Annotated in this window: 95 protein-coding genes, 2 tRNA genes and 4 pseudogenes (2 of these 101 cut by a window edge); 67 read left to right on the forward strand and 34 right to left on the reverse strand. The window is 72.4% G+C overall.

Going from position 1 to position 115,044, the window contains the following annotated elements:
• Positions 1–749, reverse strand: partial view of an aspartate aminotransferase family protein gene (locus IH50_RS0118585; protein ID WP_030863077.1) — the 5' portion only. Its footprint begins 607 nt before the window's first position; 749 of the gene's 1,356 nt are visible here — the first part of the coding sequence; its start codon is at positions 747–749; its stop codon lies off the left edge, out of view.
• Between the two features lie 157 nt (positions 750–906).
• Here IH50_RS0118585 and IH50_RS0118590 point away from each other — a divergent pair, with 157 nt between their 5' ends.
• From IH50_RS0118590 to IH50_RS0118605, 4 genes and pseudogenes are all read left to right on the forward strand, one after another.
• The gene (locus IH50_RS0118590) at positions 907–1,512 is read left to right on the forward strand and encodes a type 1 glutamine amidotransferase family protein (RefSeq protein WP_030863079.1); all 606 of its coding nucleotides are present in this window, start codon (positions 907–909) and stop codon (positions 1,510–1,512) included.
• Positions 1,509–1,979, forward strand: coding sequence for a MarR family winged helix-turn-helix transcriptional regulator (locus tag IH50_RS0118595; RefSeq protein ID WP_030863084.1), 471 nt, complete (start codon positions 1,509–1,511; stop codon positions 1,977–1,979). The genes IH50_RS0118590 and IH50_RS0118595 overlap by 4 nt, the downstream gene beginning before the upstream one ends.
• A gap of 74 nt (positions 1,980–2,053) precedes the next feature.
• A pseudogene (locus tag IH50_RS37785) lies at positions 2,054–4,143 on the forward strand (protein kinase domain-containing protein).
• Positions 4,144–4,268: 125 nt separating this feature from the next.
• A complete protein-coding gene (locus tag IH50_RS0118605; RefSeq protein ID WP_030863085.1) occupies positions 4,269–5,813 on the forward strand; it encodes a substrate-binding domain-containing protein in 1,545 nt (514 codons plus the stop codon).
• A gap of 9 nt (positions 5,814–5,822) precedes the next feature.
• Here the strand turns inward: IH50_RS0118605 and IH50_RS0118610 are convergent, their stop codons facing one another.
• A complete protein-coding gene (locus tag IH50_RS0118610) occupies positions 5,823–6,569 on the reverse strand; it encodes an SLATT domain-containing protein (RefSeq protein ID WP_030863090.1) in 747 nt (248 codons plus the stop codon).
• A gap of 277 nt (positions 6,570–6,846) precedes the next feature.
• Here IH50_RS0118610 and IH50_RS0118615 point away from each other — a divergent pair, with 277 nt between their 5' ends.
• The 9 genes from IH50_RS0118615 to IH50_RS0118655 all read left to right on the forward strand — a co-directional run bounded on the left by IH50_RS0118615 (position 6,847) and on the right by IH50_RS0118655 (position 14,671).
• Positions 6,847–7,188 (forward strand): YbaB/EbfC family nucleoid-associated protein, encoded by a 342-nt coding sequence (locus IH50_RS0118615; RefSeq protein WP_030863093.1) that lies wholly within the window; start codon positions 6,847–6,849, stop codon positions 7,186–7,188.
• An 87-nt stretch (positions 7,189–7,275) separates the two neighbouring features.
• On the forward strand, positions 7,276–7,875 hold the full coding sequence (gene recR, locus IH50_RS0118620) for a recombination mediator RecR (RefSeq protein WP_030863096.1): 600 nt from the start codon (positions 7,276–7,278) through the stop codon (positions 7,873–7,875).
• Positions 7,868–8,527, forward strand: a complete 660-nt coding sequence (locus IH50_RS0118625) for a DUF5063 domain-containing protein (protein ID WP_030863098.1) — start codon at positions 7,868–7,870, stop codon at positions 8,525–8,527. Before recR ends, IH50_RS0118625 begins: the two co-directional genes overlap by 8 nt.
• Positions 8,528–8,651: 124 nt before the next feature.
• Positions 8,652–9,041 (forward strand): hypothetical protein, encoded by a 390-nt coding sequence (locus tag IH50_RS0118630; RefSeq protein WP_030863102.1) that lies wholly within the window; start codon positions 8,652–8,654, stop codon positions 9,039–9,041.
• A gap of 476 nt (positions 9,042–9,517) precedes the next feature.
• Entirely contained in the window at positions 9,518–9,820 is a 303-nt protein-coding gene (locus IH50_RS42055) for a hypothetical protein (RefSeq protein WP_199822106.1), read from the forward strand.
• 195 nt (positions 9,821–10,015) lie between these two features.
• A complete protein-coding gene (locus tag IH50_RS0118640) occupies positions 10,016–11,293 on the forward strand; it encodes an aspartate kinase (protein ID WP_030863107.1) in 1,278 nt (425 codons plus the stop codon).
• Entirely contained in the window at positions 11,293–12,366 is a 1,074-nt protein-coding gene (locus tag IH50_RS0118645) for an aspartate-semialdehyde dehydrogenase (RefSeq protein WP_030863110.1), read from the forward strand. Before IH50_RS0118640 ends, IH50_RS0118645 begins: the two co-directional genes overlap by 1 nt.
• 521 nt (positions 12,367–12,887) lie before the next feature.
• Positions 12,888–13,463 carry a SigE family RNA polymerase sigma factor gene (locus IH50_RS0118650; protein ID WP_030863114.1) on the forward strand — a complete coding sequence of 192 codons (576 nt, stop codon included), beginning with the start codon at positions 12,888–12,890 and terminating at the stop codon, positions 13,461–13,463.
• Entirely contained in the window at positions 13,460–14,671 is a 1,212-nt protein-coding gene (locus IH50_RS0118655; RefSeq protein ID WP_030863119.1) for a hypothetical protein, read from the forward strand. The genes IH50_RS0118650 and IH50_RS0118655 overlap by 4 nt, the downstream gene beginning before the upstream one ends.
• Before the next feature lie 67 nt (positions 14,672–14,738).
• On the opposite strand, the gene IH50_RS0118660 is transcribed toward IH50_RS0118655, so the two are convergent.
• The gene (locus IH50_RS0118660; protein WP_030863122.1) at positions 14,739–15,560 is read right to left on the reverse strand and encodes an SURF1 family protein; all 822 of its coding nucleotides are present in this window, start codon (positions 15,558–15,560) and stop codon (positions 14,739–14,741) included.
• Positions 15,561–15,717: 157 nt separating this feature from the next.
• Here IH50_RS0118660 and IH50_RS0118665 point away from each other — a divergent pair, with 157 nt between their 5' ends.
• On the forward strand, positions 15,718–17,565 hold the full coding sequence (locus tag IH50_RS0118665; protein WP_030863125.1) for a prolyl oligopeptidase family serine peptidase: 1,848 nt from the start codon (positions 15,718–15,720) through the stop codon (positions 17,563–17,565).
• A 333-nt stretch (positions 17,566–17,898) separates the two neighbouring features.
• Here the strand turns inward: IH50_RS0118665 and IH50_RS0118670 are convergent, their stop codons facing one another.
• Complete coding sequence (locus IH50_RS0118670) at positions 17,899–19,818, reverse strand: NAD-binding protein (RefSeq protein ID WP_030863127.1); 1,920 nt, start codon at positions 19,816–19,818, stop codon at positions 17,899–17,901.
• A 192-nt stretch (positions 19,819–20,010) separates the two neighbouring features.
• Here IH50_RS0118670 and IH50_RS0118680 point away from each other — a divergent pair, with 192 nt between their 5' ends.
• Positions 20,011–21,057 (forward strand): permease, encoded by a 1,047-nt coding sequence (locus IH50_RS0118680; protein WP_078914016.1) that lies wholly within the window; start codon positions 20,011–20,013, stop codon positions 21,055–21,057.
• Positions 21,058–21,074: 17 nt separating this feature from the next.
• Positions 21,075–21,782, forward strand: coding sequence for a TIGR03943 family putative permease subunit (locus tag IH50_RS0118685; protein WP_030863132.1), 708 nt, complete (start codon positions 21,075–21,077; stop codon positions 21,780–21,782).
• Positions 21,783–21,810: 28 nt separating this feature from the next.
• Here IH50_RS0118685 and IH50_RS0118690 read toward each other — a convergent pair whose 3' ends face one another.
• The gene (locus IH50_RS0118690; RefSeq protein WP_030863135.1) at positions 21,811–22,107 is read right to left on the reverse strand and encodes a zinc-ribbon domain-containing protein; all 297 of its coding nucleotides are present in this window, start codon (positions 22,105–22,107) and stop codon (positions 21,811–21,813) included.
• Positions 22,108–22,311: 204 nt separating this feature from the next.
• Here IH50_RS0118690 and IH50_RS0118695 point away from each other — a divergent pair, with 204 nt between their 5' ends.
• Positions 22,312–23,007, forward strand: a complete 696-nt coding sequence (locus IH50_RS0118695; protein ID WP_030863139.1) for a TetR/AcrR family transcriptional regulator — start codon at positions 22,312–22,314, stop codon at positions 23,005–23,007.
• An 83-nt stretch (positions 23,008–23,090) separates the two neighbouring features.
• On the forward strand, positions 23,091–24,083 hold the full coding sequence (locus IH50_RS0118700; protein WP_030863143.1) for an NAD(P)-dependent alcohol dehydrogenase: 993 nt from the start codon (positions 23,091–23,093) through the stop codon (positions 24,081–24,083).
• A gap of 25 nt (positions 24,084–24,108) precedes the next feature.
• On the opposite strand, the gene IH50_RS0118705 is transcribed toward IH50_RS0118700, so the two are convergent.
• Together IH50_RS0118705 and IH50_RS0118710 are read right to left on the reverse strand one after the other, a co-directional pair.
• Positions 24,109–24,765: a hypothetical protein gene (locus IH50_RS0118705; RefSeq protein WP_030863146.1), complete on the reverse strand. Its 657-nt coding sequence runs from the start codon at positions 24,763–24,765 to the stop codon at positions 24,109–24,111.
• On the reverse strand, positions 24,762–25,106 hold the full coding sequence (locus IH50_RS0118710; RefSeq protein ID WP_051767365.1) for a hypothetical protein: 345 nt from the start codon (positions 25,104–25,106) through the stop codon (positions 24,762–24,764). Before IH50_RS0118710 ends, IH50_RS0118705 begins: the two co-directional genes overlap by 4 nt.
• Before the next feature lie 246 nt (positions 25,107–25,352).
• On the opposite strand from IH50_RS0118710, the gene IH50_RS0118715 reads away from it, so the two are divergent.
• From IH50_RS0118715 to IH50_RS0118725, 3 genes are read left to right on the forward strand one after another with little or no spacing between them, the layout of a single operon-like run.
• Entirely contained in the window at positions 25,353–29,093 is a 3,741-nt protein-coding gene (locus IH50_RS0118715; protein WP_030863151.1) for a CHAT domain-containing protein, read from the forward strand.
• Positions 29,090–29,815, forward strand: coding sequence for a hypothetical protein (locus IH50_RS0118720; protein ID WP_030863152.1), 726 nt, complete (start codon positions 29,090–29,092; stop codon positions 29,813–29,815). Before IH50_RS0118715 ends, IH50_RS0118720 begins: the two co-directional genes overlap by 4 nt.
• Entirely contained in the window at positions 29,815–30,474 is a 660-nt protein-coding gene (locus IH50_RS0118725) for an RES family NAD+ phosphorylase (RefSeq protein ID WP_030863154.1), read from the forward strand. Before IH50_RS0118720 ends, IH50_RS0118725 begins: the two co-directional genes overlap by 1 nt.
• 79 nt (positions 30,475–30,553) lie before the next feature.
• Here IH50_RS0118725 and IH50_RS0118730 read toward each other — a convergent pair whose 3' ends face one another.
• The 3 genes from IH50_RS0118730 to IH50_RS37790 form a co-directional block, all read right to left on the reverse strand.
• A complete protein-coding gene (locus IH50_RS0118730; RefSeq protein ID WP_051767366.1) occupies positions 30,554–32,002 on the reverse strand; it encodes a hypothetical protein in 1,449 nt (482 codons plus the stop codon).
• Between the two features lie 121 nt (positions 32,003–32,123).
• The gene (locus IH50_RS0118735) at positions 32,124–32,879 is read right to left on the reverse strand and encodes a hypothetical protein (RefSeq protein ID WP_234328197.1); all 756 of its coding nucleotides are present in this window, start codon (positions 32,877–32,879) and stop codon (positions 32,124–32,126) included.
• Between the two features lie 75 nt (positions 32,880–32,954).
• Entirely contained in the window at positions 32,955–33,524 is a 570-nt protein-coding gene (locus IH50_RS37790; protein WP_158801269.1) for a hypothetical protein, read from the reverse strand.
• Between the two features lie 354 nt (positions 33,525–33,878).
• Here IH50_RS37790 and IH50_RS0118745 point away from each other — a divergent pair, with 354 nt between their 5' ends.
• On the forward strand, positions 33,879–34,547 hold the full coding sequence (locus IH50_RS0118745) for a 4Fe-4S single cluster domain-containing protein (RefSeq protein ID WP_030863162.1): 669 nt from the start codon (positions 33,879–33,881) through the stop codon (positions 34,545–34,547).
• Here the strand turns inward: IH50_RS0118745 and IH50_RS42625 are convergent.
• Entirely contained in the window at positions 34,522–35,976 is a 1,455-nt protein-coding gene (locus IH50_RS42625) for a macro domain-containing protein (RefSeq protein ID WP_234328198.1), read from the reverse strand. The genes IH50_RS0118745 and IH50_RS42625 overlap by 26 nt on opposite strands.
• A 234-nt stretch (positions 35,977–36,210) precedes the next feature.
• On the opposite strand from IH50_RS42625, the gene IH50_RS0118760 reads away from it, so the two are divergent.
• The 10 genes and pseudogenes from IH50_RS0118760 to IH50_RS42650 all read left to right on the forward strand — a co-directional run.
• Positions 36,211–38,604, forward strand: coding sequence for a serine/threonine-protein kinase (locus tag IH50_RS0118760; protein ID WP_030863168.1), 2,394 nt, complete (start codon positions 36,211–36,213; stop codon positions 38,602–38,604).
• Positions 38,601–40,196 carry a hypothetical protein gene (locus IH50_RS43180; protein ID WP_158801271.1) on the forward strand — a complete coding sequence of 532 codons (1,596 nt, stop codon included), beginning with the start codon at positions 38,601–38,603 and terminating at the stop codon, positions 40,194–40,196. The genes IH50_RS0118760 and IH50_RS43180 overlap by 4 nt, the downstream gene beginning before the upstream one ends.
• A 42-nt stretch (positions 40,197–40,238) precedes the next feature.
• A complete protein-coding gene (locus tag IH50_RS0118770; protein ID WP_030863171.1) occupies positions 40,239–42,209 on the forward strand; it encodes an AAA family ATPase in 1,971 nt (656 codons plus the stop codon).
• Positions 42,206–42,817: an FHA domain-containing protein gene (locus IH50_RS42640; protein WP_234328199.1), complete on the forward strand. Its 612-nt coding sequence runs from the start codon at positions 42,206–42,208 to the stop codon at positions 42,815–42,817. Before IH50_RS0118770 ends, IH50_RS42640 begins: the two co-directional genes overlap by 4 nt.
• A gap of 258 nt (positions 42,818–43,075) precedes the next feature.
• A complete protein-coding gene (locus tag IH50_RS0118780; protein ID WP_030863177.1) occupies positions 43,076–45,898 on the forward strand; it encodes an AfsR/SARP family transcriptional regulator in 2,823 nt (940 codons plus the stop codon).
• Between the two features lie 346 nt (positions 45,899–46,244).
• A complete protein-coding gene (locus IH50_RS41695; RefSeq protein WP_051767369.1) occupies positions 46,245–47,072 on the forward strand; it encodes a hypothetical protein in 828 nt (275 codons plus the stop codon).
• A gap of 77 nt (positions 47,073–47,149) precedes the next feature.
• The gene (locus IH50_RS0118790) at positions 47,150–47,695 is read left to right on the forward strand and encodes a sigma-70 family RNA polymerase sigma factor (protein ID WP_030863183.1); all 546 of its coding nucleotides are present in this window, start codon (positions 47,150–47,152) and stop codon (positions 47,693–47,695) included.
• 136 nt (positions 47,696–47,831) lie between these two features.
• Positions 47,832–48,404 carry a hypothetical protein gene (locus IH50_RS0118795; protein ID WP_030863186.1) on the forward strand — a complete coding sequence of 191 codons (573 nt, stop codon included), beginning with the start codon at positions 47,832–47,834 and terminating at the stop codon, positions 48,402–48,404.
• A gap of 14 nt (positions 48,405–48,418) precedes the next feature.
• Entirely contained in the window at positions 48,419–48,679 is a 261-nt protein-coding gene (locus tag IH50_RS42645) for a hypothetical protein (RefSeq protein WP_234328200.1), read from the forward strand.
• A 314-nt stretch (positions 48,680–48,993) separates the two neighbouring features.
• A pseudogene (locus IH50_RS42650) lies at positions 48,994–49,077 on the forward strand (hypothetical protein); the annotation flags it as partial.
• Positions 49,078–49,488: 411 nt separating this feature from the next.
• On the opposite strand, the pseudogene IH50_RS39880 reads toward IH50_RS42650, so the two are convergent.
• The 5 genes and pseudogenes from IH50_RS39880 to IH50_RS0118825 form a co-directional block, all read right to left on the reverse strand.
• Positions 49,489–50,064: pseudogene (locus tag IH50_RS39880) on the reverse strand (response regulator transcription factor); the annotation flags it as partial.
• Between the two features lie 82 nt (positions 50,065–50,146).
• The gene (locus tag IH50_RS0118805; protein WP_030863189.1) at positions 50,147–50,875 is read right to left on the reverse strand and encodes a hypothetical protein; all 729 of its coding nucleotides are present in this window, start codon (positions 50,873–50,875) and stop codon (positions 50,147–50,149) included.
• A 390-nt stretch (positions 50,876–51,265) separates the two neighbouring features.
• Positions 51,266–51,970: a 2-phosphosulfolactate phosphatase gene (locus IH50_RS0118810; protein ID WP_030863193.1), complete on the reverse strand. Its 705-nt coding sequence runs from the start codon at positions 51,968–51,970 to the stop codon at positions 51,266–51,268.
• Between the two features lie 404 nt (positions 51,971–52,374).
• On the reverse strand, positions 52,375–52,659 hold the full coding sequence (locus IH50_RS0118815) for a DUF7336 domain-containing protein (protein ID WP_030863196.1): 285 nt from the start codon (positions 52,657–52,659) through the stop codon (positions 52,375–52,377).
• A gap of 633 nt (positions 52,660–53,292) precedes the next feature.
• Complete coding sequence (locus tag IH50_RS0118825; RefSeq protein WP_030863199.1) at positions 53,293–53,691, reverse strand: YunG family protein; 399 nt, start codon at positions 53,689–53,691, stop codon at positions 53,293–53,295.
• Between the two features lie 903 nt (positions 53,692–54,594).
• Between IH50_RS0118825 and IH50_RS0118830 the strand changes: the two genes are divergently transcribed.
• From IH50_RS0118830 to IH50_RS39900, 3 genes and pseudogenes are all read left to right on the forward strand, one after another.
• A complete protein-coding gene (locus IH50_RS0118830; protein WP_030863201.1) occupies positions 54,595–54,864 on the forward strand; it encodes a type II toxin-antitoxin system Phd/YefM family antitoxin in 270 nt (89 codons plus the stop codon).
• A complete protein-coding gene (locus IH50_RS0118835) occupies positions 54,854–55,321 on the forward strand; it encodes a type II toxin-antitoxin system VapC family toxin (RefSeq protein WP_030863205.1) in 468 nt (155 codons plus the stop codon). Before IH50_RS0118830 ends, IH50_RS0118835 begins: the two co-directional genes overlap by 11 nt.
• Positions 55,321–55,545: pseudogene (locus tag IH50_RS39900) on the forward strand (tyrosine-type recombinase/integrase); the annotation flags it as partial. The gene IH50_RS0118835 and the pseudogene IH50_RS39900, both read left to right, overlap by 1 nt.
• Before the next feature lie 97 nt (positions 55,546–55,642).
• On the opposite strand, the gene IH50_RS0118845 reads toward IH50_RS39900, so the two are convergent.
• From IH50_RS0118845 to IH50_RS0118855, 3 genes are all read right to left on the reverse strand, one after another.
• Positions 55,643–55,716: transfer RNA gene (locus tag IH50_RS0118845), tRNA-Pro, on the reverse strand.
• A gap of 33 nt (positions 55,717–55,749) precedes the next feature.
• On the reverse strand, positions 55,750–56,538 hold the full coding sequence (locus IH50_RS0118850) for a Pr6Pr family membrane protein (RefSeq protein ID WP_030863209.1): 789 nt from the start codon (positions 56,536–56,538) through the stop codon (positions 55,750–55,752).
• Positions 56,539–56,767: 229 nt separating this feature from the next.
• On the reverse strand, positions 56,768–57,694 hold the full coding sequence (locus IH50_RS0118855) for a metallophosphoesterase (protein WP_030863212.1): 927 nt from the start codon (positions 57,692–57,694) through the stop codon (positions 56,768–56,770).
• Between the two features lie 115 nt (positions 57,695–57,809).
• Between IH50_RS0118855 and IH50_RS0118860 the strand changes: the two genes are divergently transcribed.
• On the forward strand, positions 57,810–58,274 hold the full coding sequence (locus IH50_RS0118860) for a GatB/YqeY domain-containing protein (protein WP_030863214.1): 465 nt from the start codon (positions 57,810–57,812) through the stop codon (positions 58,272–58,274).
• Between the two features lie 208 nt (positions 58,275–58,482).
• Here IH50_RS0118860 and IH50_RS0118865 read toward each other — a convergent pair whose 3' ends face one another.
• Positions 58,483–60,798 (reverse strand): transglycosylase domain-containing protein, encoded by a 2,316-nt coding sequence (locus IH50_RS0118865; RefSeq protein WP_030863218.1) that lies wholly within the window; start codon positions 60,796–60,798, stop codon positions 58,483–58,485.
• 431 nt (positions 60,799–61,229) lie between these two features.
• Here IH50_RS0118865 and wblA point away from each other — a divergent pair, with 431 nt between their 5' ends.
• A complete protein-coding gene (gene wblA / locus IH50_RS0118870) occupies positions 61,230–61,568 on the forward strand; it encodes a transcriptional regulator WblA (RefSeq protein ID WP_030863222.1) in 339 nt (112 codons plus the stop codon).
• Between the two features lie 72 nt (positions 61,569–61,640).
• Here wblA and IH50_RS0118875 read toward each other — a convergent pair whose 3' ends face one another.
• Entirely contained in the window at positions 61,641–63,023 is a 1,383-nt protein-coding gene (locus IH50_RS0118875) for an ArsA family ATPase (protein ID WP_030863227.1), read from the reverse strand.
• A gap of 169 nt (positions 63,024–63,192) precedes the next feature.
• Positions 63,193–64,170, reverse strand: coding sequence for an ArsA family ATPase (locus IH50_RS0118880; protein WP_030863231.1), 978 nt, complete (start codon positions 64,168–64,170; stop codon positions 63,193–63,195).
• A 127-nt stretch (positions 64,171–64,297) separates the two neighbouring features.
• On the opposite strand from IH50_RS0118880, the gene IH50_RS41000 reads away from it, so the two are divergent.
• From IH50_RS41000 to IH50_RS0118900, 4 genes are all read left to right on the forward strand, one after another.
• The gene (locus IH50_RS41000; protein ID WP_003975360.1) at positions 64,298–64,459 is read left to right on the forward strand and encodes a DUF4177 domain-containing protein; all 162 of its coding nucleotides are present in this window, start codon (positions 64,298–64,300) and stop codon (positions 64,457–64,459) included.
• On the forward strand, positions 64,456–64,923 hold the full coding sequence (locus IH50_RS0118890; RefSeq protein WP_030863234.1) for a RidA family protein: 468 nt from the start codon (positions 64,456–64,458) through the stop codon (positions 64,921–64,923). Before IH50_RS41000 ends, IH50_RS0118890 begins: the two co-directional genes overlap by 4 nt.
• A gap of 295 nt (positions 64,924–65,218) precedes the next feature.
• Positions 65,219–66,100 carry an NUDIX hydrolase gene (locus IH50_RS0118895; protein WP_030863236.1) on the forward strand — a complete coding sequence of 294 codons (882 nt, stop codon included), beginning with the start codon at positions 65,219–65,221 and terminating at the stop codon, positions 66,098–66,100.
• Positions 66,097–66,927, forward strand: a complete 831-nt coding sequence (locus IH50_RS0118900; RefSeq protein WP_030863239.1) for an MBL fold metallo-hydrolase — start codon at positions 66,097–66,099, stop codon at positions 66,925–66,927. The genes IH50_RS0118895 and IH50_RS0118900 overlap by 4 nt, the downstream gene beginning before the upstream one ends.
• Positions 66,928–66,990: 63 nt before the next feature.
• On the opposite strand, the gene IH50_RS0118905 is transcribed toward IH50_RS0118900, so the two are convergent.
• Positions 66,991–67,665 carry a Crp/Fnr family transcriptional regulator gene (locus tag IH50_RS0118905; RefSeq protein WP_030863242.1) on the reverse strand — a complete coding sequence of 225 codons (675 nt, stop codon included), beginning with the start codon at positions 67,663–67,665 and terminating at the stop codon, positions 66,991–66,993.
• A 413-nt stretch (positions 67,666–68,078) separates the two neighbouring features.
• Here IH50_RS0118905 and nth point away from each other — a divergent pair, with 413 nt between their 5' ends.
• The 3 genes from nth to IH50_RS0118920 all read left to right on the forward strand — a co-directional run bounded on the left by nth (position 68,079) and on the right by IH50_RS0118920 (position 71,148).
• Positions 68,079–69,119, forward strand: coding sequence for an endonuclease III (gene nth / locus IH50_RS0118910; RefSeq protein WP_420709075.1), 1,041 nt, complete (start codon positions 68,079–68,081; stop codon positions 69,117–69,119).
• 88 nt (positions 69,120–69,207) lie between these two features.
• Positions 69,208–69,903, forward strand: a complete 696-nt coding sequence (locus tag IH50_RS0118915) for an NUDIX hydrolase (protein ID WP_030863249.1) — start codon at positions 69,208–69,210, stop codon at positions 69,901–69,903.
• 45 nt (positions 69,904–69,948) lie between these two features.
• Positions 69,949–71,148 carry a MarP family serine protease gene (locus IH50_RS0118920; RefSeq protein ID WP_030863252.1) on the forward strand — a complete coding sequence of 400 codons (1,200 nt, stop codon included), beginning with the start codon at positions 69,949–69,951 and terminating at the stop codon, positions 71,146–71,148.
• A 15-nt stretch (positions 71,149–71,163) separates the two neighbouring features.
• Here IH50_RS0118920 and IH50_RS42655 read toward each other — a convergent pair whose 3' ends face one another.
• The 6 genes from IH50_RS42655 to IH50_RS0118945 form a co-directional block, all read right to left on the reverse strand.
• A complete protein-coding gene (locus tag IH50_RS42655; RefSeq protein WP_078914022.1) occupies positions 71,164–71,346 on the reverse strand; it encodes a hypothetical protein in 183 nt (60 codons plus the stop codon).
• Positions 71,347–71,451: 105 nt separating this feature from the next.
• Positions 71,452–72,402, reverse strand: a complete 951-nt coding sequence (locus IH50_RS0118925) for an alpha/beta fold hydrolase (protein WP_030863255.1) — start codon at positions 72,400–72,402, stop codon at positions 71,452–71,454.
• Positions 72,399–72,887, reverse strand: a complete 489-nt coding sequence (locus IH50_RS0118930; protein ID WP_030863259.1) for a phage holin family protein — start codon at positions 72,885–72,887, stop codon at positions 72,399–72,401. The genes IH50_RS0118925 and IH50_RS0118930 overlap by 4 nt, the downstream gene beginning before the upstream one ends.
• Before the next feature lie 71 nt (positions 72,888–72,958).
• Positions 72,959–74,401 (reverse strand): Na+/H+ antiporter NhaA, encoded by a 1,443-nt coding sequence (nhaA, locus tag IH50_RS0118935; RefSeq protein WP_030863261.1) that lies wholly within the window; start codon positions 74,399–74,401, stop codon positions 72,959–72,961.
• 168 nt (positions 74,402–74,569) lie between these two features.
• A complete protein-coding gene (gene acs, locus IH50_RS0118940; protein WP_030863263.1) occupies positions 74,570–76,525 on the reverse strand; it encodes an acetate--CoA ligase in 1,956 nt (651 codons plus the stop codon).
• Positions 76,526–76,722: 197 nt separating this feature from the next.
• Complete coding sequence (locus IH50_RS0118945; protein WP_030863266.1) at positions 76,723–79,155, reverse strand: bifunctional SulP family inorganic anion transporter/carbonic anhydrase; 2,433 nt, start codon at positions 79,153–79,155, stop codon at positions 76,723–76,725.
• 248 nt (positions 79,156–79,403) lie between these two features.
• Between IH50_RS0118945 and IH50_RS0118950 the strand changes: the two genes are divergently transcribed.
• On the forward strand, positions 79,404–80,675 hold the full coding sequence (locus IH50_RS0118950) for a hypothetical protein (RefSeq protein ID WP_030863268.1): 1,272 nt from the start codon (positions 79,404–79,406) through the stop codon (positions 80,673–80,675).
• Positions 80,676–80,678: 3 nt separating this feature from the next.
• Here IH50_RS0118950 and IH50_RS0118955 read toward each other — a convergent pair whose 3' ends face one another.
• A complete protein-coding gene (locus tag IH50_RS0118955; protein ID WP_030863271.1) occupies positions 80,679–81,659 on the reverse strand; it encodes an ATP-binding protein in 981 nt (326 codons plus the stop codon).
• 101 nt (positions 81,660–81,760) lie between these two features.
• Here IH50_RS0118955 and IH50_RS0118960 point away from each other — a divergent pair, with 101 nt between their 5' ends.
• Positions 81,761–82,585, forward strand: a complete 825-nt coding sequence (locus tag IH50_RS0118960) for a hypothetical protein (RefSeq protein WP_030863274.1) — start codon at positions 81,761–81,763, stop codon at positions 82,583–82,585.
• Positions 82,586–82,997: 412 nt separating this feature from the next.
• On the opposite strand, the gene IH50_RS0118965 is transcribed toward IH50_RS0118960, so the two are convergent.
• Complete coding sequence (locus IH50_RS0118965; protein WP_030863277.1) at positions 82,998–83,831, reverse strand: HAD family hydrolase; 834 nt, start codon at positions 83,829–83,831, stop codon at positions 82,998–83,000.
• A 580-nt stretch (positions 83,832–84,411) separates the two neighbouring features.
• On the opposite strand from IH50_RS0118965, the gene ssd reads away from it, so the two are divergent.
• From ssd to IH50_RS0119000, 7 genes are all read left to right on the forward strand, one after another.
• Positions 84,412–85,518 carry a septum site-determining protein Ssd gene (gene ssd / locus IH50_RS0118970; RefSeq protein WP_030863279.1) on the forward strand — a complete coding sequence of 369 codons (1,107 nt, stop codon included), beginning with the start codon at positions 84,412–84,414 and terminating at the stop codon, positions 85,516–85,518.
• Positions 85,515–86,720, forward strand: a complete 1,206-nt coding sequence (locus tag IH50_RS0118975; RefSeq protein ID WP_030863283.1) for a TadA family conjugal transfer-associated ATPase — start codon at positions 85,515–85,517, stop codon at positions 86,718–86,720. The genes ssd and IH50_RS0118975 overlap by 4 nt, the downstream gene beginning before the upstream one ends.
• Complete coding sequence (locus tag IH50_RS0118980) at positions 86,717–87,592, forward strand: type II secretion system F family protein (RefSeq protein WP_030863286.1); 876 nt, start codon at positions 86,717–86,719, stop codon at positions 87,590–87,592. The genes IH50_RS0118975 and IH50_RS0118980 overlap by 4 nt, the downstream gene beginning before the upstream one ends.
• Entirely contained in the window at positions 87,589–88,377 is a 789-nt protein-coding gene (locus IH50_RS0118985) for a type II secretion system F family protein (protein ID WP_030863289.1), read from the forward strand. Before IH50_RS0118980 ends, IH50_RS0118985 begins: the two co-directional genes overlap by 4 nt.
• A gap of 65 nt (positions 88,378–88,442) precedes the next feature.
• Positions 88,443–88,652 carry a DUF4244 domain-containing protein gene (locus IH50_RS39915; RefSeq protein ID WP_030863293.1) on the forward strand — a complete coding sequence of 70 codons (210 nt, stop codon included), beginning with the start codon at positions 88,443–88,445 and terminating at the stop codon, positions 88,650–88,652.
• Positions 88,639–89,004, forward strand: coding sequence for a TadE family type IV pilus minor pilin (locus IH50_RS0118995; protein ID WP_030863295.1), 366 nt, complete (start codon positions 88,639–88,641; stop codon positions 89,002–89,004). Before IH50_RS39915 ends, IH50_RS0118995 begins: the two co-directional genes overlap by 14 nt.
• Complete coding sequence (locus IH50_RS0119000) at positions 89,001–89,465, forward strand: Rv3654c family TadE-like protein (protein WP_051767373.1); 465 nt, start codon at positions 89,001–89,003, stop codon at positions 89,463–89,465. The genes IH50_RS0118995 and IH50_RS0119000 overlap by 4 nt, the downstream gene beginning before the upstream one ends.
• Positions 89,466–89,733: 268 nt before the next feature.
• Here IH50_RS0119000 and IH50_RS0119005 read toward each other — a convergent pair whose 3' ends face one another.
• A complete protein-coding gene (locus IH50_RS0119005) occupies positions 89,734–92,238 on the reverse strand; it encodes a DEAD/DEAH box helicase (protein WP_078914023.1) in 2,505 nt (834 codons plus the stop codon).
• A 79-nt stretch (positions 92,239–92,317) separates the two neighbouring features.
• On the opposite strand from IH50_RS0119005, the gene bldG reads away from it, so the two are divergent.
• The 13 genes from bldG to IH50_RS0119070 all read left to right on the forward strand — a co-directional run bounded on the left by bldG (position 92,318) and on the right by IH50_RS0119070 (position 111,461).
• The gene (gene bldG / locus IH50_RS0119010; RefSeq protein WP_003991900.1) at positions 92,318–92,659 is read left to right on the forward strand and encodes an anti-sigma factor antagonist BldG; all 342 of its coding nucleotides are present in this window, start codon (positions 92,318–92,320) and stop codon (positions 92,657–92,659) included.
• A gap of 111 nt (positions 92,660–92,770) precedes the next feature.
• Positions 92,771–93,208: an ATP-binding protein gene (locus IH50_RS0119015; protein ID WP_030863300.1), complete on the forward strand. Its 438-nt coding sequence runs from the start codon at positions 92,771–92,773 to the stop codon at positions 93,206–93,208.
• Positions 93,209–93,526: 318 nt separating this feature from the next.
• The gene (locus IH50_RS0119020) at positions 93,527–95,932 is read left to right on the forward strand and encodes a sodium-translocating pyrophosphatase (protein ID WP_030863301.1); all 2,406 of its coding nucleotides are present in this window, start codon (positions 93,527–93,529) and stop codon (positions 95,930–95,932) included.
• 193 nt (positions 95,933–96,125) lie between these two features.
• Positions 96,126–96,716 (forward strand): hypothetical protein, encoded by a 591-nt coding sequence (locus IH50_RS0119025; protein WP_030863302.1) that lies wholly within the window; start codon positions 96,126–96,128, stop codon positions 96,714–96,716.
• Positions 96,717–96,752: 36 nt separating this feature from the next.
• Positions 96,753–98,282 (forward strand): DUF7059 domain-containing protein, encoded by a 1,530-nt coding sequence (locus IH50_RS0119030; RefSeq protein WP_030863303.1) that lies wholly within the window; start codon positions 96,753–96,755, stop codon positions 98,280–98,282.
• Positions 98,283–98,647: 365 nt separating this feature from the next.
• Positions 98,648–98,845, forward strand: coding sequence for a hypothetical protein (locus tag IH50_RS0119035; protein ID WP_030863304.1), 198 nt, complete (start codon positions 98,648–98,650; stop codon positions 98,843–98,845).
• Between the two features lie 246 nt (positions 98,846–99,091).
• Complete coding sequence (gene topA, locus IH50_RS0119040; RefSeq protein WP_030863305.1) at positions 99,092–101,941, forward strand: type I DNA topoisomerase; 2,850 nt, start codon at positions 99,092–99,094, stop codon at positions 101,939–101,941.
• Positions 101,942–102,092: 151 nt separating this feature from the next.
• Entirely contained in the window at positions 102,093–105,257 is a 3,165-nt protein-coding gene (gene tmk / locus IH50_RS0119045) for a dTMP kinase (RefSeq protein ID WP_030863306.1), read from the forward strand.
• Positions 105,258–105,345: 88 nt separating this feature from the next.
• Complete coding sequence (locus IH50_RS0119050) at positions 105,346–106,551, forward strand: DNA polymerase III subunit delta' (RefSeq protein ID WP_030863307.1); 1,206 nt, start codon at positions 105,346–105,348, stop codon at positions 106,549–106,551.
• Positions 106,552–106,647: 96 nt separating this feature from the next.
• Positions 106,648–108,234, forward strand: coding sequence for an alpha/beta hydrolase (locus tag IH50_RS0119055; RefSeq protein WP_030863310.1), 1,587 nt, complete (start codon positions 106,648–106,650; stop codon positions 108,232–108,234).
• A 118-nt stretch (positions 108,235–108,352) separates the two neighbouring features.
• A tRNA-Thr gene (locus tag IH50_RS0119060) sits at positions 108,353–108,426 on the forward strand.
• Between the two features lie 729 nt (positions 108,427–109,155).
• A complete protein-coding gene (locus IH50_RS38820; RefSeq protein WP_158801273.1) occupies positions 109,156–110,475 on the forward strand; it encodes an RICIN domain-containing protein in 1,320 nt (439 codons plus the stop codon).
• 92 nt (positions 110,476–110,567) lie between these two features.
• Positions 110,568–111,461: a glycosyltransferase family 2 protein gene (locus IH50_RS0119070; RefSeq protein ID WP_030863314.1), complete on the forward strand. Its 894-nt coding sequence runs from the start codon at positions 110,568–110,570 to the stop codon at positions 111,459–111,461.
• A gap of 34 nt (positions 111,462–111,495) precedes the next feature.
• On the opposite strand, the gene IH50_RS0119075 is transcribed toward IH50_RS0119070, so the two are convergent.
• Positions 111,496–113,187, reverse strand: coding sequence for a bifunctional 3'-5' exonuclease/DNA polymerase (locus IH50_RS0119075; protein WP_030863316.1), 1,692 nt, complete (start codon positions 113,185–113,187; stop codon positions 111,496–111,498).
• A 38-nt stretch (positions 113,188–113,225) separates the two neighbouring features.
• Positions 113,226–113,975, reverse strand: coding sequence for a Clp protease N-terminal domain-containing protein (locus IH50_RS0119080; RefSeq protein WP_030863318.1), 750 nt, complete (start codon positions 113,973–113,975; stop codon positions 113,226–113,228).
• An 86-nt stretch (positions 113,976–114,061) separates the two neighbouring features.
• Between IH50_RS0119080 and IH50_RS0119085 the strand changes: the two genes are divergently transcribed.
• A protein-coding gene (locus IH50_RS0119085) for a DUF2786 domain-containing protein (RefSeq protein ID WP_030863320.1) crosses the window boundary here: on the forward strand, positions 114,062–115,044 show its 5' portion. 133 nt of this gene lie beyond the right edge of the window; only the first 983 of its 1,116 coding nucleotides appear in the window; it begins with the start codon at positions 114,062–114,064; its stop codon lies off the right edge, out of view.

Below are 115,044 nucleotides of genomic sequence, written 5' to 3' on the forward strand. Positions count from 1 at the left end.
AGGACGAGGACGATGCCGTACGTGTCGCAGATCTCGCGCACGCCCGCGAGATAGCCGGCGGGCGGCGGCATGATGCCCGCCGTCCCCGGGATCGTCTCCAGGACGACCGCGGCGACGGTCGACGGACCCTCGAAGGCGATCGTCGTCTCCAGGTGCTCCAGCGCCCGCGCGCACTCCTGTTCCTCGGTCTCGGCGTAGAAGCGGGAGCGGTACAGGAACGGCGCCCAGAAGTGCACGACCCCGGCCGTGCCGCTGTCGGAGGCCCAGCGGCGCGGGTCACCGGTGACGTTGACCGCCTGCTGGGTGCCGCCGTGGTACGAGCGGTACGCGGAGAGCACCTTGGGGCGGCCGGTGTGCAGCCGCGCCATGCGCAGGGCGTGCTCCACGGCGTCGGCGCCGCCGTTGGTGAAGAAGATCTTGTCCAGGTCGCCGGGGGTGCGCTCGGCGATCAGCCGCGCCGCCTCCGAGCGCGCCTCCACGGCGAACGCGGGCGCGAACGTCGTCATCCGCGCCGCCTGCTCCTGGATCGCGGCGACGACCTTCGGGTGCTGGTAGCCGATGTTGGTGTAGACGAGGCCGCTGGTGAAGTCGAGGTAGCGCCGGCCGTCGTAGTCCCAGAAGTACGACCCCTGCGCCCCGGCGACGGCGAGCGGGTCGATGAGCTCCTGCGCGGACCAGGAGTGGAACACATGCGCACGGTCGGCGGCCTTGACGGCGGCGCCGGCCTCGGGGTTCGGCTGAGGGGTCATGGGGCCGAGGGTAGGCCGGGGCCGTGGGGCCGCGACATCGGCGGCCTGTCTGCGGTGGGGGACTTTCCGCGACAGGGTGTCGACGGAAGCGATGGACAGGACACTGTCGTCATGACAAGATGCTGTCATCTGCTGGCGTACCCACAAGGGAGCGGTCATGACCCGCAAGCCCGTGCATCTCGCCCTCTACGACACCTTCGCCGACTGGGAGACCGGTCATGCCACCGCGCACCTCGCCCGCGCCGGCTACGAGGTGCGTACGGTCACCCCGGCCGGGGAGCCCGTCACCGGCATCGGCGGACTCCGCGTCCTGGCCGACCTCGCGCTCGACGAGCTGCGGCCCGAGGACAGTGCGCTGCTGATCCTCCCCGGCGCCGACCGCTGGGACGAGGGCGACGGCCTCGCCCCCTTCGCCCGTACCGCCCGTGCCTTCCTCGACGCCGGTGTACCCGTCGCCGCGATCTGCGGCGCCACCGCCGGGCTGGCCAGGGAAGGGCTGCTCGACACCCGTGCGCACACCAGCGCCGTCCCCTTCTACCTCGCCGCGACCGGCTACGCGGGCGGCGACCGGTACGTCGAGGCCGACGCGGTCACCGACGGCGGTCTCGTCACCGCGGGACCGACCGAGCCCGTCGCCTTCGCCCGCGAGATCTTCCGGCTGCTCGGCGTCCACGACGACACGGTGAACGACGCCTGGTACCGGCTGTTCCACGACTCGGACCCCGAGGCGTACGCCGTGTACGCGGAGGCCACGGCGCGGTGAGCGGGGAACACCAGGAGCTGCTCAGCCGGGGCGCGCTCGGCGCCTTCCGGCTGAACGGCCGGTTCCTCGCGGTCGCCGAGGAGCTGGCCCGGCCCGCCGGGCTCACCGCCGCCTGGTGGCAGGTGCTCGGCGCGGTCCTCGGCGAGCCGCTGCCGGTCTCCGGGATCGCCAGGGCCATGGGCATCACCCGGCAGAGCGTGCAGCGCGTCGCCGACCTGCTGGTGGAGCGCGGACTCGCCGAGTACCGGCCCAACCCGGCCCACCGCCGCGCCAAACTCCTCGCCCCCACGGAGGAGGGGTACACGGCGGTCAGCCGTATCGACCCCGGCCACGCGGCCTTCGCGGAGCGGCTGGCACAGGCGTACGGAGCGGCGTACGGGGAGGCGGAACTCGCCCGTGCGGTGGAGGCGCTGGAGCGCCTGTCCGCGGTGCTGGACACGCTCGGACCGCCTGTTACGGAACCGTAGACGTCGCCCGGCTCGCCGGGTACCGGCCCCGCATTATCCTCGGGATGTCGCTCATCGGGGGAGGCTGCGTGGCGATGGACAAACTCGGGCCCGGGGACCCGGCGGGGATCGGGGCGTACCGGCTGCTGGCCCGGCTCGGGGCCGGCGGCATGGGGCAGGTCTACCTCGCCCGCTCCGACCGGGGACGTACCGTCGCCGTCAAGCTGATCCGCCGGGAGCTGGCCCAGCAGGAGGAGTTCCGGGCGCGCTTCCGCCAGGAGGTGCACGCCGCGCGGCAGGTCGGCGGCGACTGGACGGCTCCGGTGCTCGACGCGGACACCGAGGCGCCCGTGCCGTGGGTGGCCACCGGGTATGTGGCCGGGCCCAGTCTCCAGCAGGTGGTCGGGCACGACCACGGGGCGCTGCCCGAGCGTTCGGTGCGCATCCTCGCCGCGGGTCTCGCGCACGCGCTGAAGGACATCCACGCCGCGGGGATCGTCCACCGGGACCTCAAGCCGTCCAACGTGCTCGTCACCATCGACGGTCCGCGCGTCATCGACTTCGGGATCGCGCGGGCGCTGGAGACGGTGACCGACGGCGGGCTCACCCGCACCGGCGCGCTCGTCGGCTCGCCCGGCTTCATGGCACCCGAGCAGGTGCGCGGCGACCGCATCACGCCCGCCTGCGACGTGTTCTGCCTCGGCTCGGTGCTCGCCTACGCCGCCACCGGCACGCTCCCGTTCGGCACCGCCAACAGCGGTGTGCACGCGCTGATGTTCCGCATCGCCCAGGAGGAACCCGACCTGGTCGGGGTGCCCGAGGGGATCGCCGACCTCGTACGCGACTGCCTGAAGAAGGACCCGGCGGCACGGCCCACCCTCGACCGGGTGCTGGAACGTACCGGCGCGGAGGACACCGTGGCCGGCGGCCGCTCTCGCGACCCCTGGCTGCCGGGCGCACTGGTCGCCCAGCTCGGCCGTCACGCGGTCCGCCTCCTGGACGCGGAGGATCCGCAGACCCCGACGCCTCCCGCACCGGCGGGTGCGCCTTCCGCCGCCTGGCCGCCGGTACCGGCCGCCCCCGGCACGCCGGCCGCCGGGCAGCCGGACGGCCACGCCTCCGCTCCGGCACCGGCGGCGTGGCCCCCCGCGCCCCCCGCGCCGGCCGGACCGGCCGGGTCCGGCACGCCCGCGCCGGACGCTCCCGCGGGACAGCCCGGTGCTTCCGCGGGACCGGCTGCCGGGCAGCAGGCGTCTTCCGGGGCGCATCCCGGCGCGTCCGCCGGGCAGCAGGCGTATCCCGGTGCGCCTGTTGCCGGGCAGCCGGGGTCTCCTGGACCGGGGTATCCGGGTGGGCCCGCCTCCGGGCCGGGCGGCTCCGCCGGTGCGGCCGGTCCCGCCGGGCAGCCGGCGTCTCCTGGGGCGTATCCCGGTATGCCTGCTGCTGGGCAGCCGGGGTCTCCTGGGGCGTATCCCGGTATGCCTGCTGCCCCGCCCAGCCTCCGGCGCCCGGCCCGTACGGGCATCCCCAGCAGCCCGCGTACGGCTACCCCTACAACGGGCCCGCCGTCGGTCACACCCCGTCCTACGGGCCGCCACCGTACGGTCCGGTGTCCGAGCCGCGCCGGGACAACCGTTCCACCGTGCTGCTCGTGGTGATCGCGCTGGTCGTCGCGCTCGCCGCCGGTGGCACCGTGTACGCGCTGATGAGCGGCGGCGCCGACAACCGCGCCGGCGGCGACCCCACCGCGCCCCCGTCGCCCGGCGGCGCGTCCCGGGGCTCCGCTTCCGCCACTCCCGACGAGACCCGGGGGCCCAGCGCCTCCGCCCCCGCGGACGGCACCATTCCCGCGGACTACCTGGGCAGTTGGTCCACCACCATCGACAACGCGAGCGGCGAGCACACCCGCAAGCTGACCATCCAGCAGGGCGAGGTCGGCGACACGGTCATGTCCCTCGTCGCCGACGGGCCGGCCGGCAACGGCACCTACCACTGCGTCTTCGAGGCCCGGCTCACCGCCGGCTCCGGTGACCGGCTGGAGCTCGGCCCGTCCTCCGTGACGGTCGGGCAGCCGGGCGGCGCCTGCAGCCCGGGCTCCGCCAGCGAGGTCACCCTGCTTCCCGACGGCTCCCTCCAGCGCGTGACCACCGGCAACGGCGAACAGCTCACCTACACACGGGAGTGACATCCCGTACCGCACGCGCCCGTTGAACGTTCGGCGAACTCCCGAGAACGAACACCGCCGGCCGCTTCGCACGGCCGTACGGTGACTGCCCGGTCGGACGTGCGGGCAGTGGCGGGGGCGGCACGATGGAGTGGCTGAGCGCGGAGAACCTGGTCGCCGTGGCGACGGCGATCCTCGGTGTCGTCGCCTCCGCGGTCATGGTCTGGTACGAGCGGCGGGTGCCGCGCAGCAAACGTATCGGGTACCGCGTGCAGTTGGACGTCCCGATCGGCGACGGCCAGCGGTCGAGCCGCACCAGCCGGCGGGAGGGCTGGTTCGACACGGCGGCGGGGATGACGCACGCCAGCATGGTGCTGCTGCGCATCGAGAACGACGGCTCGCAGGCCATCGGCCGCGACGACTACCAGAGCCCGGGAAGCCACGGCCTGACCGTGGAGTTCACGGAGCGCACCATCCTCGGCGTCTCGGTCACCCAGCCCTCGGAGACCAGCCACCTCCTCGAGCACTTCACCCAGGAGCGCGGCTTCGGCTACCAGGACGGCACCCTGCGCCTCCCGCGCGTCCCGCTGAACCGTGGCGCCTACTACAAGCTGCTGGTGCTGCTCTCCGGCGGGCACGTCGGCGACGGGATCCAGCTGAGCGGCGACCTCAGCGAGGGCGACGTGCACCGCAACCGCAGTGCCACCCCGGACGACAAGGCCCCGCTGTTCAGCCGTGCGGCACGGCTGATCACCATCACGCTCACGCTGTGCGTGGTGGCCCTGGCGGTGATCGTCGTCGCCCAGGACGACAGCCCGCCCCCGATCGGCTGCAGGAGCGGCACCCTGACCCTCACCGGATCGACGGCGTTCGCGCCGGTGCTGCGGGAGGTCGCGGAGAAGTACGAGCGGGACTGCGCGGACGAGGAACCGCGCATCGAGGTGGACCCGCACGGGTCGACGGCCGGGATACGGGATCTGGCGGCGGCCGGAGCGGAGGCGGGGGACGGCTCTCCGCCGCTGGTGGTCCTGTCGGACGGCCCCAAGCCGGGCGGACTGTCCGAACTGCGCGGGAACCAGGTGGCGGTGTCGGTGTTCGCGCTGGTGGTGAATGACGCCGTGGGGCTGCGGAACCTGCCGACGGAGGACGTACGACGTCTTTACCGGGGCGAGATCACGAACTGGAGTGAGCTCGACGGCCCGGACCTGCCGGTCCACCTCGTCAGCCGGGACGCCAACTCCGGTACGAGACAGGTCTTCCAGCGCCGCGTGCTGGGCCGGGGCGAGATCGCCCACTCCTCCGTCGACTGCGTGCACAAGGACGACCCGGCCGCTCCCGTCGTCCGCTGCGAACTCGACTCCACCGAACAGGTGCTGGAGACCGTCGCGGACATCCCCGGTGCGATCGGCTACAGCGAACAGGCCCGCGCCTCACGGGCGAAGGGACTGCACCGGCTGAACCTCGACGGAGAGGTCCCGTCCGTCGACGCCATCGAGCACGGGACGAGCTCCTACCCGTACCGGGAGATCGAGTACGCCTACACCTACGGGCAGCCGCCGGCGAACTCACTGGCGTCGGGTTTCCTGGCGTACCTCACGCGCGGCGTCGGCCAGGAAGTGATCCGCACCCATGGTCATCTGCCGTGCTGGACCCCGGAGGGGATGGGACTGTGCGCACGGGGCACGCCGTGACGTGCCGGTTCAGCGTGGTTCGGGCGGGCGCTGCCGCGGCATGTTGGGGCGGGCCGGCCCCTGCGGGGACGGGAAGCGGCCGTGCGGGAGGGAGCTCTCCGGGCGTCCCGCGCCCGCCACCGCCGTCTGGATGCCCAGCGGCGCGCCACCCGTGCGGAACTCCACCATCCAGTCGGCCGTCTCGACCCGCACCAGCTCGGTGACGTCCTCCGAGAACCGCCGCAGCACCGACAGGCACCGCTCGGCCGCCTCGCTCGCCGTGCCGTCCGCCGGACCGAGCACCTCGCGCACGCACTCCGACGCCCAGTCGAACTGGAACGCCTGCAACCGTCGCTGTACGGCCTGCGCGGTCGCCACGTCCCGCATCCAGCCGGACGTCATCCCGAAGAACCGGTCCCCGGCCACACAGGCCACCCCGAGCAGCAGCGCGAGATAACCCCAGGGCGCGGACCCGTCGGCCACCCCGGTCAGGTCGAGCAGCGGCAGCGCGGCCCCGGTCAGCGCGCCCACGGCCGTCCCGGCCCGCAGCGCCCACGCGCACCGCCGCTTCCACACCCGGTCCGCGAGGTACCAGGTGGCGGTGTCCAGCGCGCCGCGCTCCACCCACCGGTACAGCTCGTCCAGCCGGGCCGCCGGCTCGCCCCAGTCCCCGAGCGGGAACTCCCGCCCCTCCAGGTCGTCCGGCCGGGACCCGGCCGCCCCTTCGCCCCACCCGTCCTGAGGCCGACCCTCGGGCTGCATCTCCGGCTGACCCACCCGGTATCTCCCTACTGAACTGACCCCTGCTGATTCCGCGTAACCGTCCGTCCATGAAGTGTGACGCCAGGTGCTCGCGCGCCTGACCCTTCCTACCGCCCAATGGGTGGCGGCGCCGGGGGTTCGGGCTCTTTGTCGCCCGGAAGATGGGCGTGATCAGGTATAGGGCCCCGCCGTGACTCACTCGAAAGAGTGCTGGGGCAACGGCTCCCGCGACCACGTAGGCTCGTGCCGAACGGTAAAACCCTTACCGACGGACCGACCAAGGAGCCGAATCGTGATCCCCGGTGGCGGCCAGCCGAACATGCAGCAGTTGCTCCAGCAGGCCCAGAAGATGCAGCAGGATCTGGCCCGGGCCCAGGAGGAGCTGGCGAGGACCGAGGTCGACGGGCAGTCGGGAGGCGGTCTGGTGAAGGCCACCGTCACCGGCTCCGGCGAGCTGCGCGGCCTCGTGATCGATCCGAAGGCGGTGGATCCGGAGGACACCGAGACCCTCGCGGACCTGATCGTCGCGGCGGTCCAGGCGGCCAACGAGAACGCCCAGGCCCTCCAGCAGCAGAAGCTCGGCCCGCTGGCCCAGGGGCTGGGCGGCGGCGGCCTCCCCGGCCTCCCCTTCTGACCCCTCGACCCCCTCGAACCTTTCGAAGACGGCCCGCGGGCCTCTACCGTACGTACTGAAGGAACACCAGGAAGGGACGGCAGTCCGTTGTACGAAGGCGTGGTCCAGGACCTCATCGACGAACTGGGGCGGCTGCCCGGCGTCGGTCCCAAGAGCGCGCAGCGGATCGCCTTCCACATCCTCCAGGCGGAACCGACGGACGTACGGCGTCTGGCGCACGCGCTGATGGAGGTCAAGGCGAAGGTCCGCTTCTGCGCGACCTGTGGGAACGTCGCGCAGGAGGAGCAGTGCAACATCTGCCGCGACACCCGCCGCGACCCGGCTGTCATCTGCGTCGTGGAGGAGCCGAAGGACGTCGTGGCGATCGAGCGCACCCGTGAGTTCCGGGGGCGCTACCACGTCCTCGGCGGCGCGATCAGCCCCATCGACGGGGTGGGTCCGGACGACTTGCGGATACGAGAACTTCTCGCGCGGTTGGCCGACGGTACGGTCACGGAGCTGATCCTGGCCACGGACCCGAATCTGGAAGGCGAGGCCACGGCGACGTACCTCGCCCGCATGATCAAGCCCATGGGCCTGAAGGTCACCCGCCTGGCCAGCGGCCTCCCGGTGGGTGGCGACCTGGAATACGCGGACGAGGTGACCCTCGGCCGCGCCTTCGAGGGGAGACGACTCCTAGATGTCTGACGCCACGCTGCACGCGACGCACCAGAACCCCGACGACTTCGCCGTCCAGATCGCCGACCAGATCGAGAGCTTCCTGGTCGCCGTCACGGAGGTCGCGAAGGGCGACGAGCCGGACTCGGCGGTCCCCTTCCTCCTCCTGGAGGTCTCCCAGCTCCTCCTGGCCGGCGGCCGTCTGGGCGCGCACGAGGACATCGTCCCCGAGGAGCGCTACGAGCCCGACATGGGTCCGGAGGCCGACGTGGACGAGCTCCGTGAGAACCTCGCCTGCATGCTGGAGCCGGTCGACGTCTACTCGGAGGTCTTCGACCCCTACGAGCCCCGCAAGGCCCCGGTCCCGGCCCGTATCTCCGACGATCTCACCGACGTCATCACCGACCTCCGCCACGGCATGGCCCACTACAAGGCCGGCCGCACCACGGAGGCCCTGTGGTGGTGGCAGTTCTCCTACTTCTCCAACTGGGGCACGACGGCGTCCGCGACCCTGCGCGCGTTGCAGTCGGTCGTCGCCCACGTCCGCCTGAACCAGCCCCTCGCGGAACTCGACGGCCTCGACACCGACCAGGGCATGGGCGACGACACCCTGGAGTTCGAGGCGGGCAAGGTCATGGCCGAGGAGATCGGTACCCCGCTGGGCGTGCGACCGGGTATGTGAGGAAAAAGCGTGAGCACAGGGCAGGCGATTGTCCCTTGGATGCTCAGATGAGCGCCCAAGGGACAGTGTCGACCGGTGTGCTCTCGCTTTTCGGGATGAGTGTGTCCCTGCCGGTGTCCGCCGCATGAGCGGCAGCGTGTACGTGGGCAACGCGGGCAAGGACGCGGCGCTGGACCGGGGCTGGCTCCTGGGGCACTTCAAGGACGCCGGAGACCCCCGCCACAGCGAGGCGGTGGAGATCAAGTGGGGCGTCCACCCGCGTGGCGACGAGCGGGCGCGGTGGGTGGAAGGTGAGGAGCGCACCGCTCTCCTGGTCCTCATCAGCGGCCGTTTCCGGGTCGAACTCCCCGGCCGTAGCGTCCTTCTGGAGAAGCAGGGCGACTACGTCGTGTGGGGACGGGGAGTCGACCACTCGTGGTGCGCGGAGGAGGAGTCGGTGGTACTGACCGTCCGGTGGCCGTCCGTACCCGGATATGCGGTGGCGGAGGACGCGGAGGACGGGGAGACCCGATGAGCCGGTACAGCGGTTGGACAGACGTCAAGAACCGGATCCGGGAGAGCCGGCCCGGGGTCCCCGACGCCGAGTGAGGAGCGGCGCCTGCGTCGAGGTCGCCCGCTGCGGCGCCGTCCACGTCCGCGACTCCAGGACCGCCCCCTCGGGCCCCGCACCCGGTATCGCCGCGCCCCGTATCGCCGCACCCGCCTGGGCGGCGTTCATTTCCGCAGGTCGGCCCGGAGCTTGATTCCCGGGACCCGAGCTCTTCCCCCGGGTTTTCCTGGTTTTCTATTTGGTTGAAATACCCAACCAACCAGGTCTGAACGTGAGTTGAGCCGGCGTACCTCGTGAGAGTGACGTTCCGTGATCGGCTTGCGTCGCTGCGTGAAAGCGTCCTGGGTTCGCGGCAAACGACCAGCGAATGAGTCGGCCCCGGCGGTGCACCAACACCGGTCCGAGGCCTGACCGACGCATCGAATCGAGACCCTTCGATGGTGGCTTACGTCAACCTTGGCCCCGCCCTCCCCTCCCCGTCCCACCCCATGGCCAATACGGGGTACGGAAAGCGCCCCGCAGGTGACGAAGACCCGCACGCCGACCCGGACTTCACACACCTGCTCCCGCGTGACGCCGAGATCGCCGTCTTCGTCGACCACCTCGAAGAGGGGCACGCGATGGGCCACAAGGCCATCGCCGCCGCGCAGCAGGTGAACAAGCCGTTCGGTGCCGTGATCGACCTCCCCGACCCCGTGAACATCACCCTCGACACCGAACCCCTCAAGGACCTCGCCGACTGAGTCCGTGTGTGACGCGGGTCGCTTTTCCGAGTGGTCTGCGGCGGGATGGGGCATGAGCCCCCTGCACGGGCGCCGGGGAGTCTCACCATGCGATATCGCGGAGGGGTTTTTCGGGCGCTCGATAGACTGAGCCGACCGCAGCGCACACCCATGTGGGCGGACTGTGGAAAACGACGGACTGAGCGAGGAGCGCACGTGGGCCTTGTCGTGCAGAAGTACGGAGGCTCCTCCGTAGCCGATGCCGAGGGCATCAAGCGCGTCGCCAAGAGGATCGTGGAAGCCAAGAAGAACGGCCACCAGGTGGTCGCCGTGGTTTCCGCGATGGGCGACACGACGGACGAGCTGATCGATCTCGCCGAGCAGGTTTCCCCGATCCCTGCCGGGCGCGAGCTCGACATGCTGCTGACCGCCGGAGAGCGGATCTCCATGGCCCTGCTGGCCATGGCGATCAAAAACCTGGGCCACAACGCCCAGAGCTTCACCGGCAGCCAGGCGGGTGTCATCACCGACTCGGTCCACAACAAAGCCCGCATCATCGATGTCACGCCGGGCCGGATCAAGGCCTCGGTGGACGAGGGCAACATCGCCATCGTCGCCGGTTTCCAGGGCGTCAGCCAGGACACCAAGGACATCACCACGCTCGGCCGCGGCGGCTCCGACACCACCGCCGTCGCCCTCGCCGCCGCGCTCGAAGCCGAGGTGTGCGAGATCTACACGGACGTCGACGGTGTGTTCACCGCCGACCCGCGCGTGGTGAAGAAGGCCCGGAAGATCGACTGGATCGCGTTCGAGGACATGCTCGAACTCGCGGCCTCCGGTTCCAAGGTGCTGCTCCACCGCTGCGTGGAGTACGCCCGCCGGTACGACATCCCGATCCACGTCCGCTCGTCCTTCAGCGGACTGCAGGGCACGTGGGTCAGCAGTGAGCCGATGAAGCAAGGGGACAAGCAGGTGGAGCAGGCTCTCATCTCCGGTGTCGCGCACGACACCTCCGAGGCCAAGGTCACGGTCGTCGGCGTGCCGGACAAGCCCGGCGAGGCCGCCTCGATCTTCCGCACGATCGCCGATGCCGAGATCAACATCGACATGGTCGTGCAGAACGTGTCCGCCGCGTCCACGGGCCTGACGGACATCTCCTTCACCCTGCCGAAGACCGAGGGCCGCAAGGCCATCGACGCGCTGGAGAAGAACAAGGGCACCATCGGCTTCGCCTCCCTGCGCTACGACGACCAGATCGGCAAGATCTCCCTGGTCGGCGCGGGGATGAAGACCAACCCGGGTGTCACCGCCGACTTCTTCACCGCGCTCAGCGACGCCGGTGTGAACATCGAACTCATCTCGACCTCCGAGATCCGCATCTCGGTCGTCACCCGCAAGGACGACGTGCCCGAGGCCGTCCGTGCCGTGCACTCCGCCTTCGGCCTGGACTCCGACAGCGACGAGGCCGTGGTCTACGGAGGCACCGGCCGCTGATGGCCAGGACCGAGGGACCCGGACGTTCCGGGCGGCCGACGCTCGCGGTCGTGGGAGCGACCGGGGCCGTCGGCACGGTCATGCTCCAGATCCTGTCCCAGCGGGCGGACGTCTGGGGTGAGATCAGGCTCATCGCCTCCCCGCGCTCGGCCGGTCGCAAGCTGGCCGTGCGCGGCGAAGAGGTCGAGGTCGTGGCGCTCACCGAGGAGGCCTTCGACGGGGTCGACGTCGCGATGTTCGACGTCCCCGACGAGGTCGCCGAGCGGTGGGCGCCCGTCGCCGCCGCGCGGGGCGCGGTGGTGGTCGACAACTCGGGCGCGTTCCGGATGGACCCGGACGTGCCGCTCGTCGTCCCCGAGGTCAACCCGCACGCCGTGCGGAGGCGTCCGCGCGGGATCGTCGCCAACCCGAACTGCACCACCCTGTCGATGATCGTCGCACTGGGCGCGCTGCACGCCGAGTTCGGGCTGCGCGAGCTGGTGGTCTCCTCGTACCAGGCGGTCAGCGGCGCCGGACACGCGGGCGTGCGCACCCTGCGCGAACAGCTCTCCCTGGTGGCCGGTACGGAGCTGGGGACCCACCCCGGTGACGTACGGCGGGCCGTGGGGGACAACACCGGGCCGTTCCCGGAGCCGGTCGCGCTGAACGTCGTACCGTGGGCCGGGTCCCTGCGCGAGGACGGCTGGTCCTCGGAGGAGATGAAGGTCCGGGACGAATCCCGCAAGATCCTCGGCCTGCCCTCCCTGCCCGTGGCGGTCACCTGCGTACGCGTCCCGGTGGTCACCACGCACTCCCTCACCGTGCACGCCCGCTTCGAGGGCGAGGTCACCGTCGACAAGGCACGCGAGATCCTCGCCACGGCGCCCGGAGTGGTCCTGTTCGACAACCCGGCCGCGGGGGAGTTCCCCACCCCCGCCGACGTCGTCGGCACCGATCCGACCTGGGTCGGGCGGGTACGGCGGGCCCTGGACGACCCCACCGCGCTGGAGCTCTTCGTCTGCGGGGACAACCTGCGCAAGGGAGCGGCGCTGAACACCGCTCAGATCGCCGAACTCGTAGCGGTTGAACGGTGAAAAGTTCTGGATCGCACAGGAATCATTTGTAGGATCTGTGTAAGTCTTGTGAGCCGGTTTCCCGGTCGGACCACCCTCTTGATCAGGCCGTTCCGGCGGCAGAGGATTGCACGAGGTCCGTACGAGTCTTGTACGAGGATTCACCTCCCCGTTCTCCGCAACCGCGCGGAGGGCGGGGAGCGTCTTTGCGGTCACCCCTACCGGGGGCGTGGGGGCGCTGCTCTCCGGACGTGGGGACGTCCGGAACCGGGCGTGGGGACGCCCGTTCACATGGGACACAGGGGAAGAGCGGGACGCATGAGGGCATGTGAGGTGCTGTCGGTGGTGCTGCCTGACGCGGGCGGGCGGCCGGCCACACCGGCCGCCGCAAAAGTGACGCCCGGCACGTACAACCCTTACGAGGGGAAGCGTGTCCAACTGGCGTGGCTGAGGTACTCGACTTCACAGCGCCGCGCGGCACGGCCCTGCGGCCGCCCCGCCAGGCTCGCCGACCCCGCATGCCCGGCGCGTCCGGCGGCGGCATGCCGGTGATCGCGCCCATGCCCGCAGCACGCCCCGCCCGCATACCAGGTCAGCGTGACGGCACCGACGACGTCGTGGCGGCCGGCACCACCGTCGACCATCTCACCGAGACCTACCGCGCGCACTACCGCTCGCTGCTGGGTCTCGCGGCACTCCTCCTCGACGACACCGCCTCCTGCGAGGACGTCGTGCAGGAGGCGTTCATCCGGGTCCACTCGGCCCGCAAACGCGTCCGGGACCCGGAGAAGACCCTGGCCTACCTGCGCCAGACGGTCGTCAACCTGTCCCGTTCCGCGCTGCGCCGCCGCATCCTCGGCCTCAAGCTGCTCTCCAAGCCCATGCCCGACATGGCGAGCGCGGAGGAGGGCGCCTACGACCAGCTGGAGCGCGACTCCCTGATCAAGGCGATGAAGGGCCTCCAGCGCCGCCAGCGCGAGGTGCTGGTGCTGCGCTACTTCGCGGACATGACGGAGGCGCAGGTCGCCGAGACCCTCGGCATCTCGCTGGGCTCGGTGAAGGCGTACGGCTCACGCGGTATCGCGGCGCTGCGGCTGGCCATGGAGGCGCCGGCATGAGCGAGGGCAAGGACGCGCGGCACGGGGAGCGCGGGCCGGAGGGCTCGCGTCCGTCCGAGGCCGCGCGGAAGTCCGAGGGCGTGCCCGCGCCCGAGGACGTACGGGAAACCGGCGACGGGAACGAGCCGGAGCACACGCACGCTGGGAACGGAACTGTGAACGACGGCCTGGACGAACAGGGCTCCGAGGGGCTCGACGCGGACGAGCTGGCACTGCGCGCCCTGCTGCACCGGGCGGTGCGGGAGGTGGAGCCGGGCGACGGCACCCTGGACTATCTGCGCCGGGCCGTCCCCGCCCGCCGGGCCCGCAAGCGCCAGGCCCTCGTCGGCATGGCCGCCGCCGCCCTCTTCCTCGGCACCGCCGTCCCCGCCCTCGTCCACGTCTCCGGCGTCACCGGCTCCGACGCCGACCCCTCCGCCGTCGGCCACGCCGCGCAGGCGCAGGGCGGCACCGGTCAGGGCAAGGACCCGGAAGGCGGGGAGAGCACCGCGGGCGGCGCCTCGGACCGGGTCGAGGGAACCGACAAGGGCGACAAGAAGGAACAGGACGAAGGCGGCACGAGCACCGGCTCCGGCACGGGGGCGACGGAGGGTACCGGCCCCTCGGCCGACGTCGCCGCCGGGGTGCCCGTCTGCACGGCCGCCCAGCTCGGCCCGGCGTCCGCGTCCAGCGCCGCCCCCGAGTCCACGGGCGCGGTCTACGGATCCTTCCGGGTCGTCAACGTCTCCACCGCGGCCTGTACCGTCCAGGGCGCCGGGAGCGTGACCCCGACCCCGCAGGGCGCGGCCGACGCCACCAAGGTGAGCTCGGCGCGGCACGTGGCGGGGGACGCGGCGGCCGGACTGCCCGACCCCTCCCTGGAGGTCACGGAACTGGTGCTCAAGCCGGGTGCGGCGTACGAGGTGAAGTTCGCCTGGGTGCCCTCCGAGACCTGCCCGGCTCCGGGCGACAGCACGGGCGGCGACACCGGCGGCACCGGCGGACCCTCGCCCGACCCGACGCCGACCGGCGCCCCGGCCACGACGACCGGCGCGTCCACGGGCACGGACAGCGGCACGGCCACCCAGCTGGTCGGGGAGGACGGCACGGGGGACGGCAGTGTGGCGGTGACGTACACGGCGTCCACGGGCTCGGGCTCGGCCACCACGACGGTGAGCAACGCGTGCGCGGGCACGGTGTACTTCACGGGGCTGCTGTCGGCGGTGTGACGGGGACGGTTTCCGGCCCCTTGGGCCCGGGCCCCCGGGGCCGTCGCCGGACTCGGCCGCCCCGGACTCAGACCGCCCCGGACTCCGACCGCGCCGGCTCCCGCTCCCCGTCCTCGTTCCCCTCGTCCTCGTCCGGGACCAGGCCCAGTTCCGCGTCGCGGGCGAACTCCAGCTCGCGGCGGAACAGACGGAACCACATGAAGATCACGAAGCCCACGAAGGCGAACCACTCGGCGGTGTAGCCGAGGTTCTGGAACGCCTTCAGGTCGAGGCCGGTGCCGTTCGGCGCGGTCGCCGGCACCGCCTTCATGCCGGAGTCGCCGCGGTTGAGCGTGAGCCAGGCGTCGTACACGTCGTACTCCACCAGGTTCACCAGTGACGCCGAGCTGATCGCCGCCGTCTGTCCCCCGGGCAGGCCGCCGCGGGCGCTGACGCCGTTGCTGCCCGGTGTCTCGGACGCCTGGAGCGCGCCGGTGACGGTGACCTCACCGGTGGGCGCCGCGGGCGCCTTCGCCGGGTCGGGGGTACCGGGCAGCCAGCCCCGGACGACGGGCAGCGCCCGGCCGGTGCCGGTGCGCAGCAGGGTCAGGACGTAGTAGCCGTCCTCGTCGTCCAGCGTGCGGTCGGGCACGAGCAGCTGGGTGTCGTACCGGCCGCTCACCGTGGCCTGCTTGCCGGAGGTGGCCTTGGTCACGGGCAGCAGGTCGTCCAGCGGCCTGGCCGCCTCCCGCTTGTCCGTGGCGATGCGCGCCTCGGCTTCGCGGTGGCTGTCCACCCTGTCCTCGAACCGGCCCAGCTGCCAGGACCCCATGAAGACGCAGAAGGGGATGGAGAGCAGCAGGAAGACGTTGATCCCCCACCAGCGGGGCGTCAGCAGAAACCGGTACACGCCTTCAACGGTACGGGTCCGCGGGTGGTTCCCGGCCCGCGGGGTCGCCGTGCGGCGGGCGGTCTCCACGAGAGGCCGGTGAAGGACCGGGGAGAAGTCGTCCACAGGCCGGGGACCTCGGCGGCGCGATGTCCTCCCGGACGGGCAGTATGGGGTCATGACTGAGAGCAACGGGTCCGACGCGCCGGACCGGGCGGACCACCAGACCGAGCGAGTGGAACAGGGCGCGGACATGCCCGACTGGGAGAAGCGCTTCCGGGCGCCCCGGGTGTCCCTGCCCGACTGGGCGGAGGACGCCCCCGACCGCTCCCTGTTCGTGTCGAACGCGACGGGGACGTACGAGCTGTACGCCTGGGACCGGGCGACGGGCGAGCAGCGGCAGGTGACGGACCGGCCCAACGGCACGACGGACGGCGTGCTCTCGCCGGACGGCGAGTGGATCTGGTGGTTCGACGACAAGGACGGCGACGAGTTCGGCGTGTGGCGCCGGCAGCGGTTCTCGGGCGGTGAGGACGAGCTCGCGGCACCGGGCCTCGACCCTTCGTACCCCGCCGGTCTCGCGCTGGGCCGGGACGGCCGTACGGCGGTCGTGGGCCGTTCCACGGACGAGGACGGTACGACGATCCACCTGGCCCGCACGGGCGAGGCGCCCGTGGAGATCTACCGGCACCGCGAGTCGGCGGGCGTCGGGGACCTCTCCCACGACGGTTCGCTGATCGCCGTGGAGCACACCGAGCACGGTGACGCGATGCACTCCGCGCTGCGGGTGCTGCGGCCCGACGGCACGACGGTCGCCGAGCTCGACGACACCGAGGGCGGCACGCGGGAACTGGGCCTGGAGGTGCTGGGCTTCGCGCCGGTGGCGGGCGACACCCGGCTGCTCATCGGTCACCAGCGGCGCGGACGCTGGGAGCCGCTGGTGTGGGACGTGGCGACGGGGGAGGAGACCGACCTCGCGCTGGAGCTGCCCGGTGACGTGAGCGCCGAGTGGTGCCCGGACGGCACGGGGCTGCTCGTCGTGCACGGCTTCGAAGCCCGTGGCGAGCTGTTCCGCTACGACCTGGCCGGGCGCCGGCTGGTGGAGATCCCCACCCCGCGCGGCACGGTCTCGGGTGCGACGGCCCGGCCCGACGGCAGCGTGGAGTACCTGTGGTCGTCGGCGGCCCAGCCGCCGGCGGTGCGGTCCACGGCGGGCGGAGTGGTCCTCGACCCGCCCGGGATGAAGTCGCCCGGGTCGGTCCCGGTGGAGGACGTGTGGGTGGAGGGGCCCGGCGGCCGCATCCACGCCCTCGTCCAGAAGCCGGCCGGCGCGAACGGCCCGCTCCCCACCGTCTTCGACATCCACGGCGGCCCCACCTGGCACGACAGCGACTCCTTCGCGGCCGGTCCGGCCGCCTGGGTCGACCACGGCTACGCGGTGGTCCGCGTCAACTACCGGGGCTCCACGGGCTACGGCCGCGCCTGGACCGACGCGCTGAAGCACCGGGTGGGCCTGATCGAGCTGGAGGACATCGCGGCGGTGCGGCAGTGGGCGGTCGCCTCCGGTCTCGCCGACCCGGCCCGGCTGATCCTCACCGGCGGCTCCTGGGGCGGCTACCTCACCCTGCTCGGCCTCGGTACGCAGCCGGAGGCGTGGGCGCTGGGCATCGCGGCGGTTCCGGTCGCCGACTACGTCACGGCGTACCACGACGAGATGGAAGCGCTGAAGGCGATGGACCGCACGCTGCTCGGCGGTACCCCGGAGGAGGTCCCCGACCGCTTCGAGGCGTCGTCGCCCCTCACCTACGTCGACCGGGTCAAGGCCCCGGTTTACATCTCGGCGGGCGTCAACGACCCCCGCTGTCCCATCCGGCAGATCGAGAACTACGTCGAACGCCTGGAGTCCCGCGACGCCGTCCACGAGGTCTACCGCTACGACGCGGGCCACGGCTCCCTGGTGGTCGACGAACGCATCAAGCAGGTCCGCCTGGAACTCGACTTCGCGTCGAAGCACCTCCCCGCATAGCCGCGGCCAGGCCGCCCGGTACCGCGGGCAGTTGCACGGCGGGGGGTGTTCGCGCAACCCGGCGCTTACGGGGTGCCTCCCCCAGAGGGGGTACCCCCAGCCCACCCGTGCCGCCCTGCGGCACGACTGCCCGCGGAAACGCCGCAGCTGCGGGCAGTCGTGCCTCCCCCAGTGCCTTAAGGGCCTGGGAGGTGCCCCCAGGGCGGCACGGGTGGGCGCAGCGGCACCTCGCGGACGCGGGTAAGTGGAACTCGCCCCGCCCAGCGGCAGCGTCGTGCACCTCGCGAACGGGGCAAGTGAAGCCCGCCCCCGCCCAAAGGCAAGCGGCAAGCGTCACCGCGTGCCTCGCGGCCGCGCCCGCCGCCCCAGCAGCTCCGCCAGCCCCCGCCGGGTGGCGGCCAGCACCACCCGGTCCTCCGCACGCAGCACATACGTATCGGGGAGGTCCCACACCAGCCCGGACCCCGGCATCCCCTCCCCGCCGGAGGCGGACCCCGCCGTGTCCAGCGCCAGCACCCGCCAGGCCCCCGCCCGGAACGCCTCCCCCACCGTCCGCCCCTCCAACTGCGCGTACCCGCCCACGACCACCGCCGCGAACAGCAGCACCCGCCGCTCCACCGGTATCGCGCCCAGGATCTGCCGCCCCATCATCGCCCCGGCGAAAGCCGGCGCCGCCAGATGCGACACGCTCCGGCTCCGCGTCAGCGCCGACGGATGCGCGGTCCGCAACGTCCGGTACACCGCCTTCGCGAAGTCGTCGTCGTACAGCCGCAGCACCGCCCGCAGATCGGGCCGCACGGACCGCGCGTACAGCACCGCCTCCAGATTCGTCGTGTCCGCACTGGTCAGTGCCAGCAACGCGTCCGCACGACGGATCTTCGCGGCCTCCAGCACCCCCTCCTGAGTGACGTCCCCCAGCACCACCGGGACCCGTAGCCGCCGCGCCACGGCCATCCCCCGTGCCTCCGGATCGGCCTCGACGCACACCACCGGGATGTGCAGCTCCCGCAGCCGCGTCAGCACCCTGGTCCCGATCTTGCCCAGCCCGAGCAGCACCACGTGCCCGCCCAGCCCGCGCGGCGGCTTCCGCAGCGCCGACGCCGTGCGGAACGTCCCCAGCGCCTCCAGCACCGCCGCCAGCAGCACCGGCAGCAGCAGCAACCCCACCAGCATGGAGAGCAGTTGCAGCACCTGCCGCCCGGTGGACTGGTGGTGCGCGGGCTCGTTGATCGCGAAGAGGTCGAGCAGGGTGACGTACGTGGCGTGCAGCGGATTGTCCTGGGTCACCACCGTCAGCGCGACGGCGAGCGCGACCACCGCCGCCACCAGCCCCGCCAGCGACCACCGCAGCCGCCGCGAGAACAGCGAGGCGAACGGCGGCCCGCCCCGCCCGGCGGACAACGGCGGTCCGGAGTAGGACAGTTGCTCCAGTACGACCGTTCCCCGTCCGGTCGCCGCCGCCACCGCCGCCGCGTCGGGCAGCAGCCGCGGGCCCTGTTCGCCGCTGTCCTCCGAACCCTCGTCCCCGGCGGGGTCGTTGCTGGTCGCGGAGAGCAGCGCGAGAGTGCACAGTCCGGGGTCGGCCACCTCGCCCGGCCCCGGGGGCCGGCGCTCCACCGCCCGCAGCAGCAGCCCTTCCGCGTCGACGACCTTGCTGGTGCCGACGAGCGCGGTGGCGACCAGCGCGGGCGCGGCCGTGTCGGCGTCGGACAGCACGGTCGTGGCGATGTCGGCCTCACCGGGACCACCGGGACCGCCACGTCCCGCCGTACCCCCGCCCCTGCCGTCGCCGCCACCACCGCCACCGCCCGCCAACTCGGCCGCCTGGTCCAGGAGTTCCTCGATGTGCCGGCCCAGGCGTCGGTTGTAGAGCCGCAGGACGAGCCGCAGCCGGGGGTTGAGCCGGCGGGCGGTCAGGGCAGCGCGGATGTTGGTCTCGTCGTCGTCGTACACCAGCGCCAGCGCGGCGGCGCGCTCCACCCCGGCCTCGGCGAGCACGGCCTCGGTCGGCTCGGCGGCCTCCACGACCCGTTCGCCGGGCGCCAGGGTGTCGTCGGACCCGCCGCCGCCCCGGTTGACGGCGGTCACGACCCGGTCGAGCAGGGCGGCGGAGGCCGCGCGGGCCCGTCCCGCCATCGGCGGCCGGCCGCCGCGCCCGGACGGCGGTACGACGAGGGTCACCTGCTCGCGGTACACCTCGCGCAGTTCGGCGGCGAGCCGGTGCGCCAGCCCGTCGTCGCCGCACACCACCATGTGCGCGGACGGGTCGCCGGGCAGGGCCGGGCTGGGAAGGAAGCTCACCACAGGGGAAGAGACTGCCTCATCGTGACGGGTGGTTCCAGGGTGCCGCTGAACGGCCCCGCCCCGCCCTCCGTACCAAGGGGAAGGGACCCGAGCGCGGCCCCGCTCTCCCGCACGCGCGTCCACCGGAGGTGCACCCGGCCCGTGGCCATCACGAAACCGCCCCCGCACGGCACCGCCGGACCTCACGGCGGCCGGGAGGAGAAGACGCACGGCGAGGAGGAGACGCACGACGAGGCGTCCCACCACCTCACCTCCCCCCTCCTCCTCACCCTCGTCCTCCTCACGGCCGTGATGTTCCAGGACCCCGTCCGCGGCGCCCTGGCCGCGCCGGTGACGCAGAGCTGGATGACGGTGTTCGTGGCGGTGGTCCTCCAGGCCCTGCCCTTCCTGGTGCTCGGCGTCCTGCTGTCGGCAGCGATCGCGGTGTTCGTCCCGCCGTCGTTCTTCGCCCGCGCCCTGCCCCGGCGCCCCGCGCTGGCCATACCCGTCGCGGGCGCGGCGGGGGCGGTGCTGCCGGGCTGCGAGTGCGCGTCCGTGCCGGTGGCGGGTGCGCTGGTGCGCAGGGGAGTGACGCCGGCGGCCGCCCTGGCGTTCCTGCTCTCCGCCCCCGCGATCAACCCGGTCGTGCTGACGGCGACGGCGGTCGCCTTCCCCGGCGAGCCCCGGATGGTGGTGGCCCGTTTCGTCGCGAGCCTGCTGGTGGCGTGCGCGATGGGCTGGCTGTGGCAGCGCCTCGGCCGCACCGACTGGCTGCGCCCGCCCTCCCGCTCGCCGTACGAGGGGCAGGGCAGGGGTGCGGCGTTCTGGGGTTCGGTACGGCACGACGTGACGCACGCGGGCGGCTATCTGGTGGTCGGCGCGATGGCGGCGGCCACGCTGAAGGCGGTGGTCCCGGCGGAGTGGCTGCGCGTGGCGGCCGGCAGCCCGGTGCTGTCGGTGCTGGCCCTGGCCGTCCTGGCGGTGCTGCTGTCGATCTGCTCGGAGGCGGACGCGTTCGTGGCGGCGTCGCTCACCCAGTTCTCGCTGACGGCCCGGCTGGCCTTCCTGGTCGTGGGACCGATGGTCGACCTGAAGCTCTTCGCGATGCAGGCGGGCACGTTCGGCCGGGCCTTCGCCCTGCGCTTCGCCCCCGCGACCTTCGCCCTGGCGGTGGCCGTCTCGGCCCTGACGGGAGCGGTGCTGCTTTGAAGCCCGTGAAACCGGACCTGAACCACCAGGCCCAGGCGGCCCTGCTGTTCCTCCTCGGCGCGACCGTGCTGCACGCCGGCCTGACCGATCTGCACCTGCGGTACGTCAAGGCGGGCCTGCGCCCGTTGCTGCTGCTGTCGGGCGCGGTGCTGATCGCGACGGCGGCGGCGACGGCCTGGTACGCACGGCGCCGCGGGCCGCACTCGGCGAAGCCGCACCGGGAACCCCGTGTCTCCTGGCTTCTCACCCTCCCCCTCTTCGCCCTGATCCTGGTCGCCCCGCCCGCCCTCGGCTCCTACAGCGCCACCCACACCGGTACGGCCCTGCGGGAACCCCTCGGCTATCCGGAGCTGCCCGAGCGGGGGCCGCTGCGTCTCGGAGTCGGGGAGTACGCGGCCCGCGCGGTCTACGACCACGGCCGTCACCTGCGCGGCCGCCCGATCTCCGTCACCGGTTTCGTGGCCCTGGACGGCGCCGGCGCCCCGTACCTGGTCCGCATGGGTCTCAACTGCTGTGCCGCCGACGCCCAGCCGGTCAAGATCGCCCTCACCGGAGAGATCCCCCCGGTCCTGCGGCCGGACACCTGGCTGGAGGTCACCGGCCGCTACACCCCGCGCCGTACGAAGGATCCCGTCAACGACGGCCCGGTCCCGTACTTCGAGGTCACCCGCGCGGAACCGGTCCCGGTCCCGCAGGACCCGTACGACGAGGCGTGGAGCGGCTAGGACGGCGGCCGGCCGGGATGGCGGCCGGTCAGGACTGGTACGGCTGCTGCTGCGACCGCTGTCCGTGGTCCTGCCCGCCCTGTCCGCCGCCGATCGCCTGCGCCTGGAGCTGCTCGGCCTGCTCCCTGGTCACCTTCTGCTCCGCGCCGCAGAAGGTGCACTGCGTCGTGTACTTCGTCGAGACGGGGAACAGCGGGACGAAGAACAAGGTGAACTTGGTGACCCGCTTCCTGAGCGTGTGCGCGGCGGGGTTCCCGCACTGCGCGCACACCAGCGTCAGTATCGCGAGCTGGTACAGGTACCCCTTGGTGCCAAAAATGATCATGTCGTGGTTCCTTCCCGGGCCTCGGTCCCCCGAACCACCACACCAGACGGTGACCGCGGCCGGCAACGGGACCGGCCGCCGCATCGCCGCACCCCGCACAAGCGCACCGGCCCCCGGCGAGGAGGGGAAGGGCGCGGACGCCTAGGGTGGACGCCGTACACCGGGGCGGTCCGTACGCGTCCGCCCCGGCCGGCACGAGAGGGGATGGTGGAGATCACCGGGCAGACCGACGCCGTCCACCGGACCCGCACCCCCCTGAGCAGGGCACGGGTGCTGTCCGCCGCCGTCGCCCTGGCCGACGAGGGCGGGGTCGACGCGCTCAGCATGCGGAAGCTGGCGCAGGTGCTCGACGTCGTGCCCATGGCGCTGTACAAGCACGTGGCCAACAAGAACGAGCTGCTGGACGGCATGATCGACGTCCTCGTCGGTGAGATCGACCCACCGGTCACGGACACCGACTGGAAGACCGCCGTCCGGCTGCGGGTGCTCTCCGCCCGCCGCATGCTGCTGCGTCACCCGTGGGCGTCCGGGGTCATCGAGGCGCGGCTGAAGGCGCGGGCCGCGCCGACCCCCGTGGTGATGGCGTACCTGGACTCGATGATCGGGATCTTCCGGGCCGGGGGCTTCCCGCTCGACCTGGTCCATCACGCGATGCACGTCATGGGCAGCCGGCTGCTGGGCTTCTCCCAGGAGCTGTTCGAGGACGGCGCCGGCCGTGAGCCGGACCCGGACGCGCTGCCGCCCGAGGAGATGGCCGCCCGCTACCCCCACCTCACCGAACTGGCCATGGCGGTTGCCCACGACGAGGAGTCCGTCGTCGGCCCGGGCTGCGACGACCAGTACGAGTTCGAGTTCGCCCTGGACCTGACGCTGGACGGTCTGGCCCGGCTGCTGCCCTGACATCCTTCCCGGCCCTTGCCAGGTGTACGGCGTACACCCATGATGATCGGTGTACGCCGTACACCTGTGAGGGGGAGATCCGGATGAAGGCGATCGTCCAGGACCGCTTCGGCCCGCCGGACGTCCTGAAAGTGTCGGACGTCGACCGCCCCGAGCCGGAGGCCGGACAGGTGCTGGTGCGGGTGCGCGCCGCCGCGCTCAATCCGTACGACTGGCACATGCTGCGCGGCGACCCGTACGTGGCCCGGCTGACCGGGGGCATGGGGCTGACCCGGCCGAAGTCACGGGTGGCCGGGATCGACGCGGCCGGACACGTCGAGGCGGTCGGTCCCGGCGTGCGGGGAGTGAGGACCGGCGACGAGGTGCTGGGCTTCTGCCCGGGCGCCTTCGCCGAGTACGCGTGCACCACCGAGGACCTCCTGGTCCCCAAACCCGCGGACCTGGCCTTCGAACAGGCCGCGGCCGTCCCGATGGGGGCGGTGACGGCCCTGCGCGGCATCCGGACCGTGGGGCGGGTGCGGGCGGGGCAGCGGGTGCTGGTCAACGGGGCCGGCGGCGGCGTGGGCACGTTCGCCGTGCAGATCGCCGCGTCCCTCGGCGCCGAGGTCACCGGCGTGTGCAGCACCCGCAACACCGGCCTGGTGCGCTCACTGGGCGCCGGGCACGTCATCGACTACACGCGCGAGGACTTCACCGACGGCCGCGCACGCTACGACGTCATCCTGGACAACGTGGGCAACCACCCGCTGAGCCGGCTGCGCCGGGCGCTCACCCCGACGGGAACCCTGGTGGGCAACGGAGGCGGCTCGCCCGGCCAGGTGTTCGGCGCGATGGGGGCCATGCTGAAACTCCTCGCGGTCGGCACGGTCGTCCGGCAGCGGCTCCGGGTGATCCTCCCGGCGGCCCCGGCCGGCCCGGTCCGCGAGGACCTGCTCGCCGTCACCGCGCTCATCGGGTCCGGCCGCCTCACGCCGGTGGTCGACCGGACGTACCCGCTGGCCGAAGCGGCCGAGGGGATGCGCCATGTGGAAGGGGGACACGCCCGCGGCAAGGTCGTGCTCACCGTGGAGCGGTGAGCCGTTCCGGGCCCGGCGCGTTCCGTCAGCCGCCCTGCGCGCCCCCCGGACAGGCCTCCACCGCCACGACCGCCGTCGCATCGACGAGGGACACCTTCACCTCGCCGGTGTCCGTCTTCAGCAGCACCGTGCCGTGCTCGGTGTGCCGGGGCTCGCCGCACTCCGTACCCGACGGGGTCCTCACCAGCAGCCGCGGCGCGTCCTTCCCCGGCCCGTACCAGGTGAAGGCGACGCCCGCCACCAGCAGCGCGCCGCACGCCATGGTGAGGACCACGCCCCGGCGCATCGCCCGCAGGGCGCGGCCGGCCTCCACATGGTCCCCGGTGCACCGCGCCGCCGGACCGGCGTCCGGCTCCGGGACCAGCGGGGTCGCCACCGGTGTGCCGTGTGCGGCGCGCAGCAGGTGCAGCGCGCCCACGGCGCCGCACACCAGGGACAGCAGGAGCATGCCGCCCACCAGCGCGTCGTAGGGGGAGGCGAGCTTGGTGACATCGGTACGGCCCTTGACCAGGCCGAAGCCGAGCAGGCCGACGAACAGCCCGGCCAGGCCGTTGCGCCAGGCCAGGGCGGCCTCCCGGACCTTCGGCAGCTCTTCGGCCAGCGCCCGCCGCATCCGGTGGGCCGCCGCGCGGTCCGCGGCGATGGCGGGACGGCCGGGAGTGAGCCGCGGGCCGGTCGTCACAGGTGCTCCAGCCGCACATTCCAGTAGGCCCCGCAGCCCTCCTCGCCGGCCGGACGTCCCTCGTGCTCGACGGCGCAGGTGCACATCACCGGGATCTCCCGCACCCGCGGACCCCGCCGGGGGCCGCGGAACGCCCGGGGCCGGTACGTGAAGGTGAAGGAGCAGCCGCAGCGGGGGCAACTCCCGCTGAGTACCGTCGTGTCGTCGTCCACGGACAGCGCCCGCGCCTCCCGCGTGAAGTCGCGCGCGTAGCCGTCGGCGGTCGTCTCCCGGTACGGCACGGGGGGTCCGGCCGTCGAGTGGTCGGTGTCGGTACTGGTCGGGACGCTCTCCCCCGGCATGCCGGCCTCCTTGTGCGGGTGTGCGTGAACGGGCCCAGCATGCCCCGTTCGTCCCTGTCCGGACACGCGGTCGCGGATGTCGCGCGGCCTGCACCCGGAACACGACCGGACGTGACCCACCTCTACCTCAAAAAGTTTGCGTCCGGGCGGAGTTCGGGCGGAATCCGGTTGTGCGGGTGGCGGTGTCGCCGGTCCGCCACCGCCGGGGACGGGCAGTGGGCATGATGGCACCGGGAGGAACGGAACATGAGCGACGCCGCCACCGAACCGCTGCACGTCCGGGCCGAAGCGGTCCTGTCCCGCACCGAGGACTGCCGGGTGCCCGAGCGGCCCGAGGAGTACGAGGGCCTTCGCGGAGCCGCGCTCGACGAGGAGATCGAGGCGGCCGGCGCCCTCCTGGCCGAGGGAGCGGCACCGGACGCGACGGACGAGGATCCCGCCGTCCCCGTGGCCGTGGCCCGGCTGGAGGCCCGGCTGGGCTCACTGCTCGCCGTCAGGTCCGTACTCGGCGGGGCCGAGGAGGACCGCGTCAGGGCGCAGGACCTGCTGGCGGAGGCCCGGCGGAACGACCTGCTGACGGAGCGGGAACGGGTGAGGGCGCGCAAGGATCTGATCCTGCTGCTCGTCCGCCGGCTGAGCAAGGTGGCGGCGATGCACTCCGGCCCCCTGGACGAGGCGTCCTTCACCGACATGATGTGGGTGGGCAGGCCCGGGAGCCAAGGCGGCCCCGGGTATGCCGAGGACATCCAGCTGCTCTACCGGCTGGCGTCCGAGTCCGGCCTCGCCGGGAGGTTTCCGGCCTCCGTACGGGCACTCATGGACACCCTCTCCCGGCTCACGACGCTCCGGATGGACGACCGGCAGGCGGTGTCCGAGTTCGCGAAGGAGCTGCGGACGAGCTCCGTCCATCTCCCCCCGCTGCTCCGCCATGTCATGGAGACCGCCGCGTCGTTGCTGCGCCCCGGCACGGCCTCCCGCTCCCTCGACCGGCCGGCGGACCGGTCCGGCCCGCAGGAGGAACAGGAGGAGGACGACGCCTTCGTACCGGAATTCCTGGCCCTGCTGGAGGCGACGTCGCCCCAGGCCGTGCGGGGCGAGGAGGTCTCCGAACTCGTCCGCCGGCTGACCCGGCCCGGTTCCCCGCTGTCGTCCCGCATGATCGCCGTGATGCTGCGGATCTCGCTCGGTATGCGCACCGCGGACCGCGGACACCTGCACAGCGCGCTGGAACAGCTCCAGGAGGCCGCCCGGGCCGGCGAGTTCGCCACCGAGGAGCAGGCCGAGTGGCTCCATGTCACGATGTCGATGCTGCTGGTGCTCGCGGGTGAGACGGGCGGCAGCCTGCTGGACACGGAGGCGGCGCAGGAACTGCTGGCGAGCCTTCCCCCGCTGCCGGCCGGCGGGACCGGCAGCGGGATGCGCGCGCTCGCCGACTGCATGCGGGTCCAGCTGCGTCTCACGGAACTGCGGGAGACACGCGACCTCGCCGCCACGGACCTGCTCATCGACGAACTCCACGACCTCGACACCACGGCACTGACCGCCGAGGGCCTGCTGGGGGTCCTGGAATACACGCTGGGCTACGCCTATCTGTCCCGCGCCCAGATGTCCCGCTCCCGCGCGGACATGCACCAGGCGGCCATCCACATGGAGAACGCCCAGGAGAGCTTCGGCGGGAGCGCTCACCTGCAGACGCTGACCGATCTGGGCGCGGCTCCCCTGTACTCCCTGTCCGCCCTGCTCGGGTCGGGCCCGGACCACATCAGGGAAGGCCTCCGGCGTACCCGTACGGCGCTGGGGAAACCGGGCCTCACCTTCGACTCCGAGGTCAAGACCCGCCTCTCCCTGGCCATCGGGCTGGACACCCTCTACCTGCGCACCGGTGAACCGGACGCCCTGGACGAATGCGTCGCCGAACTGGAGGCGGCCTGCCGGCTCCTGCCGCCCGAGGGCGCCCCGGACGCGCAGAGCGCGTACTGGCAGCTCGCCTCCGCGCTGGCCGGCCGGGCGACCGCCCGGGCCGGCACGCCGCAGGCCGCGGAGGATCTCCGGGCCGCCGTGTCCGCCGCCCGCCGGTCGTTGCGGGCCGCCGCGGACGAGGTCCTGCTCCAGCTCGGCGTACGCCACGGCCTGCGTGCCGCCCGGCGAGGCGCGGACCACGGCTGCACCGCGGCCTCCTGGGCTCTGGCCGCCGGACGGGTGGACGAGGCGGTCGACTGCCTGGAGGCGGGGCGCTCCCTGGTTCTCGCGGCGGCGGCCGAGTCCAGAAGCGTCGCCGACCGGCTCGAAGCCCTGGGCGCCGCGGAACTCGCGGTCCGCTGGCGCGAGGCGGCTGTGCCGGCGGCGCCCGGTGCGGGGGACGGGGCGTCGGAGGGGGCGCCTGGCACGGGGGACGCGAAGCCTGACGGGACGCCAGGCGTGGGGGGCGGGGCGTCCGGTGCGGATGGGGTGGTGTTCGACGGGACGCCTGGTGCGGGGGATGTGGCGTCGGACGGGGCGGGAGGTGCGGAGGACGCGGTGTCCGACGGGGTGCCCGGCGCGGGGGACGCGGCCGGAGTCGTGGGGCGGGCCGTGTTCGCGGCGGCCGGGGGCGGTCCCGCGCTTCCCGGTGATGTGCGGCGGCAGGCGCTCGACCTGCTGCGTTCGGAGCGGCGGGAGACCGAGGACATGACGCCCGCCGACCGGGTCGCCGCGCTGCGGGACGGGCTGGTCCGGGCGGACGTGGACGCCCTCGTCCATCTGCTGCCCGGCGGCGGCACGGACGACGGCGCGGTCCTCCTGATCACACCCGAGGGCCCCGCCCGCTCCGTGCCGCTGCCCGCGCTCTCCGCCGAGGGGCGCGCGCCGCTGACCGCCTTTCTGGACGCGGACGCGGAACGCAAACGGGTGGACGCCGACGCCGGTGCCTCCCCGCAGGAGGTCCGGCGGGCCGGGGCACGGTGGCGGGAGGCGCTCGACGAGGTGTGCGTATGGGCGGGGGAGGTGCTGACGCCCGTACTGGACACGCTGGATGTGTGGCCGCGGGCCCTCGCCGAGGCGGGGCTGGCCGCCGCTTGGGCGGGCGGTGGTCCGGCCGCGCGGGCGGTGCGGCTGGTCCTGGTGCCGTGCGGCACCCTCGGTGTGGTGCCCTGGCCCGCGGCGGTGCTGCGTCCCCCGGCGGAGCCCGGCGGACCCGGGCAGGTGCGGGCCTTCGAGGTGTCGGTGATCTCGCACGCCGCCTCGGGGCAGGAGTTCCTGCGGGCGTCGGCCCGGACCCGGATGTCCCCCGGCAAACGCCCCGCGCTGGCCTTCCACGGGGACGACCGGCTGGCCTGGGCGGAGGAGGAGATCGAGCTCCTGCACGAGGTCTACTACCCGCACGCCGAGGTGTACCGGGACCCGGACGCGCCCGCCACCCCGCAGACCGTGCTGTCCCTGCTCGGGGGACGCGCCGAGTCCGCCGCCTCCCTGGTCCACCTCTCCTGCCACGGCATCGCGGGTCCCGATCCCACGACCTCCGCCCTCCGGCTGGCGCCCTCCCGGCCGGGCGGCCCGGCTCCGGACCGCGACGCCTACGAGCCGCTCACCCTCGCCACCCTGCTGGAGACCCCGCACGACGGTGAGGCCTACCGGTCGCGGGGGCCGCTGGTGGTGTGCGGCGCCTGCGAGACGGACCTCACCACCCGCGACCACGACGAGGCACTGACCGTGACGTCCGTGCTGGTGCACCGGCTCGCGGCCGACGCCGTCGGAACGCGCTGGGGCGTGGACGACGACGAGTCCGAGATCCTGATGCTGGTCCTGCACGACCGGCTCGCCGCCGGAGCGGCACCGCCGGACGCGCTGCGGGCGGCCCAGCGCTGGATGCTCACCGACCCCGGTGAACGGCCGCCGGTACGGGCGCTGGAACGGGTCCGGACCCGCCGCTGGAACAGGGACTTCCGCGACGCCGACGTCTGGGCGGCGTTCGTCCATCACGGCAACCCCTCGGGAGGTACCCCGCAGTGACCCCGGAAGACCTGCTGGCGCTCCTGGTGACGCACCAGGAGTCGCTGGCCGCCGATCTCGACGAGGAGGACCGGGCGGAGGTGGCCGCCGCGCTGCGCGAGACGCGCGAGGCGGTGACGGCCGGCCGGTCCGCTTCCCCGGCCCTGCGGCGGCTGCGCCGGGCGCTCTCCGCGCTGCCCCCGAAGCACCCGGTGTCCGCCGCGCTGGGGAGCCGCCGGTACGCGGCCGACGGCACGGGCGGCCGGGCGCTGCCGTCCGCCGACGCGATCGGCGCGGTGCTGAACCTGCTGGAGGCGCGGGACGCGACGGCCGCTCCGGACTCCGGTCCGCGGACGGGCGTCGAACCGGCCCCGGAACCGGCGGAGTTGCTGGCGGCGGCCCGGGAACGGCTGCTCGCCGCCCCCGCGCTGACCGAACGGGAGCACGCCGAACTCCTCTCCTCGCCCGAGGACCGGCCGGAACTGATCCGGCTCGTGGACCCCCGGCCCGGAGGCTCCGGGGCGCGCTGCCCGCGCTTCCAGTTCCGGCCCGGCACACTGCAGCCGCTGCCCGTCGTCCTGCGCATCAACGGCCTGCTCCGCGCCGACCTGGACCCGTGGGGCGCGGCCGACTGGTGGCTGGGCGGGAACGGCTGGCTGCACGGCGTTCCCGCGGACCTCCTGGGCACGCTGCCCGACGAGGAACTGGAAGGGGCCGCGCTCGAACTGGTGGAGGCGGACTGATGGCGCTGCAGGCCCCGCCCGAGGGCGTCGCCATGGACCCCGTACTCACCGTGCTCCCGGCCGGCAGCCTCATCTGGCGCTGCCACAGCGGGCGTTACGGCGCGGCGGAGTTCAACCCCCGCCCGGCGCACGAGTTCTTCAAGGGGAACCGCTTCGACGCCACCGAGCGCGACCCCTACCCCTATTTGTACGCCGCGCTGGATCCGGTGGCCGCGCTGGCCGAGGTCTTCCTGCGGTCCGTGGAGTTCGACAGCGCTTCAGGGGTCCGGCTGATCCCCTGGGCGCAGGCCTCCCGGTACCGGCTCTCCGCGCTGCGCACCACCGAGGACATCACGCTCGTCGACCTGACCACGGCCGAGGGACTGGCGTCGGTGTGGCAGGACGAGTGGCTGGTCGACTGCGAGGAACGCGAGTACGACAAGACGCGGTACTGGGTGCAGGTGGTGCGGCAGCACTGCGCCGCCGCACAGGGGCTGCGGTGGACGTCCAAGAGGTGCCGGCCCCGTGCCGCCGTGCAGTTCTTCGGGGACCGGGGAGTGCCGTGTGCGGCGGACCGGGCGCCGGAGGAGAGCTGGCGGCTGGACTCCCCGGAAGGAGTGGAGCGGGTCAACCGGCTGTTGAGCCCCTTGCGTTCGGTGATCTCCGCTCCGCCGAGCTGACCCGCGGCACGGCTGAAGCCCGCCGCCCCGGTCCTTCGCGGGGCCGGGGCGGCGGGCTTCAGCCTGATTGTGCACCGGGTCAGACGGAGGCCTCACCGCGGGTCATCGGGAGGAGGGGCCACTTCTGGGACAGTCGCATCGCCGCCTCCGTGACCGCCGGGTCGGCGGCCGCCATGAGGGCCCCGGTGAGGTAGCGGTGGGCCGCCGCCTCGTGGAGTTCGCGGGTGGCCCGCACCCTGTCCTCCGCCGCAGCCCTGCGGTCCTCGCGCCGGGCGTCGGCCGTGTCCGCGACGACCCGTTGGCGCTCCGCCTCGACCAGGCTGAGCTCCCGCCGCCGTACCAGCTCGCCGCGGCGCTCGACCGCCGTGCGGTAGGCGTCCAGGTACGGGTGCTCCCTGCACAGGGCGAGCAGGAGGCCGATGCCTCCGGAGAGGACGAGGAGGGCGACGAACAGCCAGGTCACCGTCCACGGCTCCAGGTCCAGCCGCTCGATCAGGCTGCCGGCGGCGGTGTCCGTGCCGGCGGGGCGGAAACCGTCGGCGGCGGGCGGGGGTTCCTCGGTCTGCATGACGTACTTGGCGCGGACGACGCCGAGCGCGCCGGTCAGGAAGGCCCAGACGGCGAGCAGGGACAGGGCGGGGAACCAGACCGCCCGGAACGAGCCCGTCTCCGGGCGCCGTCGCAGCGCCAGGCCCGCCAGGTGCGGCAGCACCACCATCATGGCCGCCGTGCCCACGGCGAGCACACCGGTCTGCGCGTCCGCGTTGAGGGTGCCGATGCCGTGGAACGGCTGGTAGGCCACCCAGTAGATGGGCAGCTCGACCGCGATGATCAGGAGCAGCAGCCCCCACCTCATCCAGTCGGGGACGGCGGGCCGCTTGTGGAGCCCTTCCCACGCGCGGGCCAGCCCGGCGCCCGTCGACGCCGCCGGGTGGCCGGTGGCGGCGGTCCGGCGCGGCGCGGGTGACTCGGGGGCGGGGGAGGGGCGTGTCACGTTCACCCACTGCGGGTCACCGGCGTCCGGGGACTCCCGTACGCCGCGCGCCGGGTCGTCCCCGTCCCCGTGTCCGCCCCCGTCTCCGTCCTCCGACGCGCCGGCCGGGTTCCGGGGAACCTGTCCGTCGCGGCCTTCCAGTGCCCGCCTCTCCATGCGCTCGCGCAGCGAGTCACGGAAGCGGTTCCAGCGGGTCGAGCGCATCGCCAGCAGGTCCAACTGGCGTGTGGTGGTGGCGATCTGCTCGTCGATACGGGCCAGTTCCCGGTCGATCAGCTCCGTCTCGGCACGCAGCCGCGCGGCCTCGGCGAGGGCGTGCGCGTCGTCGATTCGCGCCTGCCGCTCGGCGTCGTGCAGTTCCTCGCCGATGCTGTGGATGACCCGGTCCCGCAGCGACGCCAGTTCGGCGAAGTACGTGACCCGGTCGTCGCTCTGCAGCACCAGCGGATCCAGCGCCCCCTCGCGGGCGGCTTCGCCGCCGCGGCGTTCGGCCTCGTTCAGGAACCGCTGCTCGGCCCGGATGTCCAGCACCACCGGACGGCCGGTCTGGTGGAGCGGCCGCGTGCCGTCCCGCCGCCACCTCGGTACCCGCCGCCCGGGGTTCTGTCCCTCGGGCCGGGGAGCGGGCCGTGGCCACCGCCTCGGGCGGGGCTCCTCACCTGTAGTCGTAGTGGACATGGGCCTGCGCCCTCCCCTCCAGCATCTGGGCCCAGAAGGCCTCGAAGTCCTCGCTCTCGCTGGGCCGGCCGTTGTACTGCATGCCGAGGCCGACCGGGTAGACGTGCATGCCCTTGAGTCCGGGCAGCCCCCGCTGTTCCACCAGGGTGTCGATGACCGTCTCGCGCTTCCGCGCGGTCGACAGGTCCGACCGGGAGATCCTGAACTCCTTGTCGGCCTGGTCGAAGTCGCTGACGACCAGCAGCTTGGCGTCCGGCCCGTCCCCGGGCATCATCTCGCTGATGCGGTCCAGCGCCCCCCAGACGTCCGACCCGTTCTGGGTCCGCGCGCACTCCAGTTCCTCGAGCGCCTTCTTGCCGGCGACGACCCGGGACGCGGCGCGTGCGCTCTCCTGGTCGGTGGTCTCACTGCCGGGCGGGTCGAGATCGACCTCCGCCACCTGGCAGGACGAGGACTTGGAGGAGCGGGTGATGGGCGCGAACTCCACGGTGCCGCACTGCTGTTCCTCCAGGAACGGCATGAGGCTGTTCTTCAGCTTCGCCTCCGCGTCGAAGCCTTTCGCGGTCGCGGCCCCCGACCCGGATCCGTCGACGACGACACCGCACGGAGTGGTGAGCGGGTCGGGCTGCGAGGTGCACGAGACCAGCGCGGCCAGCAGCCCCGCCGCGGGCACCAGGACGGCCACGCGGCGGAGCCCGGGAGTCCGCCGGCCGTCACGGACCGATCGGCGCACGGTTCTCCTCCTTCCGGGAATGTCGGGATCTCCAGGTGATATGAGGAGGCGGGACATGGTCATCGGCCCTCCCGCCTAAGCCCGTTGCCCGGCGCCGGCGCCCGGCTGCTGGGTCCGCAGGATGGCCAGTGCCTGGACCACCGCGGGACCGGTCTCGTCCCGGCCGCGCTCCGCGTACCAGGTGTCGGCGTCCAGCCAGTCGTCGATCCGGTGCCAGGTGGGGTCCAGCTCCATCGTGCCCGGCAGCCAGCCGGCCGGACGGAGCTCGTCCAGCCGCGGGCCGCCGTCCGTGACCGTCCGGCGGCGCCCCCGCCGCCAGGCCGCGTCCCAGTAGCAGGCCAGCAACTGGTTCCCCTCGTCGATGATTTCCTGCGCCTTGGTGCGCTGGATGTCGGCCGCGTTGCGCCACTCGGCCACCATCCGGCCGTAGCGGGCCAGCGCGGCCGGGGCCGGCCGGCCGCGTTTCGTGTACTGGGTGACGACGCGGACCGATTCCGAGTGGATCGTCGCGACCAGTCCGCCCCTGCCCTGGAGCAGCTCCCGGCGCAGCCGCGAGCAGCCGCGCTCCACCCCGTTCCTGATCCCGACCACGTAGGGCGGCAGTGCCAGGCCGGCCGGGGCGCTCCCGGTCCTGGCGTCGGCCATCAGGGACATCAGGTCCGCCGCGTCATGTCTTCCGTGGATCCGGGCGCCGGTTCTGGAGAAGAAACCGAGCTTCGCCCTTCGAGGACGGCCCCCCGTCCGACCGGAGAAGTTCGTCATGGAACAGCCTCCCAATTTCCGTCCGCGCGGATCTCCGGGGGAGTTCCGCGCATCGAGAGAGTAGCTGAATATCGGACCGGAACGGGGCCGGTTCCCGGCGGAACAGATCATTCCTGTCCGGGGATCCGGAAAACGCCCGGAGTTCGACCGGACGGCGGCCGGAGAGCGGCGAAAGCGTGATTGCGCGGGCCGAGCCGGGACGTCGATACTTCTTGCCGGTGTGACGGAGGAGAACACATGAAAGTCCGGATCAGCGGCACGCATTTCCCCCTGGAAACCCTCGGGCCGGGACAACGGCTCGGCATCTGGTTCCAGGGCTGCGCGCTGGCCTGCCCCGGGTGCATGTCCCGGCACACCTGGGCTCCCGAGGGGGGAACCGCCGAGGACGTGTCCGGTCTGCTGCGGTTGTGGGAGGAGGCACTGGAGAGGGGGGCCGAGGGGCTCACCGTGAGCGGCGGTGAGCCCCTCGACCAGGCGGACGCGCTGGCCGGCCTGCTGCGCGGTGCCGCCAGGATCAGGGACCGGGCCGGCGCCGGGGCGGAAGGAGCCGACCTGCTGGTCTACACCGGGTACGAGCCGGACGAGCTCACGGCCGCGAGACGCCGGGCGCTGCGCGGCGCCGACGCGGTGATCACCGGCCGGTTCCGGGTGGAACGGCCGACCCGGCTGGTCTGGCGCGGCTCGGCCAACCAGAGCCTGCGCCCGCTGACACCCCGGGGCGAGACCCGGTACGCCGCGCACCTGACGCGGGAGAGCACGGGCGGCAGGCTCCAGGCGGTGGTGGAACCGGGACCGCCCGCCGGTGTGCGGTTCCACGGCGTGCCGCTGCGCGGCGAACTCAGGGCGGTGGAGCAGGGGCTGCGGCAGGCCGGCGTGACACTCAGGGAGCAGAGTTGGCGTCCCTGAAGAGCTCCAGGTACTCGCTTCTGCGGGTCACCAGCAGCACGGACCAGCTCGGGTCCCGGCGCAGTTCCTCGCGGACCGCCCCGAGCAGACGGGGCGCGGCGTCGGCGGCGGGGAGCCCGCCGCGCCCGGCGCCCAGCAGCGGGAAGCAGATGCTGGTCAGCGGGAGCGCGAGCGTCCTCCGTTCGGTGCGGGCCAGGTCGAAGGATTGCCGGACGGCCTCGGTCACGGTGCGGGGGTCGACGTGGTAGCGGCTGCCGTGGTCCACGGGGGTGGCCACGGCGGCGTGGTAGACGCGCCGGACGCCCTGCCGGGAGAGCGCTCCGGCGGAGGTGGGCACGACGGTGCCGGGGCGTACGGCGAGACCGCTGTGACGGTGGGTGTGCAGCCAGACCGCCAGTTCACGGGCGAGGACGTCGTCCACGATCTCGCCGTCCGAACGTTCGGCGGCCGCCCGCCGCAGTACGCCGGAGACGGTGGGCCGGAACGTCTTGGACATCTCCAGGTAGACGTTCTCGGAGGAGACCAGGATGTCGACGTCCCGTATCCGCTCGATGGGTGCCAGCCGGACCGCGACCCGGCCCGGCGCCGGGCGGGAAGCGCCCGGCACGGGGTGGAGACCGCCCGGCACCGGGCGCGGACCGTCCGGTGCCGGGCCGGCGAGCAGCGTACGGCTCGGAACCCGTGGGTCGGGCCGGACACTGCCGGGGGTGCGGGGCCGGCCGTCAGTGATCCTGCCGGACCGGCTGCCGCCGGGGGTGCGGGGCCGGCCGTCGTCGAGGACGCCGGACCGGCCGTCACCGGTCCCGCCGGGCCGGCCGTCACCGGGGGAGCCGGCCCGGCCGTCGCCGGGGGCGCCGGGCATGTCGGGCCGGCCGTCGTCGAGGACGCCGGGCCGGCCGGCGCTGGAGACGCCGGACCAGCCGTCACCGGGCCGGCTGTCGCCGGGGGCGCCGGGTATGGCGGGCCGGCCGTCACCGGGGGCGTGGGACCGGCCGGCACCGGTGTCCCTGGACCGGCGGGACCGGGCCAGGGCGAGTATCGCCGAGGCCAGGCCGTCGAACACCTCGTGCTCCTGGCTCTTGCGGAAGCGCTCGGTGCTCACCCCGTAGACACCCGCCGCGGCCTTGCGCCGGTCGGCGGCGGGTACGCCGCGGCGGTAGGCGAAGAGGCCGAAGGAGTGCGCGGCGGCGCGGGCCAGCGGATCGCAGTCGTCCGCGTCCCGCAGCTCGCCGCCGCCCAGGCGTCGTACCGCCGCCCCGAGCAGCTCCTCTATGCCCTCGAGTTCGTCGTCGGAGTCCGCGCAGAAGCCGGCGGCCACCGCGGCCGCGCGCAGTCCGTCCCGGGAGCAGTGCCGCAGCCGGGAGAGCCCGAGCCGCCTCAGGCACCTCAACTCCTCGGCCAGCTCCTGATGCGAAGGCAACGCGTTCATGAGGCGCATGGTAAACCCGTTCCCCCGGATTAAAAATATGATTATCGGAATAGATTATTCCGATGGTGGTGAAGGACTGGATGATCCACTCGATAACCCTTCCCGGGACTCGTCCCCTGTTCCGTGCCGCGATCCGGAGAATCCCGTACAGGAACCGGAACCGCTCGGATAATCTCTTGATCCCCGCGCCGATTCACGACCGCGGGACGGGCACATTCATCGGAAGGTCGGACCATGTCGACCACTGACCCCACAGATTTCGTTCCCCCCGAGGACGACGGTTTCTCGCGGGCCCGCCAGGTCGAGACCCGGTCGGTCACCTCGGATGTGCCGCCCGGGCTGACGGACCGCTTCTCCCTGCTCAGGGTCCTCCAAGCCGCCGAGCGGCCCTCCCAGGCCGTGGTGCTCAGGGTGCGCGACCTGAGGAGCGGGACCCCCGACGTCCCGCTGGTGCTCAAGTGGTACCACCGCATGCACGCGCCCGGCCCCGAGGTCGGCCGGGCACTGCTGGAGGCCGGCCGGGTCCCGCCGTCCGAGGGTGCCCCGCACCTGGAGCGCCTGCTGGAGACCGGCCGGACCGACGGGCATCCGTACCACCTCTACCGGTCGCACGGCGAGACGCACCTCGGCGACTACCAGCGGGAACACCCCGGTCCGATGCCCTTCGAGCAACTGAAGCCGGTCGTCGCCCAGTTGTGCGACGCCGTGTCGTTCCTGCACGACGAGGAGATCGTGCACCGGGACATCACTCCGGACAACATCATGATCCAGGCCCACGGGGACGGCCCGGAGATCACGCTGATCGACCTCGGTGCGGCGGTGTACCGGCCGGACGAGTCGGCCCGGCACTTCGACTGGCGGGGCAAGCCCCTCTACCTCGCCCCGGAGGCGGCGTCGCGGCTGCAGTCCGTCTCCCCGGAGGCGGACTGGTGGTCGGTGGGCATGGTCGCCGCCCAACTGGCCCTGGGGCGACCCCTCATGGACGAGCGGGAGGACAAGGCCGTCATGGAGGCGCTCGCCACCCGGGAGCCCGACGTCGACCGCCTGGAGCACCGGCGCGTCCGGATGCTCTGCACCGGGCTCCTGACCCGGGACCCGGAGAACCGGTGGGGCGCCCGGCAGGTGCGGGACTGGCTGGACGGCAGGTCCCCGGACACCGCGCCCCGGGGGGCGGGGCCCGGACGGGGAGCGGCGGACCCCGGCCCGGAGCCGGACCCCGTCACCCCGTTCTCCTTCGTCGGCGAGCAGTTCACCCTGCGGGAGCCGCTGGCCAGCGCTCTCGAACACCATCACGTCGCCGCCGAGCAGATGCTGGCCGACAACGGCAGACGGTCCGAACTCGTGGGCTGGCTCGCGCAGTTCGCCGAAGGGGAGAGCGAGGCCGAACGGCGGGTCCTCACCGGGCTCCGCGAGGCTCTGGAACGGGCACCGAGCCCCGAACTCACCGTCCGGCTGATCAACTGGCTGGGCCCCCGGCTCGAGGCCGGCTGCTGGGGGATGCCGCTCACCGTCCGCGGTATCCGCGAACTGTCCCAGGCCGTCCGGCAGAACGACGGCGCGGCCGTCCAGCTGGCCGAACACCTGCGCAGGCACCCGGGCATCCTGACCGCCCTGGCCCCTCGTCCCATGGGCGAAGGGCTGGACGACGTGGCCGACCGCTGGCAGTCGTTGCGCACCGGTTGGCCCCACCTGGTCCGTGAACTCCTCGACCTCCCCGACCTGCGACGGCTGCCCCGGGCGAGACACGCCCTGCGGCAGACGATCGCCGTGGACACCCTGCTCCTGGAACTCGCCCGTGAACCCGACCGCGTGGAGGCCCGGCTGGCCCACGAGGCGGCGAGGTTCGAGGGCGGACTCCCCCGTGAGGCGCGGGTCCCCTGGTTCAACCGGCTGCTGGAGACCGTCGACGACGACGGTCTGCGCCGCCTGCGGCTCGTCGCCGCCCACCAACTGACGGAACTGGCCGGCCGGGACGCCGCCGCCCGCTACGACAGGCACCTGCAGGACGAGGCGGAACGGCAGCTGCGGGAGGACCAGGACGGGGCGATCGCCGTTCTCCAGCGGCTGGACCTGCCCGCGGCCCTGGGCTGGGCGCTGCTCGGCGCCACGCTGGTCACCTTCCCGTACAGCTTCATGACCGGGCTGGCGGACGTGCTCGGCTGGGCCTCCCAGGACCAGGTGGTCGTCGCCTGGCTGTGGAGCCTCGGACTGACGCCCGCCGTCTTCGCCGCCGAGCTGTTCACCGCGAACTGGATCCGCCCGCCCGCCTACCATCCGCGCCATTCCCTGGCGGGCCTGATCATCGAGCGCGCGGACCGTCCCGCCTCCTTCGCCCTGTCCCGCAGGTCCCGGATGTTCCTCGGTGCCCTGGTGCTGCTCGCCGTGAGCGCCCTTGTCGTCGGGACGGTGATGTACCTGCCGTGGCTGTGGCCGGCGGTCTCCACGGGCGCGGTGGTGGTGTGGAGCGTCCGGCGGTGCCTGGCCTGGAGCAGGGACGGGCGGGGAGGCCGCAGCCGCCCGGCGGCCCCCGGTGGACGCACCGTACCGCCGCAGCGGAGTACGCCCGTGGCGCCCGTCCCCTCGGCCGGGGACGCGCCGGGGCACCGGATGACGGGAGCCGGCCGGTGAGTGAGGCGTTCGCCCAGTTCCTGGAGACCGGGGTGGCGCCCGGCCTCGACTTCGTCCCGCCGCCCCCGCCCCCGCCGCCGCCCCCGCCCGACCCGAACGAACTCGCCCACACCGGACCGCTGCACATGGACGGCACGACGGAGGAAGTCGCCTCGCAGCTCGGCGAGCTGGCCACCGAGGCCGCCCAGCAGGTGGCCGATGTCGCGCTCCAGACGCTGGGCACCCTCAGCGGCGCCCTGCTGGCCGGCCGGGCTGCGCTCGCCGCCACCAAGGTGCTGGCCGGCGCGGCCGTCCGAGCGGCCGAGGAACAGCGCTGCCTGGAACGGCAGGAGAAGGTCTCCGCCGACGCGGCGGAACAGTGGCGGAACGCGGCCTTCGCCGCCGCCCGCGCCAACGCCCGCCGCAGGGCGCTGCAGGCGCGGATCGACCGGGCCGCGCGTACGGCGCCAGGTGACCCCCCGCCCCGCCCCGACCTGCCCGGTCCGCTCGACCCGGCCACGGGCCGGCTGGGCGACTTCCGCCGCGAACTGGACCGCTTCGACCGGGCGCTGGAGGCCGCCGAGCGGGCCCAGGAGGCCTGGGAGGCCGAAGCTCTCCTCGCCTCACTGGCCGACCCGGCGGACGGCGCGGACGGGCCGGACTGGCAGGACGCCCTGCGCGCCAGGCAGCAGGACCTGCTCCGGGCCCGTCCGGCCGAGCGGGAGGCTCCGCACCCGGTGCCCGAGCCGCCGCGCACGACCGACCCGGTGGACGCGGCCACCGTGCGGGACCAGGGCGCCGGCATCCTGGCCGCCCTCGACCCCTCGGCCGACGCCGAACTGGTCAGGATGGCCTCCGAGGCGGTGGGCCACGCGGTGACGCACGCCGCCCGCCCGCAGCGGTCCCGCCGGCACCTGCGCGAGGCGCGGACCTTCGTGGCCGAGGCCAACCGCAAGGCGTGGAAGCTGCGCCGCGAGGTGGAACAGGCCGCCGTACAGCTCGACTTCCTGACCATGCCCCTGCCCGACGACCCGGACCTTCCCGAACCGGACCCGCGGGCCGTGGCCGCGCTGCGGAAGTGCGTCGACGACCAGGTTCCGCTCACCTCCGACGAGCGGGACCTGGTGGAACGCGGCACGGCCGCGCGGTGCGCCGCCCTCGAAGCCCTCTACCTGAAGCGCCAGTGCACCGGCGTCCTGGCCGGACTGGCCCTGGACACCGCCGGTGACCTGCGCGTCGCCCACACCGGCGACCACACGGTGACCCTCGACTGGACGCCCGGGGGCTGGGGACCGGACCACTGGCTCAGGATGGAACTGCGGGGGGAGAACGTCCATGTCACCACCATGCGCCCGGCGACCCGGGGCGAGCGGCGGGCCGAGGACCTGGAACTGGACGCCCGGCGGTGCGCCGAAGCGGGCGAGCGGCTGGACGAGTTCCGGGCCCTGGCCGCGAAGAACGGACTCCCCCTGACCTTCGGGATGCGGGACGGAGAGGTGCTCGCGGGCACGCTCGTCGAGCCCGCCGCGCGTGACGTACGCACCGGACCGCCGGTCCACGGCCCCCGGACGCACCCGACACACCGGACGGCACCCGGTCCCGGCCGCGGGTGACCGGCCCGTCACCCGCCCCGCCCTCCACGGAAGGCCCACTCCATGGCACTGCAGAAGGAAAAGGACGACGCGTTGCCGCTGTTCGTCCAGGAGCTCACGGGCACGCTGAGCGTGCACTCCCAGTACGTCCTGCACGGCAACATCCACGATCTGCACCTGGTGCGCGGCAAGGGCAGGGACCGGTACCACCCCCTGCTCGACGTGGTGTGGAACCCCCTGCTGCGGATGGGCTACCAAGTCCTGCTGGGATGCGACCAGATCAACGGCTTCCGGGTCCTCTACGCCGCCCCCGAGGTCGAGGAGGCCGTCAGGACCCTGGTGCCGGCACGCCAGTTCCCCGGGGCCGACGCGGCCCAGCAGGAGAAGGTGAGCACCGAACTGCGGAAGTTCGTCTCCGGCTGGGCGGAGGAACGCGGCAAGATGCGGACCGACGGGGTGGAACTGCCGCCGCTGCGGGCCGCTCTGGTGGTGGAGCACGCCTCACGGCTGGTCCAGGACGTCACCCGGCTCACCATGGACGAACGGGACTTCTTCCTCTCCTGTCTGCAACTCGCCGACCGGGCGGAACGGGTACGGGATCCGAGGCGCACGGACGGACGCGGCCTGTTCAACCCGGTGATCTGGCTGGCCGAGGGGGAGCGCGACCTGCCGAACTGGTTCGTCTCCGGGAGCGAACGCATCCGCCCGATCGCGGTTCCCCGGCCCGACGCCGACGAGCGGCGCCGTATGGCCGACCTCCTGCGCCGGGAGTTCAGGGCCCGGCAGCGGACGGCCGCGGCCCCCGCCCCGGGCGACACCGCCGAGGAGGACGAGAACACCGTCGCGGCGGTGGCACGGGCGGCCGGCGGGATGACGCTGAGGGCGATGCGGGAGAGCCTCGACCTGGCGCTGGACCGGGGCCTCGCGTTCCGGTCGATGCCCGACGCGATCCGGATCTACCGCCTCGGAGTGGAACGGAACCCCTGGAGCCGGGACGAGGTCCGCACACGCATCCTGCGAGGCGAGGACCCGGACGAGGAACGCTCCGTCCTCCAGCGGGTGCTGGGCCAGAACGCCGCCGTGGCCAAGACGTTCGACATCCTCAAGCGCGCCGCGCTGGGCCTGTCCGGAGCACAGGCGACCAGTCCCGGCCACCGCCCGCGCGGCGTCCTGTTCTTCGCGGGCCCGACCGGCACCGGAAAGACCGAACTGGCCAAGGCCGTCGCGGAGGTCCTCTTCGACAACGAGCAGGCCTATCTCCGCTTCGACATGAGCGAGTTCTCCTCCTCGCACGCCGCCGACCGGCTGGTCGGGGCGCCCCCCGGCTACGTCGGGTACGAGGCGGGCGGTGAACTCACCACGGCGGTGCGGCAGGACCCCTTCCGGGTCATCCTCTTCGACGAGATCGAGAAGGCCGACAAGGGGGTGCTGGACAAGTTCCTCCAGGTCCTGGAGGACGGCAGGCTCACCGACGGGCAGGGAGTCACCACCTACTTCAGCGAATGCGTACTGATCTTCACCTCCAACCTCGGGGTGCAGCGCACCGATCCGCAGACACAGCAGCGCGAGTGGGTCGTCACGCCGGGCACGGAGTACTCCGAGCTGGAGGCGACGGTCAAGAAGAACGTCAAGGAGCACTTCGAGCAGGTCATCGGCCGGCCCGAGCTGATGAACCGGATCGGCGGCAACGTCGTGGTGTTCGACTTCATCTCCGAGGAGGTGGCGGAGGACATCTTCGACCTCCAGGTGAAGAACATCCGGCGGCAGCTCGCGGCCGAGCACCGCGTCGACCTGGAGATCCACGACGACGCCCGCGCCACGCTGCTGCGCCGCTGCACCAAGGACCCGTGGACGGGCGGACGGGGCATCGGCATGGCGCTGGAGACGGACCTGATCAATCCGCTGGCCCGGGCGCTGTTCGCCGCGCCGGGCCTGGGCGCGGGCACCACCGTGGTGGTCGCCGGCGTCAAGGAACTGCCGGACGGCCAGGTGGAACTCCTGGTGGACTTCGGGAAGGAGGCCGTCGCGGAGTGACGGCGCACGACCGGGACCAGGCGGACACGGACGCCGGGGAGGACGACGAGGGCTGGGTCTCGCTGTCCGAGAGCCCTTCCGGCCCCCTCACCCCTCCGTCGGCGGCCGCCGAAGGACGAACCGCGCCCCCGCCGCCCGACGCGGAGGACGACGGCTGGGTCTCCGTCCCCTCCGGAACCCCGCGGCCCTCGGGCCCCGCCCCTCCCCGCCCCGCGCGTGTGCGGGAGACCGAAGTCGCGCTGCGGTTCACCGGTCTGGGCGGACAGCTTCTGCTGAACCGCGGCCAGACCGTACGGCTGGGCCGCAGCAGGAGCTGGGCGACGCCGGAGGCGGCCGAGATCCTGGCGGACGAGTCCACGGTCTCCGGGCGGCACGCCAGTGTCGAGTACGCCGAGGACGGCACGGTCTGGCTGACCGAGGTGGCCGAAGGTTCCACCAACGGCATCCGCGTCAACCGGCACCAGGTCCTCACCCCCGGACAAGCCCTGCGGCTCCGCACCGGTGACATGGTGTGGCTCGGTCCGCACGTCACCTTCCTGGTCCGGGGCGGAGCCCTGCCCGTCCCGGACACGCCGGCGGACGGCACCGGGCAGCACCCCGACGGCTGACCCGGTGCCCCGGCCGCGGGGCCGCCCCCGGCACGCCCGTGCCCGCCGTGGGACGGTGCGCCGTGCTCACGGTCGGGCCCTTCCCGCGCACGGCACGGAAGGGGGCCGGCACCGGGAAGGAAGCCGCACCTGCGGCGACAATCGCCGCAACGGTGGCATTTGGGGTGGAATAGCCTATTCCGTCAAAGCGGTTATGACGGAGTGGCGGGTCAATAGAGTCCGAGTGTGCCTGCTGATGAAACTCCCGTTCGTTTTTTCGTGCTGGGGCCGGTTCGGGCGTGGCGCGGTGAACAGGAGCTGGACCTCGGATCGCCGCAGCAGCGTGTGGTGCTCGCGGCGCTGTTGCTGGGCCGGGGGCGCCCCGTCGCCCTCGGAGAGCTGATCCGTGCCGTCTGGGGCGAGGAGCCCCCGGCGGCCGCCGTGTCCGTCCTGCGGACCTATGTGTCACGCCTGCGCAAGGTCCTGGAACCCGGGCGGGAGCCGGGCCGTCCGCCCGGACTGCTCGTCTCGGTCGGCGACGGCTATGCGATCCGGGTCCCGGAGGACTGCCTGGACCTGGCCGTGTTCGAACAGCGGGTCATGGAGGCGAAGAGGCGGTACGCCGCCGGTGAACCGGCCGCCGCCGGCGAACTGCTGCACACGGCGCTCGACGCATGGCAGGGGCCGGCACTGGCGGGCCTGCCCGGACCGCTGGCGGAGTCGGAGCGCTCATGGCTGGACGAGCGGCGGCTCACCGCGACAGAGACCCGGCTGGACATCGACATCACGCTCGGACGCCATGACACGGTCGTTCCCGAACTGCTCTCGCTGGCCGCCAGACACCCACTGCGCGAGCAGCTGTGCCGGCTGCTCATGCTGGCGCTGTACCGGTCCGGCCGGCAGGCCGGCGCACTGGAGGCCTACGGCAGGACACGGGACGCCCTGGTGACCGAGCTGGGTGTCGAACCGGGCGCACCGCTCAAGGACCTGCACCGCCGTATCCTGACAGCCGACCCGTCCCTCCTGCCCGGTCCGGCACCGGCCGACGGCCCGTCCCCGCGACCGGACCCCGTCGAGTACCCGGCCGCCCGTCCGGCGCAACTGCCCGCCGACCTGCCGGCCTTCGTCGGCCGGCAGGCGGAACTGGAGCGGATACGCGCCCTGTTGCCCGAGGACGGCAGCCCTCCGGCGACCCTGGTGATCAGTGCGATCGGCGGCATGGGCGGCATCGGCAAGTCAGCCCTGGCCGTGCACTGGGCCCACGAGGTCGCCGACCGCTTCCCCGACGGACAGCTCTACATCAACCTGCGCGGCTTCGACCCGACCGGCTCGGTCATGACGCCCGACGAAGCCGTCCGGGTCTTCCTCGACGCGCTCGGTGTCCCCCCGCAGCGCATCCCCGGCGACTTCGGCGCCCAGGTGGCGCTGTACCGCAGCGTGCTCGCACGGCGGCGGGTCCTGGTCCTGCTCGACAACGCCCGCGACGCCGAGCAGGTCCGCCCGCTGCTGCCCGGCTCCCCGGGCTCCCTGGTCATCGTCACCAGCCGCAGCCGGCTGTCCGGTCTGATCGCCGGGGAAGGGGCGCACCCGCTGACCCTGGACCAGATGACGCCCACCGAGGCGTTCGACCTCCTCGCCGCCCGCCTCGGCACCGACCGGCTGGCGGAGGAGCCGCGGGCGGCCGGCGAGATCATCGCGCGGTGCGGCCGGCTGCCGCTGGCACTGGCCATCGTCGCCGCCCACGCCGGGGTCCGCCCCGGCTTCCCGCTCAGTGCCATCGCCGAGGAGGTGCGGGACAGCCACGGCAGCCTCGACGCCTTCGCCGGGGGCGACGACATCACCACCGACGTACGGGCCGTCTTCTCCTGGTCGTACAAGGCGCTGTCCGCCCCGGCCGCCCGGCTGTTCCGCCTGCTGGGCCTGCACTGCGGACCCGACATCTCCGTACCCGCCGTCGCCGCGCTCGCCGGGCTCCCGCCGCGCGAGACCCGCGGCCTGCTCGGCGAACTCACCCGCGCCCACCTGCTCACGGAACACTTCCCCGGCCGCTGCGCCCTGCACGACCTGCTGCGCGTCTACGCCGCCGAACGGGCCCGCGCCGAGGAGACGGCGCGGGAACGGGACGAGGCCATGGAGCGGCTGCTGACCTGGTACCTGCACACCGCCGACGCCACCTACCCGCACATCACCCCCAACCGCCGCCGGATCCCGCTGGAACCGCCGCCGGACGGGTGCCGGCCGCTGGTGTTCACCACGCGGGAGGAGGCCCTGGAGTGGTGCGAGACCGAGCGGCCCAACCTGGTGGGCGCCGTGCACCAGGCCGCCGGGGCCGGACAGCCGGGCATCGCATGGCGGCTGCCCGCCGTCCTGTGGGGGTTCTTCTACCTCCGCAGCCATACGCACGAATGGCTCGACACCACCACCACGGGACTGGCCGCCGCCCGCGCCGCCCAGGACCGCGCGGGCGAGGCCCAGGCACTCGCGGACAGGTCGGCGGCGCTGCGCGACTCCGGCAGGCTGGAGGAGGCCATCGGCCCGCTGCGCGAGGCCATGGCCCTCTTCCGGGACCTCGGGAACGCGGCGGGCCGGACGGCCACCGTGGCCAACCTGGGCGACGCGTACCTCCAGGCCGGCCACCTTCGCAAGGCCGTCGAGTACACGCGCCGGGGACTGGCCATCGCCCGGGCCACCGGCAACGTGTGGAGCCAGGGCATCGCCCTGTCCAACCTGGGCGACGCCTACCAGCGGCTCGGCCGGTTCGACGAGGCCGTCGACTGCCTGGAGCAGGCGCTGACCGTCCTGCGGGCCCACGACAACCGCTGGGTCGAGGGCATCACCCTGGACATCCTCGGCACGGTGCACCGCCGGCTCCACCGCTACGACGAGGCGGTCGAGCACTACCACCAGGCGCTCAAGACCCACCGGGACATCGGCAACCGGTGGGGGGAGGGCCACACCCTGGGCAACCTCGGGGACGCCCAGCTCGGTGCCGGGGAGTCCGAGGCGGCGCGCGGCAGCTGGCTGGAGGCGCTGGCGATCCTCTCCGAGTGCGACCACGCGGACGCCGAGAAGGTCCGCGAACGACTCGCCCGGCTGGACTGAGCCCGCACCGTCCGACACACGTCTCCTTCGATCAGGACCCGGCCGCGGCAAGGGGGAAAGCAGCGGCCGGGCACCCGTACAACGGGAGGCGGGCGAGGGAGGTTCAACGGAAGGTCCGACTCCCGGGCCGGAGCGTCACAGGGGGCCTTCCGGGGCGGTCCCGACCACCCCGGTATTTTCTGATTGGCGCCGGTGTGAGTGTGTTTTTCCCGTCGGTGTGAACCAATGCGTGCCCGTACTCGTTGGATCTTTCGGATTCCGTCGGGTCCGCCGGACGTCACAACGGGCCGTCCGGCCGGCCGCCCGTCGATTCCGCTCCGTCCGGGTGAGGAGGGCAGCAGCAGCCATGGTCCGCTTCGAAGTGCACCTCTCCGACGAGGGGTTCGCCGGCATCGACGGGGAGCCCCTGGTCCCCGACGCGGGCCGGTCCGTGCACGAGGCCGTGCTGGACCGGTTGCGGCAGTACGCGGAGGAGCGGGGCGCTCCGGTCGAGGCGACGGTGAACGACGGACCCGGCACCACCCACTTCGTCCTCCAGGTCGCCCCCGACGGCTCCAGCCACGTGGTCATCCCGGCGGACCCGGATCCGGACCCGGATCCGGACTCGGACCCGGATCCGGACCCGGACTCGGACCCGGATCCGGACCCGGACCGGCCCGTCGCGGGGGCGCCGCCCTCCGCTCCGCTGCCTGCCGGGCTGGCCGAACCCATCACCCGTATCAACGCGTTGACGTCCGACGGCCGGCTCGACGAGGCGTCCGCCGCCGCGACCGCGCTCCGCGAGGACCTGACGGCCTCCCTGGGCGCCGAGCACCCGGACACCCTGGAGGCGAGGGCGATGGAGGCGTACCTGGCCCATCTGCGCGGCGACCACCGCGAGGCCACGGTGCTGGCCCTGGACGTGGCCCGGACCCTGTGCCGGACCGGTGACGCGCAGGCCCCCGCGGCGGTGGAGCGGGCGGTCGCCGCCTGGCGGCGGCTGGACGACGACCGGACCGCCGTCCTCCACGGACGCGAACTGCTCGGCCTGTGCGACAGCCTGCACGGCACGGACCCGCCGCCTCCCGGCCACGCCGAGCTGACCCGCCGGGTCCGCAGACGGCTGGAGAAGCTGACGGCCCGGTCCACGGGGTCGTCAACCGCACGTCAAACGGACGTGGAACGTTCCCAGTGAGACTCCCTCCCACGGAGGCCCCGGCCCGCGGTCCCCCCATGACCGGGCCCGGACACCCCAAGGAGCGGGAGCACACCATGAACGTGACGGTCATCGGGTCGGCGAACGCGCCCTCACCCGAGGAGCGGGCGCTGCGTGACCTCTACGTGGAACACGGCCCGGCGCTCTACGCGTACGTGCTGCGCATGCTGGGCGGCGACACGCACCACACGGAGGACGTCGTCCAGGAGACGCTGCTGCGCTGCTGGGCCAAGCGGAACCTGGCCGACGGCGAGGGCATGGCCGTACGCCCCTGGATGTTCCGCGTCGCCCGCAACATCGTGATCGACGCGCACCGTATGCGCACGGCCCGGCCGGTGGAGATCGGCGGCGCCACCTGGCTCGCCGAACCGGGCGCCGAGGCGGACGACGTCGACCGCGTGCTGTCGTCCATCGTCCTGCGCGACGCCCTGGACGCCCTGACCCCCGTTCACCGCGAGGTCCTGGAGGCCACCTTCTTCGCCGACCGCAGCACCCGGCAGGCGGCCGACGCCCTCGGCGTCCCCCAGGGCACGGTGAAGTCCCGCGTCCACTACGCCCTGCGCAGCCTCAGGACGGTCCTGGAGGAGCGCGGGGCGCGCTGAGCGGGCCGGCAGTGCCGTCCGCCCGCGGCCGCATGAGCGGCTGACAGGTTCTTCAAGAGTTCTTCATCGGCTCCGTCCTACGGTCGGTCCGCCCGCCGCGTCCGCGGACGGGTTCGGCAGGAGAGCGGGAGAACCGGTGAGGGCGAATCGGGTACTGCCGGCCGCGGCGGCCTCGGTCGTGGCGCTGGCGTTGACCGGCTGCGGGGGCGACGAGGGCGACCCGGACATCCCGACGGCCGCGAGCGGCGGCGCGGCCACGCCGTCCGCCGGCTCGGACGCGCAGGGCGGCGGGGACGACGTGGCCGCCTATGTGGAGGCGCAGCGCACGTATGTGAAGTGCCTGCGGGAGAACGGGGTCGACGCCCCGGACCCGGACGAGAAGGGGACCATCGACTTCGGTGACGACCGGGACCTGAAGAAGGACGCGACGTTCCGGGCGGCCACGGAGAAGTGCGCCGAGCACCTGGCGGCCGTGCCCGAGAGCATCGAGAAGGGCAACCAGTCCGAGCTCACCGCCGAGCAGATCGAGGTGAAGCAGCGGTACGCGACGTGCATGCGGGAGAACGGCGCCGCCGACTTCCCCGACCCGGGCCCCGACGGCCTCGGACAGGGTGAGTGGGACCAGAGCTCCGCCGGCGCGAAGCGGGCCATCCGGATCTGCGGGCCGATCGTGGGCGTTCCGGAGAACCCGGGCCCCGGCAAGGGCTGACCGTGGCGGATACGGTGACACGGATCGATGACGAGTCCGAGGCGGTGCCCGGACCGCCGCCCGGCGGACGGGGACGGCGTACGGCGCTGATCGCCCTGGCCGTGGTCGTCGTGGCGGCGGTCGCCGTGGTGGGCGCCCCGGGCCTCGGCGGTGGTGAGGACGAGAGCGCGGGCGCACCGCCCCGGACCGGTTCGCTGGTCGAGGTGGTCCGGGCCACGCTGACCGAACGCACCGAGGTGGACGGCCGGCTGGGGTACGGCACGGAGATACCGTGACCGGGCTGCCCGAGACGGGGACCACGGTGAAGCGCGGCGGCACGCTGCTGCGGGTCGACGACCGGCCGGTGGTGCTGCTGTACGGGTCGCTGCCCATGTACCGGGACCTGGGGCTGACCACCACCGCGTCCGGGGGCGGCACGGCGTCCGGGGGTGACACCGTGCCCGGGGGCGGCACGGGGTCCGGGGGTGACACGGCGTCCGGCGAGGGCAAGACGGACGGCGGAGCCGGTGGTGGCGGCGGCGCCGCGAGCCCCTCCGCGCAGCCGGCGCCGACGGGCACGGGGAACGCCGCGGTGACGGAGCTCAAGGGCATGGACGTCCTGCAGTTCGAGACGAACCTGGCCGCGCTCGGCTACACCGGCTTCACGGTGGACGAGACGTTCACCCGCAAGACGGCGGACGCCGTCGAGCGGTGGCAGAAGTCGCTCGGGATACCCGAGACCGGCAGGGTCGGCATCGGGGACGTCATCTACTCCGCCGGTGAGGTGCGGATCGGCAGGCCGGGCGTCCGGCTGGGCGAAGCCGTCACCGGGAACGCCCTCACGTACACCGGGACGACGCGCAAGGTCGTCGTCGACGCCTCGGCCGCCGACGCCTCCTGGGCCGTACGCGGCGCGGCCGTCCGGGTCCGGCTGCCCGACGGCAGGACAGTGGAGGGCGAGGTGGCGTCGGTGGGCCGGCAGGCCAGTGCGCCCGAGGGCGGCTTTGGCGAGGACGGTTCGGGGCAGGGCGGGGCGACCGTACCGGTGACCGTCACCATCGAGGAGCAGAAGTCCGTGGGACGGCTGGAGAGCGGCCCCGTCACCGTCGAGTACGTCGTGGTCGAAGCCGAAGACCCGCTCGATGATCTGCGCCCGGGTGAAGACCCGGCCCGGCTCCCGGGCCAGCGCCTCCAGGACGGCGAACTCCTTGGCGGTCAGCGCGACGGGCTGCCCCGCCACCCGCACCTCGAAGCGCGCGGTGTCCAGCACCACCGCACCGACCCGCAGCACCGCGGGCTCCGCCGCGCCGGCGGTCTTCCGCGACCTGCGCAGCAGCGCCCGTACCCGCGCGGTCAGCTCACGAGGGCTGTAGGGCTTGGTGAGGTAGTCGTCGGCGCCCAGGTCGAGACCGAGGAGCATGTCCTCCTCGGTGGTGCGGGCGGTGAGGAGGAGAATGGGAACATCCGACTCGGTCCGCAGGATGCGGCACACGTCGAGCCCGTCGACCAGCGGCAGCATCACATCGAGCACGATGAGATCGGGTTTCGACGAGCGGGCCTTCTCCAGCGCCGCCCGGCCGTCCCCCACGACCTGCACCGCGTTGCCTTCCCGCTCCAGGTAGATCCGGACCAGCCGGGCCTGCTTCTCGTCGTCCTCGGCCACCAGAATCCGAGCGCTCACCGATTCTCCCCCAGCAAGATCCACCGATCCCTCGAACGCTAGTACACCCGGCCCACGCCCGCCCGCGCTCTGCGGCGCCGGCTCAGGACTCTTCACCCTGGGCGTCGTCCGGGAGAACGGCGGTGTCCCCGGCCGGCGGGGCCTCGATGGTCACGGGCCGGTCGATGTCGAGGAAGGTGACGGTCAGGTCGAGCGGCTTGCTGCCGGTGCCGGTCCGCCACCGGAACCGTTTGGCGCGGTGGTCGCCGTCGATCCACAGGTCCATGGTGAGGGTGTCGGGGACACGCAGCCCCATGAACTGGTCGAGGCCTTCGACCAGACGTTCCCGGGCCGCCTCGTCCGGAGCGGCGTCGAGGGCGGCGCGCAGACTCCCGGAGGTGACTGTTCCCCTGTAGTGCGTGGTCCTGGTGCCGTCGACCGTCTCGGTCCCGACCGCCCGCACGTCCTCGGACCCGGTCAGGAGGGTGGACTGCACGACCGGGCTGCTCTCCAGCTGACGGGGCAGTACGCCGTGGGAGTCGTTGTCCACGGTGAGGCCTCCCCACACGGCTGGGTCCGCCCTGAACCAGCTTTTGCCCTGCACCGCCTTGCCGACGTACATCACCTCGTCGACGAACCGGACCGGCAGCGGGCCGTCCCCGTCCCGGCCGGCCGTGCTCAGCTCCATGCTCATCGCCGGTGGATCCGTCCTCATGAACGCGTCGGCCTCCAGCCGGCCCGTCTCCGGTACGGTCCCGGTGACCCGGTAGTGGAGCGACGCGATGTCCGCGGAGTTCGCCGCCGCCTCGGCCACGGCCGTCGCGGGCGTCACCCCGGACGGCTCCCCCTTCCCGGAACCACTCCCGCCCTCACTCCCGCAGGCCACCGCTCCCCCCGCGGCCAGCACGACGGCGCACACCGCGCTCACCACTCCGCGCGATACGGAAACACCCGACGAATTCCCCACCATTTCCCCCCGGCGAAAACCTGATCGACCTTTGTCAGGGCCGTGAGCGTATCCCGGCGTGTGTCCCGTGATCGCTGGATTTCCGCGAGGCGCACGCGGCAGAAGTGGTGTCACCGACCGTGTCCCACAAGGCCGGGACGCGGAGGAAGCCGGAGGCCGACGGCCGTCACCGGCCACGGACCCGGGCCGGCGTTCCGGATTCCGGCTCTTCGGCTTTTCGGCTCTCGCGTGGCGAGAACCGGACCTCGCCAGGGGTCAGGCCGAAGCCTCGTCGGTCGGCTGAGGCACGGCGTACGGGCGCAGAACCATCAGCGAGTCCTCCGAGGTGGCCACCATGGCGAAGGGGAACCGATCGAGTTCGAGGCAGAGAGCGACGTCATCGGGGTGGGTTCCTTGGCGCACGTCCTCCGTCAGCTCGGTGGCGGCTCGTGACGCGCCGGCGCGGCGGAGGAACTCGGCCGCGTCCGTCCTCCCGGCCTCGGTGGCCCTCCGGGCGATGTACTGGGCGCACGCCAGATCCTCATCGGCCCGCCCGTCCTCACCGGTGACCACGAACGTGACACGGTCGCACGCGCGTGTCCGCAGGAGCCGAGCCGTCGCCTCCGCCACCACGAAGCCGGCGCACAGCACCAGCGACGCGTCCCTGACCGCGAGGGCGCCGACCGTTCCCGCCGTGGTCTTCTGCACGACGGTCCGTCCGCCGAGGTCGACGGAGCGCAGCAGGCCCGGCGAGTTGACCATGTCGAACCCGGGCGCCGGCGCACCATCCTTGAGCGCCACCCAGTCCGGGTGGCGAGCCTTGAGCGCCAGGGCCTCGTCCAACGACTCGGCGAGAACGATCTTCTCCGCCCCCCGGCCGAAGGCCCAGGCGGCCACCGTGCAGGCACGCATGACATCGACCACGACCGCCACGGACGGGACTTCGGCCAGCTCGGAGATGCCGAGGAAACGAGCGTCCATCCGGTCATGATCACGCATACCCGGCCCGAAGCGCCCGGACGGTGATGCGCATCACGCCGACGGCACGGGGTCACCCGCACAGGGGCAGGCTCCATGACACGCAGACGAAACAGGTCCGGGGCCTACTCGCATGAGTAGCCTCCGGGCCTGTCGTTTCTCTGTCAGGGTGGCGGGATGTGAACCCACGACCTCTTCGCCCCGAAACAACTTGGGTGAGGGCTCGCCCTGTGACTGGTGTGCTCATCACCTGCGCTGATGGTCTGCTGACGTCCGTGCTCGTCCGCCGCTGTCCGTCAGCGTCGTCACGCAGTCGGACACTCACCGACTGATCGCACGATGCGGTACAGCCGTGGCCTGTTCGGTGCCGACCGAGCAGGGAACGGCACGGTGGACGTAGTGATGGGTCACTCCCCATAGGGGATGCGCACGAAGCCGTCCTCCCAAGTGTCATCGTCCAGGGAGTGGGGGACGATGACGAAGCACTTGGGTTCGTCCCGGAAGCCCGGTAGCAGACGGGCGCGGGCGATGCGTTCCTCGGCCTTCTCTTCCGTCGAGTAGATGCCCAGCAACTTGACGTCGTCGCCGTCCTGCTCATCGATGAAGACGCCGTCCTCGTCGATGTGCACGGTTGCCCCGTCAGGCCCGGCCTCGTTCTGGTGGCCTACATGCCACAGGGGATAGACGATCACGCGGCCAGGCTAGCGAGCGATGGGACACAGGGGCCGTCACGCCGATGCCATCAGCTTGGGAAGCCTGGGTTCTCGGTGGCAGGCTCTGCTTGGCTGAACTGCGGCGGAGCAGGCAGGTGGCCTGACAGACCGGCGGCCTGGCCCCCGCCATTCCCCGTGGTCCCCACACGATCTGGCACGCGTCCGGCACGAGCGCGGCTGATGGCGGGCGTGACCACCGCCGAGGGCCTTGACCATGTGGCATACGGTGGCCACCTCGCCCTGACCGACGCGGACGGCTCCGGGGAAGGGCGGTCTTGGTCCGGCGGGTGATGCTGTCCATGTCGGGCAGGCCGAGTGCGGACAGCGCGTATCCGCTGGAGGCGAGGATGAACTCCCGGCGTTCCACGTCGCTCCTTCCCAGATGCAGGACTGATGCCACATCCTCACCCGGGAGCTGGACCCGTACGGGATCTGCGTCAACACGGTCATGCCCGGAGCCATCCGGTCGAAGCCGAGAACGCCCTCCCCGCCCAGCACCGCGCACGGCCGGAGGACCAGATCAAGCGCCAGTGCGTCCCGCGCCGTGGCCGGCCCAGGCCGCCGGCGGCCAGGGCGTCGTCCCGCTGAATCCGCCGGGCTGACCGCAGCCCCTCAGACAGGCTCCGGGAGCGAACCGAGATGCTCGATGACCCGCGCGCGCAGAAGGAGGTACTCCTCCCAGCGGCGGGGCAGAGGGCCCGGCGGGCGCTCAATGACACGAGCAGCCGTGACAGTCTGTCCACGCTGGAACTGCTCAAGCGTCAGGTCGAGTTCCACACCACTGGGCAACCGGTTCCACCAGTGGAAGCCATACTGGGTCCCGTCGAGGTGCACCTCCCCGAGCATGAGATCACCGCCGAAAACGTCGTTGACGATCAAGGCCGTGATGTCGCACTGCCCCCAGGCCGGGTTGCCGGGCTCCCAATCGGCCTGGTCGTCGGGCGAGCAGGTGTCGGCGGCCCAGCTGACACGCAGGGCCTTGTCGAGATCGAGCAGGTTCCAAGGAGTCATGCCGCCAGCATCGCAGCCACCACTGACACCGGACATGGCGAGATCCGCCACCGCACCGGCCTCACCTGCTACTTCACTGTCGGGGTGGCGGGATGTGAACCCACGACCTCTTCGTCCCGCAGCAACTTGAGTGAGGACTCTGCCGTGCACTGGCATGGCGCTTAGCAGCACTGATGGCCCGCGCTCGTCCGCCGTTGTGCGTCGGCGTCGTCACGCAGTCGAACACTCACTGCCCGGACGGTGGCGCTGACCACGGATCATGTTGCTGGAGTGCGTCGAACTCGGTGAGGCCGAACCTGCTTGCGGCGGTATGCCGTTCCCGAACCTCTGACCACGTTCTGGGACGGTAGCCCGGCCCACTGCAACCGCACGAGTGGAAGGTGATCCCGGCTCGAAGAACGGCCTCAAGGGTGCGCCAGCCCCGCTTGTCCCTGCGGCGCGGAATGGCCACGTCGAAACCGGCGTTGATCATTGGCTGACAGCAGCGAGGACAGAGGTGATCGCCGGACGGCTTCAAGCCTTGCTTGAACGAAGACCGGCAAGCCAGACAAACGAAGTGGCGCTTGTAGACAGCCGCATACCGACACATCCCCGCAGCGTAGCGAGAGCCATCCGTCCCCGGCCATCGAGTAGCAGTGGCGTTCTGGCCACCGCTTGAGGAGTTCGGCCTGAGTCCGCTCAGGTAGCTGTCATCGACTGGTCCGGTAGTCGGAGGGTGTCGCTGGTGTGCGCCCCTGTTCGGCACCGTTGATGTCAGCCGTGGATGTCAGGCGCCTTCTCGTCCGTGGCTCCAGCCAGATCGATCAACGAAGGCATCCTCGGCCGCCACGGCCGAGGATGTGCCGGTGCAAGCCTTTGGCCACCATGTGCTACCTGGTAGCACTGGGTGCTACCTTGGGTGGTATGAGCGTTCAGCCCGAAATCACCCAACGGGATCTGCGCAGCCGGTCCCGAGAGATCATGGACGCCGTACAGAGCGGTCAGTCGTTCACCGTCACCCGCGACGGACATCCGATCGGCCGGCTCGTCCCGATGCGGCGACGCCGTCGGTTCGTCTCCCGCCAGGAGTTCGCCGCGATGTCCAGGACCGCCCCCGGCATCGACCTTGAGAGGTTCCGCGCCGATCAGGACGCCACGGCCGACACCTACCCGGACGATCCCTATGACCGTTGACCGCTCGACATATCAGCAGGGCCTCCTCGACACCAACATCATGATTCTGCGCCGCTGGGTGGCCCCCGAGGAGCTGCCGGACGAAATGGCGATCACCGCCATCACCCTGGCCGAGCTGTCCGCCGGTCCGCACGAGGTCCGTCGCAACGACGAACAGAGCGGTTACGACGAACATGCCGAACGCGCCCGCAGGCTCGACGTCCTGCAACGCGCCGAGAACGAGTTCGACCCCATCCCCTTCGACGCCGAAGCGGCCCGCATCTACGGCCGTATCTGTGCCGCAGTGATCGGCGCCGACCGCAAGTCGCGCCGCCGGATGGCCGACCTGATGATCGCTGCCATCGCCGTGGCGGAGAACCTTCCCCTCTTCACCACCAACCCCGACGACTTCAAAGGGCTGGACGACCTCCTCACCGTCGTGCCGGTCACCCGTCCGAGGGTGCCCCACGAAGGCTGATCGACGGGATCAACGCCGACGAGTGGACGCCCCGGGAGCTCCGGCACAGCTTCGTGTCCCTGCTGTCCGACCGCGGCGTCCCGCTGGAAGTGATCTCCCGGCTCGTCGGGCACTCCGGGACGGCCGTGACCGAGGAGGTCTACCGGAAGCAGATCCGGCCCGTGATCCAGACCGGCGCCGTGGTCATGGACGGCATCTTCGGCACACAGGAACGACGGCCGTAGACACGCGGATAGCGATAGTCACGCAGATAGACACGCAGGCAGAAACAAGAAGACCACCGCGTAACGTTACGCGGTGGTCTACCTGCTACTACGGCTGTCGGGGTGGCGGGATTTGAACCCACGACCTCTTCGTCCCGAACGAAGCGCGCTGCCAAGCTGCGCTACACCCCGATCGTCGCTGCTCTCGCGGCGACGACGTTTACTTTAGCCCACTGGGGGCCCGAGACGAAATCCGGTTTTCGGGTGGCGACGGACCGGGTTCGGGCGGGTGTGGTCCAGGGCCACGAGGAGGACGGCCAGGGCGTAGCAGGCGAGGCCCAGGAGGAGGGCGTTGGCGAGGACGTTCCGGTAGCCGTGCCGGGCGACGTCGAGGAAGGGGTAGAGGTAGCGGGCGGGGGAGCCGGGGAGGAGTTCGCCCCGAGCCAGGGTGAAGGCCAGGTAGGCCAGGGGGTACAGCAGCCAGGTGGCGGTCTGGCGGAGGCGGGTGCGGGCCGACGGGGTGAGGAGGAGCCAGTCCAGCAGCGCGGCGAGGGGAAGCACCGTGTGCAGGGTGTGGGCGGCGAGCGGCTCCAGCCAGGCTGCCGTCCCGGTGGTCCCGTCCGTCATCGAGAAGCGCGGTGTCCCGTCCGTCAGGAGGATGTGGTGGACCAGGGACGCCGTGAGCACGTACAGCAGGGCCGCTCCCGTGATCGCGCCCGGCAGGGGGTGACGGGCGCTCCAGGCGCGGCGGGCCGAGGCGAGCGTGACCACGGCCAGCAGGGCCGCGCTCTGGACCGCGAAGTAGCTCAGGACCCGGGCCGGGTTGCCGAGGAGGGTTTCGACCAGCACCGCCCCCGCCGCCAGCAGCGCCAGGAGCAGGCGGTACGTCGCTGCCAGCGGGCGGCGTACCGGGGGTACGACGGCTCTGGCGGGGGCGAAGAGGGCGGCCGACGCCGGATGTGTCCGCGGCAGGGCGGGGATGTCCGGGAGGTCCCTGGGTATCGGGGCGGTCATGCACCCCAGCGTGGGCGGATGTCCGGTCCGGGGCGATGTGGGTGGGCCGAACGGGTGGTGTCGGTTCCGGCTGAGGCGGGGGTGCCGGCCGGGCTGAGGTGGAGGTGTCAGCCCTGGCTGAGGTGGGTGGTGCCGGTTCCGGCCGGGACGAGGGGTGCTGGTCCCGGTCGGGGCGGGTGGTCTCGGTTCCGGCCGGAAGAGTGGGCTCGGTCCGGCCGGGACGGTGGTGTCAGTCCCGGCCGACCAGGGTCAGCAGTGTCGCCTCCGGGGGGCAGGCGAAGCGGACCGGGGTGTAGCGGCTGGTGCCGCAGCCCGCGGAGACGTGGAGGTAGGAGGTGCGGCCCTCGGACGTGTGCGTGGACAGGCCCTTCACGCGGTCCGTGTCCAGGTCGCAGTTGGTGACCAGAGCGCCGTAGAAGGGGATGCAGAGCTGGCCGCCGTGGGTGTGGCCGGCCAGGACCAGCGGGTAGCCGTCGGCCGTGAAGGCGTCCAGGGCCCGCAGGTACGGGGCGTGGACGACGCCCATCGAGAAGTCCGCCCCGTCGGAGGGGCCGCCCGAGACCTCCGCGTACCGGTCGCGCTTGATGTGCGGGTCGTCCAGGCCGGTCAGCTCGATCGACGTGCCCTCGATCTTCAGGGTGCCCCTGGTGTTCGTCAGGTTCAGCCAGCCGGCCGCGTCGAAGCCGTCCCGCAGGTCCTCCCACGGGTTGTGGATCACACCGGGCGGCCGGGCGTTGCCGTTCAGACCGTGGCGGCCCTGGACCTTCTCGACCAGGTAGCGGGCGGGGTTGCGCGGGGTGGGGCCGTAGTAGTCGTTGGAGCCGAAGACGTACGCGCCCGGGAACTCCATCAGGGGGCCGAGTGCGTCGAGGACCTCCGGCACGCCCTCGGGGTCGGACAGGTTGTCGCCCGTGTTGAGCACGAAGTCGGGGCGCAGGCCCGCCAGGGAGCGCAGCCAGCGCTGCTTCTTGCGCTGGCCGCCGACCATGTGGATGTCGGAGACCTGGAGCACGCGCAGGGGGCGCATCCCGGACGGGAGGACGGGGACGGTCACCCGTCGGAGGCGGAAGGAGCGGGCCTCGAAGCCCGCCGCGTACAGCAGTCCGGCGGCGCCGGCCGCCGTGATTCCCAGGGGGATTCCGTATCGCGCGCGCATGGGCCCATCGTGTCAGATCCGACGGGGTCCCTCCGAACGGCCCGGGGAGCCCCGGGGGAACAGGGGCCTTTAAATCAGGAGGCGTTCGTCGTCGCGCACCTGCGACAATCGAGCCATGACCACGCTCAAGTCGAAGCTGCAGGATGACCTCAACGCCGCGATCAAGGGGCGCGACGAGCTCCGCTCCTCGACGCTCCGGCTGACGCTCGCCGCGATCACCAAGGAGGAGGTCGCGGGCAAGGAGAAGCGCGAGCTCTCCGACGACGAGGTGCAGAAGGTGATCACCCGCGAGGCGAAGAAGCGCCGCGAGGCGGCGGAGGCCTTCGCGCAGGGCGGCCGCTCCGAGCAGGCCGAGCGGGAGAAGGCGGAGGGCGAGGTGCTGGCGCAGTACCTGCCCAAGCAGCTGTCCGACGAGGAGCTGAGCGCGATCGTCGCCCAGGCCGTCGAGGAGGCGAAGGCGGCGGGCGCGGAGGGGCCGCGGGCCATGGGCGCCGTGATGAAGATCGTGAACCCGAAGGTGGCCGGGCAGGCGGAGGGCGGCCGGGTCGCCGCCGCGGTGAAGAAGCTGCTGGCCGGCTGACCGCGACGGTTCCAGTGCCGGTGCCGGTGCCGGTCGCGGCCGGCTGCTGAGCCGCGCGTACGGTCCGCCGCGTACGGCCGGCTGAACACAAGCGCGTACGGCCTGCTGAGCCCGGTCCCTCGTACTCCGGTCCTGACATCGGAACGGCCCCTTCCCCGGCACTGGCGGGGAAGGGGCCGTTCGGCGTGTCCGGCTGCGGCCGGGACCGTCAGTCGCGTCCTCCGGGGCCGGTGCCCGCCCCTCGGATGAAGCCCTCCGGGGCGGAGAAGCCCGGGTTCGGCTCGTTGTCCCCCGTGCCGCCCGATCCGTTGCCGCCCCCGTCGCCGCCGTTGCCGTTGCCGCCGCTGATCAGGCCGCCGATGAAACCGCCGTCGCCGTTGCCCCCGTTGTCGCCGTTGTCGCCGTCACCATTGCCGGGGCCGGGCTTGTCGCGGTCGTCCTCGTTCTTCTCCACCGGGTCGGGGATGTGGACGTCGACGAAGGACTCGGCCTCCTTGCCCTCCAGGGCGCCGGTCATGGCGTCCTTCCAGATGGGGCCCGGGGTGTCGGAACCGTAGACGAGGTCGTGGTAGACGCCGCCGATGGTGATGTTCCGCATCTTGACCTGCTGGGTGGCGCTGCCGACCCAGACGGCGCCCGAGAGGTTCGGCGTGTAGCCGACGAACCAGGCGTTGCGGCGCTCGTCGGTGGTACCGGTCTTGCCGGCGCTGTCCCGGTCGGAGAGGCCGGCCTGCTTACCGGTACCGGAGTCGACCACGCCCTCGAGCAGGGCGTTGACGGTGTCGGCGGTTCCCTCCGACATGGCCCGCGAGCAGGTGGACTTCGGTACTTCGAGGCTCTTCTTGGTCTTGCCCACCTGCTGCGTGACCGCCTCGATGGCGATGGGCGTGCAGTACATGCCGCGGTTGGCGAAGGCGGCGTACGCGGACGCCATGGTCAGCGGGGAGACGGACTCGGTGCCGAGGGCGATCGACGGGACCTGGGGCAGTTCCTTGCCGCTGCCCTGGCGGACGTGCAGCTTCTCGGTCATCTTGGTGACCGGGCAGAGGCCGATGTCCGCGACCATCTCGATGAAGTAGGTGTTGACCGAGAGGGCCATCGCCTCCTTCAGCTGGTAGGGGCCCTTCTCCGACTCGTTCTCGTTCGGGATCTTGGCGCCGTCTTCGTTGGTGTAGGGCTTGCCGCACGTCTGAATGGGGCTCGGGACCGTCAGCTCGTACGGCGAGGGGTACTCCTGGGTCGCCGGGCGGCCCTCCTCGAGGGCGGCCGCGGCCACGAACGGCTTGAACGTGGAGCCCGTCGGGAAGCCGTTGCTCGTGCCCAGCTTCTGGTCGGCCGAGTAGTTGATCACGGTCTCGTGCTGCTTGGCGTTGGTGCCGTACGGCTTCGACTGCCCCATCGCCACGATCTTGCCGGTGCCGGGTTCGACGAGGGTGGCCGCGGCGGCGACCTCGTCGCTCTCGTTGACGTGGTCCTTCAGCGACTGCTGGACGGAACCCTGGGCCTGCGGGTCGAGCGTCGTGCGGATGGTCAGGCCGCCCTGGTTCCAGACCTTGACCCGGTCCTCCTTGGTCTTGCCGAAGACCGGGTCGTTGAGGAAGACGTTCCGCACGTAGTCGCAGAAGAATCCGGCGTCGTTGACCGCGGTGATGCAGCCGTTCTTCGGCTTGCTGACCTTCAGGCCCAGCGGGGCCTGCGCGGCCTTGTCGGCCTCCGCCTGCGAGACGGCGCCGACCTGGGCCATCCGCTGGAGGACGACATTGCGCCGCTTCGTCGCCTCCGCCTCGTCGTTGACCGGGTCGTAGCGGCTCGGTGACTGGACGAGGCCGGCGAGGAGGGCGGCCTCCTGGAGGGCGAGGTCCTTGGCGTGCTTGGAGAAGTAGCGCTGGGAGGCGGCCTCGACGCCGTACGCCTGCTGGCCGAAGAAGGTGATGTTCAGATAGTTCTCGAGGATCTTCTTCTTGCCCAGCTCCTCCTCGACCTGGATCGCGTACTTCAGTTCGGCGATCTTGCGGCCGATGGTCTGCTGGGTGGCCTGCGCGACCTTCGTCGGGTCGTCGCCCGCCTCCTCGACGAAGACGTTCTTCACGTACTGCTGCGTGAGCGTGGACGCGCCCTCGGAGACCTCGCCGCTGCGCGCGTTCTTGTTGAGCGCGCGCAGGACGCCCTTGAGGTCGATCGCGCCGTGCTCGTAGAAGCGCGAGTCCTCGATCGCGACGATCGCCTTCTGCAGGTACGGCGAGATGTCCTTGAGGTCGACCACCGTGCGGTCACGCGAGTAGACGGTGGCGATCTGGCCGCCGTCGGCGTCGAGGATGGTGGTGCGCTGGCTCAGCGGCGGTGTCTTGAGGTTGGCCGGGAGCTCGTCGAAGCTCTCCACCGATCCCTTGGCCGCCAGGCCCAGCGCACCCACCGCGGGCAGCGCGATGCCGGCCATGACGGCCCCCGCGAGGACACTGACACCGAGGAACTTGGCGGCCTGCTGTGCGGGGGACAGACCACCGCCCGAGCGCTTCTTTGGCATGGGAGCAGCCTACGTTCTCATTCGCCGGACAAGCGTATATGCCTTGGCCTAAGCTGCTCTCAACTGTCACAGCAGTGAGGCCACGTATCAATACGTCCGGCGACCCCGAATCGTTCCGGATCTTCTCGAGTTTTTTTCGTACGCGCGTGCGTCGGGGGATGGTGGGCCCGTGTCCGGATCCGCCTCGTGTGTCATGCGGTGTCCGTTGTGACGCAACTGAACTGACCTGAAATGCCGGGTTCATCGCACATGTCGTCCCCTCACTCCCCCGGGTGATCTGCCGCTTACCCATAGTCCGTTCGGACCATTCAAGATTGGGCCCGCTGGGGGTGTTGCGCTGTGCCCACCTTCCGTAACGTCCTCAACTGGCGGCGGTGAATATGCCGCTGCCGCCGTGGGGGAGCCTCGATTCGGGAGAGGACGGCGCCGGTATGGGCTGGGTTACCGACTGGAGTGCGCAGGCTGCCTGCCGCACTACCGATCCGGATGAACTGTTCGTTCAGGGAGCAGCGCAGAACAGGGCCAAGGCGGTGTGCACCGGATGCCCGGTACGCACCGAATGCCTGGCCGATGCGCTCGACAACCGCGTCGAGTTCGGCGTATGGGGAGGCATGACGGAGCGTGAGCGCCGCGCACTGCTGCGCCGGCGGCCGACCGTGACCTCCTGGCGCAGGCTGCTGGAGACCGCGCGCTCGGAGTACGAGCGGGGGCCGGGCGTCGTACCGCTCAACGACGACGAGGTGTACGAGGACTACGCGGCGGTGAGCTGAGGGCCCTCGGGGCTCTCGCGTCCTCCCGTTTCCTCTTTTCCCCGTGGTCCTGGCGGTTCTGGCGGCCCTGGCCTAGGGCGTTTCGGGCAGCTCCGGCCGGCCGGCCGCGAGCCGGTCGCCGATGTCCCGCAGTCCCGCGAGGTCGTGCACATCGCCGGGCAGCGCGGCCACCTCGGTCACCGCCACCTCGGGGTGGAGCGCGGTGAAGCGGTCACGCGTGCGCTGCTCGCGGGAGAGCAGCCGCATCCGCTCGGCGTGCAGCCTCAGCAGGCCCGCGGTGAGCCGGTCGACGGACCGGTCCGTGCCGGTGTCCGTGGCCTCAGGACTGTCGGTGTCAGCCGTGTCTTCGGTGTGCGCGGGGGATTCGGCACGACCGGGAGAGCCGACGGGAGCCAGGGATTCTGAACTGCCGTACATTTCGGGAGAGTTACGAAGTCCAGCTTTCCCGTCCACCTGATCCACAATGCCGGAGTCCTCAAGATTTTCCGCGGCGGCCAGCGCCCGCTCGGCCGACAGCCGGTCCGCGCCGCTGCCGTGCACCCGGTTGAGCACCAGCCCGGCCAACGGCATCTCCTCCGCCGCCAGCCGCTCCACGAAGTACGCGGCCTCGCGCAGCGCGTCCCGCTCCGGGGCCGCCACCACCAGGAACGCCGTCCCGGGCGCCTGGAGCAGCTTGTACGTGGCGTCCGCGCGCGTACGGAACCCGCCGAACATCGAGTCCATCGCGGCCACGAACGTCTGCACGTCCTTCAGCAACTGGCCGCCGAGCACCTTGCCCAGGGCGCCGGTCATCATCGACATCCCGACGTTCAGGAACTTCATCCCCGCGCGGCCGCCGACCTTCGCCGGGGCCAGCAGGACGCGGATCAGCTTGCCGTCGAGGAAGGACCCGAGCCGCTTGGGGGCGTCCAGGAAGTCCAGCGCGGAACGGGAGGGCGGGGTGTCGACCACGATGAGGTCCCACTCGTCCCGGGACCGCAACTGGCCCAGCTTCTCCATCGCCATGTACTCCTGCGTGCCCGCGAAGCCCGCCGAAAGCGACTGGTAGAAGGGGTTGCCCAGGATCGCGGCGGCCCGGTCGGGGTCCGCGTGCCCTTCGACGATCTCGTCGAAGGTGCGCTTCATGTCGAGCATCATCGCGTGCAGTTCGCCGCCCGCGGAGTCGTCGATGCCCTTCACCCGGCGCGGGGTGTTGTCGAGCGAGTCGATGCCCATGGACTGGGCGAGGCGGCGGGCCGGGTCGATGGTGAGGACCACCACCTTGCGCCCCCGCTCGGCCGCGCGCAGACCGAGCGCCGCCGCGGTGGTCGTCTTGCCGACCCCGCCCGAACCGCAGCACACCACGATCCGGGTGGCGGGGTCCTCGATCAGCGGATCGATGTCGAGCGTGCGGGTGGGGGAGAGACGGTGGCCAGCCGGGTCCTGGGCCTGCGCCGGTTCCGGACGACGACTCATGACATCCCCTGCTTCCGGTGCTTCCGACTCGTGACGGGGCGGGTACGGCGGTGGCCGCGGTGGTGGCCGCGGTGGTGGTGACGGTGCGTGGCGGGGCCGGTACGACGGTGGTGACGGCGGTGGTGACGGCGGCCCGCGCGGGGCCGGGACGTCCGGGCGCGGTGCCCGGTCATGACATGCCCTGCTCGCGCAGCTCCCTGGCCAGCCGGTACAGGCCGGCCAGGTCCATGCCCTCCGCGAGCAGCGGGAGCTCGTGCATCGGCACGTCGAGGTCCGCCAGCACGGCGCGCTGCTCGGTCTCCAGCGCGTACCGCTCGGCGTACTCCTCCGCCTGCGCGAGCAGCGGGTCCACCAGCCGCTCGGCGTGTCCCCCGCGCCGCGCGCCACCGAGGCCGGCGGACGACAGTGCCCGCGCGATGGAGGAACGAGGGACCGCCGTCACGAGTTCCAGCCCGTCCCCGTCCAGCACCTCCGGCCGGACCATGTTCACCACGACCCGCCCCACCGGCAGCCGCGCGGCGCGCAGTTCCGCGATGCCGTCGGCGGTCTCCTGGACCGGCATCTCCTCCAGCAGCGTCACCAGGTGCACGGCCGTCTCCGGCGATTTCAGCACCCGCATGACCGCCTGCGCCTGATTGTGTATCGGGCCGATCCTGGCGAGTCCGGCGACCTCGTCGTTGACGTTGAGGAAGCGGGTGATGCGGCCGGTCGGCGGGGCGTCCATCACGACGTGGTCGTAGACGAACCGCCCGTGCTTGTCCTTGCGGCGCACCGCCTCGCACGCCTTGCCGGTGAGCAGGACGTCCCGCACACCGGGGGCGATGGTGGTGGCGAAGTCGATCGCGCCGAGCTTCTTGAGGGCCCGGCCGGCGCCGCCGAGCTTGTAGAACATCTGGAGGTAGTCCAGAAGGGCCAGTTCGGCGTCGATGGCGAGGGCGTACACCTCGCCGCCTCCCGGAGCCACGGCGATCTTCCGTTCCTCGTAGGGCAGCGCCTCCGTTTCGAAGAGTTGCGCGATTCCCTGGCGGCCCTCGACCTCGACGAGGAGCGTCCGCTTCCCCTCCGTGGCCAGGGCCAGCGCGAGGGCCGCGGCCACCGTGGTCTTGCCGGTTCCGCCCTTGCCACTGACGACCTGGAGCCTGCTCACGTCTTCGAGCCTAAAGGCTTCCCCCGCGCCCCGGCGGCTCCGGGTGGCGGTTCCCGGACGTCGCGCCCCGCGCGAGGGGGCGGGACGGGGGCCGCGTCCCGCGCGGGCGGCGGCTAGAGTCGGCCGCATGACCAAGTGGGAATACGCGACTGTGCCGCTGCTCGTCCACGCGACGAAGCAGATTCTGGACACCTGGGGCGAGGACGGCTGGGAGCTCGTCCAGGTCGTGCCCGGGCCGAACAACCCCGAGCAGCTGGTGGCCTACCTGAAGCGCGAGAAGCAGGCGTGAGCGCCGTCGAGGCGAAACTGGCCGATCTGGGCCTGAGCCTGCCGGAGGTCGTCCCGCCGCTGGCCGCGTACCAGCCGGCCGTGCGGTCGGGGCGGTACGTCTTCACCGCCGGCCAGCTGCCCATGGTGGAGGGCAAGCTTCCGCTGACCGGGAAGGTCGGCGCGGAGGTCACCCCGGAGGAGGCGAAGGAGCTGGCGCGCACCTGCGCGCTGAACGCCCTCGCCGCGGTCAAGTCCGTCGCCGGGGACCTGGACCGGGTGGCGCGTGTGGTGAAGGTCGTGGGCTTCGTGGCCTCCGCCGCGGACTTCACCGGTCAGCCGGCCGTCCTCAACGGCGCGAGCGAGCTGCTCGGCGAGGTCCTCGGCGACAAGGGCGTCCACGCCCGCAGCGCGGTGGGCGTCGCGGTTCTGCCCCTGGACGCTCCGGTGGAGGTCGAGATCCAGGTGGAACTCACGGAGGCGTAGCCCCCGCTCATGGAGGCGTGGCCCCCGGCCGGCTGCCGGGAGCGGACGACGGGGGGCTCCTTCCCGCGCCCCCGGCTCCGGCAGGGCCGTACCGGCCGTCGAGGCGCACCGCGCGGGAGATGCCGGTGCCGCCGCCTCACCGCGGCGGCCGACGCCGGACGCCCTCCGTGCGGCGCCCGCCCCGTGTCCGTACCGCTTCCGCGCGATGCCCGCCCCGTGTCCGTACGCCACTCGGTGGCCCCGCCGTCACTCATGGGCACTCGAACATCCGCCCGTCACGGGATAGCCTCCGGCCATGGTGAATGCGCAGGCCGGCGGGGAGTGGTACCCGCCCGAGTGGCCGGAGCGGATCCGCGCGCTGGCGGACGGCGGCCTCACGCCGGTCGTGCCGAGGCGCGCGGCCACCGTCATGCTGCTCAAGGACACCGGTGACGGGCCCGCCGTGCACATGCTGCGCCGGCGTACGTCCATGGCGTTCGCGGGCGGCGCGTACGCCTATCCCGGCGGTGGCGTCGACCCGCGGGACGACGACCGGCACGTCCGCTGGGCGGGCCCCACGCGCGCGTGGTGGGCGGACCGGCTCGGTGTCGACGAAGCGGGGGCCCAGGCGATCGTCTGCGCGGCCGTGCGGGAGACGTACGAGGAGGCCGGCGTCCTGCTCGCCGGGACCGCACCCGACACCGTGGTCGGTGACACGACCGGCGACGACTGGGAGGCGGACCGTGCCGCACTCGTCGCGCGGGAGACGTCCTTCGCGGAGTTCCTGGACCGCCGCGGACTGGTCCTGCGCTCGGACCTGCTCGGCGCGTGGACGCGCTGGATCACCCCCGAGTTCGAGCCCCGCCGCTACGACACCTGGTTCTTCGTCGCCGCGCTCCCCGAGGGCCAGCGCACCCGCAACGCCTCCACGGAGGCCGACCGCACGGTGTGGATCACACCCCGCGCGGCGGCCGAGGGGTACGACCGGGGCGAGCTGCTGATGATGCCCCCGACCATCGCGACACTGCGCGGGCTCACGGCGTACGGAACGGCCGTGGAGGTGCTCGACGCGGCGCCCGCGCGGGACCTCACGCCGGTGCTGGCCACCGCGCGCCTGGTGGAGGGCGAGATCGTGCTCTCCTGGCCGGGGCACGACGAGTTCACCAAGCACATCCCGACCGGGGGAGCCCCCGCATGACGGACGCGAGCACCCTTCCGGGCCGGCCGCGGGGCGGCGTCCTCTCCGGCCCCGCCACCGCGCGTGCCGTCAACGTGCTGGCCCCCAACCCCTCTCCGATGACCCTGGACGGCACCAACACCTGGATCCTGTCGGAACCGGACTCCGACCTCGCCGTCGTGGTCGACCCCGGCCCGCTGGACGACGGGCACCTGCGGCACGTCGTCGACACCGCCGAGCAGGCCGGAAAGCGCGTCGCCCTCACCCTGCTGACGCACGGTCACCCCGACCACGCCGAGGGCGCCGCCCGCTTCGCCGGGCTGACCGGCACGAAGGTGCGGGCACTGGACCCGGCGCTGCGACTCGGCGACGAGGGACTGGCCGCCGGGGACGTCATCACCGTCGGGGGCCTGGAGCTGAGGGTCGTACCGGCCCCCGGTCACACGGCCGACTCCCTGTGCTTCCACCTCCCGGCCGACCGGGCGGTCCTCACGGGTGACACCGTCCTGGGGCGCGGTACGACCGTCGTGGCCCACCCCGACGGCCGTCTCGGCGACTACCTGGACACGCTGCGCCGGCTCAGGTCGCTCACGGTCGGCGACGGCGTCCACACGGTGCTGCCCGGCCACGGGCCCGTCCTGGAGGACGCCCAGGGCGCCGTCGAGTTCTACCTCGCCCACCGTGCCCACCGCCTCGCCCAGGTCGAGACGGCCGTCGAGGACGGCCACCGCACCCCGTCCGAGGTCGTCGCCCACGTCTACGCCGACGTCGACCGCTCCCTGTGGCCGGCCGCGGAACTCTCGGTCCGCGCCCAGCTGGAGTACCTGCGGGAACACGGCATCATCTAGCCCGCGGACACGGCGAGGCCCCGCTTCCCACGGGAAGCGGGGCCTCGCCGTCGGGTCCAGGAGTCAGCGGGAGCGCTTCGCGAGGCGCTCGACGTCCAGGAGGATCACCGCGCGGGCCTCCAGGCGGAGCCAGCCGCGCTGGGCGAAGTCCGCCAGGGCCTTGTTGACCGTCTCGCGGGACGCACCGACCAGCTGGGCCAGCTCCTCCTGCGTGAGGTCGTGCACGACGTGGATGCCCTCCTCGGACTGCACGCCGAAGCGGCGGGAGAGGTCCAGCAGGGCGCGCGCGACACGGCCCGGGACGTCCGAGAAGACCAGGTCCGACATGGCGTCGTTGGTCTTGCGCAGCCGGCGCGCGACGGCCCGCAGCAGTGCCGTGGCCACCTCGGGGCGGGCGCTCAGCCAGGGCGTCAGGTCGCCGTGGCCCAGGGCGAGCAGCTTGACCTCGGTGAGCGCCGTGGCGGTCGCGGTGCGCGGACCGGGGTCGAACAGCGACAGCTCACCGATCAGCTCGCTCGGACCGACCACCGCGAGCATGTTCTCGCGGCCGTCGGGGGACGTGCGGTGCAGCTTGACCTTGCCCTCGGTGACCACGTACAGGCGGTCGCCGGGGTCGCCCTCGTGGAACAGGGAGTCGCCCCGTGCGAGGGTCACCTCACTCATGGAGGCGCGAAGCTCGGCGGCCTGCTCGTCGTCGAGCGCCGCGAAGAGCGGATTCCGCCGCAGAACGTCGTCCACGAGTTCTCTCCTTGTCGACCTGCTCAGGGGAGCTTGTTCCCCCACGTACCAGGGGACCGTGGTTCCCATTTTGCCGGACGGTCCAAACAGTGTGATCTGTCACAAGGATGCCGTACGGGCCGGTCGGGGTAAGCGGCAGGGGTCCGATTGGACGCCGATCTTCGGGGTCCGGGGCGGATGTCGGTGCCGGGCCGTAGGCTGGCCGGGTGTCCAATTCGCCGGTGAGAGCACAGGCCTAGGGAGCTGCGGGAGTGGGTGTACGTCGTGATTCCGCTGTGGGCGAACAGGGCTCCGATGGCGGTAGGGAGACGGCGAAAGCGACAAAGAGGGCGCCGTTGAAGAGGGAACCGACGACCCGCGCGAGCGGGACGGCCGAGGCGACCGGGGAGACGGACGCGCCGGTGAGGAAGACGGTGGCGAAGAAGGCGACCACGGCGAAGAAGGCGACCGCGGCGAAGAAGGCGACCGCGGCGAAGGAGACGGCCGGGGCGAAGAAGGCGACCGCGGCGAAGGAGACGGCCGGGGCGAAGAAGGCGACCGCGGCGAAGGAGACGGCCGGGGCGAAGAAGGCGACCGTCGCCAAGAAGGCGCCCGCCGCGAAGAAGCCGCTCGTCGCCCCCGGGAAGGCGACCGCCGCCGTGCAGGCCGCCCCGGCGAGGACCGTCGTCAAGCCGACCGGGAAGAAGTCGCGCACCGCGCTGGTCCGCCGCGCGCGCCGGATCAACCGCGAGCTCGCCGAGGTGTTCCCGTACGCCCACCCGGAGCTGGACTTCGAGAACCCCTTCCAGCTCGTCGTCGCCACCGTGCTGTCGGCCCAGACCACCGACCTGCGCGTCAACCAGACGACCCCCGCCCTCTTCGCGAAGTACCCCACCCCCGAGGACCTGGCCGCCGCCGACCCCGAGGAGGTGGAGGAGATCCTGCGCCCCACCGGCTTCTTCCGGGCCAAGACCAAGTCGGTCATAGGCCTGTCGAAGGTGCTCGCGGAGGACTTCGGCGGTGAGGTGCCCGGCCGGCTGGAGGACCTGGTCAGACTGCCCGGAGTCGGCCGCAAGACCGCCTTCGTGGTGCTCGGTAACGCGTTCGGCCGCCCGGGGATCACCGTGGACACCCACTTCCAGCGCCTGGTGCGCCGCTGGCGCTGGACCGAGGCGACCGACCCCGACAAGATCGAGGCGGCCGTCGGCGCGCTCTTCCCCAAGAGCGACTGGACCGACCTGTCCCACCACGTCATCTGGCACGGCCGCCGCATCTGCCACGCCCGCAAGCCCGCCTGCGGCGCCTGCCCCATCGCACCGCTCTGCCCGGCGTACGGCGAGGGCGAGACGGACCCGGAGAAGGCGAAGAAGCTGCTGAAGTACGAGAAGGGCGGCCTCCCGGGCCAGCGGCTGAAGCCCCCGCAGGCCTACCTGGACGCCGGCGGCAGGCCGGCGCCGCCGCTGGGGGCCGGATGACGGGGCCGTGCACGCGACGGCCGGCGGAACGATCTCGGGGCCGCCGGGCGTTGGACCCGTGGGACGCGGCCGGACGACGGGGGTGGCGATGACGCGGACGAGTGGTGCCCAGGGCGGCCCGGTGACGCTCAGCAGGGAAGGGCTGCCCTCCTGGCTGGACCCGGTGGCCCACGCGGCGGAGACGGTAAGGCCGACCCAGCTGAGCCGCTTCCTGCCCCCGGAGAACGGCACGGGACGCCAGTCCGCCGTCCTCATCCTCTTCGGCGACGGCGAGCGCGGCCCGGAGCTGCTGCTCATGGAGCGCGCCGGCTCACTGCGCTCGCACGCCGGACAGCCGTCCTTCCCCGGCGGCGCCCTCGACCCCGAGGACGGCGACCCGCAGGGCGACGGCCCGCTGCGGGCCGCCCTGCGCGAGGCCGAGGAGGAGACCGGGCTCGACCCGGCCGGCGTCCAGCTCTTCGGCGTGCTGCCGAAGCTCTACATCCCGGTCAGCGGCTTCGTCGTCACACCCGTGCTCGGCTGGTGGCGCGTCCCCAGCCCGGTGGGGGTCGTCGACCCGAACGAGACCGCGCGGGTGTTCACCGTCCCGGTGGCGGATCTCACCCACCCGGACAACCGTGCGACCACGGTCCACCCCAGCGGCTACCAGGGTCCGGCGTTCCTGGTCGAATCGGCTCTCGTATGGGGCTTCACCGCCGGGGTCATCGACCGGTTGCTGCACTTCGCGGGGTGGGAGCGGCCCTGGGACCGGGACAGGCGGGTCCCGCTGGACTGGCGGTCATGACAGGGTGGGCGCCGTGCTGGGTCGGACGAGGCGAGGCGTGAAGCGGTGAACGTGCTGGACATCCTGTTGCTTCTCGCCGCCGTGTGGTTCGCGGTCGTCGGCTACCGCCAGGGTTTCGTCGTCGGCATCCTGTCGGTGATCGGCTTCCTGGGCGGCGGTCTCGCCGCCGTCTACACGCTGCCCGTCATCTGGGACGCCCTGACGGACGACTCCGAGGTCAGTACGACGGCCGCCGTCGTCGCGGTCGTCGTCGTCATAGTCTGCGCCTCCGTCGGCCAGGCCCTGACCACCCACCTCGGCAACAAACTGCGCCGCTACATCACCTGGTCCCCGGCCCGGGCGCTGGACGCGACGGGCGGCGCCCTGGTCAACGTCGTCGCGATGCTCCTGGTCGCCTGGCTGATCGGCTCGGCCCTCGCCGGTACGACGCTGCCGACGCTCGGCAAGGAGGTCCGCGGCTCCAAGGTGCTGCTCGGGGTCTCCCGGGCGCTGCCCGGCGAGGCCGACACCTGGTTCGCCGACTTCTCCTCCGTCCTCGCGCAGAACGGCTTCCCGCAGGTCTTCAGCCCCTTCGCCAGCGAGCCGATCACCGACGTAGAGCCCCCGGACCCGGCCCTGGCGAGCAGTCCCGTCGCCCTGCGCGCGCAGCGCTCCATCGTCAAGGTGATGGGCACCGCCGCGAGCTGCGGCAAGGTCCTGGAGGGCACCGGCTTCGTCTTCGCCGAGCGCCGCGTCATGACCAACGCGCATGTCGTGGGCGGCGTCGACGAGCCGACCGTGCAGATAGGCGGCGAGGGCAGGAAGTATGACGCGACGGTCGTCCTCTACGACTGGAGGCGCGACATCGCCGTCCTCGACGTACCCGATCTGAAGGCGCCCGCGCTGCGGTTCGCCGGCAAGGACGCGAGCAGCGGCGACGGGGCGATCGTCGCCGGCTTCCCCGAGAACGGGGCGTACGACGTCCGCGCCGCGCGCCTGCGCGGCCGCATCACGGCCAACGGCGCCGACATCTACCACCGCGGCACGGTCCGCCGTGACGTGTACTCCCTGTACGCGACGGTCCGTCAGGGCAACTCCGGAGGCCCGCTGCTCACCCCCGAGGGGGAGGTCTACGGCGTGGTCTTCGCGAAGTCGCTCGACGACGCCGAGACGGGTTACGCGCTCACCGTGGACGAGATCCGGAAGGACATCGCCGCGGGCCGCACCGCGAACCAGCAGGTGGACAGCGACAGTTGCGCGCTGTGAGGTGAGAGAGGGGGGTCAGCCGCGAGGGTGGCGCAGGCGGACGGAGACCCAACGCGCCCTGCGGCGGAGGATGCGCGGGATTCCCACCCTGAGGTCCGTACCTGCCATCTGTGGTGCACCGCCTCGCTGGTGGGAACCCACACCGCCCGCCGTGCGGCGGTCGCGGCTTGCGTCACTGTAGTCGTGCGTCCAGCCCATACCCGGACGTCTGCCCCCGCCCCAAGGTCGATAACCGCCTCGCGCGCCCTCAATTGGCCTATGCGCCGGGCAATTGGCCGACCGTCAGACAGACGCTCGATCCGGTCACCGATCGGGTTCGGGATCCTTCAGCCAATTGATCAGTTCGGTGGAGAAGGTGACCGGATCCTCCTCGTGCGGGAAGTGCCCCAGTCCGTCGAACAGCCGCCAGCGGTACGGCGCTTCGACGTACTCCCCGGACCCCGCGGCACTGCGTGTGCGGACCACCGGGTCCAGCGAGCCGTGCAGGTGCAGCGTCGGCACCCGCACCGGGCGCTTCATCCTGCGGTTGAACTGGATGCCGTCCGGGCGGGCCAGGGAGCGGACCATCCAGCGGTACGGTTCGATCGAGCAGTGCGCCGTGGACGGGATGCACATCGCCCGCCGGTAGTTCTCCAGCGTCTCCTCGTCGGGCGGGTGCGGCCCGGACCAGTTCCGGATGAGCTCGGCCACCAGCGCTCCGTCGTCCGCGGTGAGCCGGCGCTCCGGGATCCATGGCCGCTGGAATCCCCAGATGTGGGACAGGGCGGCGGACTGCCTGGCGTCGGAGACCAGCGCCGAGCGCCAGCGCCGCGGATGCGGCATGGAGGCGACCGCGAGCCGCCGTACGAGCTTGGGGCGCATCGCCGCGGCCGTCCAGGCCAGATACCCGCCCAGGTCGTGCCCGACCAGCGCGGCGTCCGGCTCGCCGAGGGAGCGGATCACCCCGGTGATGTCCAGCGCGAGGTTGGCCGGGTCGTAGCCGCGCGGTGTGCGGTCGCTGCCGCCGACGCCCCGCAGGTCCATGGCGACGGCCCGGAAACCGGCGTCGGCGAGCGCCGTCAGCTGGTGCCGCCAGGTCCACCAGAACTGCGGGAAGCCGTGCAGCAGCAGCACCAGGGGGCCGTCGCCCAGCTCCGCGATGTGGAAGCGGGCGCCGTTGGCGGCGACGTCCCGGTGCGTCAGTCCGGTGCCTCCCGGGATGCCGAGGCGTACGACCGAAGCGGGCTGCGCCGGAGGGGTGGCGGGATCCGTCATGAAGACGAGCGTGCCACAGCCTCGATGGCCTGGGGGACCCGGTCCTCGGGCAGTTCGGGGCGCGGGTGCGGCTTGGCCTTCTGCAGCACGCCCGCCGTCTCCTTCATGGAGGCGGCGACCTTCTGCGGGCCCCGGCCCTTCTTCGCCTTCTTCGCGAAGACGACGCCGATCAGCGCGAGGAACAGCGCGATCAGCACGTTCGCCGCGAAGGAGAGCAGGAAGCAGACCGCGAGGTTCCAGCCGCTCCAGGTGCGGATGCCGTAGGCGAGCGCGAAGTTCAGCATCGGCAGGGAGAACACGAGCAGCACACCGGCCGCCATGAACGCGCCGCCGCTGGTCGCGCCCCGCTTGACGTCCTGCTTGAGCTGCGCCTTCGCCAGCGCGATCTCGTCGTGCACCAGCGCCGACATGTCGGCCGTCGCCGAGGCGAACAGCTGGCCGATGCTGCGTTCGGCGCCGACCGGGCTGCCGTCGGGTGCGCTCATCGCGGTCTCCCTTTCCTGCGTACGCTGTGTGTCCGCGCGTACGGTTCAGTCTTTTGTACCGTCTCGTCAGATCATGCCGGACCGTCGTGCTCCTCGCCTGCCCCGCCCTTCACTTCGGCAAGCGCGTCCCGCTCGGCGGCCTTCTCCCGGGCGAGCCGCCGGTGCTCGGCGGCCTTCCGTTCGTGGATCTCCGCCATGCGCAGGTGGTACGCCGGGTCGTCCTGTTCGTAGACGTCCGGGACGCCGCTGAGGTCCTCGTCGCGCTCCTCTTCCTCGGTCAGCCTGCGGTACTTGGCGTTCCGTATCTTCAGCAGCACGGTCGCGACGGCGGTGGCGATCAGCGAGCCGGTGAGGACGGCCGCCTTGACGCTGTCGGTCATCGCCGCGTCGTCCTCGAAGGCGAGTTCCCCGATGAGCAGTGAGACGGTGAAGCCGATCCCGGCGAGGGTCGCCACCGCGAACACGTCCGCCCAGGCGAGGTCGTCGCTGAGCGACGCCCTGGTGAAGCGTGCCGTCAGCCACGTGCCGCCGAAGATGCCGAGCGTCTTGCCGACGACGAGTCCGAGCACCACGCCGAGCGTCTCGGGCTGGGTGAACACGTCGGCGAGGGCGCCGCCGGAGATCGCCACGCCTGCGCTGAACAGGGCGAACAGCGGCACCGCGAGGCCTGCCGAGAGCGGCCGGACGAGGTGCTCGATGTGCTCGCCGGGGGAGTGCTCCTCGCCCTCGTGGCGGTGGCAGCGCAGCATCAGGCCCATGGCGACACCGGCGATGGTGGCGTGGATGCCGCTGTTGTACATCAGCGCCCATACGACCAGTGCGAGCGGTACGTACACGTACCAGCCGCGTACGCCCTTGCGCAGCAGCAGCCAGAAGACGGCCAGGCCGGCGACGGCGCCGCCGAGCGCCGCGAAGTTCAGGCCGTCGGTGAAGAAGACCGCGATGATCAGGATGGCGAACAGGTCGTCGACGACGGCGAGGGTGAGCAGGAAGGCCCGCAGCGCGCTGGGCAGGGAGGTGCCGATGACGGCGAGCACGGCGAGCGCGAAGGCGATGTCGGTGGCGGTGGGCACGGCCCAGCCGGCCAGGGAGCCGCCGCCCGCGCCGCTGGTGAGCGTGTAGACCAGCGCCGGTACGGCCATGCCGCACAGGGCGGCGACGACGGGGAGCGCGGCGGCCTTGGGGTCGCGCAGATCACCGGCGACGAGTTCGCGTTTGAGTTCGATCCCCGCGACGAAGAAGAAGACCGCGAGCAGTCCGTCGGCGGCCCAGTGCGCGACGGACAGGTTCAGCCCGAGGGCCTCGGGGCCGAAGTGGAAGTGGCTGACGCTCTCGTAGCTGCTGTGCAGGCCGGGTACGTTCGCCCAGATCAGCGCGGCGACGGCGGCGAGGAGGAGCAGGACGCCGCCGACCGTCTCGGTGCGCAGCGCGTCCGCGACGTACGACCGCTCGGGCAGGGAGAGACGGCCGAAGGCCTTACGGGGGCCGGGGCTCGGGGTGCGGGGCGCGGTCACGGGGAGTTCCTCTGGTCGGCGGGCAGCACGAATCGTGTGCCGACCAGACTTCCCGGCGCCCCATGAGACAGCTTTTTGTTTAGTTTAGCTAACGTGCTCCCGGGGTGCATCAGGAGCGCCCGGCGGCACCCGGGGCACTCCTGCCCCGGGTGCCGCCGTCCTGACCGCTCAGTCCTCGCTGGGCGCCGCCGGGAGCTTGGCCTGGATGAGGTCCATGACCGTGCTGTCGGTCAGCGTGGTGACGTCGCCGAGCTGGCGGTTCTCCGCGACGTCCCGCAGCAGGCGGCGCATGATCTTGCCGGAGCGGGTCTTCGGCAGCTCGGCCACCGGCAGAATCCGCTTGGGCTTGGCGATCGGACCGAGCGTGGCGCCCACGTGACCTCGCAGCTCACCGGCGAGGTCCTCGCTCTCCGCCGCCGTGCCGCGCAGGATCACGAAGGCGACGATCGCCTGGCCGGTCGTCTCGTCCGCCGCGCCGACCACGGCCGCCTCGGCGACCGACGGGTGCGAGACGAGCGCGGACTCGACCTCCGTGGTGGAGATGTTGTGCCCGGACACCAGCATGACGTCGTCGACCCGGCCGAGCAGCCAGATGTCGCCGTCGTCGTCCTTCTTGGCGCCGTCACCGGCGAAGTACTTGCCCTCGAAGCGCGACCAGTACGTGTCGATGAACCGCTGGTCGTCGCCCCAGATGGTGCGCAGCATCGACGGCCACGGCTCGGTGAGGACCAGGTAGCCACCGCCGCCGTTCGGTACCTCGTTCGCCTCGTCGTCGACGACGGTCGCGGCGATGCCGGGCAGCGGGGTCTGGGCGGAGCCCGGCTTGGCGTCGGTCACACCCGGCAGCGGCGAGATCATGATGCCGCCGGTCTCGGTCTGCCACCAGGTGTCCACCACCGGGGCGCGGTCCGCGCCGATGTTCTTGCGGTACCAGATCCAGGCCTCGGGGTTGATCGGCTCGCCCACCGAGCCCAGCACCCGCAGGCTGCTGAGGTCGAACTTGGCGGGGATGTCGTCGCCCCACTTCATGAACGTGCGGATCGCGGTGGGCGCCGTGTAGAGGATCGTCACGCCGTACTTCTGCACGATCTCCCAGAAGCGGCCCTGGTGCGGGGTGTCCGGCGTGCCCTCGTACATCACCTGGGTGGCGCCGTTGGCGAGCGGGCCGTAGACGATGTAGGAGTGCCCGGTGACCCAGCCGACGTCGGCCGTGCACCAGTACACGTCGGTCTCCGGCTTGAGGTCGAAGACGGCCCAGTGCGTGTACGCCGTCTGGGTCAGGTAGCCGCCGGAGGTGTGCAGGATGCCCTTCGGCTTACCCGTCGTGCCGGAGGTGTAGAGGATGAACAGCGGGTGCTCGGCCCCGAACGCCTGGGGGGTGTGCTCGGCGCTCTGCCGCTCCACCAGGTCGTGCCACCACACGTCCCGGCCCTCGGTGAAGGCGACGTCCTGGCCGGTGCGGCGGACGACGAGGACGTGCTCGACGCTGCCGGCCTTGGCGACCGCCTCGTCCACGGCCGGCTTGAGCGCGGAGGGCTTGCCGCGCCGGTAGCCGCCGTCGGCCGTGATGACGACGCGCGCGTCGGCGTCCTGGATACGGGTGGCGAGCGCGTCCGCCGAGAAGCCGCCGAAGACGACGGAGTGCGCGGCGCCGATGCGGGCGCAGGCCAGCATCGCGACCGCGGTCTCCGGGATCATCGGCATGTAGACGGCGACCCGGTCGCCGGCCTGGACGCCCAGCTCCAGCAGGGCGTTGGCGGCCTTGGAGACCTCGTCCTTGAGCTGGGCGTAGGTGATGGCGCGGCTGTCGCCCGGCTCGCCCTCGAAGTGGATGGCGACCCGGTCGCCGTGCCCGGCCTCCACGTGCCGGTCCACGCAGTTGTAGGCGACGTTGAGCTCGCCGTCCTGGAACCACTTGGCGAACGGCGGGTTCGACCAGTCCAGGGTCTCGGTGGGCTCGGTGGTCCAGGTCAGCCGGCGGGCCTGCTCGGCCCAGAAGCCGAGCCTGTCAGCCTTGGCCTGTTCATACGCCTCCGCGGTGACGTTGGCGTTCGCGGCCAGGTCGGCGGGGGGCGTGAAGCGACGCTCCTCCTTCAGAAGGTTGGCCAGGCTTTCATTGCTCACGGCATCTGCCTTTCCCAGGGTGTCCGTTGTGTCCCAGGCCACAGCTCATCAGACCCGGGGGTGCGCTGACAAGGGCCGACGGGAAATTGGTTTAGACCTGTCGGGTGGAGTGGCGTGGTGTGCGACACCTCTTCCCACGGGGCCCGGCGTAAGCCGGTTCAAGGTGTGTAACGCCTCTCACACCCGGGCAGGTCGTCTCACATCGCCAGGTCCGCGGACCGGACCCGGTCGAACACCTTCTCCTCGTCCCGCTCGGTGAGGAGGTACGCCTGGGCCTCACCCACGTGGAAGTACATGCCGTGCAGTTCCAGGGCCCCGTCCTTCATGGCCCGGGCCACCGATTCATGGGCGCGCAGATGCTCCAGTTGCTGCACCACGTTCGTCAGGCAGAGCTGCTCGACCGCGTCGGTGGGGGTCCGCCCGGCCAGCCGTGACGGGGGCAGGCTGCCGTCCCCCATGCGCAGCAGGCTCGGCCGGCCGTGCCGCAGCCAGCGTCTCAGCGGGGTGCGGGAGCCGTCCGGCTCGGTGTCGAGCAGTGCCTGCATGGCACCGCACCCCGAGTGTCCGCACACCGTGATCGACCGGACCGCCAGCACCTCCACGGCGTACTCGATGGCGGCCGCCACCGAGTCGTCGCCGCTCTCCGCGCCGGGTGGCGGCACGAGGTTGCCGACATTGCGCACCACGAACAGGTCCCCCGGACCGCTGGCCGTGATCATCGAGGTGACCACCCGGGAGTCGGCACAGGTCAGGAAAAGCTGTCCGGGCCGCTGTCCTTCGCGCGCCAGCCGGGCCAGCTCACCGCGCACCAGGGGAGCGGTGTTGCGCTGGAACACGCTGATGCCGCGTCTCAGTTCGTGGCCGCCGGTTCCAGCCGGCTCCGGTTTTCCTGTGGCGGCTCCGTCTGCTCCCTCCGTTCCGCCGGTCCCGCCCGGCCGTGGGCCGTCGTCCGGCAGGGGGCGTGGGCGTTCGCACTGGTGGTTGCGCCAGGCCGTCCAGGGTCGGCAGCGGCAGTCGGCGTCGGACGCGCCGGCCTCCTCACCCCCGTCGGGCGGGTGCCCGGAGACGAGGGCGGCGGGTTCGGCGATCCGGACCCCGGCGCGCCGGCCGGTGATCTCGACGGTGCCGCCCCGCGCGGTGTGTGTGCTCTGCCAGTCCTGCAGGGCCTCGTACGCCGCGTGGTCCATGAAGGAGCCGTCCAACGCCACGACCACGTCGGCCCCTTGGGGGACGAGGTGCAGGACCCGGCTGAGCCGTGGCACCGCGAGGAACGTCAACTGGCCTCGTACGTGTACGTGATGGACTCCTTCCTCCTCCTCGTGGGTGATCCGGGTGCGGGTGAGCCGGTGCAGGGCCACGCCGACGGCGACGGCGATGCCCAGTGCCACGCCCTCCAGGACACCGAGGGACACGACGCCGAGAGTGGTCACGGCGTAGACCAGGACTTCGCGGTGGCGGGTCACCGTGCGGATGTGGTGCAGGGACACCATCTGGATGCCGACGGCCATCACCAGGGCGGCGAGCGAGGCGAGCGGGATGAGCTCCAGGAGCGGGATCATCAGCAGCGCGGCGATCACTACGAGAACGCCGTGCAGCATCGTGGAGTTCCGGCTCACGGCACCCGCTTTGACGTTCGCGGAACTGCGAACCGCCACTCCGGCCACCGGGAGCCCGCCGAGCGAGCCGGAGACGATGTTGGCCGCGCCCTGACCGAGCAGTTCACGGTCCAGGTCGGAGCGCCCGACCTGGCCGGGGCCGGGGCGGCCGGACACCAGCTTGTCCACGGCCACGGCGCCGAGCAGCGACTGCACGCTGCACACCAGCGTCGTGGTGAGCACGGCGGTGGCGAGGCCGGGCACGGGCCCCTCGGGGAGCCCGGCCAGGGCGTGGTTGCTCCAGGACGGCAGGTCCACCTTGGGCAGGACGAGGCCGGCCGCGGCGGCGACCGCGGTGGCTCCGGCGACGGCGACGAGCGCTGCCGGAACCGTGCGGAGAACACGTCCGGGACGGCCCGGGAGCCGGGGCCAGAGCAGCAGCAGGGCCAGGGTCAGCAGGCTCACCGACAGGGCCGCGGGGTGCAGGTTCGCCAACTGGGAGGGAAGGGCGAGGAGGTTGTCGGGGACGGAGCTCTGCGGGGTGCCGCCGAGGACGATGTGGAGCTGGGCGACGGCGATGGTGACGCCGATGCCGGCGAGCATGCCGTGCACGATCGCGGGGCTCACGGCGAGCGCGCCGCGTGCCACGCGCAGGCAGCCGAGGCCGAGCTGGGAGATTCCGGCGAGGACGGTGATGGCGCAGGTCGTCCGCCAGCCGTAGTGCTGGATGAGGTCGGCGGTGACGACGGTGAGTCCGGCGGCGGGACCGCTCACCTGGAGCGGGGAGCCGCCGATCCGCCCGGCGACGATCCCGCCCACGGCGGCGGCGACCAGGCCGGCCTGGAGCGGTGCGCCGGTGGCGAGGGCGATGCCGAGGGACAGCGGGAGGGCGATCAGGAAGACCGTGACCGAGGCCGACAGGTCGGCTCCCGCGACACGCGGGCGCGGGGAGCCGGTCGGTGGCGGGCTGTGGGGCGGGTGGGCGCGCTCGGTCCGATCCGAGTCGGCGGCGCGGGCGGGAACGCAGGCTGACATGGTTTCCCTTCTCCCGTATATCAACAATCCGTAAACGGATCGTAATTGAGAGTAAAGGATTGGCATAGACTTACCGGGCAAATGGATGAATCAATCACTCTGGCGAGTGATGTGGGTATTTCATCGGCTTGTCGTATTAATTCCTTCTTCCTTCCATGCGACTTTGACGGCGCTGTCGGCGTGTACCGGCACAGCACCAGACGAAGCCCTCATCGAGCTCGGCCCGAGAGAAGGAAGAAGGTGGGCGGATGGCCGCCACCCACAAAATCGCCACGGGCACCGTGATCGCCGCGGTCTGCGTCGCCTCGCTCGCCGGCTGCGGAACCGGCACCGACGGCGTCGGCGAGCAGGCACGCGACCAGGAGAAGGCCAAGCCGGCTCCGGCACCGAAGAACGTCGTCCGGCTGATCGGCGACGGCTCCACCGCGTACACCGGGGCCCAGCCGCACCTGCCCCGGCCCGAGCGGCTGGAGCAAGGCGAGAAGCCCCCGCAGTTCGTGGTCTTCTCCTGGGACGGCGCGGGCGAGGACGGCCAGAAGCTCTTCTCGCACTTCCGCGAGGTCGCCAAGGAGAACGACGCGACCATGACGTACTTCCTGAGCGGCGTGTACCTGCTGCCGGAGGAGAAACGCGATCTGTACCGTCCGCCGCAGCACTCCCCGGGCCGCTCCGACATCGGCTTCAACGACCAGGAGGGCATCGCCGATACCGTGAAGCAGCTGCGCCTCGCGTGGCTCGAGGGCAACGAGATCGGCACCCACTTCAACGGACACTTCTGCGGCAGTGACGGTGGGGTCGGCGAGTGGTCGGTGGCGGAGTGGAAGGACGAGATCGCCCAGGCCAAGCGCTTCGTGAAGACCTGGAAGACCAACACCGGCATGAAGAACTCGGCCCCGCTGCCCTTCGACTACGACAAGGAGCTGATCGGCGCCCGCACCCCCTGCCTGGAGGGGCGGAGGAACTTCATGAAGGCCGCCCGTGACCTGGGCTTCCGCTACGACACCAGCGGGGTCAACAACCAGGTGTGGCCGAAGAAGAAGCAGGGCCTGTGGGATCTGTCGATGCAGCTCGTGCCCTTCCCCGGGCACTCCTTCGAGCAGCTCACCATGGACTACAACTTCATGGTCAACCAGTCCGGCACCACCACCCAGGGCGACCCTGCCAAACACGAGATGTGGGGCGACCAGATGCGGGACGGCCTCCTCCAGGGCTTCGAGCGGGCCTACAAGGGCAACAGGGCACCCCTGATCATCGGCAACCACTTCGAGTCCTGGAACGGCGGCACCTACATGCGGGCCGTCGAGGAGGTCGTCGAGGAGGTGTGCACCAAGTCCGACGTGCGCTGTGTCTCCTTCCGGCAGTTGGCGGACTGGCTGGACGCCCAGGACCCGGGGGTCCTGGCGAAACTGCGCACGCTGGACGTCGGTGAGGCGCCGAAGAAGGGCTGGAAGTCCTTCCTGTCCGGCGATTCCGCACCGGCCCCCAAGGGGGTGCCCGGATCTCCGGCCGGGAAGCGGTGAGCGTCAGGCGGACGCCGTGACGTTCTCGCCGAGCACGAAACCGGGGTCGATCTGGGCCGCCAGGTCGGCCCCGGTGCGCTCGTCGCCCCATGCCCGGGCGTTCTTCAGATGGAAGTGCGCCATCTGACGGGTGTAGCGCTCGGGGTCGCGCGACTCGTACGTCGCGTCGGCGGCCGAGTGCAGCAGGCGCAGCGCGTGCCGGTTGGGCTCCTCCAGGAGGTCGAACCGAGGGGGCCGCCCCTTCTCCATGGCCCGGACCCAGTCCGAGTGTCCCACCGTCACCAGCAGGTCCTCCCCGGCCTCCGCACGGAGGAAGTCGAGGTCGTCCGGGCCCTGCACCTTGTTGCCGACGACCTTCAGGGTGACGCCGAAGTCACGGGCGTACTCCTTGTACTGGCGGTAGACGGAGACCCCCTTCCGGGTCGGCTCGGCCACGAGGAACGTGATGTCGAAGCGGGTGAACATGCCGGAGGCGAAGGAGTCCGAGCCGGCCGTCATGTCGACCACGACGTACTCGCCGGGGCCGTCCACCAGGTGGTTCAGACACAGCTCCACCGCTCCGGTCTTGGAGTGGTAGCAGGCGACCCCCAGGTCGGCGTCGGTGAAGGGGCCGGTGACCATCAAACGGACGGCCCCGCCGTCGAGTTCCACCGGACGCGCGCAGGCGTCGTAGACCGGATTGTCCTCGCACACCCGCAGCAGCCGGGAGCCCTCACCGGGCGGAGTGGTCTTGATCATCGTTTCGGCGGACGTGATGCGCGGGTTGGTGCCGCGCAGATAGTCCTTGATCAGCGGCAGGTGCTCGCCCAGTGCGGGCAGCGCGGCCGCCTCCGCCTCGTCCAGACCCAGCGCGGCCCCGAGGTGCTGGTTGATGTCGGCGTCCACCGCGACGGTCGGGGCGCCGACGGCCGCGAGATGACGGATGAACAGGGAGGACAGGGTCGTCTTCCCGCTGCCGCCCTTCCCGACGAAAGCAATTTTCATGTTCACCAAGCGTAATGGATTGGTGGCTGTGTGTGGCGACCGGGCGTGAAGAAGACCACTCCTTCGTGGGGCGGGCGCCGGAGGTGCGTAGTGTCGTACTCATGAGTACGACAGGTGCGACCGCCGACCCGCTCGCCGCCCTGGGCTCCCTGCCCGGAGTGGCCGACTCCGTGGAGTCCGTGCGCAAGGCCGTGGACCGGGTCTACGGGCACAGGGTCATGCGGCGGCGCAGCAACGAGATCACCTCCGAGGCGGCGTTGCGCGGCGCCCGTGGCTCGGCGGCGCTGTCGGGCGCGGACTGGGCCCTGGAGGAGGTGCGCCGGCGCAGCGACTTCAGCGGCGACGACGGTGCCCGCACGATGGGCGCGGCACTGCGGCTGACCGCCGAGGCGGGGCAGTTGCTGTCCATCTGGCGGCAGTCACCCCTGCGGGTCCTGGCCCGGCTGCACCTGGTCGCGGCGGCCGACAAGGCCGAGCGGGTCGGACGCCCCCGGCAAGAAGGCGAACCGGTCGACGAGCCCCTGATCGGGCTCGGTCTGCCGAGCGCGGCGGAGGCGCACGGCCGGCTGGACGGGCTGTCCGAGCTGATCATCGCGGGCGGTTCCGCCCCGGCGCCGGTGACGGCCGCCGTCGTGCACGGCGAACTTCTCGCGCTGCGCCCCTTCACCTCCCACAACGGCCTGGTCGCGCGTACGGCCGAACGCATCGTTCTGGTCGGCAGCGGTCTCGACCCCAAGTCGGTCTGCCCGGCCGAGGCCGGGCACGCCGAGCTGGGGCGGGAGGCCTACATCAGGGCGCTGGAGGGGTATGTCTCCGGTACCCCCGAGGGTGTGGCGGCCTGGATCGCCCATTGCGGGCGCGCGGTCGAACTGGGGGCGCGCGAGTCGACGGCCGTGTGCGAGGCGCTCCAGCGCGGGGCTGCGTAAAAGGGGCCCGGCGAAAAGCGGACAGAGATGCGGCGGTACGAATACTCGTACCGCCGCTGGCATGTCCACCGCGTTACCAAGCGTCCTCGATACATGCCCATCAGGTCGGGGACTTCGCCCGTCACCTGGTGCGGCTGGCCCGTAATCGACGGGTCGACGTCGCGTGGGTTCCCGGTGTTCATGCTCGGTCCGTGGGGCCACACATGCGTTGGTGAGGGTGATCCTCGCGGATGCCCCTGGTCTCGCGGGCCGTTAAGTCCTTTCTACTCCGGGTCCGGAGCAAGCGGAAGTCCTCGCCCCGCTTCTTTACTTTTGTCCTTGCCGTCGTCCCGCTTTTCCCTCGAGGCCGTCCCGAACGACCGTGGACAGGGTGTTCGCGGCCGACGGGGCGGCTCGCGCGGGAGGGAGGCGGTCAGGCCGCCGTCGTACGGCGCCGGCTGGCGTACCAGACGAGGCCCGCGGTGGCCACCGCGGCGCCTATGGCGGCTGCCGCGACCAGGGCGGGGCGTGGCGGCACGGAGAAGGCGGGGAAGCGCTGCTTGAGCCGTACCGGGCGGTGGAAGTCGAGGATCGGCCACTCCCGCGCGAGGGCCTCCCGGCGCAGTGCGCGGTCCGGGTTCACGGCGTGCGGGTGGCCCACGGCCTCCAGCATCGGCACATCGGTCACCGAGTCGCTGTAGGCGTAGCACCGGGCCAGGTCGTAGCCCTCCGACTCGGCCAGTTCCCGGACCGCCTCGGCCTTGGTCGGACCGTACGCGTAGTACTCCACCTCGCCGGTGAAGCACCCGTCGTCGCCCACGACCATGCGGGTGGCCACCACCCGGTCCGCGCCGAGCAGTTCGCCGATCGGCTCGACCACCTCGGCGCCCGACGTGGACACGATCACGACGTCGCGTCCCGCGGTGTGGTGCCGCTCGATGAGGGTGGCGGCCTCGTCGTAGATGATCGGGTCGATCAGATCGTGCAGCGTCTCGGCGACGATCTCCCTGACCTGCTGGACGTTCCAGCCGCGGCACAGCGCGGACAGGTACTTGCGCATCCGCTCCATCTGGTCGTGATCGGCGCCGCCCGCCAGGAACACGAACTGGGAGTACGCGGTGCGCAGGACAGCCCTGCGGTTGATCAGGCCGCCTTGATAGAACGACTTGCTGAACGTGAGCGTGCTCGACTTCGCAATGACCGTCTTGTCCAGGTCAAAGAAGGCGGCTGTGCGGGGCATCGAGTGGTTTTCCACGTCCTTGAGCATAGGCGCAGCCCATTCGGCGTAAGGTGGGGCGTGTGGGTTTGCCTGAGAGGGCTCTCGGGTACACCATGGAAGTCACGGATCGTTCGCGACCGTGTCTAACCCGGTCCGACTCCTCCCCCCCCGAGTCGGCCGTGGGGACGACCCCCGCTCTCCCCCCCGGCGGGGGTCGTCGCATGTCCGGGTGGGTTTTCCTCGTTCTCCTCGCGGTTGGTACACCGTGCCGGTGCCGCACGCACGGTCTTCTGTCATGAACATGGACGATTACTACGGGTAGTCGTCGGATTGCTCTGCGGAAGCCGCACAGGGGGGGTGCGGGACTCACCGGTATGGGTGACCGCGATATTCACAGGCGCCGCCCCGTCCACAGTTATCGACCAAGATCCACATGTTTTTCCGGATCGCCGCATCGTGATTCCGACGCGACCGCTCGCCGCGAGTTCACACCCGGTTCCGTTTGTCGGGTCGCGTACGGCCGGTTTCCGCCGGCCGTTCAAAGAAGAACCGCTTGCCGGCTCTTCGCACGCCTGGGAATCGCGGGGCCGCAGGGGCTGCGCGAGAGATGCAGCAAAGGGGGACGAACATGTCCGGAGCCATCACCCACGACCCGCCGCCGGCCACCGGAGGAGGCCGGCCGGGCGCACCGCTGATCATCACCGAGGACGCCGGGCTCCTCGACGACCTGCTGCGCCTGTGCGCGGCGGCCGGCGCCACACCGGAGGTCCATCACACAGTGCCGGAAGCAAAGGGTGGCTGGGAGGCCGCACCGCTCGTCCTGGTCGGGGACGACGCCGCGCGGCGGGTGCGCGGGGCGGCACGCAGGCCGGGAGTGGTGCTGGTCGGCCGCGACCAGGACGACCCCGGGGTCTGGCGGCGGGCCGTCGAGATCGGTGCCGACCACGTGCTGATGCTGCCCGACGGCGAGCAGTGGCTGGTCGACCGCATCGCCGACGTGGCCGAAGGCGTCGGACGGCCCGCCCTGACCGTCGGTGTCATCGGCGGCCGGGGCGGCGCCGGGGCGTCCACGCTCGCGTGCGCGCTCGCCGTCACCTCCGCGCGTGAGGGGCTGCGCACCCTCCTCGTGGACGCCGATCCGCTGGGCGGCGGACTCGACGTGGCTCTCGGGGGCGAGACGGCCAAAGGGCTGCGCTGGCCGGCGTTCGCCGCGTCCCACGGCCGGGTCGGCGGCGGCGCCCTGGAGGAGTCACTGCCGGAACTGCACTCGCTGCGGGTGCTGAGCTGGGACCGCGGTGACTGTCTCGCCGTACCGCCCAGGGCCGTACGCGCGGTGCTCGCCGCGGCGCGGCGCGGGGGCGGCACCGTCGTGGTCGACCTGCCGCGCCGCGTCGACGAGGGGGTCGCCGAGGTCCTCGCCCAGCTCGACCTCGGACTCCTCGTGGTCCCCGCCGAACTGCGCGCCGTCGCGGCGGCGGGCCGCGTCGCCTCCGCCGTCGGCATGGTCCTGCGTGATCTGCGGGTGGCGGTACGCGGGCCGTACGCGCCGGGACTGGACGACCGTGAGGTGGCCCGGCTGCTCGGGCTGCCCCTCGCCGGAGACGTGCCCGCCGAGCCCGCCCTACGGCGCCCGTACGAGGCGGGCCGGCCGCCCGGGGCCTCGGGCCGGGGCCCGCTGGCCCGCTTCTGCAAGGAGTTCTGGGAGCGGGCGCTGGTGGAGGCGAGGGCGGCATGAGGAGGGCGGTGACGAGCGGAGCGGTCATGCCTCCCGGCCTGCTCGACGGGGTGCGGCGGTGGCTGGCCGAGAGCGGGGCCGAACCGACGCCCGCGCGGGTGGCGCAGGCGCTGCGGGACCAAGGGCGGGTGCTCGGTGACGCAGAGGTGCTCGGAGCGGCCGAGCAGTTGCGGTCCGAGCTGGTCGGCAGCGGTCCGCTGGAACGGCTCCTGTCCGAGCCCTCGGTGACCGACGTGCTGGTGTCGGCGCCGGACCGGGTCTGGGTGGACCGGGGTGGCGGACTGGAACTGACCGAGGTGGCCTTCCCCGACGAGCCGGCCGTCCGGCGCCTCGCCCAACGGCTCGCCGCCGTGGCCGGCCGGCGCCTGGACGACGCCCGGCCCTGGGTCGACGCGCGGCTGCCCGACGGGACCAGACTGCACGCGGTGCTGCCCCCGGTGGCCGTCGGCGGCACCTGCCTGTCGCTACGGGTCGTACGACCCCGCGCCTTCACCCTCGACGAGCTCATGGCGGCCGGGACGGTCCCGCCGGGCGGGGACCGCGTGCTGCGGGCGCTGCTGGACGCGCGGCTGTCGTTCCTCGTCAGCGGGGGGACCGGCAGCGGGAAGACGACCTTGCTGAGCGCGCTGCTGGGACTGGTCGGACCGGAGGAGCGCATCGTCCTGGCCGAGGACTCGGCGGAACTGCGGCCCGACCACCCGCACGTCGTGCGCCTGGAGACCAGACCCGCCAACCAGGAGGGAGCGGGCCTGGTCACCCTGGAGGACCTGGTGCGGCAGGCACTGCGGATGCGGCCGGACCGGCTGGTCGTCGGTGAGGTGCGCGGCCCGGAGGTGGTCCATCTGCTGGCCGCCCTCAACACGGGCCACGACGGCTCGGGGACGGTCCATGCCAACGCCGCCACCGACGTACCGGCCCGGCTGGAGGCGCTCGGTACGGCAGCCGGACTCGACCGGTTCGCCCTGCACAGCCAGGCGGCGGCCGCCCTCTCGGTGGTGCTGCACCTCGTACGCGACCGGAGCGGGCGACGGCGGATCGCGGAGGTGCATGTGCTGGAACGGGACCCGTCGGGGCTGGTGCGGACGGTGCCGGCGCTGCGGTGGGGCCCGCAGGCCTTCACCCGGGAGCGGGGATGGCAGCGCCTGCGGGAGCTGCTCCGGGACGCGAACACCGGAGGACCGGACGAGGGGACCGGAGGATGAACGGGACGACCGAGGTGTCGACGGGTGCGGCCGTGGCGTGCCTGGGGACCGCGGCCTGGCTGCTGGGCGGCGGGCATGCCGGGGCCAGGCGGGCGCGGTTGCTGTCGGCCGGTGGAGACGTGGTGGACGGCGGGCCACCGGGGTGGCCCCGGATGATCCGTGCGTGGGGGCGGGCACGCGGGCGGCTGCGGGCCGAGTGGTGGTCGTTGGCTGCCGGCCTGGTGCTGGCGGTGCTGGGTGCGTCGCCGCTGCCGGTCGTCGCGGGGGCGGCCGGGGTGCCTTTGCTGAGGCGGGTGCGACGGGCCGCCGGGGAACGCCGCGCGCGGGAGGACCGCGGCGACGCGGTGATCGCGTTGTGCGGGGCGCTCGCCGGGGAGGTGCGCGCCGGGCGGCAGCCGGGTGAGGCGCTGCTGCCGGCCGCGCGGGACTCCGGCGGACTCGGTGACATGCAGGCGACGGTGCTCGCGGCGGCGCGCTTCGGCGGGGACGTCCCGGAGGCGCTCGCGGAGGCGGCACGGCAGCCGGGTGCCGAGGGGCTGCGGGGACTCGCCGCGTGCTGGCGGGTGGCGGTGGACCAGGGAGCCGGACTCGCGGCCGGACTCGACCGGCTGGAAGCGGCGCTGCGTGCCGAGCGGGACCAGCGGGCCGACCTGCGTGCCCAGTTGGCCGGCGCCCGCGCGACGGCGGTGCTGCTCGCCGGACTCCCGGCCGTGGGCCTGGCCCTCGGCGCGGCTCTCGGCGCCGACCCGCTGCACATCCTGCTGCACACACCGTCGGGACTGGTCTGTCTGGCGGCCGGCGGGGTGCTGGAGGGCCTGGGGCTGTGGTGGGCGCTGCGGATCACGCAGGGAGCCGAGGAGGGGACGGCATGAGCGGGGACCTTGTCCACAGGCTGGGGGCGGTGGTGGGGGCGGTGCTCGCGCTCGCCTGGTCGGCGGGATGGTGGGGCCGCGCGCGGCGCGAGCGGAGAGCCCGGCGGCGACTGGCCGCGGTGCTGCCCCCGGAACGGACGACGACCACCCCGCCCCGCACGCTGCCGCGCACCGTGCGGAGTTGGCTGCCGTACGCGGGCGTGGCGGGTGCCGGATGGGTGCTGGTGGGCGGTCTTGCCGGAGCGGTGGCGGGGCCGGCCGTCGCGGCCGGACTGTGGTGGTGGCGCCTTCGGCGAAGGGCCGCCGCTCCGCACACGCGGGAGACGGACACCGCCGGGGCGGAGCGTCAACTGCCGCTCGCCGCCGACCTGCTGTCCGCCTGCATCGCGGCGGGCGCCGGCCCGGTACTCGCCGCGCAGGCCGTCGGAGAGACCTTGGGCGGGCCGGTCGGGGAGGCGCTGGCGCGGGGCGCGGCGGAGGTACGGCTCGGCGGCGAACCGGCCGCGGCATGGCGCCGGCTGGCGTCGGTGCCGGGCGCACGGCCCCTGGCCCGGCTGCTGGAGCGGGCCGATGTGTCCGGACTCCCCCTGGCCGCTCCCGCGGCCCGGCTCGCCGCCGGGGCCCGCGCGGAGTGGACCCGCGCGGCGACGGCACGGGCCCGGCGGGCGGCCGTCATGGTCAGCGCACCGGTGGGGCTGTGCTTCCTGCCCGCGTTCATCGCGGTCGGCGTGCTGCCCGTGGTGATCGGACTCGCGGGCGGGGTGCTGGGAGGAGGTGGTGCCTGACGGGGCGACCGGCGGTGACGGCAGGACTCACAAGATCAATACGACTACTCCGTACGGGGGTTGAGATGTATCAGGCGGTACGGGCACGACTGCGTGCCCTGGTGTGCAAGGCGCGTACGGCACGGAAGGACGCCGGAATGGTGACTTCGGAGTACGCGATGGGCATCGTGGCGGCGGTGGCGTTCTCCGTCGTGCTCTACAAGGTGGTCACCAGCGGACCGGTCGGCGCGGCGCTGCGGAACATCGTGCAGCAGGCACTCGATGGCCGGATGTGAGCGGCGTGCGGACCGCGGGTTCGTGACGGCGGAGTCGGCCATGGTGCTGCCCGTGCTGGTGATGCTCGCGACGGCGCTGGTCTGGGGCCTGCTGGTGGTGGCGGCGCAGATCCGGTGTGTGGACGCGGCGCGCGCGGGCGCCCGCGCGGCGGCCCGGCAGGATTCCCCTGCCGCCGTCGTCGAGGTGACCCGCGAAGCGGCACCACCCGGCGCGAGAGTCACGGTGAGCCGGGAGGCCGAGCAGGTCCGGGTGGTCGTCGAGGCCAGGCCCCCGGTTCTGCACGGACTGCCCTTCGACCTGCGGGAGGAGGCCGTGGCCGCGGTGGAGGAGACGGTGGGGGCGGCGTCGTGAGGGCCCGGTTCCGGGAGCGGTGGCCGGCGGACGGGCGGCGGCGCACGCGGTGTTCCGACCGGGGGTCGGCGACCGTCTGGAGCGTCGGTGCGATCGCCGTGCTGTGCGTGGTGTTCGGCGTCGTCCTCGCCCTGGGACACGCCGTCGTGGTCCGGCACCGGGCGGCCGGCGGCGCGGATCTGGCGGCGCTCGCGGCGGCGGACCACTGGGCACGGGGCGGTACGGCGGCCTGCGCCCGGGCGGACCGGGTGGCCCGGGCACAGAACACGCGGCTCGTACGGTGCGTGGTCACCGGCGAGGTGTCGGACGTGTCGGTGGCGTCGGGCCGGGGGCCGTTCACGGCGGAGATCAGGGCCAGGGCGGGGCCTGCGGGTCCGGCGGAACCTCCGCGTCCGGGTGGTCCGGCCCCGGGCGGGGCCGGGACGCCGGGGACGGCTCGGGGGGCCGCTCGAGTGCCGTGACCGGCTCCGGCTCCGGGTGGGTCCTGGCTCTGGATGGTCCTCGGTCCTGGATGGGTTCCGACTCCGGGTGGGTTCCGGCTCCGGGTGGTCCTCGGTCCTGGATGGGCCTCGGATCCGGATGGGACCTGGGTTCCGGATCAGGCGCGGAGCCGGAACAGGGACCGGCTCCGGATCAAGCCCGGTCACCGGATCAAGACCGGATTCTGCATCGAGCCAGGTTCCCGCTTCAGAAGCGCGTTTCGTATCAGGTACCGGTACCGGGCCCGGCCTACGCCTCAGTGGTCCCGGACGCCCCCGCGGCGTCCTCCGTGCCCTCCGGCTTCTCCGCCGGTGCGCCCTCCAGCAGCACCGTGAGGAGCCGTACCGCGCCTCGTTTGTGCAGAGGATCGTTGCCGTTGCCGCACTTGGGGGACTGGATGCAGGAGGGGCAGCCGGCGTCGCACTCGCAGGAGGCGATGGCCTGGCGGGTGGCGGTGAGCCAGGCGCGGGCGGTGCGGAAGGCGCGCTCCGCGAAACCCGCGCCGCCCGGATGGCCGTCGTAGACGAAGACCGTGGGCAGCAGCGTGTCGGGGTGCAGCGGGACCGAGACGCCACCGATGTCCCAGCGGTCGCAGGTCGCGAAGAGCGGCAGCATGCCGATCGACGCGTGCTCGGCGGCGTGCAGGGCACCGCCGAGGATCTCCGGGCTGATCCGGGCCCGGTCCAGCTGGTCCTCGGTGACCGTCCACCACACCGCGCGGGTGCGCAGCGTACGAGGTGGGAGGTCGAGCTTCGTCTCGCCCAGCACTTCACCGGTGATGACCCGCCGGCGCAGGAAGGAGACCACTTGGTTGGTGACCTCGACGGAGCCGTAGCACAGGCGGCCGTCGCCCCATGGGATCTCGGTGTCCGTCTCCAGCACGGAGACCGACGTCGTGTCCCGGGCCACCGTCGTGTACGTCGGGGTGGCCCGCTCGACGAGGGCGACGGAGTCCTCCAGGTCGAGCGAGCGGACGAGATACGTCAGGCCCTGGTGCAGGTGGACCGCGCCCTCGTGGACGCTCGTGTGGGCCGCGCCCGCGTCGACCGTGCCGAGCAGCCTGCCCGTGCCGGCCTCGACGACCTGGACCGGCCGGCCGCCCTGCCCCCGGATGTCGGTCAGGTCGGCGGCCCGCTCCCGGCGGGTCCAGTGCCAGGCCTTCGTCCGGCGGCGCAGCAGCTTCGCGGCCTCCAGTTGCGGGAGCAGCTCCTCGGTGGCCGGGCCGAACAGGTCCAGGTCCTCCTCGGTCAGCGGCAGTTCCTCGGCCGCCGCGCACAGGTGCGGGGCGAGCACGTAGGGGTTGTCGGGGTCGAGGACGGTGGATTCCACGGGCCGGTCGAAGAGGGCCTCCGGGTGGTGGACGAGGAAGGTGTCCAGGGGGTCGTCGCGGGCGACCAGGACGGCGAGGGCGCCCCGCCCGGACCGCCCCGCGCGTCCGGCCTGCTGCCACAGGGAGGCCCGGGTGCCCGGATAGCCGGCGATGACCACGGCGTCCAGGCCGGAGACGTCCACGCCGAGTTCGAGGGCGTTCGTCGCCGCGAGACCGAGGAGTTCGCCGGAGTGCAGGGCGCGTTCCAGGGCGCGGCGCTCCTCGGGGAGGTAGCCGCCCCGGTACGCCGCGACACGCCGGGCCAGCGAGCGGTCGACCTCGGCGAGGCGTTCCTGGGCGATCACGGAGATCAGCTCGGCGCCGCGCCGGGAGCGTACGAAGGTGACCGAGCGGATGCCCTGCACGGTGAGGTCGGTCAGCAGGTCGGCGGCCTCGGCGGTGGCCGTACGGCGGACCGGTGCGCCCTTCTCGCCGTGCAGCTCGGTCAGCGGCGGCTCCCAGAGGGCGAACACCAGTTCACCGCGCGGTGAGGCGTCGTCGGCCACCTCCACGACCGGCACGCCGGTGAGGCGGCGGGCGGCGACCGCGGGCTCGGCGGCGGTCGCGGAGGCCAGCAGGAACACGGGGGAGGCGCCGTAGCGGGCGCACAGCCGGCGCAGGCGGCGCAGCACCTGGGCGACGTGCGAGCCGAAGACGCCCCGGTAGGTGTGGCACTCGTCGATGACGACGTACTTCAGCGCCTTGAGGAAGGAGGACCAGCGGGGGTGGGCCGGCAGGACGCCCCGGTGCAGCATGTCCGGGTTGGTCAGCACGTAGTTGGCGTACTGGCGGATCCACTCGCGTTCCTCGAACGGAGTGTCGCCGTCGTGGACGGCCGCGCGCACCGAATGGCCCAATGGTTGTGAAAGTTCCTTCACGGACCGGCACTGGTCCGCTGCGAGGGCCTTCGTGGGGGCGAGGTACAGGGCGGTCGCGCCACGGCCGTTCGGGGCCTCGGCGCCGTCCAGGAGCGCGGACAGGACGGGCACGAGGTACGCCAGGGACTTGCCGGACGCGGTGCCGGTGGCGACCACGACGGACTCGCCGTCCAGGGCGTGCTCGGCGGCGCGTGCCTGGTGGGCCCAGGGGTGTTCGACGCCCGCGGTCCGCACGGCGGCGAGGACCTCCGGACGGATCCGGTCCGGCCAGACGGCATGGCGACCCTCGCGCGGGGGCAAGTGCTCCGTATGAGTGATGCGCGAAGCCCGGCTCGGTCCGGACGCGAGCCGGTCCAGGACCGCGCCCGGGGCGGGCCCGGACGGGAGGTCCGTCGGGGGTCGATCGGATCGGTGATTCTTGGCCATCGGCACCGAGTGTGTCACTGGCGTGACGGACAATGGGGCCAAGGCGTCGTGCACGCCTGCCGGTAAGTGATTGAATGCCATCGCGGCTGGCGATCCGTCCCGGGGGCTGAGCCGAGATGCCCCAAGGGCGACCGCTCGATAGCTAGGTGCTGGAGGATCCGTGGACCTGTCCCTGTCGACCGAAACCATGGGCGATCGCACGATCGTCAGGGTCGGTGGCGAAATCGACGTATATACCGCGCCCAAGCTGCGCGAGCAGTTGGTCGAGCTGGTGAACGACGGCAGTTTCCACCTTGTCGTCGACATGGAAGGTGTGGACTTCCTCGACTCCACCGGACTCGGCGTGCTGGTCGGCGGCCTGAAGCGCGTCCGTGCCCATGAGGGCTCACTGCGCCTGGTCTGCAACCAGGAGCGTATTCTCAAGATCTTCCGCATTACCGGCCTCACCAAGGTGTTCCCGATCCACACCTCGGTCGAGGAAGCGGTGGCGGCCACCGACTGACCACCCCGCTCCTGGGCCGCGTGCCCGGACGGCGGAAGAGAACCAGGAGGAGGGCCGGGCTTTCGGCGGCCCGGCCTCTCCACAGCACGCCCGTAGTCGCGAGGGGGATGCATGGCCACCGTCGAACTCCGCTTCAGCGCGCTGCCCGAGCACGTCAGGACCGCCCGGCTCGTGGCGGCGGCGGTGGCGCGCAGGGCCGGAGTGGACGAGGCCGTCCTCGACGAGGTCAGGCTCGCCGTCGGCGAGGCCTGCACCCGTGCCGTGGGACTGCACCGGAACGGCGGCATCTCGGCCCCCGTGAAGGTGCTGCTGATCGAGGAGGAGAAGCAGTTCTCCATCGAGGTCGGCGACGAGGCGCCCCACGCGACCCCCGGCGAGCGGGCGCCCGGTGACGCGCCGGGCGACGCCGACGCGGAGACCGAGGAGGACGAGATGGGCCTCGCGGTCATCAGCGGGCTCGTCGACGACGTCGAGGTCAGCGCGGGACGGCACGGCGGATCGATCCGCATGAGGTGGCCCACCGTGCCGCCGGCCACCCTCCTCGCCTGACCGGTTCACCCGGACGACGACCGTTTTTCCGAAGGGCCCCCTCGTGGGGCCCTTCGTCATGTGCGGGTGTCGGTGCCCGCGCTTACAGTGGTCTCGTGCGGTTGATCGCGTGAATTCGTTCACGACCGGCCGTGCCGTGAAAATGCGATCACGTGAATGCTCCAAAGGCATTACCGATTTCCGGTCGCCGATCATCGGCGATCATTGGGGAAGAGCGCGTGCGGGACATTTACATTTCACGCGCACTGTTTTGATCAGCTTCCGGTACCTACAATCCCGTCCACATCTTGAGCTCAGCCCAAGCGTCAAGGAGGACGAATGGCGGGGCTTTCCCTCACCCAAGAGTCGGGCCAGTCCATACCCCTCGCAGCCGCCGTGCTGACCGATGACAACCGCCTGCTCGTGGTGGTCATCGGCGTCGTCGCGCTGGCGGCACTGGTGGTCGCCGGAGTCCTGGTGCGCCAGGTTCTCGCGGCCGGCGAGGGCACCGACGGCATGAAGAAGATCGCGGCAGCGGTCCAGGAGGGCGCGAACGCCTATCTGGCCCGCCAGTTGCGCACCCTCGGCGTATTCGCCGTGATCGTGTTCTTCCTGCTCATGCTGCTGCCCGCGGACGACTGGAATCAGCGTGCCGGACGGTCGGTGTTCTTCTTGATCGGAGCGGCGTTCTCGGCGGCCACCGGCTATATCGGTATGTGGCTCGCCGTGCGCAGCAATGTGCGGGTCGCCGCGGCGGCGCGCGAAGCGACTCCGGCCGAGGGCGAGCCGGAAAAGGATCTCACCGCCGTCTCGCACAGAGCGATGAAGATCGCTTTTCGTACGGGCGGTGTCGTCGGTATGTTCACCGTCGGCCTCGGCCTGCTGGGCGCCTCCTGCGTGGTGCTGGTGTACGCGGCCGACGCCCCGAAGGTCCTCGAGGGGTTCGGTCTCGGGGCCGCGCTGATCGCGATGTTCATGCGGGTCGGCGGCGGCATCTTCACCAAGGCCGCCGACGTCGGCGCCGACCTGGTCGGCAAGGTCGAGCAGGGCATTCCGGAGGACGATCCGCGCAATGCCGCGACCATCGCCGACAACGTGGGCGACAACGTCGGCGACTGCGCGGGCATGGCGGCCGACCTGTTCGAGTCGTACGCCGTGACGCTGGTGGCCGCGCTGATCCTGGGCTCGGCGGCGTTCGGCGACGCCGGGCTCGCCTTCCCGCTGCTGGTGCCCGCCATCGGTGTGCTCACCGCGATGGCCGGCATCTTCGCGGTGGCCCCGAGGCGCGCCGACCGCAGCGGCATGAGCGCGATCAACCGGGGCTTCTTCATCTCCGCGCTGATCTCGCTCGTCCTGGTCGCGATCGCCGTGTTCGTCTATCTGCCGTCGTCGTACGCCGATCTCGACGGCGTCACCGACGAGACGATCCTGGGCAAGGACGGCGACCCGCGGATCCTCGCGCTCGTCGCGGTGGCCATCGGCATCGTGCTCGCCGCCCTCATCCAGCAGCTCACCGGCTACTTCACCGAGACCACCCGGCGCCCCGTGCGGGACATCGGCAGGACCTCGCTCACCGGCCCGGCCACCGTCGTCCTCTCCGGTATCTCGCTCGGTCTCGAATCCGCCGTCTACACCGCCCTGTTGATCGGCCTCGGCGTGTACGGGGCGTTCCTGCTCGGCGGTACGTCGATCATGCTGGCACTGTTCGCGGTGGCGCTGGCCGGCACCGGACTGCTCACCACCGTCGGTGTGATCGTCGCGATGGACACCTTCGGCCCGGTCTCCGACAACGCGCAGGGCATCGCCGAGATGTCCGGCGACGTGGAGGGCGCGGGCGCCCAGGTGCTCACCGACCTGGACGCGGTCGGCAACACCACCAAGGCCATCACCAAGGGCATCGCGATCGCCACGGCCGTACTGGCGGCGGCGGCGCTGTTCGGCTCGTACCGGGACGCCATCACCACCGGCGCGAGAGACGTGGGCGAACGGCTCAGCGGTGAGGGCGCGCCGATGAGCCTGATGATGGACATCTCCCAGCCCAACAACCTCGTCGGCCTGATCGCGGGCGCGGCGGTCGTCTTCCTCTTCTCGGGGCTGGCGATCAACGCGGTGTCGCGGTCGGCGGGTTCGGTGGTCTACGAGGTGCGGCGGCAGTTCCGCGAGAAGCCCGGGATCATGGACCACAGCGAGGAGCCGGAGTACGGCAAGGTCGTCGACATCTGCACCAAGGACGCCCTGCGCGAGCTCGCCACGCCCGGACTGCTCGCCGTGATGGCGCCCATCTTCATCGGGTTCACGCTCGGCGTCGGCGCCCTGGGCGCCTTCCTCGCGGGCGCGATCGGCGCGGGCACCCTGATGGCGGTCTTCCTCGCCAACTCCGGTGGCGCCTGGGACAACGCGAAGAAACTCGTCGAGGACGGCCACCACGGAGGCAAGGGCAGCGAGGCCCATGCGGCCACCGTCATCGGCGACACCGTCGGCGACCCCTTCAAGGACACCGCCGGGCCCGCGATCAACCCCCTGCTGAAGGTGATGAACCTGGTGGCGCTGCTCATCGCGCCCGCGGTCATCAAGTTCTCCTACGGCCCGGACGAAAGCGTCGGGACGCGGGTGCTCATCGCGGTCCTGGCGCTGCTCGTCATCGTCGGCGCGGTGTACGTGTCCAAGCGGCGCGGTATCGCGATGGAGGACGAGGACGACCCCGAGCCGGAGACCAAGCCAGCCGATCCGGCGGTGGTTTCCTAGAGCCGGACGGCGGACACCGGATCAAGGTGCGGGCGGACGGCGCGTATTGACGCGCCGTCCGTCCTTTTCCCGTGCGCGGGGCCCATGCCGTGAGCCTTCTCTCCCATGGTGCAAATGGCTTCAAAAGTCCCTTACCGGATGTGCGACGGGTGGGTGTAGGCCATCTGGCGTGTATGTTCCGGGGCCGAAGGCCATGGAAGGGACCAATCCGGTGAACAAGAAGCTCGCGGCCGCACTGTCCGGCGGTGCGGTACTGGTACTGGCGCTGACGGGATGCGGCGGCGACGACAACAACGAGAAGCTGGACGCCTGGGCGAAGCAGGTCTGCGACGCGGTGAAGCCGCAGGCCGCGAAGATCAAAGCGGCCAACGCCGCGATCCAGAAGGAGACCTCGGACAACAGCACGCCGGAAGAGGTCCAGACGGCCGACTCGAAGGCGTTCCAGGACATGTCCGACGCCTACAAGGCGATCGGCGCCGCCGTGGACAAGGCCGGGGCGCCGGACGTCGAGGACGGGGAGAAGAAGCAGACCGACGCGGTCAAGGAACTCAACGGCATCTCCGCGTCGTACGCCTCGCTGAAGAAGCAGGTCGACGGTCTCGACACGGACGACCAGGCGGAGTTCGCCGACGGCCTGAAGGACATCGCCGCCGAACTGGACAAGCTCGGCAAGAGCGGCAGCGACGCCCTCAGCACGCTGGAGGAGGGCGAGGTCGGCCAGGCCATGTCCCGGCAGGCGAGCTGCCAGACGGCCACCGCGACGGCGGGAGCCGCCAAGAGCTGACGCCGCGGGACGCGCCGGGTGAGGGCGGCGGCCACAATGGAGGGCGTGAGTGACGCCAGCCTGCCGCCCCTGCCCTCGTCCGACCGCCCCGAAGCCGCCGCCCGGCTGCGGGACGCGCTGCTCGGAGCCTCCTTCACCGCCGACGGACTGCTCGAACTGCTCGGCGCCCCCGCCTACGCGGCGCTGGCCCGCAGCGAGACCGTGCCCGCCCTGAGGGCCACCCGCGGGGACACGCCGCTGGAGATGCTCGTACGGCTGTTCCTGCTGCGGCAGCCCGTGCCGCACGCGCGCGTGGCCGGCGTCCTGCCCGTGGACGTCTGCCTGGAGAGCGGATGGCTGACGCGCGCCGGCGCGGACGAGCTCGCCGCGACCGTGGACGTACGGCCGTACGGCGGGCCGGGCGGCGAGGACTGGTTCATCGTGTCCGACCTCGGGTGCGCGGTCGGCGGTGCCGGGGGCATCGGCAGCCGCGACGAGGGGGTCGTGCTCGGCGTCGGCGGGGCGTCCACCACCCTGGCCGGCATCACCGTCCGTACGCCCGTGGCCTCCGCGCTCGACCTCGGCACCGGCTCCGGTATCCAGGCGCTGCACGCCGCCCGGCACGCCACGCGCGTGACGGCCACCGACGTCAATCCGCGCGCCCTGCGCATCACCGCGCTCACCCTGGCCCTCTCCGGGGTCCCGGCCGCCGACCTGCGCGAGGGGTCGCTGTTCACGCCGGTCCGGGACGACGAGACGTACGACCTGATCGTGTCCAACCCGCCGTTCGTGATTTCGCCGGGTGCCCGGCTCACGTACCGCGACGGCGGGATGGGCGGGGACGATCTGTGCCGCACGATCGTTCAGGAGGCGGGGGAACGGCTGAACGAGGGCGGGTTCGCGCAGTTCCTCGCCAACTGGCAGCACGTCGAGGGGGAGGACTGGCAGGACAGACTCAGGTCATGGGTGCCCCGCGGATGCGACGCCTGGATCGTGCAGCGCGAGGTGCAGGACATCACCCAGTACGCCGAGCTGTGGCTGCGGGACGCGGGCGACCACCGCGGTGCCGAGGCCGAGTACCGGGCGCGGTACGACGCGTGGCTGGACGAGTTCGAGGCGCGCAAGGTGAAGGCGGTCGGCTTCGGCTGGATCACCCTGCGCAAGTCGGGCTCCGCCGCGCGGTCGATCACGGTGGAGGAGTGGCCGCACCCGGTCGAGCAGCCGCTCGGCGAGACGGTCCGGGCGCACTTCGACCGGATCGACTACCTGCGGACGCGCGACGACGCGGCGCTCCTCGAAGCGCGCTTCGCGCTGGCCGCCGAGGTGGTGCAGGAGCAGGTCGGGCTGCCCGGTGCGGAGGACCCGGAGCACGTCGTGCTGCGGCAGAACCGCGGGATGCGCCGGGCCACCAAGGTGGACACGATCGGCGCGGGCTTCGCGGGCGTGTGCGACGGCAGCATGAGCGCGGGCCGGATCCTGGACGCCATCGCCCAGCTCCTCGGTGAGGACCCCGTGCTGCTGCGCGACCGCACGCCGGCCCAGATCCGGCTGCTGGTGGAGCAGGGGTTCCTGGAGCCCGTCGGCTGACACGAGCGGCGGCGGGCCCGCGGGCGGGCTGTCTCACGCGGCACCTCGGCGGCTTCGCGGGCGGGCTGTCTCACGAGGCACCTCGGCGGCCCGCGGGCGGGCTGTCCCATGCGGCACCTCGGCGGCTCGCCTCATGAGTCACGTCACTGTCTTCCGCCGCGTCCTCCACACCGGCCACGGCCGCCGCCCCGGCCCTTTCCCATCGATCCGGAATTTCCGTGAAAGGGCTCCCGGGCCGTTTTTCGGACACGTGGTCAGGACCGTAGCCCTCCCGTTCACCTCCGATTCGTCTGCCCGCCGCCCGGGCGTGGCAGCGTCACCCCGAGGCCGGTACCAGCGGACGGGAAAGAGGGCATCGGGCGACCATGGAGAGCGGACCGGCGATCTTCGCGGGGATGGTGTTCTGCCTGTTCGGAGGCGGATTGCTGGCCTGGACCGTGACCCGCGCGCGGCAGCACCGCCCCGTCGCCCAGGGTGTGAGCCCCGTCGCATCGGCCACCGTCGCGGGACTGTTCGCGATGATCTCCCTGGTCCTCGGCGCATGGTGCCTGACCCGCCTGTGAGAAGCCCGAAACCCTGGCGGCTCACAGTAACCGGTAGATCGCACTCCGGATAAGCGCGGGCGGAGACTGGACACTCCGGGCGGCAGGAACGGTGGTAGTCGGGTTACCGTTCGAGTGGCCGTTGCGGGCTTTTCCTGTTTGACACGGGGGCGGGATGTACCGTCACACTCCGCAGCGTCACCATGACCCGACCCCGGGGGAGACCGCCTGGGGAGCCCCAAGCGCCGACCGGAGAGAAGAGCGAAGTTGTCCCCGACCAGCGAGACCGCGAAGGGCGGCCGCCGACTCGTCATCGTCGAGTCGCCTGCCAAGGCGAAGACGATCAAGGGCTACCTCGGCCCTGGCTACATCGTCGAGGCGAGCGTCGGGCACATTCGCGATCTTCCCAACGGTGCCGCCGAGGTGCCGGAGAAGTACACCGGCGAGGTGCGCCGCCTCGGTGTGGACGTCGACCACGACTTCCAGCCGATCTATGTGGTCAACGCGGACAAGCGGGCCCAGGTCAAGAAGCTCAAGGACCTGCTGAAGGAGTCCGACGAGCTCTTCCTCGCCACCGATGAGGACCGCGAGGGCGAGGCCATCGCCTGGCACCTCCAGGAAGTGCTCAAGCCGAAGATCCCGGTCAAGCGGATGGTCTTCCACGAGATCACCAAGGACGCGATCCGCGCGGCCGTGGCCAACCCGCGCCAGCTCAACCAGAAGCTGGTCGACGCCCAGGAGACCCGCCGCATCCTCGACCGCCTCTACGGCTACGAGGTCTCGCCGGTCCTGTGGAAGAAGGTCATGCCCCGGCTGTCCGCCGGCCGTGTCCAGTCCGTCGCCACGCGGCTCGTGGTGGAGCGGGAACGCGAGCGCATGGCGTTCCGTTCCGCCGAGTACTGGGACCTGACGGGCACCTTCTCCCCCACCTCCGACTTCGCTCCGGCGGGGGGACCCCCATCCGGCCGCGCCGGAGACGCGAGCGACCCGTCGTCCCTCGTCGCCCGCCTGCAGACCGTCGACGGCAGGCGGATCGCGCAGGGCCGCGACTTCGACTCCCTGGGACAGCTGAAGAGCGCCAACACCCTCCACCTCGACGAGGCGAACGCCCGCGCGCTCGCCGCCGCCCTGGAGAACACGCGGTTCGCCGTGCGTTCCGTCGAGTCCAAGCCGTACCGCCGCTCGCCGTACGCCCCGTTCCGTACGACGACGCTGCAGCAGGAGGCGTCGAGGAAGCTCGGCTTCGGCGCCAAGGCGACCATGCAGGTCGCCCAGAAGCTGTACGAGAACGGCTACATCACCTACATGCGTACGGACTCGACGACCCTGAGCGAGACGGCGGTCGCCGCCGCCCGTGCCCAGGTCACGCAGCTGTACGGCGCCGACTACCTGCCCCCGCAGCCGCGCACCTACGCCGGCAAGGTCAAGAACGCGCAGGAGGCGCACGAGGCGATCCGCCCCTCGGGCGACCGTTTCCGCACGCCCGCCGAGACCGGGCTGACCGGCGACCAGTTCAAGCTCTACGAGCTGATCTGGAAGCGGACCGTCGCCTCGCAGATGAAGGACGCGACCGGTAACAGCGTGACGGTGAAGATCGGCGGTACGGCCGCCGACGGCCGGGACGCCGAGTTCAGCGCGTCCGGCAAGACGATCACCTTCCACGGCTTCCTGAAGGCGTACGTGGAAGGCGCCGACGACCCGAACGCCGAGCTCGACGACCGCGAGCGCCGGCTGCCGCAGGTCACCGAGGGCGACGCCCTCACCGCCGAGGAGATCACGGTCGACGGGCACGCCACCAAGCCCCCGGCCCGCTACACCGAGGCGTCGCTGGTCAAGGAGCTGGAGGAGCGGGAGATCGGCCGGCCGTCGACGTACGCGTCGATCATCGGCACGATCCTCGACCGCGGCTACGTGTTCAAGAAGGGCACGGCCCTGGTGCCGTCCTTCCTCTCCTTCGCCGTGGTCAACCTGCTGGAGAAGCACTTCGGCCGGCTCGTCGACTACGACTTCACCGCCCGGATGGAGGACGACCTCGACCGCATCGCGCGGGGCGAGGCGCGCGCGGTGCCGTGGCTGAAGCGGTTCTACTTCGGCGAGGGCGCGAGCAACGGCGACGCGGCCGACGCCGGCAACGGCGACGGGGACCACCTCGGCGGTCTCAAGGAGCTGGTGACCGACCTGGGCGCGATCGACGCGCGCGAGGTGTCGTCGTTCCCGGTGGGCAACGGCATCGTGCTGCGGGTCGGGCGCTACGGCCCGTACATCGAGCGCGGCGAGAAGGACACCGAGCAGCACCAGCGCGCCGACATCCCCACGGACCTGGCGCCCGACGAGCTGACCGTCGAGCTCGCCGAGGAGCTGCTCGCCAAGCCGAGCGGCGACTTCGAGCTGGGCACCGACCCGGCGACCGGTCACACGATCGTCGCCAAGGACGGCCGCTACGGTCCGTACGTCACGGAGATCCTCCCCGAGGGCACCCCGAAGACCGGCAAGAACGCGGTGAAGCCGCGCACGGCCTCCCTCTTCAAGTCGATGTCCCTGGACACGGTCACGCTCGACGACGCGCTCAAGCTGATGTCGCTGCCGCGCGTGGTCGGCGCGGACGCCGAGGGCCAGGAGATCACCGCGCAGAACGGCCGCTACGGGCCGTACCTGAAGAAGGGCACCGACTCGCGGTCGCTGCAGTCCGAGGAGCAGCTCTTCACGATCACGCTGGAGGAGGCGCTGGCGATCTACGCCCAGCCCAAGCAGCGCGGTCGGGCCGCGGCCAAGCCGCCGCTGAAGGAGCTGGGCACCGACCCGGTCAGCGAGAAGCCGGTCGTGGTGAAGGACGGCCGCTTCGGGCCGTACGTCACCGACGGGGAGACCAACGCGACGCTGCGCTCCGGCGACAGCGTCGAGGAGATCACCCCGGAGCGCGGTTTCGAGCTGCTCGCCGAGAAGCGGGCGAAGGGCCCCGCCAAGAAGACGGCGAAGAAGGCCACCGCCAAGAAGGCACCGGCCAAGAAGGCACCGGCGAAGAAGACGGCGGCGAAGAAGACGGCGGCGGCCAAGAAGACCGCGGCGAAGAAGACCGTCGCCAAGAAGGCCACCGCCTCGAACGGCGCGGAGGACTGAGCCCGCACGCGCGGAACCCCCGGTGAAAGATCTGTCACGATCTTCGCCAGGGGTTCGGAATGCGAACGCCCCGGCAACACTTCGGTGTCGGGGCGTGTGCATGTCAGGCGCGTCGCGCCGAGCTGTCGGCGCGGGCCGATAGGCTGAACGCATGACGCGAGCCGAGCAGCCAACGGCCCCACAGCCGGCCCCCGACGACGCCCTCGTCGCGGACTCCCGCGAGCGTGCCGTCCGCGCCCTGCTGCGCCGACCCCAGCTGAGACGGCTGTGGAGCGCGCAGCTCGTGGGCGGGGTCGGTGACGTCCTCGCCCTCCTGGTCCTGGTCCTCCTGGTCCTGCAGGCGGCGGTCGCCGAGGGGTCCTTCGGCGGGGGCTACCGGGGCGTGGCGTTCGCAGTGGCGATCGTTTTCGGGGTACGCATCCTGGCGACACTGCTGTTCGGCGCCGTACTCCTCGGCCCGCTCACGTCGCTCACCTCGCAGGACGGACCGCTGGACCGCCGCTGGACCATGGTCGGCGCGGACGGCCTGCGGGCCGCGCTGCTCATCGTGGCGCCGCTGTGGATCGACTGGACGCCCGGGGACGCGCCGGCCGTGCTTCTCGTCACCGCCTTCGTGACCGGAGTCGCCGAGCGGTTCTGGACGGTGTGCCGCGAGAGCGCCGCGCCCGCCCTGCTGCCCGCCCCGCCCCCGGAGGGCGCGACCGTGCGCCCGCTGCCCGACCACATGGACGCGCTGCGCCGGCTGTCGCTGCGCACGGGCTTCGTGGCGATACCGCTCGCGGCCGTCACGCTCGTCGTCGCGGCCCTGCTCAACAACCTGCTCGGCACCGGGATCGACTGGTTCGGCGAACACCGGGCGGCCCTCGCCTCGTACGTCGCGGCCGGGCTGTTCGCCGCGTCGCTGTCCGTCCTGACCTCCCTGGAACTGCCCGGCACCCGCACCCCGCGCGCGCGGTCGCCGCTGGAGGGGCTGCGCCGCCCGAGGAGCGCCGCCGGCTCCGACAAGGGCCGCACCGGCGCGATGCCGCTGCTGGTGCTCGCGTCCGCGTCCGTCGCCGCCGCGGTGTCGGCCGCCGTCGCCGTGTCGGTGCTGCACGCCAAGGACCTGGGCGGCGGCCCCGTGCTGTACGGCCTGCTGGTGGCCGGGCTGACCGGCGGTGTCGTCGTCGGCATCCGTACGGCACCCGCCCTGCTGCCGGCCCTGTCCCGGCGCCGGCTGCTCGCGCTCGCCCTCGCCTTCACGGGCATCGCGCTGCTGGCCGCCGGACTCGTACCGGACGTCACCAGCGTGGTGCTGATCATGACGCTGGCCGGTGTCGGCGCGGGACTCGCCGCCAACACCGGGCACACCCTGCTCGACCAGGAGGCCGAGGACCAGCGGCGGGCCCGTGTCACCGAGCACCTGCACGCGGTGGTCCGGGTCTTCGTGGCGCTCGGCGCGGTGATCGCCCCGCTGGTCGCCGCGGCCATCGGACCGCACCGGCTGGAGAACGGCCGGTTCGTCTTCGCGCACGGCGGTGCCGCTTTCACGCTGATGCTGGTCGGCGCGCTGCTGCTGCCGGTGGCCGCGCTGGTGCTGGCCAAGGTCGACGACCGCTCCGGCGTGCCGCTGCGGCAGGACCTGCGCGACGCGCTGCTCGGCGGCGCCGACCCGGACCAGACGCCCGCCGCCTCCGGCTTCTTCATCGCCCTGGAGGGCGGCGACGGCGCCGGGAAGTCCACCCAGGCCGAGGCCCTCGCCGAGTGGATCAGGGCCAAGGGCCACGAGGTCGTGCTCACCCGGGAACCCGGCGCCACCCCGGTCGGCAAGCGGCTGCGCTCCATCCTGCTGGACGTCTCCAGCGCCGGACTCTCGCACCGCGCGGAGGCACTGCTGTACGCCGCGGACCGCGCGGAGCACATCGACACCGTCGTACGGCCCGCCCTGGAGCGCGGCGCCGTCGTCCTCACCGACCGGTACATCGACTCCTCCGTCGCCTACCAGGGCGCCGGGCGCGATCTGTCACCGACCGAGATCGCCCGCATCAACCGCTGGGCGACCGACGGGCTGGTGCCGAACCTGACGGTGCTGCTGGACGTGGCCCCGGAGACCGCGCGGGAACGCTTCACCGAGGCGCCGGACCGGCTGGAGTCGGAACCCGCCGAGTTCCACGCGCGCGTGCGGGCCGGTTTCCTCACCCTGGCCGCGGCCGACCCCGGCCGCTACCTGGTGGTCGACGCCGGCCAGGAACCGGAGGCGGTCACCACGGTGATCCGGCACCGGCTCGACCAGGTACTGCCACTGTCCGAGGCCGAGATCCAGGCCCGCGAGGAAGCACGCCGCAAGGCCGAGGAGGAGGCCCGCCGCAAGGCGGAGGAGGAGGCGGCCCGCAAGGCCGAGGAGGAGCGCCTGGAGCGCGAGCGCCAGGAGCAGCTCGCCCGGCTGCGCGCCGAGGAGGAGGAGCGCAAGCGGCGCGAGCTGGAGGAGGCCCAGCGGCGCGAGGCGGAACGGCAGGCGGAGGAGGCCCGGCAGCGGGCCGAGGAAGCACGCCGGCGCGCGGAGGAGGAGCGGCTGCGGCTGCTCGCCGAGGAGAAGGCGCGCGCCGAGGAGGAGGCCCGCCGCAAGGCCGAGGAGGAGCGCCGACGCAAGCAGGCCGAGGAGGAGGCGCGGCTGCGCGCCGAGGCCGAGGCGCTGCGCCTGGAGAAGCAGCGCAAGGCCGAGGAGGCGCTGCTGCGCGCGGAGCAGGCCCGGCGGCTGGCCGAGCAGGCGGCGGCCGCGGCGGAGGCGGGACCGAAGACGACGACCACCCCCAGTGCCGCTGCCGCGCGCGGGCGGACGGCCGACGAGGCGGCGACCGTGCCGACGCCGGTGGTGACGCCGACGAACGCGTCGGGCGGACCGGTCGACGAGACCGCCGTGCTGCCCCGGGTGCCGGAGGAGGACGACGGGCAGCGGTCCGGCGGCCGGTCCGGGGTGTCCGACGCCGAGGTGACGACCGAGCTGCCGATGCCGCCGGTTCCGCCGGGCGCGGCGGACGAGACGGCGGTGCTGCCCCCGGTACGGGGAGACGAGCAGGGCCCCGCGGACCGGAGGGTGCCGTCCGGCTACTTCCGGGACGAGCGTCCGGCGAGCGGCCCCGAGGACACCGACGTCCCCGACGACCGCACGCGCGAGCTGCCCCGGATCGACCCCGAGGACTCGCCCCGCCGCCGGCAGCGTCCGGACTGGGCCGAGGAGACCCCGCTGGACGATCTGCCGACGCTGGCCGACGAGCTGCTGGGCCCCCGCGACGGCGAGGACGGTGACGAGGACGGCCGCCGGGGGCGCCGGCGCTGACCGCCGGGTCCGCGGGTGCGGGCGTTGTCAGTGCCCACCCGCACAATGGATCCGGTAAGGCAGACGTGACGGAAGGACGGGCTGACCCATGACCGTGTGGGACGACCTCGTCGGGCAGGAGCGGGTGAGCGAGCGGCTCGACGGCGCCGCCCGCGACGCCGACGCGCTCGTCACCGCCGCGGCGGCCGGCGCACCCCCGCCGGAGGCGTCGAGGATGACGCACGCCTGGCTGTTCACGGGCCCGCCCGGCGCGGGAGTGACACAGACGGCGCGGGCCTTCGCCGCGGCGCTGCAGTGCGTGAGCCCCGACCGGGCCCTGGGCGGCGCGCCCGGCTGCGGCTTCTGCGACGGATGCCACACGGCGCTCATCGGCACCCACGCGGACGTCACGACGGTCGCCGCCGTAGGAGCGGTGATCCGCGTCATGGACATGCGCGACACCGTCCGCAAGTCGTACACGGCTCCGGCGAACGGCCGCTGGCAGGTGATCCTCGTCGAGGACGCCGAGCGGCTGAACGAGAACTCCGCCAACGCCGTCCTCAAGGCCGTCGAGGAGCCCGCCTCGCGCACGGTCTGGCTGTTGTGCGCCCCGTCCGTCGAGGACGTCCTGCCCACGATCCGCTCCCGCTGCCGCCACCTGAACCTGCGCACGCCGTCGGTGGAGGCCGTCGCCGACATGCTCGTCCGGCGCGAAGGCATCGAACCGGACGTCGCCGCCGCCGTGGCCCGCGCCACCCAGGGCGACGTCGACCGTGCCCGCCGCCTGGCCACCGACCCGACCGCCCGCGCACGCCGCGCCGCTGTGCTGAAGCTGCCCCTGCGGGTCGAGGACATCGGTGGCGCGCTCAAGGCGGCCCAGGAGCTGGTCGACGTGGCGGCCGAGGACGCCAAGCAGCTCGCCGAGGAGGTGGAGACCAAGGAGACCGAGGAACTGAAGGCGGCGTTGGGCGCAGCCCAGGGCGGCCGCCTGCCGCGCGGCACGGCAGGCGTGATCAAGGACCTCGAGGACGATCAGAAACGCCGCAGACGGCGCACGCAGCGCAACACCCTCGACATCGCGCTGAGCGACCTGACCGGCTTCTACCGCGACGTCCTCGCCCTCCAGCTCGGCTCCCGCGTCGCCCTCGCCAACGGCGACGCCGAGGACGTACTGGAGCGGATGGCCCGCAGCAGCTCCCCGGAGTCCACGCTCCGCCGCATCGAGGCGATCGCGGCGTGCGGCAAGGCCCTGGACCGCAACGTGGCCCCGCTGCTCGCGGTGGAGGCGATGACGATGGCCCTCAGAGCGGGCTGACCGAGAGGTCCGCTCAGCGGCTCGACGCGGTCACTCGTACGAGGCACGGCGTGCACACTGAGCACCCATTCCGTTGCACACAGTTACGCTCGCAGTATGCACACAAGGCGCACTCACCGCAGGACCCGTACCGGAACCGGAGCCGCTCTGCTCGCCGCCGTCACACTGCTGGTCCCGGGCTGCTCCTCGGGAAGCAGCCCGAGCACGGCCAGCGCGGCGGCGGAGGAGGCGGCCCTCGCCCCCCTGCCCCGCTCCACACCCGCCGCCCTCACGCCGTACTACGGGCAGAAACCCGCCTGGCGTGACTGCGGAGTCCCCGGTTTCCAGTGCGCCACGCTGAAGGTCCCGCTCGACTACGCCGAACCGAAGGCCGGTGACGTGCGCCTCGCCCTCACCCGCAAGAAGGCCACCGGCCCGGGAAAGCGGCTGGGCTCCCTGCTGGTGAACCCCGGCGGTCCGGGCGGCTCGGCGATCGGCTACGTCCAGGCGTACGCCGGGATCGGCTACCCGGCCGGCGTGCGCGCCCGCTACGACATGGTGGCCGTCGACCCGCGGGGCGTCGCCCGCAGCGAACCCGTCGAGTGCCTGGACGGGGCCGGGATGGACGCGTACACGCGGACGGACATCACCCCGGACGACGCGAAGGAGACCGGCGCGCTGGTCGCGTCGTACAAGAAGTTCGCCGAGGGCTGCGGGGCGGACGCGCCGAAGCTGCTGCGCCATGTGTCCACCGTCGAGGCGGCCCGGGACATGGACATCGTCCGGGCCGCGCTGGGCGACGAGAAGCTGAACTACGTCGGCGCCTCGTACGGCACCTTCCTCGGTGCGACCTACGCCGGCCTGTTCCCGGACCGGGCGGGCCGGCTCGTCCTGGACGGCGCGATGGACCCCTCGCTGTCCGCGCGCCGGCTCAACCTGGAACAGACGGAGGGCTTCGACACGGCGTTCACCGCCTTCGCCGAGGACTGCGTGCGGCAGGACGACTGCCCGCTCGGCGGCCGGGGCACCACTCCCGGACAGGCCGGCAAGAACCTCGAGGCGTTCTTCGCGAAGCTCGACGCCCGTCCGATCCCCACCGGTGACGCCGACGGCCGCAGGCTCACCGAGTCGCTCGCGACGATTGGCGTGATCGCCGCGATGTACGACGAGGGCGCCTGGCAGCAGCTGCGCGAGGCGCTGACGGCCGCGATGAAGGAGAACGACGGCGCGGGGCTCCTCCTTCTCTCCGACAGCTACTACGAGCGTGACGCACACGGCGACTACAGCAATCTGATGTTCGCCAACGCGGCCGTGAACTGCCTCGACCTCCCGCCCGCCTTCGGCTCCCCGGACGAGGTGCGCAAGGCGCTCCCCGCCTTCGAGAAGGCGTCCCCGGTGTTCGGCGAGGGCCTCGCCTGGGCCTCCCTGAACTGCGCGTACTGGCCGGTGCGGGCCACGGGTGAGGCGCGGCGCATCGAGGCGAAGGGCGCGGCCCCGATCGTCGTCGTCGGCACCACCCGTGACCCGGCCACCCCGTACCGCTGGGCCGAGGCCCTGGCCGGCCAGCTCTCCTCGGCCCGCCTCCTCACCTACGAGGGCGACGGCCACACCGCCTACGGCCGGGGCAGCGCCTGCGTCGACTCCGCGATCAACACCTACCTGCTCGACGGCACCCCGCCGAAGGACGGAAAGCGCTGCTCATAGCCGGTACGACCATCCCCGGAGGCATACGCTCCGGCCCGCCTCCGGGGCCGGTACGAAGCACCCCCGGAAACTGTGTAGACTTACCGACGTTGCTGATCGCACCATGAGTGCGCAGCGCGCCGCCTTAGCTCAGATGGCCAGAGCAACGCACTCGTAATGCGTAGGTCTCGGGTTCGAATCCCGAAGGCGGCTCCGGTAAAGGCCAGGTCGCATGACATGTGATCTGGCCTTTTGTGTTGTGCCGGGCAGGACACGTCATGCGGCCGGGGTGCCGCGAGGCGGCTTGCGTGAGCGGGGCGGTCCGGTGCCCCCGCTTCCGGGGCTTCTTCCGGCGGCCTTCTTCTTGGCTCTGGCCTCGGCTTTCGCCAGGCCGGCACCTTTTGGGCAGCTTTGACGGTCAGCCGGTCGATCAGTTCCGCGACCGGGAGCGAATGCGATGTGATCCGTACCCGGTGGAGCCGGGATGTACGGGCGCGGGCCCGGCCTCCGCTCGGCACTGCTGCCGGTTGACGCCGGAACCCCGGGTTCCGGGAGCCTTGACGGCATTCGGAGATGGCGGGGTGCTGATCGTCCGAGCGGTCACCGGGGCACTGCCCGTCCCGTCCGTACCGCGCAGGACGGCCCGCCGTGAGTCCGGTCGAGCAGGGGCCGAAAGGTGCCGGAAGGTGATGCGGCGAGTCGGCCAGGGGGATTCGGCGGTGCGGGCCCCGGAGAGTCCTCCGTGGCAGCGCGGGGCGGTCGGTGAGCGGACGGGACGCTGTGTCGCCTTCCGTTCATCTCACCGGGGTTTGGGCGCAACCAGGTGCAATCCAGAGTTAGTTGAGTGAGCCGTGAGCTGTGAGCCGCCGGAGCGGCCGGCGGCACCGGCGGCCACTGACGACATCGCACCGTCCGCCCCACCTTCGACAAGGAGCAGTGTTCATGCCACGTCAGCACGAACCACCGGCCGGTGAGACGACGCCTTCCCTGGCCGTCCGCCGTGCTGTCGCCGTGCCCGTGCCGGGCGAGGATCCCGGCGCGGACCTGAGACCGCGCACGCCGGAGTCTGCTCCCGTCCCCGAAACCGCCCCCGAATCCGCCGCCGGTCCGGACACCTCGGCACCGACGGCACCGACGGCACCGTTCTCCGAGCCCGCTCCCGGCCGGCGCACCCGGTGGGGCTCCCGGTCCGCCGCCGGGGAACCGGCGGCAACCGAGGAGGAAGAGAGGCAGGAGGAACAGCAGGGGCGGGCGGCGGAGTCCGACGGAGCGGAAGCCGAGGCCGCGGCCGGTGTGGTCGCGGCCGGGAACGGCGACGGCGCGAAAGCGGACGCGAAAGCGGACGCGGACGGGACGGCACCGGGACGCCTGCGCGGCCCCATGGTGGCCGCGGCCGCCATCGTGGGGGCGGTGCTGATCTGCGTACCCCTCCTGGTCCTCGGTCTCACCCGTGAAGAAGAGGACCGTACGGTCGAGACGGCTCCCGTCGGCGGAACGACGCTCGATCCCGGTACGTCCGACGACATCCCGGCCGCCGACTACCGGGCCGCGTCCCCGGCCTCCTCGGCGTCGCCGAGCAGAGCCGAGTCCGAGTCGAAGCCCAAGTCGGAGCCCAAGCCCAAGTCGGAGCCCTCGCCCTCCCGGTCGGCCGAGGTGAAGGCCGCGCCCCCGTCCGGCACCGAGAAGAAGGCCGACGGCGAGAAGAAGGCCGACGGCGAGGCCGGGAAACCGAAGGCGAAGAGTTCCCCCGCGATCACCGCCCGGCAACTGGCCAACGCCCTCTCCACCCGCGTCAACGCGCAGTTGAAGAATGTCGCGACCGGCAAGTGCGCCGACCTGCCCTACTTCGAGAAGGGGTCGGTCGACGGCCCGGTGAGCCAGTTCGACTGCCGGCCCACCACCCAGGACAACCAGCTCTGGGACCTGGAGGTGGCCGACGCGGACGGCGGGCCCGGCGGAGCGAGCCTCTTCGTCATCAGGAACCGCAAGGACGGGCTGTGCATGGACCTGCCCTACTACGGCAGTGTCGCGGCCGGGACCAAGGTCACCGAGTACCACTGCAGGCCGGCCGCGGACAACCAGCTCTGGTGGCTGGACCCGAGGCCGGGGGGTTACCGGATCCGCAACGCCGCGAGCGATCTGTGCATGAGCGTGGCCGGCGGCAGTTCCGCCGGGAACGACGCCAGGCTCAAGGTGGCGCGGTGCGGCTCGGGGACGGGCGAGCAGCGCTGGTCCGTCGTCTCCGTGGTGAAGCCCTCCTGAACGACCTCACCGCCCGGCCTACGGCGGGAGTCCATGGCATGAACGGCTAACATCGCGAACGCAGTCGTCGGCCGGGATGGTGAGGTGAGGACGTGGGGACACCGAGGATCGCCGTCGCCGTGGTGACCATGGGGAACCGGCCCGCCGAGGTGGACGCGTTGCTGGAGTCCGTGGCGAAGCAGGACCTTCCGCCCGCGCGGATCGTCGTCGTGGGCAACGGCTGCCCGCTGCCCGAGTTCGCCCGGCGGCTGTCGCTCCCCGGCGAGGTCACCGTCGTGGAGCTGGAGGAGAACCTCGGCTGCCCCGGCGGGCGGAACGCGGCGATCGCGCGGCTGCGGGAGTTCGGGGACGCGGACGTCGTCGTCGAGCTGGACGACGACGGGCTGCTCGTCGACGCCGATGTGCTGCGCCGTGTGGGGGAGTTGTACGCCGCCGACGAGCGGCTCGGGATCGTCGGCTTCCGGATCGCCGACGAGCTGGGGGAGACCCAGCAGCGGCATGTGCCACGGGTCGGGAAGTCGGATCCGATGCGCGGCGGGTACGTCACCGGGTTTCTCGGCGGCGGGCACGCGCTGCGGATGACGATGCTGGACGAGATCGGCGACTGGCCCGCCGCGTTCTTCTTCGCGCACGAGGAGACCGACCTCGCCTGGCGGGCCGTCGACGCCGGGTGGCGGATCCTCTACGCGCCCGAACTGTTGCTCCAGCACCCGAAGACCTCCCCCGCCCGGCACGCCATCTACTACCGGGTGAACGCCCGCAACCGCGTGTGGCTGGCCCGGCGGCGGCTTCCGCTCGTGCTCGTCCCCGTCCACCTCGGGGTGTGGATGCTGCTCACCCTGGCGCGGAACCGGTCGGCCAGCGGGCTGCGGGCCTGGTTCGGAGGGTTCGCGGAAGGGCTGCGGGAGCCGGCCGGGGAGCGGCGGGCCATGAGCTGGCGGACGGTGTGGCGGCTCACCCGGCTCGGCCGGCCACCGGTCATCTGACCCGGCGGGCGCCACGACCAGGGGGCCGGACCGGTTACTTGGCGTCCGCATAGCATTCCACCACCGCCGTCGTGAACGGGAACCGCACCGGTGTCTCGCCGAAGGTCAGCCGGCCGGCCAGGTCCGCGGCCTCCCGGATCGCCGCCGCCACCGTCTCCGCCTCCTCCTCGGGGCAGTGCACGATCACCTCGTCGTGCTGGAAGAAGACCAGCTCGGCCGCCATGCCGCTCAGGGTCCGCCGCAGCGCGGCGAGCAGCAGCAGGGCCCAGTCGGCGGCGCTGCCCTGGACGACGAAGTTGCGGGCGAAGCGGCCCCGGGCGCGGGCGTCGGCCGAGGAGTGGCCCGGAACCCAGGGGCGGCCCCCGTCGGTGGCGTCCTCCCCGGCGTCCGGGATGCCCGCCTCCTCCGCCGCGTCGTCCGTCGTCCGGGCAGCCGGCGGGCAGGTGCGGCCCAGCCAGGTCCGTACGAGCCGGCCCTCCTCGCCCGCGCGGGCGGCCTCGTCGACGTAGGCCACCGCCCTGGGGAAGCGGCGGCGGAGCGCGGCGAGGTTCTTCAGGCCGTCGCCGGAGGTCTGGCCGTAGACCGCGCCGAGGACGGCGAGCTTGGCCTGGGCGCGGTCGCCGGAGAAGGCGCGGTCGGAGACCGACTGGTACAGGTCGCTCTCCCGTCCGGCCACCTCCATCAGTCCGGGGTCGCGGGAGATCGCCGCCAGTACGCGCGGCTCCATCTGGTCGGCGTCGGCGACGACGAGCCGCCAGCCGGGGTCGGCGACGGCCGCGCGGCGGATCACCTTGGGGATCTGCAGGGCGCCCCCGCCGTTGGTCACCCAGCGGCCGCTCACCGTCCCGCCCGCGAGGAACTCGGGCCGGAAGCGGCCGTCGCGCACCCAGTCCTGGAGCCAGGACCAGCCGTGGGCGACCCAGATCCGGTACAGCTTCTTGTACTCGATCAGGGGTTTGACGGCCGGGTGGTCGACGGACTCGATCTCCCAGCGGCGGGTCGATGTGATCTTGATGCCGGCCCGCGAGAACGCCTTCACCACGTCGGCGGGGAGGTCCGGCCGGACCCGGTGGCCGAAGGCGGCGGACACCTCGTCGGCGAGCTCGGCGAGCCGGCGGGGCTCGCCGCCGCCCGCGTACCGCTCGCCGAGCAGGTCGTGCAGCACCGCGCGGTGCACGTCCGCCCGCCAGGGCAGTCCCGCGCGGTTCATCTCGGCGGCCACCAGCGTCCCCGCCGACTCGGCGGCCGTCAGCAGCCGCATCCGGTCCGGGTGCGCGGTCGCACCGGTCCGCCGCTGCTGCTCGGCGTAGACCGCGAGGAGGTCCGGCAGCGGCAGCCGGACGCCCTGGGGTTCGAAGAGGGAGGACTGGGCGCCCGGTTCGGCAGGACGCTGCGGAGGGTCGGGCGGTACGGGGCCGCCGCGCAGCCGGGCCAGTGCCGCCGCGGCCGAACGGGGTTCCCCGTACCGTCCCTCGTGGCCGAGCAGGAGGGTCTCGGCGGCCTCGATGTCGTAGGCCCGCTCCACGCGCACCCCCGTGGTGAGCAGGCGCGGGTAGACCTCGGCGGTGGACCGCCACACCCACCGCGTGACACCGGGACGGCTCCGCACGGCCTCGGCGGGGTCCGCCTCCCGCAGCACCGGACCGGCGGGCAGCCCGTCCGGACCGAGGGGAGCGACGTCCACGCCACCGTCCTCGGCCGGAGCGAGTGCCCACCGGTCGGCCATGCCACGAGTGTGGCAGGGGGGTCTGACAACGGCCCCGGTCAGCCTTCCTGACCGGACTCGTCCTCCGTCCGGGTCTCGACGTACTGCGCCAGCACGTCGGCGATGTACCGCTCGGTGGCGGGCTTGGTGACGCCGAGGCCGCTGAGGAGGCCCTCGCCGTTCTCGTGCTCCAGCAGGGCGAGCAGGATGTGCTCGGTGCCGATGTAGTTGTGGCCGAGGCGGAGGGCCTCGCGGAAGGTGAGTTCCAGGACCTTCTTGGCCGCCGGGCCGTACGGCACCAGCTCGGGGGCGTCCTCGGCGGCCGGCGGGAGCGCCGCGCGGGCGGCCTCGGCGACCGCCTGCACGGTGACGCCCTGCTCGTTGAGCGCCTTGACCGCCAGGCCCTGCGGTTCGGCCAGCAGGCCGAGGACCAGGTGCTCGGGCAGTCCTTCGGCGTTGCGCGCGGCCTGTGCCTCGTTGTGCGCGGCCATGACCGTGTTGCGGGCGCGGGGTGTGTAGCGGTTGAAGCCCTGGCTGGGGTCGAGGTCGTTGCCCTCCTTCGGCACGAAGCGCTTCTGGGCCGCCTGCCGGGTGACGCCCATGCTCCGGCCGATGTCGGTCCAGGAGGCGCCCGAACGGCGGGCCTGGTCCACGAAGTGGCCGATCAGGTGGTCGGCCACGTCGCCGAGGTGCTCACCGGCGAGCACCGCGTCCTGGAGCTGTTCCAGGGGCTCCTCGTGGACCTTCTTGATGGCCGCGATGAGGTCGTCGAGACGCACGGATGACTTGATGGCGGGGTTCTTCGTCATGTGTCAACCGTAGGTTGACAGTCGAAGGGTGTCAACCCGAAGTTGACACTTCCGGGTGAATCCCCGGGACATGGCACGATCGGCCCGTGAGTACGTCCAGCACCGTCGACCGGGCCTTCCGGGCCGCCCTCTACGACACCGGTGACACCGCCCTCGACACCGGCGCGTCCCTGCTCGCCGCCGATCCGGCGGCCGACACCGAACTGGCCCGGCGCGGCGAGGAGTTCGTGGCGGCCGCCTGGTGGCGCGGCTGGCAGCCCGCCGACGTCGTACGGATCGTCCGGCGCGAGCTGGACGACGTCCACGTACGGCTCGTCTCCGCGCTGATCCGCGCGCAGGCACCGCGCGACGACCGGCCGCGCGGGCCCCGCTGGAAGGCGCAGCTCGACGAACTGGGGACGGACGACGCCCCGCGCGGCGACCGTTTCTCGTACGCGGCGGCCGTCCTGGAGCTGTACCGCCTGCTGCTGCGCCTGCCCGCCCTCGAACCCCTCGACGAGACGGCCGCCCCGGACCCCTCGGACCGGCGGCCTGAGTCCCGCGTGCTCGGCCGCATCCGCGCGCTGCTGGCCAAGGCGGAGGCGACCGGGTTCCCGGACGAGGCGGAGGCGCTCAGCGCCAAGGCGCAGGAGCTGATGGCGCGGCACAGCGTCGACGAGGCGCTGCTCGCCGCGCGGGAGCCCTCGGCTCAGACGCCGGGCGCCTGCCGGATCGGGGTGGAGCCGCCGTACGAGCAGGCCAAGGCGGTGCTGCTGGACGCGGTCGCCGGCGCGAACCACTGCCGGGCCGTGTGGAACGAACCGCTCGGCTTCTCCACCGTGGTCGGCTTCGCCCCCGACCTGGAGGCGGTGGAACTCCTCTACACCTCACTGCTCGTCCAGGCCACCACGGCGATGACCAGGGCGGAGGCCGCACAGCGCGCGGGCGGACGCAAGCGGACCAAGACCTTCCGGCAGTCCTTCCTCGCCGCCTACGCGCACCGCGTGGGGGCACGTCTGGCGGCCGTCGCCGAGACCCAGGTGAGCGACGACCTGCTCCCGGTGCTCGCCTCCCGCGCGGTGGCGGTCAC

The organism is Streptomyces sp. NRRL S-37 (assembly GCF_000721605.1).
In the GTDB taxonomy this organism is placed as follows: Bacteria; Actinomycetota; Actinomycetes; order Streptomycetales; family Streptomycetaceae; genus Streptomyces.

Coding starts and splice junctions, on each gene's coding strand:
- IH50_RS0118590 (WP_030863079.1), top strand. CDS start 907: ATGACCCGCAAGCCCGTGCATCTCGCCCTCTACGACACCTTCGCCGAC.
- IH50_RS0118605 (WP_030863085.1), top strand. CDS start 4,269: ATGGAGTGGCTGAGCGCGGAGAACCTGGTCGCCGTGGCGACGGCGATC.
- IH50_RS0118625 (WP_030863098.1), top strand. CDS start 7,868: ATGTCTGACGCCACGCTGCACGCGACGCACCAGAACCCCGACGACTTC.
- IH50_RS0118630 (WP_030863102.1), top strand. CDS start 8,652: ATGAGCGGCAGCGTGTACGTGGGCAACGCGGGCAAGGACGCGGCGCTG.
- IH50_RS0118645 (WP_030863110.1), top strand. CDS start 11,293: ATGGCCAGGACCGAGGGACCCGGACGTTCCGGGCGGCCGACGCTCGCG.
- IH50_RS0118650 (WP_030863114.1), top strand. CDS start 12,888: ATGCCGGTGATCGCGCCCATGCCCGCAGCACGCCCCGCCCGCATACCA.
- IH50_RS0118655 (WP_030863119.1), top strand. CDS start 13,460: ATGAGCGAGGGCAAGGACGCGCGGCACGGGGAGCGCGGGCCGGAGGGC.
- IH50_RS0118665 (WP_030863125.1), top strand. CDS start 15,718: ATGACTGAGAGCAACGGGTCCGACGCGCCGGACCGGGCGGACCACCAG.
- IH50_RS0118670 (WP_030863127.1), bottom strand. CDS start 19,818: ATGGTGGTGTGCGGCGACGACGGGCTGGCGCACCGGCTCGCCGCCGAA.
- IH50_RS0118690 (WP_030863135.1), bottom strand. CDS start 22,107: ATGATCATTTTTGGCACCAAGGGGTACCTGTACCAGCTCGCGATACTG.
- IH50_RS0118695 (WP_030863139.1), top strand. CDS start 22,312: ATGGTGGAGATCACCGGGCAGACCGACGCCGTCCACCGGACCCGCACC.
- IH50_RS0118700 (WP_030863143.1), top strand. CDS start 23,091: ATGAAGGCGATCGTCCAGGACCGCTTCGGCCCGCCGGACGTCCTGAAA.
- IH50_RS0118710 (WP_051767365.1), bottom strand. CDS start 25,106: ATGCCGGGGGAGAGCGTCCCGACCAGTACCGACACCGACCACTCGACG.
- IH50_RS0118715 (WP_030863151.1), top strand. CDS start 25,353: ATGAGCGACGCCGCCACCGAACCGCTGCACGTCCGGGCCGAAGCGGTC.
- IH50_RS0118725 (WP_030863154.1), top strand. CDS start 29,815: ATGGCGCTGCAGGCCCCGCCCGAGGGCGTCGCCATGGACCCCGTACTC.
- IH50_RS37790 (WP_158801269.1), bottom strand. CDS start 33,524: ATGGCCGACGCCAGGACCGGGAGCGCCCCGGCCGGCCTGGCACTGCCG.
- IH50_RS0118745 (WP_030863162.1), top strand. CDS start 33,879: ATGAAAGTCCGGATCAGCGGCACGCATTTCCCCCTGGAAACCCTCGGG.
- IH50_RS42625 (WP_234328198.1), bottom strand. CDS start 35,976: ATGAACGCGTTGCCTTCGCATCAGGAGCTGGCCGAGGAGTTGAGGTGC.
- IH50_RS0118760 (WP_030863168.1), top strand. CDS start 36,211: ATGTCGACCACTGACCCCACAGATTTCGTTCCCCCCGAGGACGACGGT.
- IH50_RS0118770 (WP_030863171.1), top strand. CDS start 40,239: ATGGCACTGCAGAAGGAAAAGGACGACGCGTTGCCGCTGTTCGTCCAG.
- IH50_RS41695 (WP_051767369.1), top strand. CDS start 46,245: ATGGTCCGCTTCGAAGTGCACCTCTCCGACGAGGGGTTCGCCGGCATC.
- IH50_RS0118790 (WP_030863183.1), top strand. CDS start 47,150: ATGAACGTGACGGTCATCGGGTCGGCGAACGCGCCCTCACCCGAGGAG.
- IH50_RS0118810 (WP_030863193.1), bottom strand. CDS start 51,970: ATGGACGCTCGTTTCCTCGGCATCTCCGAGCTGGCCGAAGTCCCGTCC.
- IH50_RS0118825 (WP_030863199.1), bottom strand. CDS start 53,691: ATGACTCCTTGGAACCTGCTCGATCTCGACAAGGCCCTGCGTGTCAGC.
- IH50_RS0118830 (WP_030863201.1), top strand. CDS start 54,595: ATGAGCGTTCAGCCCGAAATCACCCAACGGGATCTGCGCAGCCGGTCC.
- IH50_RS0118835 (WP_030863205.1), top strand. CDS start 54,854: ATGACCGTTGACCGCTCGACATATCAGCAGGGCCTCCTCGACACCAAC.
- IH50_RS0118850 (WP_030863209.1), bottom strand. CDS start 56,538: ATGACCGCCCCGATACCCAGGGACCTCCCGGACATCCCCGCCCTGCCG.
- IH50_RS0118855 (WP_030863212.1), bottom strand. CDS start 57,694: ATGCGCGCGCGATACGGAATCCCCCTGGGAATCACGGCGGCCGGCGCC.
- IH50_RS0118860 (WP_030863214.1), top strand. CDS start 57,810: ATGACCACGCTCAAGTCGAAGCTGCAGGATGACCTCAACGCCGCGATC.
- IH50_RS0118865 (WP_030863218.1), bottom strand. CDS start 60,798: ATGCCAAAGAAGCGCTCGGGCGGTGGTCTGTCCCCCGCACAGCAGGCC.
- wblA (WP_030863222.1), top strand. CDS start 61,230: ATGGGCTGGGTTACCGACTGGAGTGCGCAGGCTGCCTGCCGCACTACC.
- IH50_RS0118875 (WP_030863227.1), bottom strand. CDS start 63,023: ATGAGTCGTCGTCCGGAACCGGCGCAGGCCCAGGACCCGGCTGGCCAC.
- IH50_RS41000 (WP_003975360.1), top strand. CDS start 64,298: ATGACCAAGTGGGAATACGCGACTGTGCCGCTGCTCGTCCACGCGACG.
- IH50_RS0118895 (WP_030863236.1), top strand. CDS start 65,219: ATGGTGAATGCGCAGGCCGGCGGGGAGTGGTACCCGCCCGAGTGGCCG.
- IH50_RS0118900 (WP_030863239.1), top strand. CDS start 66,097: ATGACGGACGCGAGCACCCTTCCGGGCCGGCCGCGGGGCGGCGTCCTC.
- IH50_RS0118915 (WP_030863249.1), top strand. CDS start 69,208: ATGACGCGGACGAGTGGTGCCCAGGGCGGCCCGGTGACGCTCAGCAGG.
- IH50_RS42655 (WP_078914022.1), bottom strand. CDS start 71,346: ATGGGCTGGACGCACGACTACAGTGACGCAAGCCGCGACCGCCGCACG.
- IH50_RS0118925 (WP_030863255.1), bottom strand. CDS start 72,402: ATGACGGATCCCGCCACCCCTCCGGCGCAGCCCGCTTCGGTCGTACGC.
- IH50_RS0118930 (WP_030863259.1), bottom strand. CDS start 72,887: ATGAGCGCACCCGACGGCAGCCCGGTCGGCGCCGAACGCAGCATCGGC.
- IH50_RS0118945 (WP_030863266.1), bottom strand. CDS start 79,155: ATGTCAGCCTGCGTTCCCGCCCGCGCCGCCGACTCGGATCGGACCGAG.
- IH50_RS0118950 (WP_030863268.1), top strand. CDS start 79,404: ATGGCCGCCACCCACAAAATCGCCACGGGCACCGTGATCGCCGCGGTC.
- IH50_RS0118955 (WP_030863271.1), bottom strand. CDS start 81,659: ATGAAAATTGCTTTCGTCGGGAAGGGCGGCAGCGGGAAGACGACCCTG.
- IH50_RS0118960 (WP_030863274.1), top strand. CDS start 81,761: ATGAGTACGACAGGTGCGACCGCCGACCCGCTCGCCGCCCTGGGCTCC.
- IH50_RS0118965 (WP_030863277.1), bottom strand. CDS start 83,831: ATGCTCAAGGACGTGGAAAACCACTCGATGCCCCGCACAGCCGCCTTC.
- ssd (WP_030863279.1), top strand. CDS start 84,412: ATGTCCGGAGCCATCACCCACGACCCGCCGCCGGCCACCGGAGGAGGC.
- IH50_RS0118975 (WP_030863283.1), top strand. CDS start 85,515: ATGAGGAGGGCGGTGACGAGCGGAGCGGTCATGCCTCCCGGCCTGCTC.
- IH50_RS0118980 (WP_030863286.1), top strand. CDS start 86,717: ATGAACGGGACGACCGAGGTGTCGACGGGTGCGGCCGTGGCGTGCCTG.
- IH50_RS0118985 (WP_030863289.1), top strand. CDS start 87,589: ATGAGCGGGGACCTTGTCCACAGGCTGGGGGCGGTGGTGGGGGCGGTG.
- IH50_RS39915 (WP_030863293.1), top strand. CDS start 88,443: ATGTATCAGGCGGTACGGGCACGACTGCGTGCCCTGGTGTGCAAGGCG.
- IH50_RS0118995 (WP_030863295.1), top strand. CDS start 88,639: ATGGCCGGATGTGAGCGGCGTGCGGACCGCGGGTTCGTGACGGCGGAG.
- IH50_RS0119005 (WP_078914023.1), bottom strand. CDS start 92,238: ATGGCATTCAATCACTTACCGGCAGGCGTGCACGACGCCTTGGCCCCA.
- IH50_RS0119015 (WP_030863300.1), top strand. CDS start 92,771: ATGGCCACCGTCGAACTCCGCTTCAGCGCGCTGCCCGAGCACGTCAGG.
- IH50_RS0119020 (WP_030863301.1), top strand. CDS start 93,527: ATGGCGGGGCTTTCCCTCACCCAAGAGTCGGGCCAGTCCATACCCCTC.
- IH50_RS0119025 (WP_030863302.1), top strand. CDS start 96,126: ATGGAAGGGACCAATCCGGTGAACAAGAAGCTCGCGGCCGCACTGTCC.
- IH50_RS0119030 (WP_030863303.1), top strand. CDS start 96,753: ATGGAGGGCGTGAGTGACGCCAGCCTGCCGCCCCTGCCCTCGTCCGAC.
- IH50_RS0119035 (WP_030863304.1), top strand. CDS start 98,648: ATGGAGAGCGGACCGGCGATCTTCGCGGGGATGGTGTTCTGCCTGTTC.
- tmk (WP_030863306.1), top strand. CDS start 102,093: ATGACGCGAGCCGAGCAGCCAACGGCCCCACAGCCGGCCCCCGACGAC.
- IH50_RS0119050 (WP_030863307.1), top strand. CDS start 105,346: ATGACCGTGTGGGACGACCTCGTCGGGCAGGAGCGGGTGAGCGAGCGG.
- IH50_RS0119055 (WP_030863310.1), top strand. CDS start 106,648: ATGCACACAAGGCGCACTCACCGCAGGACCCGTACCGGAACCGGAGCC.
- IH50_RS38820 (WP_158801273.1), top strand. CDS start 109,156: ATGCCACGTCAGCACGAACCACCGGCCGGTGAGACGACGCCTTCCCTG.
- IH50_RS0119075 (WP_030863316.1), bottom strand. CDS start 113,187: ATGGCCGACCGGTGGGCACTCGCTCCGGCCGAGGACGGTGGCGTGGAC.
- IH50_RS0119080 (WP_030863318.1), bottom strand. CDS start 113,975: ATGACGAAGAACCCCGCCATCAAGTCATCCGTGCGTCTCGACGACCTC.